This window comes from Streptomyces sp. YIM 130001, assembly GCF_003574445.1.
In the GTDB taxonomy this organism is placed as follows: domain Bacteria; phylum Actinomycetota; class Actinomycetes; order Streptomycetales; family Streptomycetaceae; genus Streptomyces.
The window spans coordinates 58,772-164,905 of sequence record NZ_KZ984554.1; the positions used below are offsets into that span (position 1 = coordinate 58,772).

The following is a 106,134-nucleotide window of genomic DNA, read 5'->3' on the forward strand; positions in this document are numbered from 1 at the left end:
GGAGGGTCCGCGGTACCGGTGGACAGCGGAGGGTGTCCGTCAGATCCCGTCGCCTCTCGCCCGGCGATGCAGGAGCCAGGTACCGCCCGCGGCGGCTACGGCGAGTGCCGCCACACCCGCCGCGGTCTGTACGGGGTCGGGACCGAGTGCGCCGCCGACCCCCGTCTTCACATGTCCCTTCGGATTCACCTGATCCCCGGCGGTGGTGAGCGTGACGACCAGGTCGCCCGACACCTCCTTGCCGGCCGCGCACTTGGCACGGATCGAGTACGTGCCGGGCGACGCGGACGTCGGCACCTCGAAACGGCCGGTGGTCCGATCACTCCCACCGGGCGCGAGCCGGAACGCACCCGCGCCGACGGCACTCGCGTCTCCCGTGGCCGCGGCGCGCGTCCCGCAGGCCGCAGTGTCGGCGGTGACGGGATCGCCGGGCACCGCCCGCGCCGGACGGATGTCGAGGCGCTGGTCCGCCGTACCGCCCGGATCCGAAGGGCCCGCGGCAAGGGCCGGGGCGGCGGCGAGCCACGCGGCGGCCATGACGCCGAGCGCGGTCCCGGTCAGCAGACGAGTGGCGGTGCGCATGCGAGTCCCTCCGAGTAAGGACACGGCCGGCGGCACCCCCAAGTGCCGCTGCGTCGGCCGAACCCTTGTCTCCGAGGTAAGTGGCACTCGCCCGGGTACGCCTCCCGGTGTTTCGCCGGATGGCGGCACCAGGCCCGGTGCGTGGGCCCGCGATCGGGGTGTTTCGGCAGGTCAGCGGTGTGCCGGTGGGCTTTCGTGTTCCACTCGGGAGTGCGCCTGTGAACGGGTGATCCCGGGGGTCGGCGGGCGGGTGCGGGGGAGCGGTTCGGTGCAGGGAGGGCGGGGTTCAGGACGGTGCGGGGTTCATGAGGTTCCGGGTTCAGGACGGTGCGAGACGGCGGGCTCCCGGGCCTTCCTCGGCGAGTACGTCGTACGGGTTGGACAGGGCGCAGCGGTCGATGGACAGGCAGCCGCAGCCGATGCAGTCGGTGAGGTTGTCCCGAAGGCGCTGCAAGGTGCTGATCCGCTCGTCCAGATCGGAGCGCCAGCATTCCGAGATACGCGCCCAGTCCTCGCGGGTCGGCGTGCGGTCGTCGGGCAGCAGGGCCAGCACCTCGCGGATCGAGGCGAGGGGGATGCCCAGGCGCTGCGAGGTGCGGATGAAGGCGACCCGGCGCAAGGTGTCGCGGCTGTAGCGGCGCTGGTTTCCGGACGTGCGGCGGCTGGTGATCAGGCCCTCGCGCTCGTAGAAGCGCAGAGCGGAGGTGCTCACGCCACTGCGTTCGGCCAGTTCGCCGACCGTGGCTTCCTTGGCGTTCCAGGCGAGTTGAGACATGCTCGCCAGCGTAGCTTGACTTCAACCATGGTTTAGGTACGAGCCTGGATTCATGACCACACAGACGTCCCCCGCACCTGCAGTTTCCGCTGTTTCCGACGCTTCGAAGGGTGCGGACGCACCGCTCCGCGTCGCTGTCGTGCTCGGCAGTAACCGTGAGGGCCGGTTCGGCCCCGTGATCGCCGACTGGGTACTGGCCCATGTCCGCGAACGATCCGGATTCGAGGTCGAGTTCATCGATCTCGCCGAGGACGAACCGCCGTCCGCCCTGTCCTTCAGCCCCTCGCCCGAGGCCGCCGACCGCCTCGGGCGCATCACCCCCAAGCTCGCGGCCGCCGACGCGTTCGTCGTGCTGACCCCGGAGTACAACCACTCGTTCCCGGCGCCCCTGAAGACCCTGATCGACTGGCACCGCGCCGAGTGGGAGGCCAAGCCCGTGGCCTTCGTGAGTTACGGCGGCATCTCCGGCGGCCTGCGCGCGGTGGAACAGCTGCGGCAGGTCTTCGCCGAACTGCACGCCGTCACCGTCCGCGACACGGTCTCCTTCCACAACGCGGGCGCGCTCTTCGACGACGCGGGCAACCACCTCGACCCGGCCGGCCCCGACGCGGCCGCGAAGACCATGCTGGACCAGCTGACCTGGTGGGGCATCGCCTTGCGGGAGGCCAAGGAGGTCCGCCCGTACGGAAGTTGATCCTGGATCCGTGCTGCCGTCCCGCCGGCGCACACCCGTCCGGGAGGATGGGGCCGCCGGCCGGGCCAGCGGACCCGGCGTGAGTCGAACCAGGAGGAACCCGTGCCCGACGAACCCACCGTCCTCAGCGTCCTGACCACCACCGACACCGAGGACAAGGCGGCCGCGCTGGCACGCGGCGCGGTGCGGGCGCACCTCGTCGCGTGTGCGCAGATCGTCGGCCCGGTGACGTCCGTCTACCGCTGGGAGGGCACGGTCGAGACCGCCCGCGAGTGGCAGGTCGTCCTCAAGACGACCTCGCTGCGCTATCCGGACCTCGAGGAGTGGATCAACCGGACTCACGACTACGACGTCCCGGAGATCCTGGCCACTCCCGTCACCGGCAGCCCCGACTACCTGTCCTGGGTCCGCCAGGAGTGCACGCCGTGACGGTGCCGGGGGAGGAGCGCGATCGCGGCGACCCGGCACCGCGGGAGCGGGTCCGGCGCGGTGCCGCGGACGATGTGCCGGACGGCTCCGGTCCGCGGCTGCCCTTCTTCGTCTACGGGACGCTGCGGCCCGGCGGCCGGTACCACGACGCCTATCTGAACGGACATCTGCTGGCCGAGGAGCCGGGCCTCCTCCAGGACACCCTCCTGTACGAGGGCCCCGGCTATCCGTACGCCGTGCGGACACCCTCCGCCGGGCCCGTACGCGGCTCTCTGATCACCCCACTACCCGCCCACTACGCGCGCGTGCTCGATGCCCTCGACCACCTGGAGGGGTACCGCCCCGGCTCCCCGGACCACCTCTACGACCGGGTCCCGCTCGACGTACTCCGCGAACCCGCCCCCTCCCGGAACGCCCTGCCCCAGGCCGTCCGCGCCTGGGTGTACGTCGCCCCGGCCGGCCTCGCGGCCCGCCTGCGCGCGAGCGGTACGCCGCTCCCGGGCGGGGACTGGTTCGCGTGAAGAGGGCGTGCCGGACCGGGAACCGGGACGGTGCGGCGGAGCGAGGGGGGGCGAGTCAGGCGGAGGGGCGCCGCGGCTCAGCTTCCGGTTCCGCGGCCCCGTCCGTGGCCCGTTCCACGCGGACCGCGCAGGTCTTGAACTCCGGCATCCGGGACGTGGGATCGAGGGCCGGGTTCGTCAGGTTGTTGGCCCGCCCGGCGCCCGGCCAGTGGAACGGCATGAACACCGTGTCCGGCCTGATCGTCCGCGTGATCCGGGCCGGCGCCACGGCCCGGCCGCGGCGGGAGACCACCACGAGCGGGTCACCCTCGGCCGCGCCGATCCGCGCGGCGAGCCGCGGATGCAGTTCCACGAACGGCCCGGGCGCCGCCTCGTTCAGCTCCGCCACCCGCCGGGTCTGGGCGCCCGACTGGTACTGCGCCACGACCCGGCCCGTCGTCAGCACCACCGGATACTCGCCGTCCGTCTCCTCCGCGGCCGGCCGATGCTCGACAGCGGCGAACCGGGCCCGCCCGTCCGGATGCGCAAACCGTTCGAGGAAGAGCCGCGGCGTACCGGGATGGGGGCTGCGTTCCGCCGGTCCGGGCTCCGGACACGGCCAGAACACCCCTTGCTCCTCGGCCAGTCGGCGATACGTGATGCCGGAGTAGTCCGCCGGACCGCCCGCGCTCGCCCGGCGCAGTTCCCCGAACACCTCCTCCGGCTCCGTCGGGAACCCTTGCCCGACACCGAGCCGCGCGGCGAGTTCGTGCAGCACGTACAGATCACTGCGTACCTCCCGCGGCGGCTCGACCGCCTGCCGCCGCAGCAGGACACGGCCCTCCAGGCTCGTCGTCGTGCCGGTCTCCTCGGCCCACTGCGTCACCGGCAGGACGACATCGGCGAGTCGGGCTGTCTCGGACAGTACGACGTCGGCCACGGCCAGGAAGTCCAGGGACCGCAGCCGCTTCTCGACATGCGCGGCACGCGGCGCGGAGACCACCGGGTTGGACCCCATCACCAGCAGCGCGCGCAGGTCCCCGCCGAGCGCGTCGAGCAGCTCGTACGCGCTACGGCCCGGCCCCGGCAGGGACTGCGGCGGTACACCCCAGACGCCGGCCACGTGCTCCCGCGCCGCCGGGTCGGTGAGCCGGCGGTAGCCGGGCAACTGGTCGGCCTTCTGGCCGTGTTCGCGTCCGCCCTGCCCGTTGCCCTGGCCGGTCAGGCAGCCGTAGCCGGACAGCGGGCGGCCCGCGCGGCCGGTGGCCAGAGACAGGTTGATCCAGGCGCCCACTGTGTCGGTGCCCTTGGACTGCTGCTCGGGTCCACGGGCCGTGAGCACCATCGCGTTTCGCGGAGCGGTGAACAGCCGTACTGCTTCGCGTAGTTGGGGCACCGGCACGCCGGTGATGCGTTCCACCAGTTCGGGCCAGTGCGCCATGGCCGCGGCCCGGGCCTCGGGCCAGCCGACGGTCCGCTCCGCCACGAACTCCGTGTCCGTGAGCCCTTGGGCCACCACCAGATGCAGCAGGCCGAGCGCCAGCGCCAGATCCGTGCCGGGGCGCGGCGCCAGATGCAGATCGGCCGCCTCCGCGGTCCGTGTGCGCCGCGGGTCGACGACGATCAGCGTGCCGCCCGCCTCCCGCAGCTCGGTGAGGAAACGCACGGCCGGCGGCATGGTCTCGGCCAGGTTCGAACCGACGAGGATCACGCACCCGGTCCGGGACACGTCCTCGAGCGGGAAGGGCAGCCCCCGGTCGAGCCCGAACGCCTTCTGCTGCGCCGCCGCGGCGGACGACATGCAGAACCGGCCGTTGTAGTCGATCTGCGCGGTGCCGAGCGCCACGCGCGCGAACTTGCCCAGCGCGTACGCCTTCTCATTGGTCAACCCGCCACCGCCGAACACGGCACACGCATCCGCGCCATAGGTGCCCCTGGTGCCGGCCAGTGCGCGTGCGACGCGGTCGAGAGCCGTCCGCCAACTGGCCGGCTCCAGCTCGCCGGTGACAGCGGAACGCACCAACGGACCGGTCAGCCGGACCCCGCGCGCCAGCAGCGCCGGCGCGGTCCGGCCCTTGCCGCACAGCGCGCCCCGGTTCACCGGGAACTCCGTACGCTCCACCACGGCCAGCCCACCCGGCTCCCCCTCCGCCGGTGCCAGCCCCATGCCGCACTGCAGGGCGCAGTAGGGGCAGTGGGTGGGCGTGGCTGCGGCCGCCCGCGGACCGCCGACGGGCTCGCTGCCGGCAGGTGCGGGCGGAGTGAGGGAGGGGGCCGTGGAGTGCATCGCCCCAGCGTGCGTCCCCCGTGTTACGCCCCCGGCCGTCGTCGGTTACGCGAGCGGCACGCCACCCTCATCGGTGCCACCGGCCGACCGTGAGGCCGGGCCGACCCGCACGGCCGTCAGCGCGGTGCTGCCAACGCCTCCCGCACACCGTGCTCGCGGGAGCCGAGGAACGTCGGGTCCGGTTCCAGGACGACGTCGGCCGCCGCCTTGCTCGCGGCAGCCAGCTCCCGGACCCCGCCGTAGTACCAGGTCGCGTCCCGCACGTCGGCCACTCCCACACCGAAGGACTCGACGCCCGCCTTCTCGCACAGTGCCAGCGCCCGGCGAATGTGGAAGTCCTGGCTGACCAGGACTGCTCGGTCCACGCCGAAGATCCGCTTGGCGCGGACGCAGGAGTCCCAGGTGTCGAACCCGGCGTAGTCGCTGACGATGCGCCGGTCCGGCACGCCACGACGGGTCAGGTACGCGCGCATGGCGTCCGGCTCGTCGTAGTCCGCACGGCTGTTGTCCCCGGTGACCAGCACCACCTCGACCGTGCCCCGCTCGTACAACTCCGCGGCAGCGTCGAGCCGGTGGGCCAGATACGGAGACGGTTCGCCGTCCCACAGACCTGCCCCGAACACCACCGCGACCTCCCGCTTCGGCGCCTCGCCCGTACCCCCCACACGGCCTGCGGCCGCCGCGTGCAGCCAGGTGGACGGCAGCAGTGCCAGCACCGCCCCCAGCATCACCGCCTGCACCGCGCGCCGCTGCCCGCGCCGCGTCCGCGGCAGCCACGTGCTCGGCGGCCAGGCCCTCGGCGGCCGCGTCCCGGGCGGTCGGGTCCTGGTCGGTCGGGTCCTGGTCGGTCGAGTCCGGGGGGTCCGAGCAGCCGGTAGCCAAGCCGGTCGTCGCCAGGCCGTCAGCGGCAGCCGGAGCCGTCGTGGGCGCCTCTTCGGCTTCGCCTCGTCACGCATCCCTGTCATCCGCTTCCCCGTCCCACCCGTCACCTGCAACCCGTTTCCGGCATCCCTCGTTCTCCCCTCCCCAGCGCGCGATGCACCCGCGATGGACGTGGTCCGCGCGCGTGAACCAGACTCGGCCGGTGACGACTTCATCCTCCTCCGCTCCGAATCTTCGAGCGGTGCTGTTCGACTCGGGGGGCGTACTCATGCGCCCCATCGGCGGCCGGTGGAATCCGCGCGCGGACTTCGAGGAGAACGTGTCGGCGCACGATCCCTCCATCACCCCCGACCGCTTCGCCGACGCCATAGCCGCCGGAGATCGGTTCCTGGCCGACGCACACGACACTCCCGACCACGACGACTATCACCGAGTGCTGCTCGCTCGTCTCGGGCTCCGGCCGACGCCCGAACTCCTCGCCCAGCTGCGCCGGGACGTGCATCCCACGGCGGTGCTCGAACTGTTCCCCGACGTCCTGAGCACCCTCGCCGGGCTGAAGCGGCGCGGCGTCCGCCTCGCCGTGGTCTCGGACGCCTGGCCGGGACTGCCCGACCTGCACGAAGGCCTCGGCATCCGCGACTACTTCGAGGTGTACGCGATCTCCGCGGTGCTCGGCTGCGAGAAGCCCGACCCGCGTATGTACCACCACGCCGGCACCGGGCTCGGCCTCCAGCCGTCCGCGTGCCTCTTCGTCGACGACGTCCCGGACCTCGTCTCCGCGGCGATGGACCTGGGATACGAGGGCCGGGCGCTGTGCCGCACGGGAGCTACGGCACACGTCCCGGCCATCACGTCCCTGACCGAACTCCTCGACCTCTTCTGACCGTACGACGGGGGCGCCCCGTCGTCGCGCGGTCGTACGGCCCAAGGGCGCACGTCGCATCCCTGGTCGACACCACCGCCGAAGCCGGATCGCACCACTGACCGTCCCCTCCCGTGAGCTCGTGGAAAGACGCCGTGACCGGTGCGCAACAGCGACGCAATCCGGCGTCGTCACCCTTGGTGCATGACGGACTCGAACCCCGGCCGCACACCCAGCGGACACCAGTCCGGCCGCGTCCTGACCGCCGGCCCTCTCCACTCCAGTAACTCTCCGGGTACCGCCCATGGTTCCCTCGACAGCGCTGCCGAACTGCTCGGACGCATCACCACCCAACTGGGCGCGGGCCTCGGACGGTTCTCACCCGACGGCCCCCGCAGGGACGACACACCGCGCCACCACGGCCGGGCCCCCACCCTCGTCGTGGTGGCGCACGGAAGCCGCGACCCGCGCACCCCCGCCACCGTGACGCGGCTGCTCGACCTGGTCCGCGCACTGCGTCCCGGCCTTCCCGTGCGCCTCGGCCACATCGAGCTCAACGCCCCGCTGCTCGCCGACACCCTCGCCGGCCTCGCCGCCGAATCCGACCGGCCCGCCGTCCTCGTACCCCTGCTGCTCGGGCGCGGACACCACGTCGGACACGACCTGCCCGAGGCCGCCGCGGCCTGCCCGCTCGCCACCCGCGTCGCCGCCCCGCTCGGGCCGCATCCGCTGCTCGTCGAGGCGTTGAACGACCGCCTCACGGAAGCAGGCTGGCCGACGGCGCAGGACGCCGGATTCCGGCGCCGCGCCGGGGTGGTGCTCGCGGCAGCCGGTTCACGGGACCCGGACGGGCTGGCCGACACCCGGAGCGCGGCCCGCGCTCTCGCGGAACGTCTGGGGGTTCCGGTGCTGGCCGCTCACGCGTCGGCGGCGGGGCCGAGCGTGCGCTCGGCGGTGCGGGCACTCGCCTCGCGGGGCAGGGAGCAAGTCGCCGTGGCCTCGTACTTCACCGCTCCGGGACGGTTCGCGGCGCAGAGCGCCAACGCCGCGCCGTGGGTCGTGGGGGATCCGCTCGGGGCGCATCCGGCCGTGGGCCGGGTCCTTTTGGAACGGTACGACTGCGCTGCCGCGACGCTCGCGCGAACGGTCGCCCGCGGGGTGCCCGCTGTCGGAAGGGCGTGAGCCGCTCGAAGTGTCGGGCCGGCCCGAAGTGTCGTACAGCCCCGAGGTGTCGTACGGCCCCGAGGTGTCGTACAGCCCCGAGGTGTCGTACGGCCCCGAAGTGCGGCACAGCCCCGAAGCGCCCGGGCAGGCTCGATTTGCGCAGGCCGTCTAGTGTCAGCCGCATGGCAGGCACCCCGCACCACACACCCGAAACCGGCCCCCGTACTACCGGAGCCGCGTCGCAGGCCGCATCGCCGTCCGCGACGGACTCGGCAGCGGGCGCCGCCTCGCGCTCCACCCCCGCGCCCGAGCCCGCCGTCACCCCCGCACCCCCGGCCGCCTACGACGACACCTCCGTCGACCGATGGGCGCCCGAGCCCGACAAACGGCCGGGACGGACCGCGTTCCAGCGGGACCGCGCGCGGGTGCTGCACTCTGCCGCGCTGCGCCGCCTCGCGGGCAAGACCCAGGTGGTCGCCCCGGGCGCGAGCAGTCAGGCCTGGGACGCGAGCCCCCGTACCCGCCTGACCCATTCCCTCGAATGCGCCCAGGTGGGCCGCGAGTTGGGCGCGGAACTCGGCTGCGATCCGGACCTCGTCGAGGCGGCCTGCCTGTCGCACGACATGGGACACCCGCCGTTCGGGCACAACGGTGAGCAGGCGCTCAACGAATTCGCCGCGTCCTGCGGCGGGTTCGAGGGCAACGCACAGTCGCTGCGCCTGCTCACCCGCCTCGAGCCCAAGCGCTTCGTACCGGACGGCGACGGAGGCACCCTCAGCGTCGGCCTCAACCTCACCCGAGCCGCTCTCGACGCCGCCACCAAGTACCCGTGGCCGAGAGGCGGCCACCCCCGCGACCCGGGCTCCCCGAAATTCGGGGTCTACGACGACGACCTGCCGGTCTTCGAGTGGTTCCGCGAGGGCGCGCCGCAGGGGCGCATCTGCTTCGAGGCCCAGGTCATGGACTGGTCCGACGATGTGGCGTACTCCGTGCACGACGTCGAGGACGGCCTGCACGCCGGCCACATCGATCCGAACTGGCTGCACGCCGACCCCGAACGCCACGAGATCTTCGAGGTCGCGCTCGCCCGCTACGTTCCCGCAGGCACCGACTCGGCCGAGCTGGCCGAGGCGCTCGACCGACTGCTCGACCAGGAGTGGTGGCCGCACGGCTACGACGGTTCCGCCGTCGCACAGGCCCGCCTCAAGGACGCCACCAGCCAGCTCATCGGCCGCTTCTGCCTCGCCGCCGAGGACGCCACGCGCGCGGCATACGGCACGGGCAGGCTCACCCGGTACGCCGCCGAGCTCGTCGTACCGCGCGAAACACGCCATGAATGCGCGGTACTGAAGGCGGTCGCCGACCGCTACGTGATGCAACGCGAGGAGCAGGAACAGCTCCGGGCCGACCAGCGGATCGTGATCGCCGAACTCGCCGCCGCGCTGACCGCCCGCGCGCCGGAAGGCCTCGACCCGCAGTTCCGCGCCCTGTTCGACGCCTCTGCCAACGACCGTGCACGCGCGCGCGTAGTGGTCGATCAGATCGCCGCACTCACCGACACCGCGGCCCGCACCCTGCACGCCCGCCTCACCGGCACGCGCGCGTAGGGCTCGCCTCCTGGGGGCAACTGCCGTCCGTACGTGATGTGATCGAGCCACGCGCGAGCGGCACCCCTTCCCGCGGATCGCAGGGTGCGGGACGCTCGCAAGTGGCGGCAAGGTTCTGAGGAGGCATCAAGTGGTGGACGCGAACCAGACGTTCGTCATCGTCGGTGGCGGGCTCGCCGGGGCCAAGGCGGCCGAGACCCTGCGGGCCGAGGGATTCACCGGCCGGGTGATCCTCGTCTGTGACGAGCGCGACCACCCCTACGAGCGCCCTCCGCTGTCCAAGGGCTACCTGCTCGGCAAGGAGGCACGCGACAGCGTCTTCGTGCACGAGCGCGCCTGGTACGCGCAGGCGAAGGTGGAGCTGCACCTCGGCCAGCCCGCGGTCCACATCGACCGCGACGACAAGGCCGTCCACCTGGGCGACGGCACCACCGTCCGCTACGACAAGTTGCTGCTTGCGACCGGCGCCGAACCGCGCCGCCTGGACATCCCCGGCACCGACCTCGCCGGGGTGCACCACCTGCGCCGCCTCGCGCACGCCGAGCGGCTGCGCGGCGTCCTGGCCTCCCTCGGCCGCGACAACGGCCACCTGGTCATCGCGGGCGCCGGCTGGATCGGCCTGGAGATCGCCGCCGCGGCCCGCGGGTACGGCGCCGAGGTGACCGTCGTCGAGCCGGAGCAGACGCCGCTGTTCGCGGTGCTCGGTCCCGAGGTGGGCCGTCTCTTCGCCGACCTGCACAGCGACCACGGGGTGCGCTTCCACTTCGGCGCCCGGCTCACCGAGATCGTGGGCCAGGACGGCCTGGTGCTCGCCGTCCGTACCGACGACGGCGACGAGCACCTCGCGCACGACGTGCTCGCCGCGATCGGTGCCGCCCCGCGGGCGGCCCTCGCCGAGTCCGCAGGCCTCGCCCTCGTCGACCGCGAGCACGGCGGCGGCATCGCGGTCGACGCCTCGCTGCGCACGTCCGACCCGGACATCTACGCCGCCGGTGACGTCGCCGCGGTACAGCATCCGCTCTACGACAGCCGGCTACGCGTCGAGCACTGGGCGAACGCCCTGAACGGCGGCCCCGCGGCAGCCCGCGCCATGCTCGGCCAGGACACCACCTACGCGCGCGTGCCCTACTTCTTCTCCGACCAGTACGACGTGGGGCTCGAGTTCTCCGGCTGGGCGCCCCAGGGGTCGTACGACCAGGTGGTGCTCCGCGGGGACGTCACCAAGCGCGAGTTCATCGCCTTCTGGCTCGCCGACGGACAGGTGCTGGCCGGGATGAACGTGAACGTCTGGGACGTCACCGAGCCCATCCAGGCCCTGATCCGCGAGCGCGCCCGCCCCGACCTCACCCGTCTCGCCGACCCGACCGTCCCGCTGACCGAGCTCACCGGACCGACTCGCTGAAAGGGCCCGCATCCGGCGGCCGACCTGCACCGGAAGCACCTCCGGACCCGCCGCAGGGCCCCCGGCCGCAGGCCCGGGCGGGGTTGTCGGCGGGCGGCCGTAGACTTGCCGCGTGGCGGGCAGGATCAATGACGAGGACGTGAAGGCGGTACGGGACGCAGTCCCGATCGACGCCGTCGTGTCCGAGTACCTCCAGCTGAGGAACGCAGGCGGCGGCAATCTGAAGGGCCTGTGCCCCTTCCACGACGAGAAGTCCCCGTCCTTCCAGGTCAGCCCGTCCAAGGGCCTCTTCCACTGCTTCGGCTGCCAAGAAGGCGGCGACACGATCGCCTTCGTGATGAAGATCGACCACCTCTCGTTCTCCGAGACGGTCGAGCGCCTGGCCGGCCAGGCCGGCATCACCCTGCGGTACGAGGAGGGCGGGTACAACCCCACCCACCAGCGCGGCGAGCGCATCCGCCTGATCGAGGCGCACAAGGCCGCGGCCCAGTACTTCGTGGAGCAGCTCGACGGGCCGGAGGCCGAGGTCGGCCGCCGCTTCCTCGCCGAGCGCGGCTTCGACCAGGCCACGGCCGCCCACTTCGGCGTCGGGTACAGCCCGGCCGGCTGGGACCACCTCACCCGCTTCCTGCGCGGCAAGGGCTTCTCGGACAAGGAACTGGTCCTCTCCGGAATCTCCCAGGACGGCCGTCGCGGCCCCATCGACCGCTTCCGCGGCCGCCTGATGTGGCCGATCAGGGACATCGCCGGCGACGTCGTCGGCTTCGGCGCCCGCAAACTCCGCGACGACGACAACGGCCCGAAGTACCTCAACACCCCAGAGACCGCGATCTACAAGAAGTCCCAAGTCCTGTACGGCATCGACCTGGCCAAGAAGGAGATCGCGAAGACGTCGAGCGCCGTCGTCGTCGAGGGGTACACGGACGTCATGGCCTGCCACATGGCAGGCATCACGACCGCGATCGCGACCTGTGGCACGGCGTTCGGCGGCGATCACATCAAGATCCTCCGGCGCCTCCTGATGGACCACGCCTCCGCCGAGGTGATCTTCACGTTCGACGGTGACGCGGCCGGCCAGAAGGCGGCGCTCAGAGCCTTCGAGGACGACCAGAAATTCGCCGCGGAGACCTCGATCGCGATCACTCCGGGCGGTATGGACCCCTGTGAACTGCGGCTCGCGGAAGGCGATGTCGCGGTCAAGGAACTGGTCGAATCCCGTACCCCGCTCTTCGAGTTCGCGATCCGGCAGGTCGTGCTGCGGCACAACCTGGACACCCCTGCGGGCCGCGCGGCAGCACTCGACGAGGCGGCACCCATCGTCGCCGGGATCAAGAACGGCGCGATCAAGCACGAGTCCGCGGTCCAACTGGCCGGTCTGCTCGGGATCATGGACACCCAGTTCGTCGTCAAGCGGGTCGGGCAGGTCGCCCGTTGGGCACGGGACCGGGGCGGGCGCGGGCCTTCGGGACCCGGCGGCCGCGGACCGGGCGGCGGACCCGGACAGGACCGGAGTGCGCAGGCCACGGCGTCCGCGCCACCGGTCTCCGGCGGTCCGGCACTGAATCTGCGCAGCCCCGCGCACCGCACCGAGCGCGAACTCCTCAAACTCGCCCTGCAGTACCCGCACCTGGTCTCGCCGGCCTTCGACGCCTACGGGGCCGACGAGTTCACCGCCCCGCCGTACGCGGCGGTACGCCAGGCCATCGAGGCGGCGGGCGGCGCCGAGCAGGGCCAGCAGGACAGCCCCGCCTACCTGGCCCTCGTCCGGGACGCCGCACCGGACGACGTGGTGCGCGCCATGGTCACCGAGCTGGCGGTCGAGGCGATCCTGCGCCGTACGGTCGACGAGCTGTACGCGGGCGAGCAGCTGGTGCGGGTCCGGCTGCGCGCGGTGGACCGACGGGTGCGGGACCTGCAGGGCAGCTTCACCCGGCTCGGGGCAGCAGGCGACCAGGAGCGACTCACCGCGGTCCAGAACGAGTTGTGGGTACTCCAGCAGTACGGACGCGCGTTGCAGGAGCGCGGAGCAGCCGCCCTCTAGCCGTAGCCCCACCGCGGCAGGCAGCAGCACGCCCCCGGCCGGGGCGCCGCGCAAAAAACCCCGCGCACGCCCCTCGTGGCAGCGATGTGTCGTCCGCCACACTGGGGCCTGGTGCCTGAGTCCTCGGAGCGCGGCCGGCCCACCGCCGGTGGGCCGATCGAACCCGCGGTTCCGCTCATCGATCACGGGACGGACGGTGGCGAGGCCGCCGCCCTCCCGGACGTACCGCTGCCGCCCACCCCCGAAGCGGCCGCGATCACCCTGGAGGTCGCCCCCGTGCAGACCCAGACCCAGAGCCTCACCCTCACCCAGCCGTCCGCCGGCCCGGACGCGCCGGTCCCGGACGCCGCCGCGCCCCCCGAGGCTCCCGCCGCCGACGCCTTCGCCGGTGCCGACGTCATCTCCGGCGTACCCGCGCAGAGCCGCGCCGCGCACCACCCCGAGTCCGGCGCCGCACCGGTGCCCGAACTCGCGGATCTCCCCGAGCCTCCGGAACCCCCCGCCCGCCGCGTACGACAGGAGACCAGCGGCCCGTCGTCCGACCTCTTCCGCCAGTACCTGCGCGAGATCGGCAGAATCCCCCTGCTCAGCGCGGCCGACGAGGTCGAACTGGCCCGCCGGGTCGAGGCGGGCCTCTTCGCGGAGGAGCGGCTGACCGGCGCGGCCGACCTGGACTCCCGCCTGGCCCTCGACCTGGACCGCATCGTCGTGCTCGGCCGGATGGCCAAACGCCGCCTGATAGAGGCCAATCTGCGCCTCGTCGTCTCGGTCGCCAAGCGCTACGTGGGCCGCGGCCTGACCATGCTCGACCTGGTCCAGGAGGGAAACCTCGGCCTGATCAGGGCAGTTGAGAAGTTCGACTACGCCCGCGGCTACAAGTTCTCCACGTACGCGACCTGGTGGATCCGCCAGGCCATGTCCCGCGCGCTCGCCGACCAGGCCCGCACCATCAGGGTGCCCGTGCACGTCGTCGAGCTGATCAACCGGGTCGTCCGCGTCCAGCGCCGCCTGCTCCAGGAACGCGGGTACGAGCCGAGCCCGGAGGAGGTCGCCGAACAGCTGGACCTCACCCCGGAGCGGGTCAGCGAGGTCCTGCGGCTCGCCCAGGAGCCCGTCTCGCTGCACGCACCGGTGGGCGAGGAGGACGAGGTCGCCTTCGGTGACCTCATCGAGGACGGGGACGCCGCCTCACCGGTCGAGTCCGCCGCGTTCCTGCTCCTGCGCCAGCACCTGGAGGCCGTCCTCTCCACCCTCGGCGAACGTGAACGCAAGGTCGTCCAGCTCCGCTACGGCCTCGCCGACGGCCGCCCCCGCACCCTCGAGGAGATCGGCCGCATCTTCGGCGTGACCCGCGAACGCATCCGCCAGATCGAGTCCAAGACCCTCAACAAGCTCCGCGACCACGCCTACGCCGACCAGCTCCGCGGCTATCTCGACTGACCCCGGCCCGACGACGGAACGGGCCCGGCCGCCCCGAGAGAGGCAGGCCGGGCCCGTTCCGTACGAGCGCGTGCCTCAGTCGACCTCCACCACGGCCTCGGCGAACTGCGCCCGGTAGAGCCGCGCATACGCGCCGTCCGCCGCGAGCAGCGCATCGTGCGTGCCCTGCTCGACGATCGCGCCGTCCTCCATCACCAGGATGGTGTCCGCGTCCCGGACCGTGGAGAGCCGGTGGGCGATCACGAAGGACGTACGGCCGTGCGCCAGCCGTGCCATCGCCTGCTGGATCAGCACCTCGGTACGGGTGTCCACGGAGCTGGTCGCCTCGTCGAGCACCAGGATCACCGGGTCGGACAGGAAGGCCCGCGCGATGGTGATCAGCTGCTTCTCGCCGGCGCTCACCCCGCTGCCCTCGTCGTCGATCACCGTGTCGTAGCCGTCCGGCAGCGTACGGATGAACCGGTCCGCGTGCGCGGCCCGAGCTGCTTCCTCGATCTGCTCGCGGGTGACACCGCCGACCTGCGTGCCGCCGTATCTGCCCGAGTCGCCCGCGGCCTCGCGTGGGACGCTGCTCAACTCGTCGGCCCCGTAGGCGATGTTCTCCGCGATCGTGCCGCCGAACAGCCAGGTGTCCTGCAGGACCATGCCGATTCCGGACCGCAGTTCGTCGCGCGTCATCCTCGCTATGTCGACACCGTCCAGGGTGATCCGTCCGCCCGTCACGTCGTAGAACCGCATCAGGAGATTGACCAGCGTGGTCTTGCCCGCGCCGGTCGGGCCGACGATGGCCACGGTGTGGCCCGGCTCGACGGTGAGCGAGAGATCCTCGATCAGCGGCTTCTCCGGCTCGTAGCGGAACGCCACGTCCTCGAAGGCCACTTGGCCGCGCAGTTCCCCGGGCCGCTCGGCGGGCGCCGGGTCCGGGTCCTGCTCGTCCGCGTCGAGCAGCTCGAAGATCCGCTCGGCGGAGGCCACGCCCGACTGCACCAGGTTCGCCATCGAGGCGAGCTGCGTGAGCGGCATCGAGAACTGCCGCGAGTACTGGATGAATGCCTGCACATCGCCGATCGACAGCGTGCCGGACGCGACCCGCAGTCCGCCGACCACCGCCACGAGGACGTAGTTCAGGTTCGACACGAACATCATCAGCGGCTGCATGATGCCGCTGTTGAACTGCGCCTTGAAACCCGCCTCGTAGAGCGCCGCGTTCTGCTCGGCGAACTGGGCGGCGGACTCCTCCTGCCGCCCGAACACCTTCACCAGCGCGTGGCCCGTGTACATCTCCTCGATGTGCGCGTTCACCTGGCCGGTCGACTTCCACTGCGCCACGAAGTGCGGCTGCGAGCGCTTGCCGACACGGGTCGCCACCACGAACGAGAGCGGCACGGTGATCAGAGCCACCAGGGCGAGCAGCGGCGAGATCCAGAACATCATCACCAGCACACCGATCACGGTGAGCAGCGAGTTGATCATCTGGCCCATGGACTGCTGCAGCGTCTGGCCGAGGTTGTCGATGTCGTTGGTGGCGCGGCTGAGCACCTCTCCGCGCCGACGCTGGTCGAAGTACGAGAGCGGCAGCCGCGACAGCTTGCTCTGGATGTCCTCGCGCATCCGGTAGACGGTCAGGTTGACCGCCCGGTTCACCAGACGCGTCGCGATCGCCATCGCCAGACCCGCCCCCGCGAACGCGACGAGCGCGAGCAGCAGCACCTGGCCGACCGCCGTGAAGTCGATGCCCTGGCCCGGGGTGAAGTCCGTACCCGAGAGCATGTCGGCGATCCCGTCGTTACCGCCCTCCCGCATCTGCTCGAGCACCTGCTCCTTGCTGGCGCCCTGGGGCATGTCACGGCCGACGATGCCCGCGAAGATCAGGTCGGTCGCCTTGCCGAGGATCTTCGGTCCGACGACCGAGAGGCCCACGCTGATCACCACGGCGACGAGCATCGCGTACATCGTCCCGCGGTGGGTCTTGAACTGGGCGAGCAGCCGTTTGCTCGACCCCTTGAAATCCATCGAACGCTGGTCCGGGGCTCCGGCCATCGCGCCTCCGCCAGGACCGGCCATCACGCAGCCTCCGCTTCCGTCAGCTGGGAGAGCACGATCTCCCGGTACGTCTCATTGCCTTCCATCAGCTCGTGATGGCGCCCGGTACCGACCACCCGGCCCTCGTCGAGGACGATGATCCGGTCCGCGTCACGGATGGTCGACACCCGCTGGGCGACGATCACCACCGTGGCCTCGCGCGTCTCGCGGCCGAGCGCGGAACGCAGCGCCGCGTCGGTCGCGTAGTCGAGCGCGGAGAAGGAGTCGTCGAAGAGGTAGATCTCCGGCCGCTGCACCAGCGTCCGCGCGATCGCGAGCCGCTGCCGCTGTCCACCGGAGACATTCGTGCCGCCCTGCGAGATGGGGGCGTCGAGTCCCTGCTCCAGGTCCTGTACGAAGCCCTTGGCCTGCGCCACCTCGAGCGCATGCCACAGCTCCTCGTCGCTCGCGTCGGGATTGCCGTACCGCAGATTCGTCGCGACCGTCCCGGAGAACAGATACGGCCGCTGCGGTACGAGCCCCACGGTCCGTGCGAGCAGCGCCGGTTCGAGGGTCGCCACGTCCGCACCGTCGACGAGAACCTCGCCCTCGGTCGCATCGAAGAGCCGCGGAACCAGGCCCAGCAGGGTCGATTTGCCGCTGCCCGTCGAGCCGATCACGGCCGTCGTCTCGCCGGGCAGCGCCTCCAGACAGACGCCCGAGAGCACAGCGGCCTCCGCACCCGGGTAGCTGAACCCGGCCCCCCGGATCTCCAGATGCCCGTGCCGGCGCAGCTCACGTACCGGATCGCTCGGCGGCACCACACTGGACGAGGTGCTGAGCACTTCCTGGATCCGCTCGGCGCAGACCTCGGCACGCGGCACCATCATGAACATGAAGGTGGCCATCATGACGGACATGACGATCTGCATCAGATACGCGAGGAACGCGGTGAGCGCACCGATCTCCATCCCCCCGCTGTCGATGCGGTGTGCCCCGAACCAGACCACCGCGATCGAGGAGACGTTCACGACGGTCATCACGACGGGGAACATCAGGGCGAACAGCCGGCCGGTGCCGAGCGACACCTCGGTGAGCTGCTCGTTGGCACCCCGGAACCGCTCCTTCTCGTAGGAGTCGCGGACGAAGGCCCGGATCACGCGGTTGCCGGTGATCTGTTCGCGCAGCACCCGGTTCACCGTGTCGAGGCGCTCCTGCATGACACGGAACAGCGGCCTCAGCCGCCGCACGATGAGGCTCACGCAGATCGCGAGCGACGGCACCACCGCGACGAGCACCCCGGACAGCTGCACGTCGAGTCCGAGCGCCATCACGATGCCGCCGACACACATGATCGGCGCGGACACCATCAGCGTGAACGACATCAGGACGAGCATCTGTACCTGCTGCACGTCGTTCGTGGTCCGCGTGATCAGCGAGGGCGCACCGAAGTGCCCGACCTCGCGCGCGGAGAACGACTGCACCCGGTCGAAGATCCCGGCGCGCACATCGCGTCCGACGGCCGCGGCGGTCCGTGCGCCGTAGAACACGGCCCCGATGTTGCACGTCATCTGCACCAGCGTGACCGCGATCATCAGAGCGCCGTAGGTGAGGATGTAGCCCGTGTCGCCCTGCACGACACCGTTGTCGATGATGTCCGCGTTGAGCGTGGGCAGATACAGAGTGGCGCAGGTCTGCAGGAACTGCAGCAGGACCAGCAGCCCTATGGAGTTCTTGTACGGACGCAGATACGTCCGCAGGAGTCTTATGAGCACGCGATACCCATCGCAGGAGCCGGGGCAGATGTTTCACCCCATCCTCGGGTATGACGCGGCGCCCACTCCAACAGGTTTACTCAAACCCCGGTCAAGAACGCATCGGCCGCCGGCAACTCAACCTCCGGGCTGCTCGCCCGCCGTCCCGAACGCACCGGGATGCGTCTGATCCCGCACGGACGCGTACTGCTGACGGACCGCCTGCCCGACGGCAAGCTCGTCACCCGGCTCGAAGTTCTGCGCGGCGGCGCCCTGCCAGGCCGGCGGCGCCTGCGCGGACAGCGTGCCCTGCGCGACCCCGAGCGCCCAGGCCGCCTGCCGCGCCGCACCGAGCGCCGCGTAGTCGGCGGGCTGCGGCACCACGACCTGCGCCCCGAACAGCATGGGCGCTGCGGCCTGCACGGCGGGCAGTTCGGCGGCCGCACCCAGCAGGAACACCCGGCGCACCTCGACGCCGCGCCCGCGCAGCACACCGAGCGCGTCCGCGAGCGAGCACAGCATGCCCTCGAACGCGGCCCGCGCCAGATGCTCCGGCTTCATCGACTCCCTGCGCAGTCCACTCAGCGTGCCCGCGGTGTGCGGCAGCGCCGGCGTGCGCTCGCCCTCGAGATAGGGGAGCAGTACCAGACCGTGCGAACCGGGGGTGGACTTGAGTGCGAGCGCCGACAGTCCCTCGAGGTCGGTGCCGAGCAGATCGGCCGTGCCGCGCAGCGCCCGTACCGCGTTCAGTGTGTGGACCACCGGGAGGTGCATTCCGGTGGCGTCCGCGAGCGAGGTGATCATCCCGCTCGGATCGGCCAGCGCCTCGTGGTGCACCGCCATCACGGACCCGGACGCGCCGAGCGACACCACCACGTCGCCTACCCCGATCCCGAGGCCGAACGCGGCTGCCATGGTCTCGCCGGTCCCCGCCGAGATCAGCAGCCCCTCCGGCGTCGTACCGGCGGCGTCCGCCGGGCCGAGGACCTCCGGAAGTCCGCACTGGTGCCCGAGGGCCAGCTCCACCAGATCGGGACGGTACGCACCGGAAGTCGCCGACCAGTAGCCGGTCCCCGACGCCCCGCCCCGGTCCGTCGTCCGGCGGGCGGGCCGGCCGAGCAGCTGCCACACGAGCCAGTCGTGGGCCTGCATCGCGAGCGTCGTGCGCCCCGCGGCCTCGGGCTCGGTGCGCGCCAGCCAGCGCAGCTTGGTCACCGGCTGTGCCGACTGCGGCACGCAGCCCACCGCCTCGGCCCAGGCCTGCCGCCCGCCGAGCGCGTCGATCAGATCCACCGCGGCGACCTGCGCGCGCTTGTCGCCGCCGGTCATCGCCGGCCGGACCGTCGATCCCTGGTCGTCGATCGGCACCACCGCGTTCTGCTGCGCGGAGACGCCGATGGCCTGCACGCCTTCGAGCAGTCCGCCCGCCGCGGCCTCACCGAGCGAGAGGAGCCAGGCCTGCGGATCGACGTCCGACGGCTTCCCCTCCACGGGGTGTGGCGCGTACCCCTGCTTGAGTACGGCACCGCTGTCGGTGTCGCAGACGACGATGCGTGTGTACTCGGACGAGCTGTCCAATCCGGCGACTATCCCCATGCCTGAAGATTTTGCCCTATCGCGCAAGCACCGCGGGACCGCCGAGGGACGGGGCCGCGGACACCGCGACTCCGGGACCGTTCGTCAGGTGTTGCTGGTGCCCCAGTCGTCCTCGCCGCGCTGCGACTTCTCGCGCAGCGAACGGACCCGGTCGGCGACGGAATCCGGCACCCGGTCCCCGACCTTGTCGCTCACCGTCGAGTACGCCTTGCCCGCGAACTGCCGCCCGCCCTGAGCCGCGGATTCCGCCGCATTGCGCACGGCTGGATTCTGCGCGAACTGGCGGGCCGATTTCCGCAGCTGCTCGTAGCGCTCGCGCCCGGCCCGCGTGCCGATCACATAGCCGAGGGCCGCTCCGGCGATGAACGTGAGCTTGTAGCGCATGGCTGCCACCCTTCCCAGACGTCAGGTGCAGGGCGCCTACCCATACCGATTGGCGGAGCACCCCCCTGCTTGCGCTAATGTATGTGTCGCAGCGAGCGCGCGCTGCCTGAGGAAGCCCCAGGTAGGTACGTTCGGTGCAACGAGGCATTCCCCTGTAGCTCAATTGGCAGAGCAGCCGGCTGTTAACCGGCAGGTTACTGGTTCGAGTCCAGTCGGGGGAGCTCGGTCTCCTGTAGCTCAATTGGCAGAGCAGCCGGCTGTTAACCGGCAGGTTACTGGTTCGAGTCCAGTCGGGAGAGCAGTGATGAGGACCCCTTCGGGGGTCCTTTTTCATGCTGGTCGGCACTGGTTGCCGGGGAAGTGGAACCGCGCAGGCGGCAGTGCAGTCCTCATGGTCGTGCAGAGCCGACCATCCGACGCGAGAGATCGAATGAGCGGCTATGCTGCGGCAGACGGCGCGTACATGTGTACGCGACACGCCGCGTCGGGGCGGTAGCTCAGCCGGTTAGAGCAGCGGACTCATAATCCGTCGGCCGTGGGTTCGAGTCCCACCCGCCCCACCAAGCAGAATCGATCTGATCTGCGAGAAGGACGGGTCGCGCCGGTGCGGGGGCAGCGGAAGGCAGTGGGGGCTGCGGTGTACCGGTGGATGCGGCGACAGGGCGTGCGGCGGGCCTCGGGTGAAGTGGAGCCGGGTCCGGCCCTCCTGGCGCGCGGGCGGGTGCTCGCCGTGGCGGCGGTGCTGACCGCGATGCTCCTTGCCTTCCATCGGGCGGTGCCCAACTCCGTGGGCCGCATGGGCAGTTTGCTGGAAGCGTTCCTGCCGTGGCTCGGGCTTGTCGTCGTTCTCCTCCTCGTTCTGGCGCTGCTTCGGCGTTCGGTGGTCGCGTTGGTGGCTGTCCTGCTGCCGGTGGCGGTGTGGACGTATCTCTTCGGCGGACTGTTCCTGCCCGCCGGGCAGGAAGGCGCCGACGATCTGACCGTCGTGCAGCACAACGTCAGTGACGAGAACGCCGATCCGGCGCGTACGGCCCGCGCGCTGGCCGACGGCGGTCCCGATCTCATCGCGCTGGAGGAGCTGGTGCCTCCTGCGCTCGGGGTCTACGAGGAGAACCTTGCCGATGGCTACCCGTACCACGCCGTCCGCGGCACCGTCGGGCTCTGGTCGAAGTATCCGCTGACCGAGGCGCGGCTGCTCGACATCAAGCCGGACGGGATCGAGGGGCCCTGGAGCCGGGGACTGCGGGCGGTGGTGGACACACCGCAGGGGGAGGTCGCCGCGTATGTCGCGCATCTGCCGTCGATCCGGGTCGGGGCGGGTGGGCTCGCGTCGGCCCGGCGTGACGAGAGTGCGGAGCTGCTCGGCAGGGCGCTGGCCGGCGAGCGGATCGAGACGGTGGTCCTGCTCGGGGACCTCAACGGCACGGTGGACGACCGCGGCCTCGCCCCACTGACCTCACGGATGAACGTGGCGGAGCGGGGCTTCGCCTTCAGTTTCCCCGCCGCACTGCCCCTGGCCCGGATCGACCAGGTCATGGCGCGTTCCGCGACCGTCGCCGAGGTGCGCACGCTGTCCGCCACCGGGAGCGACCACCTGCCGATCGCCGCGAGGATCACCCGGCGCTGACGGCGATGTGAGACCGCGTCAGACCCTGAGATGTACGAGGTACCTGTCGGGGCGAACGGGGTGGCACCGTGAGAGTGCGCCACCGTCAGGTGGTGGGTCACTACACGGGGGAGAGTTGACCATGGGGGAGAAACGACGTCTGACCGGGCTGTTCGCGGGAGCGGCCCTGGTGGCGGGAGCGCTGGTCGGGACGGCGGCGCCGGCGCAGGCGTACAGCCCGGATCCGACCGCGCACAACTACTACCGGGACACGGGGAAGTGCCCGTGCAGTGGCGGCACACTCGCGGACCCGTTCGACGGGACGTACTTCAAGCGCGACGCCGGGGGTACGGCCGTCAAGATGGAGCTCCTCGACGGCAGTTGGTTCGTCGGCAAGGTGGAGTTCCATCCGTCGAGCGAGAAGCTGTGGATCTACGACACCAAGAACGACGGTGACGCCTTCTACGTGCACGCCTCGTACACCTACAAGGGCAAGAGCCACAATCTCGGCACCTTCTCCGCGCCGGGGACTTCGGCGGTCGTGGACCACACCGTCAAGGACTTCGACATTCCCGAGGGCGCGTACGTGGACATCACCGTCTACGACGGCAAGGGCCACAGCGACTTCATCGCTGCGGCGCGCGGCACCGGTGGGGCGGTGGCCTGACCATGACGTTGTTCGGCAGGAAGGCAGTCTTGACGGGCGGCCGACGGGCGCCGGTGCTCCTCGCCGGTGCGGTCCTCGCGGCGGGGGCGCTGCTCGCCACCGCCGCACCGTCCCAGGCGTACAGCCCCAATCCGAAGCTCACCGACCACACGCGGGACACGGACGGCTGTCCGTGCAGCCTGGGGGACCCCTTCGACGGGACGTACTTCAAGCACGATGCCGGAGGCAAGGCGCTCAAGGTGGAACTGCGGTCCGGTGGCTGGTTCGTCGGGAAGGTGGAGTTCCACCCGTCGGCCGAGAAGCTGTGGATCTACGACACCAAGAACGACAGCGACACCTTCTACGTCCGGCTGAGCTACCGGTACAAGGGCGTCACCAGCAAGCTGCACGGGCCGTACAAGGCACCGGGTACGTCGAAGACGGTGGATAGCACCGTCAAGAACTTCAGCATCCCGGACGGTGCGGACGTGTTCGTGTATCTCTACGACTCGCGTGACCGGTCCGACTACATCGGGGTCGGGCACGCGGTGGCGTAGGGAGTCGGCACGGCCCGGTGCGCACCGGGCCGTGCCGGTGGGGCGGGGCGGAGCGTGGTGACAGAATGCGGGCATGGCAGGTTCTGGTGGATTCGAGCCCGAGTCGGACCGGGTTACGCGGCAGTTGCGGGACGAGATCGTCGACGGGGCGCGGGCGCCCGGCAGTCGGCTCGTCGAGCGTGACCTGGCAGCCGATCTGGGGGTGAGCCGGCTGCCGATCCGGGACGCGCTGAAGGCGTTGGTGACGGAGGGGCTTGTCACGCCGCGGCCGCGGACCTGGGCGGTGGTGCGGGAGTTCAGTCCGACGGATCTGGCCGATCTCTACGAGGTGCGTTCCGCACTCGACATGCTGACCTTCCGGCTCGCGGCGCAGCGGCGTACCCGCGAAGGGCTCGACCGGCTGCGGGAGTCGCTCGACGCCGAGATGGCGGCGGCCGAGCGCGAGGACGCGGTCGGCGCGCGGCGGGCCGCGGCGGACTTCCACGAGGCGGTGACGTCGCTGGCCGGGAACGAGCTGTTGAACGAGCTGGAGCGCACCCTGCGCAGCCGGATGCGCTGGCTGCTCGGCCGGCACGACGACCTGCTCGGCGTCGCGAAGGAACACCAGGACCTGTACGAGGCGATCGCGGCCCGCGATGTGCCGCGCGTGGAGGAACTCGTCCTGCAGCACCTGGAGACCAGCCGGCATGCGGCCGCCGAGCATCTGCGGGCGTCGCGGCAGTGAGCCCGGCGGGTACGACCACGGGCAGCGGGGGAGCCAGGGCCTGGACGGGGTGACGTTCCAGGCCCCGCGCGTGCCCTGGACGCAGGCGGCGCCCTCCGGCGCTCTCGCGTGCGCACCGTGGTGTCCGCCTTCGGCTTGATCGAGCCCTCGGCGAAGGCCGGTTCGGCCGGGCCTTCGGGGAAGCGGTGAGGATGTCCCGCTCGGGCGTTCCCCGGTTCTCGCTGACGAAGTCGCCGCCGGTGCGCAGCACGAGCATGCCGGTCTCCGGCTCGGCCTCCAGTTCGGCGGCGAGTGCGGCGCCGGCGCGATCCTCGACCACCAGGGCGTCGCACCCGCGGGCGCGCTGACCTTCGGGGCCGTGGTGTCGCTCGGCATGGCCACCTCCGCCGACTCGGCACCGTGCCGCCGAGGTCACCCGCTGGTCGAGGAGCGGCCGCGAGGTCCTCCTGGCCACCGCGATCGCCGTCCCGCCGGACGGCCTCGTCGCCCGGATCACCGGTGGCATCGTGGTCGGGGCCGGTGCGATGGCGTCCGCGGAGACCGTCGTCGGCAACTTCCCGCCGATCCTCACCGGGGCCACGGGGCCACGGGGCCGTGGGGCCACGGCCCTCCTGGACGCGCCGGTCGCCGTGTTCGTCCTCGTTCGTCTTCGCCGCCTCGCTTCGGTGTGCAGCCACTGCCTCTACGACGGGGCGCTGAGCTGGTCGCATCCGACCCGCATCGGGGTGCGGGTGATGAGGCTCGTGCCCCATGTCGACCGGGTGTTTGGTATCCCACATGATCTTCACGGTGTGGGGAGGGGATGGTCGAGTGCACAGGTATGTGGTGGCTTCCAGCTGCCGATTGATGGCAGGAAAGTATTGACCGCCCCGTACGAACGGCCGTAGCGTCCCGGTCACCCGCTTCGGAATATTGGTTTCGTATACCGAAATCGCTGAAAGGTGGCCGGTGTGACCACAGCGCAGAACGCAGCGCGTACGGACGGGGCGCCGCCCGCCACCGACTCCCCGCAGGGCGCCGTCCCCGCGGGTACCAGCCCCCGGCTCTACAGCCCCGATCTCGCACCGACCAAGAAGGCCGGTCGCAGCTGGGGCGGCTACAACGTCTTCACGCTGTGGGCCAACGACGTGCACAGCCTGGGCAACTACGCCTTCGCGATCGGCCTGTTCGCACTCGGCATGGCGGTCTGGGACATCCTCATCGCCTTCGTCCTGGCTTCCGTCTTCCTCTTCGTGCTGCTCAGCCTCTCCGGCTACATGGGTTCGAAGACGGGTGTGCCGTTCCCGGTGATGAGCCGGATCGCCTTCGGTGTGCGCGGTGCGCAGCTGCCCGCGGTCATCCGCGGCGGCGTGGCCATCGCCTGGTTCGGCATCCAGACCTACCTCGCCTCGTCCGTGCTGTCCGCGCTCCTGGTGGCGCTCGCACCGGGCATAAAGTCCTGGGAGCAGCACTCGGCGCTCGGGCTCTCCGCGCTCGGCTGGCTCTCGTTCATGATCCTCTGGGTCGTCCAGGTGCTGATCGTCAGCTACGGCATGGACGTCATCCGCAAGTACATCGCCGTGGCCGCGCCCGCCGTACTGATCACCATGCTGGCACTCGCCGTGTGGATGTTCGCCAAGGCGGACTGGTCGATCGCGCTGGACGCCGGGACACCGTTCACCGGTGCCGACCGCTGGCTCAACATCCTCGAGGCCGCCGCGCTCTGGGTCGTCATCTACGGCACGTTCGTGCTCAACTTCTGCGACTTCACGCGCTCCGCCAAGAGCAACCGGTCGATCCTGCTCGGCAACCTCGTCGGCATCCCCGTGAACATGCTGTTCTTCGCCGGCATCGTGGTCGTTCTCAGCGGCGCGCAGTTCCGCCTCGACGGCAAGGTGATCACCAGCCCGTCCGACATCGTGCAGACCATCCCCAGCACCCCGCTCCTGGTCCTCGCCTCGCTGTCGCTCATCCTGCTCACCGTCGCGGTGAATCTGATGGCCAACTTCGTCGCCCCCGTCTACACCCTGGTCAACCTCTTCCCGCGCAAGCTCGACTTCCGCCGGGCCGGTGTGGTCAGCGCCGTGATCGGCCTGGTCATCCTGCCGTGGAACCTCTACGACAGCCCGGTCGTCGTCGAGTACTTCCTCGGCGGGCTCGGTGCCCTGCTCGGCCCCGTCTTCGGCATCGTGATGGCCGACTACTGGCTGCTGCGCCGGACCAAGGTGCACGTCCCGCACCTCTACTCCGAGGACCCGCAGGCGAGTTACGCCTACCGGGGCGGCATCAACCCGCGTGCCGTCGCCGCCTTCGTGCCGTCCGCCGCCATCGCCGTGGTGATCGCCCTCGCCCCGTACTTCTCCGGGATCTCCGGCTTCTCCTGGTTCATCGGCGGTCTGCTCGCAGGCCTGCTGCACATGGTGCTGCCCGGTCGGGCCGCGTGTCCCACCGACGACATCGACGGCGAGTCCATCGCCGTCCCCAGCGCCTGACCCACCCCGGACCACCCCCGGGTCCACCGAACGAACGAAAACGAAGAATCAGGAACACCACGCCATGCGGCTCCTTGTCGTCAATGTCAACACCACCGAGTCGATGACGCAGACCATCGGCGAACAGGCCGCGGCGGTCTCCGCGCCCGGCACCGAGATCGTGCCGCTCACCCCGGCATTCGGCGCCGAGTCCGTGGAGGGCAACTACGAGAGCCATCTCGCCGCCGTGGCCGTCATGGAGGCCGTGCGCGCGTACCGCGGGCCCTACGACGCGGTGATCCAGGCCGGTTACGGCGAACACGGCCGTGAAGGACTGCAGGAGATCCTCGACGTTCCCGTCGTCGACATCACCGAGGCGGCCGCCTCCACCGCACAGTTCCTCGGCCGCAGCTACTCGGTGGTGACCACCCTCGACCGGGCCGTCCCGCTCATCGAGGACCGTCTCGCCCTCGCCGGGCTCGCCGCCCGCTGTGCGTCGGTACGGGCCAGTGGCCTGGCCGTGCTCGACCTGGAGCGCGATCCCGCCGCCGCGGTCGAGGCCATCACCGAGGAGGCGGTCCGCGCCGTCGAGCAGGACCGTGCCGAGGTCGTCTGCCTGGGCTGCGGCGGGATGTCGGGGCTGGCCGAACGCGTCGTGGCGCGTACCGGGGTCCCGGTGGTGGACGGCGTCGCCGCCGCGGTCACGGTCGCGGAGTCTCTGGTCCGCCTCGGTCTGACCACTTCCAAGGTCCGCACGTACGCACCGCCGCGGCCCAAGCGCTTCCTGTCCTGGCCGCCGCAGGTCGCGCCCGCCGGGATCGCCTGACGCTACGAGCGCTTCCGGCCGGGGGCAGCCGGGCCGGGCCCGGCCGCGCGGAGGTCGGCGAGCAGCTCCGCCTGCCCGGTCAGTACGCCGGAGAGAATGGTGCGGGCCACCCTCAGGAGTTCGGCGATCTGCGGACTGGCCAGTGAGTAGTACACCGTCGAGCCCTCCTTGCGGGTCACCACCAGATTCGCCCGGCGCAGCACGGCCAACTGCTGGGAGAGATGGGCCGGTTCGATGCCGACCTCGGGGAGCATCTCGCCGACCGAGTGCTCACGCTCGCTGAGCAGTTCCAGGACCCGGATCCGGGCCGGGTGGCCGAGCGTCTTGAAGAACTCGGCCTTGAGTTGGTACAGCGGTGTGCTCACCGGAACCCCCTCCCGGAGCGTCCGTCGCCCGGCAGCGCACCGCGCCGCCCCCACCCGTGGGCCGGACCGCGTGCGTGCCCAGATTTCCATGCCATGCGCCCATCTTCGCCCCCTGCGGGCGCGGTGCCGTCCCCGGGAGGGCCCTGCGGGCCGCCGAGGCGAGGCTCCCTCAGTGCCCCGGCCGTTCTCCGGAGGCTGCACCCGGCCGGTCGGGCACACCGGGCAGCAGTCCTTCGCCCTGCAGATGACGGCGGGCCCCGGCGATCGCCTGCGGTGTCGAGCCGTACTCCCTGCCGTGCAGGCGCAGCAGCTCCGACGTGCCGGTGGATTCCAGGACTTGGCGGTGCTCCGGGCGCACACCCGAGCTGTGCACGACGATCCCGCGCCGGTTGAGCCGCTGCACCGCGTCCTTGAGGGCCAGGGCGCCGGTCGCGTCCATGGCGGTGACCCGGGACATCCGCAGGATCACCACCCGGACGTCGGCGACCTCGGCGAGTTCGAGCAGGAAGCGGTGTGCACCGGCGAAGAAGACCGGGCCGTCGATGCGGTAGGCGACGATGTGCTCGGCGAGCAGCGCGCGTTCCTCGTCGCTGTGTGTGTCGTCCAGGTGCGGTGCGAAGTCGACCCGGTCGAGCCGGGCGTGCCGCGCGACCGCGCGCAGTGCGAGCGCGCCCGCGACCACCAGGCCGATGATCACGGCGTACACGAGGTCGAGGGCCAGGGTGGCCACGGCGGTCAGAGCGAGGATCAGGCCGTCGGAACGGGTCGCGCGGGCCGTGGACCGCAGCGAGGCGACCTCGACCATGCGGATTGCGGTGGCGAGCAGTACCCCGGCGAGCGCGGCGAGCGGAATCCGGGACACCAGAGGTGCCGCCGCGAACACCACGGCGGCGAGTACGACAGCGTGCGTGAGCGCGGCGAGCCGGGAGCGCGCACCGGTACGGACGTTGACCGCGGTACGGGCGATGGCCGCGGTCGCCGGGACGCCGCCGAACAGCGGGGCAGCCAGATTGGCGAGGCCCTGCCCGAAGAGCTCGCGGTCGGGATCGTGCCGCTGGTCGACGGTCATCCCGTCCGCGACGGTCGCGGAGAGGAGGGACTCGAGTGCGGCGAGGGCCGCGACCGCGAGGGCCGGGGCGAGCAGTGAGGGCAGCGCGGCGGGTTCGAGGAAGTCGAGCGAGGGTGCGGGCAGCCCGGCGGGCAGATCGCCGATGGGCGTCACCGCCAGGTCGAACGCCCAGGTCAAAACGGTCACTACAGCCACCGTGAGGATGGAGAGCGGAAGGGTGGGCCGCCACCGCCCACCGATCAGTACGGCGGCCGCCACCGCGAGGGCCAGGATCGGCGCCGTCCAGTGCGGCGCCCGCGCGAACTCCTCGATCGCGCGCCAGGTGACCACCAGGACGCGGTCGCCCTCCGGCACCGGTACTCCGAGCGCGTTCGGCACCTGCTGCAGCCCGATCACGCACGCGATGCCGAGGGTGAAGCCCTCGACGACAGGGGCGGGGACGTAGCGCATGTAAGCGCCGGCCCGCAGCAGGGCGAGCGCGATCAGCATCAGCCCGGCGAGCAGGCCCACGGTGAGCACGCCCCCTGGCCCGTACTGGGCGACGATCGGCACCAGCACGACCGTCATCGCGCCGGTCGGCCCGGAGACCTGCAGGTTCGAGCCGCCGAAGACGGCCGCGATTGCGCCCGCGACGACGGCGGTCGCGAGCCCCGCCTCCGCGCCGAGGCCCGAGGAGACGCCGAAGCCGAGGGCGAGCGGCAGCGCGACGACGGCCACGGTCAGGCCGGCGAGCAGGTCGCGGCGCGGGTCCCGGGCCATCGCGGTGTAGTCGGCGCGGGCGGGCAGCAGGGCACGCACCGGTCTCCAGTACCGGCTGATCCGATCGTTCACCCGGACGATCCCCCTCACAGCTCCCGACGGCGAAGTGCTGTGCCCGCGGCTACCTACGGACACAGCCGCTTCAGCATGTATGGAGTTGCGAAATTTAGCAATTGCTCAAAATGGTGTGAGGGGTTCGGGAGTGCGTCGTGCCGCGCGGCTGTGCGCTATCCGGCGATCTGCAGCGTCGCCCCCGCCGCGCCGCGGGCCTCCGCCACGGTGTCCGCCTCCGCCTCCAGAGCCTTGCGGACCCGGGCTCGCAGCGGCGCGAACGGGGTGACCGTCACGGCCGCACGCCGGCCCGCCGCCTTGACCCGCCAGGTGCCGACGATCTCCGCGCCGACCAGCAGTGCACCGGGAGCCGAGATCGCCCGCCACAGCTCCTTGCGGTGGGCCGTCTCCGGCAGCAGCAAGGTGCGGTCGCGGGCCTGCAGATAGGGGTCACCGGGCGGCAACAGCCGTACCAGATTCCCCGGTTGGGCAGTGCGCAGCGCATCGACGGACTCCTCCGGGAGCCAGGCCCGGCGGCCGTCCACCGAAACCTCCGCAAGCCCGGCCGGCCACACGGACTCCAGCACGACCGGCTTCGTGCCGATCAGCGCGGCCGCATCGGCCGGGGTGGCAGGACCGAGGAAACCGAGCCAGCGCCGTACGAGGTCACTCGTGCCCGCGGCCTCCACGGGGACCGGGAAGCGGTCGTGCAGCGGAGCGAGCACTGTCTGCCGGCCCGTCACACCGACCTCCAGCGCGGCGAACAGGCCCGCCTGCTGGAAGAGCTGCCCCGAGACGTGCCGCGCCCCGCACCCCTCGCACCAGAACGTGAGCACCTCGGGTACAGCGGCCGAGACCGCGGTACTCACCTCACCCTTGGGCATCGGAGTGGTCACCACGTCGCGGAAGGCGCGCGCGGTGACCGTGAACGCCTCGAGGCCGAGCGCGGCGCCCCGCTCGAGCTGCTTGCTCTCCAGCCGGGCCGTGGCGTCCGCGTCCGACACCGGCCACAACGCGGCGGCGAGCGCCCGCAGATCGGTGCGCCGGTGGACGTACGGCGCACCGCGGAACGACCACACCCGGTCGAGCCCGCCCCGCACCGCCTCGGCCGAGACGCCGCGGGCGGCGAAGGCGAGCCGGGCCGAGCCGTTCGGAGTGTCCTGCACGCCGAGTGCCAGTACGTCCGGGGCCGTGGACGCACGGTCCAGGCCCTGCGTGGCGACACGGTGGGCCAGGACCTGCTCGCGGGTCACCTCGAGCCGCGGCGTACTGCTCATCGGGCGCGTCCCTTCGTCGTCGTGGCGGTACGGTACCGGGCGCCGAGTGGGGTCGGGCGGCGCGAGGCCGGCGGGGTCACCGGACTACAGCGGGGACTCCCAGGTCACCGTCGTGCCGGAGCTGTCGGGCTCCGCGGCCGGTGCTCCGTCGTCGTGCACCGTGAGCCGGACCGCCGCTCCGTCGTCGGTGACACCGGCGTCCGCGTCGACCCGGATCGCGATCCGGGTCACGCCCGCACGCCTGGTCGCCGCGGCCAGTGCCCGGCGCAGCGCGAGCAGCAGCCCTCGTCGCGCCTGCCGTCCGACCCGGTTGTCCACCGGGCCGGTGAACTGCACCGACGGCTGGAACCCGACGATGGCCGCGGCGGTCGCCGCCTCGCGCAGCACCCGGTCCCGCAGGCCGGCCGGAGAGTCGGAGGGCGGCTGCTGCAGCGCGAAGATGGTGGTGCGGACCTCCTGGACCGTGGACTCCAGCTCCTCCACGGCATGGCCGAGCGTGTTCACCACCAGGGGCACCTCGGCCCTGCGGCGGGCCGACTCCAGCATCATCCCGGTGGCGAACAGGCGTTGGATGACCAGGTCGTGCAGATCGCGCGCGATACGGTCCCGGTCCTCGTACACCGCGAGCCTGCCGCGGCTGCGGCGCGCGTCCGCGAGCACCAGGGCGAGTGCTGCCTGCGAGGCGAACTGGGTGGCCAACTGCCGCTCGACCGGCGTGTACTCGCGGTCTCCGCGGACCCGGGGCAGGGCGAGGGTGCCGATCAGCCGGCCGCCGCTCTGCAGCGGCAGCAGCATGCTCGGCCCGAACCGTTCGCTCACCGGTGTCGTCATCCGTGCGTCCGTAGCCGAGTCCGACACGAACACGGCCTCCCCGCCCAGGAGTTGCTCGAGCACCGGGCTGCCGGGCGCGATCGTGGTGCCGATCAACGATCCGGGATCCTCCTGTGTGGAGGCGGCCACGATCTCCATGCCGCCCTCGTCGGTGGGCTGCAGGATCACCCCGGCGCACGCCTCCGCGAGCTGCCTGGCCTGTTCGGCGACCACGGTCAGGGCCTCGTCCGGACTGCCGCCGGACATCAGCGCCGTGGTGACCGCGGCCGTACCCGAGATCCAGCGCTCCCGCTGGCGGGCCGTCTCGTAGAGCCGGGCGTTGCCGATCGCGATGCCGGCCTGCGCGGCGAGCACCCGCAGCAGCTGCTCGTCCTCCGCGGTGAACGGGCCACCCTGCTTCTCGGCCAGATACAGGTTGCCGAAGGCCTTGTCGGCGACCAGGATCGGCACCCCGAGGAAGCTGTGCATCGGCGGATGTCCGGGCGGCAGTCCGCTGGAGTGCGGATCGGTCGTGAGATCGTCGATCCGCAGCGGCTTCGGGTGGACGAGCAGTTCGCCGATGACCCCGGAGTGGCCGTCGGGCAGGCCGCCGATACGGGCCCGCGCCCGCTCGTCGACACCGGCCGTGAACAGCTCGGTGACCCGGCCGCCCCGCTCCGCCCCCACCACCCCGAGCGCCCCGTACCTCGCTCCCGTGAGCCGGGTGGCGGCGTCCACCAACTGCTGCAGTGTGGCCCGCAGTTCGAGATCGGTGCCGACACTGAGTACGGCGTCGACGAGGAGCGGGAGACGTCGGGGCGAGGCGTGCTCGTGACCCTGCGGCGGCGAGGGGGACGCGGGCTCGTCGGGCCGCCCCTGCGTCACGCCGCCTCCTGCTCGGTCATCGGTCTGCCCCGGGCCCAGTTCACCAGGCCGAGCAGGGCGTACAGACCCCAGGCACCCTCGAGGAGCAGGAAGCCCCACTGGGAACCCGCCACCGCGTCGATCACCAGGAGAGCGGAGCCGACGAAGTTGAGCCAGAGATGCCCGGCGGACCCGAAGGGCATCCGGCCCGCCTGGGCGAGCACGAACGCGCCGAGGATCAGGACGGCACCGGCCAACTGCACGGAGTTCGACACGAGGGGCTCCCGGGGTCAACTGCCGAGCAGATCCAGCTGCATCGGCTGGATACGGCCCTCGAGCATCGCGCCGAGGCCGAGTACCGAGCAGACGTCGGGCCGCTCCGCGATGTGCACCGGCATCCCGGTCGCGCCCCGCAGCATCTGGTCGAGGCCCGGGAGCAGCGCGCTCCCGCCGACCATCATGATTCCGCGGTCCGCCAGGTCCGCGACCAGGTCGGGCGGGCAGTCCCGCAGTACCTTGCCGATGCCGTCGAGCACCGTGGTCAGCGGCGTGTGGATGGCCTCCCGGACCGACGCGGTGCGCACCTGCACCGACCGGGCCAGACCCGTCGCCACGTCGCGGCCGTGGATCTCGGTGGACTCCGGGCCGCGCGACGTCAGCCCGTTCCCGCTGAGCGCCAGCTGCAGCGGGCGCACCGACTGGCTCGGAAGCATCAACTCATGCTGGTGACGCAGGAGTTGAACGATCGCGTGGTCGATGGCGTCGCCGCCGACCGGGATCCGCACCGCCGTGACGATCGCGCCCATCGACAGCACCGCGACCTGCGTGGTCGCCGCCCCGCACACCAGGATCATGGTGGCTTCCGGGCGCTCCACCGGAAGTCCGCAGCCGACCGCCGCCGCGATCAGGGTGTCCACCAGCTCCACCCGCCGGGCCCCGAGTCCGATCAACGTCTCCGTCGTCGCACGCTGGGCCAGCGGATCGGCGTCGTGCGGGGTGCAGGCGGCGGCCCGCAGCCGCGGCTTGCGGCGCAGGGTGCGGCGCAGCTTGTCGTCGAGCAGGTGACTGAGCATGCGCTGCGCCATGTCGATGTCCACCACGGTGCCGCCGGACACCGGCCGCACCACCCGGATGTAGCTCGGCGTACGCCCCGTCATCCGCTCGGCGAACTCGCCGACCGCGATCAGCGAGCCCGTCCTGGTGTTGATGGCCGCGACGCTCGGCTCGTCCACGACGAGTCCCGCGCCCTTCACGAACACCCGGGTGCGTGCGGCGCCCAGGTCGACGCCGACGTGGCAGCGCCGCAACTGGTCGAGGCTTGCGGTCATGGCGGTTCCTCCCGAGAGCACTGACCGTGTGCGGCCGCCGGACGACGGCCCTTCTCGCATCCTGTGGCGGCGGCCCTGACCCCGCGCGCTGGGATGCGCCGGGCGGGGTGCCGCCGTACGGGTGGTTCTGGGAGGGCGCGGGCCGGCAGGGGCCGGCGGAAAATGCGCACCGGTCGTTCGCGCACCGGGGTTACCATCCCCCGTGGTGAAGAAGACAGGCGTTGACCAGGACGGATCCGCAGTCATACGGCCGAGGCGGCAGAGGATCCTCGCCGATCTGACGCCGTTGCGCACCTCGGTGGACTACCGGCGGCTGTGGGTCGGCCAGACGATCTCCTGGCTCGGTCAGGCCATGACCGCCCTGGCGATCTCCCTGCAGGTGTACGACATCACGGGCTCGGCGTTCTCCGTCGGCCTGGTCGGCCTCTTCTCCCTCGTGCCGCTCGTGGTCTTCGGTCTGTACGGCGGCGCCATCGCGGACACCGTGGACCGCCGCAAGCTCGGGATCGCCAGCTCCGCCGGACTGTGCCTGCTCTCCTTCGTCCTCGCCTGCGCCGCGCTCGCCGGATTCCACCGGGTGTGGCTGCTGTACTCGATCGTCGCTCTGCAAGCCGTCTGCGCGGCCCTCAACAACCCGGCCCGCTCGTCGATGATCCCGCGGCTGCTGCCGCCCGAGCAGCTGCCCGCGGCCAACGCCCTCTCCTCCGTGACCACCACGTCCGGCACCATGTTCGGCCCGATGCTCGGCGGCCTGCTGGTCGGATTCTGGGGCTACCAGGCCGCGTATCTGATCGACGCGGTCGCCTTCAGCGCCTCGCTGTACGCGATGTACCGGCTGCCGTCCATGAAGCCGGACCGGGCGGCGGGTGCCGGGGCCAAGCGGGCTTCGGTCCTGGACGGACTGCGCTTCCTCGCCACCCGGCCGAATCTGCGGATGACGTTCTTCACCGACATGTGCGCCATGGTGCTCGCGCATCCGCGGGCGCTGTTCCCCGTGGTCGCGGTGGTGTGGTTCGGGGGTGACGCGCAGACGACGGGGCTGCTCGTCGCGGCGCCCGCGATCGGCGCGCTCCTCGGCAGCGTGTTCTCCGGCTGGCTCGGCCGGATCCGCCGGCACGGTCTGGCGATTCTGCTGGCCGTCGCCTCCTGGGGTACGGCCATCGCCGTCTTCGGACTGACCCGCAACCTCTGGCTCGGGGTGCTGTTCCTGGCGATCGCCGGCTGCTCCGACACCGTGTCCATGGTGTTCCGCTCGACCATGCTGCAGGCGGCGACACCCGACGAGATGCGGGGCCGGCTGCAGGGCGTGTTCATCGTGGTGGTCGCGGGTGGCCCGCGCCTCGGCGACTTCACGGCCGGCACGGTCGCCGACCTCGCCTCGCCCCAGCTCGCCATCACCGGAGGCGGTGTCGCCTGTGTCGTCGCGGTCGGGCTGCTCGCCCTGAAGTGGCGCAGGTTCGCCCGGTACGACGCGCGGTCGCCCGAGGCGTGAGGGGCGGCACAACGCGGCGGCGCCGCCTCCCCGTGGGACGAGGGGAGACGGCGCCGCTGCGGGACTTCGGTCAGACCAGCCAGCCAACGAAGTGGACGACGCCGGCGAGAAGGTCGGTGAGGAAGTTCATGTGGTGCGTTCTCCTTGTGTTACCCGTGACCCGTCGCTCCGGTCCGGTGTCCGGCACCGGTGGGTGCACGTGTTGCTTGTGTGGGACGTGCGCCAACTACGGTCTGCAGCCCGTTGCTTGCGCACCGTAAGCATCGTTGGTCACGCGGGTTCCGGGCAATCAAAGGAGCGACGATCACCTGTTCTGGGGAACACCTGAGCCGGTGTTCGCCCGGATTGTTCGTGCGCAGTGCCTGACTGGCTGTCACTGTCCGTCCCTGCCAAGGGGGTTGGGTACCACCGCGATCCGGCGCTCACGGACCGACCACGCCGCGTACGACGCCCAGGTCCACCAGGTCGGCCGGGCGCAGGCGGAGTTGGTCGGCCGTGGTGAGCGCGTCGCCCGGATCCCGCTTGAGGATGGCCGCGGCGGCCTCCGGCGCGATCACCGAGAAGTAACTGTCCGCGGTCGCCCAGGTGTTGTCCGGCGCCGCGAGGGCCAGCGCCCCGCCGGATCCGCCCTCGCCGATCAGGAGCGAGGTGACCGGCACCGGGGACTCGGCCACCGCGGCGAACACCTCGGCGATCGCCGCGCCCGCGCCCTGCCGCTCGGCCTCCGCGTCGTTCGCGGCGCCCGGGGTGTCGATCAGTGTCAGGACCGGGATGCCGAGCCGTCCGGCGAGCCGGATCAGCCGGGCGGCGGTACGGAAGCCGGCGGGCCGGGTCGGCGTCCCGCACTGGGCCGCGTAGGCGACGGTGCGTCCCGCGTGCAGCCCGAACCCGCACAGCATTCCGGCGTCGACGCCTCCGCAGCGATCGCCGCGTACCTCCACTCGCTCCTCGAACCAGTCGGCCAGATAGGCCTGGGCGCGAGGCCGTTCGGGGTCCCGGGCCCGTCGGACCGCCGCCCGTCCCGTCGAGGCCGTATCGGCGCGGCCGAGCGCGCGCGGCGGCGGTACGGGGGCCGGGGAGCCGGCCGGGTCGCCGCCGGTGAGCAGGCGCAGCCGGGGGCCGAGGGCGCTTCGCAGCTCCGCGACGGGCACCACCGCGTCGACCGCGCCCGCGGCCAGCTGGCCCTCGGCCTCGTACGCCCGCGGGTCCGCGTCGGCCGGGCGCACCCGGGAGCCCGCGAAACCGACCTGGGCGCCAGGAAGCGCCAGGGTGAGGTCCGCGCCCGCGCCGAGGGTCGCCCAGCCGCCGCCGGTGGCCGGGTCGCGCAGCACGGCGATCTGCGGCAGGCCGACGGCCCGGTGCAGCGCCGACTGCCGTGCCACGCGCTGGAGTTGGGTCAGCGCGCGCATGCCTTCCTGCATCCGGCTGCCGCCCGTGGCGATCAGCGACACGACCGGCAGCCGATGCGCTCGGGCGTGGCTGAACGCGGCCTCGATCCGGTCTCCGGTGCGTTCGCCGAGCGAGCCGCCGAGGAAGCCGAACTCGAAGGCGAGGAGCACCGTTTCGCATCCGCCGATCCGTGCCGTGCCGCAGACCACGGACTCCTGCTCGCCGGTCCGCGCGGCCGCGCGGGCGCGGGCCTCGCCGTAGCCCTCCCAGGAGATCGGCCCGTCTCCTGAGAACTCGCCTTGTGTGCAAGGGAGTTCGGTGAAGGAATCGGTGACTGCGGACAGCGTCTCGCGTGCGGTCCAGCGGTCAGCCATCACTGTTGCCCGGGGTGGCCGGGGCAGTGAGGCGGCGCTTCATGATCTTGCCCATGTCGTTGCGGGGCAGCGCGTCGAGCAGGCGTACCTCGCGGGGCCGCTTGTGCGGGGCGAGTTGGGCGGCCACGTGGTCCGCGAGCCGGGAGTGCGACGGTGGACTCGACGGGTCGGACGGAACGATCCACGCGATGATCCGCTCACCGAGGTCCGCGTCCGGCTCGCCCGTGACTGCGGCCTCCCGGACGTCCGGGTGGTCGAGCAGGGCGTTCTCGATCTCGCCCGCTCCGATCTTGTAGCCACCGCTCTTGATCAGGTCGGTGGCCTTGCGGCCGACGATACGGACCGCCCCGTGGGCGTCGACGACCGCCATGTCGCCGGTGCGGAACCAGCCGTCCGCGGTGAAGGCGGCTGCCGTCGCGTCCGGCCGGTTCAGATACTCCGTGAACAGATTCGGGCCGCGTACCTCGATCTCGCCGATGCCGTCCGGGTCGGCGACGGGCTCGCCGGACTCCTCCACAAGCCGCAGCTCGACGCCGCGCAGCGGGACGCCCACGGTGCCGGTTCCCGGCGGGCCGTCCACGCGGACGCTGGTGTTCATCAGGGTCTCGGTCATCCCGTAACGCTCGATCACCCGACGGCCGGTGGCCGCCGTGATCCGCTCGTGGTCGTGCACCGGGAGTGCGGCGGAGCCGGACACCAGGAGCCGTGCTCCGGCGAGCGCGTTCACCAGGCCCGGGTCGTCGGCCAGCGACTCGGCGATGCGGTGGTACATCGTCGGCACTCCGAACAGCATCGTCGCGCCGCCGGTCAGCTCCCGCGCCACACCCTCGGTGGAGAACCTGCCCAGGTGCCGTACGGAGCCCCCGCGGCGCAGCGGGCCGAGGATGCCCAGGATCAGCCCGTGCACATGGAACAGCGGCAGACCGTGCACGAGTACGTCGTCCGCCGTCCACTGCCAGGAGTCCTCGAGCGCGTCCAGGGTCGAGGTGACCGACCGTCGGGGCAGGACGGCGCCCTTGGGCGGGCCGGTGGTGCCGGAGGTGTAGACGACGAAGGCGGGGGCGTCCTCGGTGGGGCGCGGGGCGGTGTCCTGGGCCGGGACGTCCGGGTGGCCGGGTGTCGTGCGGACGGCGATCCTCGCCAACTCGGCCAGTGCGGACGGCAGTTCGGCATCGGGGGCGGCCAGTACGAGATCGGGGGTGCTGTCCGACAGGACGTGCCGCAGCTCGCCCTCGCCGATCTTCGGGTTCAACGGCACGACGGGTACGGCGGCCTGGAGCGCGGCGACCACACCGACGGCGGTCTCCAGGGTCGGTGTCGCCCAGAGTGCGACCCGGCCGGCGGAACGCAGTTCCTCGGCCAATGTCCCTGCGGTCTCGGCCAGTTGCCCGTACGTCAGGGTGCGGTCGCCGAAGGTGAGGGCCGGGCGGTCGTTGCCCGGGCGGAGGGCGGGGAAGAGGTCGTGGGTCGGTTCGCTCACGCTGGGTTCTCCTGACGGTCGCCTTGGTCGCCGAGTTCGCTGCGGTCGCCGTGGTCTCGTGGTGCCGTGCTCCGGTGCTCCGGTTCTCGCCCATCGTCGCAGCTGGTCCGTGGTGCGGCCCCGGTGCCGGGGCCGCACCCGTCGGTCGCGGGTGGGACGGTCAGCCGAAGCCCGGCACCACGAGGGCGAGCCAGACCACGGCCGGGACCGCGGCCACCACCACGCCGCCGTACACCATCAACTGCCGGAAGAAGCGCTCCCGGTCGACGTCCGGGGCGGCGGCGAGCACCAGTGCGCCGTTAGTCGAGAACGGGCTCACATCCACCACCGTCGCCGACACCGCGAGCGCCGCGATCATCCCGACCGCGCCGATCTCGCCCTGTGCCAGGAACGGCACGGCCAGCGGGATCAGCGCGCCCATGATGCCGACGGAGGACGCGAACGCCGAGATGATGGCGCCGATGTAGCAGAGCAGTACGGCCGCGAGCAGCGGGACTCCGATGTCGCCGACCCCTTCGCCCGCCCACTTGATCGTGCCCATCTCCTCGAGCACGCCGACGTAGGTGAGGACACCGCAGATCAGCAGGACCGTCGGCCAGGCGATCTCGCCCACGGCCCGGCGGCTGGTCTCGGGCCAGAAGGCGCTGAGGATCACGGCGAGGGTGATGGCGCTCAACCCTGCGTCCAGGTCGAAGGCGAGGACGGCGACGACCAGGGCGACGAGCGCTGCGAGGGTGCCGATGACCGGGGCGTCCAAGGGGGTGGCCGTGGGCGCCCCCGCCTTGCCCCCGCCGGACCCGTTCGAGGCCGAACTGCCCTTGCCGGAACCGCTCTTGCCGGCACCGGCCTTGCCCGAACCGCTCTCGGCGGACCCGGCCTCGACCGCCGCAGCCTCCGTGGTGCCGCCCCGGCCGGACAGCTTGAGGCCGCCGAACAGGACGAACACCACACCGGCGATCAGCAGGTTGACGACGAGCGAGGCGAGGAAGAGGACCATCTCGTTGCCCGGCAGATCCTCGCGCTCCACGATGCCGTTGACGATCGACCCGTAGATGCTGATCGGCGAGAAGCCGCCGCCCTGCGCCCCGTGCACCACCATCGCGCCCATCAGGAGCGGACTGATGCCGTACCGGGCCGCGAAGCTCAGGGCGATCGGCGCGACGATCGCCACCGCCGCCGGGCTGACCGCTCCGATCGCCGTCAGCGCGCCGGTGATCACGAACATCACCCAGGGGATCAGCGCGATCCGACCGCCCACGAGCCGGATCGACGCGTGCACCAGCCAGTCGGTGGTGCCGTTCGCGCGAGCGATGGCGAAGAGGTACGTGACACCGACCAGGACCACGAACAGGTCCCCGGGGAAGCCGGCGAAGATGCCGTCGGCATCGAGGTCCGCGACGAGTTCGCCCACGCCGAACGCGGCGGCGAACGCGAGCGCGCCCATGTTGATGGAGCGGGTGGTGGCGATCACGAAGACCACCGCCAGCACAAGGATGGAGATCAGTTCGGCGGACATCGTGGGCTCCCGTCCCTTGAGCGTCCCCGGAATGGCGAAGTCGAGTGATGAGTGGAGTGGAGTGGAGTGATGGGGTGAAGTGGCGTTATGAGGGGTGGTGTTGCGCTGTCGAATGCTGAAGTGGCTGAGCCACTAAGCCTGTTGGCGCGTCACAGCGTCGACGGCGAGACTTCCGGCGTCAAGGGGTTGAACGGGAATTGGCTCGGCCACTCGACCGGTTCACGGTCTCCGCTGCTAAGGTCGGTGCCGGCCCGGCGTGCCGTGGGGAGGGGGACCGGCGTGAGCGACGCACTGCGTCCGATGGGCAGGACCAGGCTGTACGAGCAGGTACTCGACCGACTGCGGGCGTACGTCGCCGAGGGCGGACTCGGAGCCGGTGACCGCCTGCCTCCCGAGCGTGAACTGGCCCAGCGGCTGGGTGTGTCCAGGGCATCCGTGAAGCAGGCCATCGTCGTGCTCGAGGTGCAGGGCCTGGTCGAGGTACGGCACGGCGGCGGCAGTTACCTGGTCAGGGACGGCCTCGACGTCGAGCCGGTCGAGCGCCTGGTGGAACGCAGGCGGCGGCTGCCCGACGTGCTCGAGGCACGCGAGGCGCTCGAGACCAAACTCGCCGAACTCGCCGCGGAACGCCGCACGGATGAGGACCTGCGGGCGATGCGGTCCGCGCTCGTCACGATGGCGGACGATATCGAGCACGGAGGGCACGGGGTCGACGGCGACCGCCTCTTCCACGGCGCCGTGACCGAGGCAGCGCACAGTGTGCTGCTCGCGGAGTTCATGCGCTCCATCGCGGAGCAGATCACCGAGAGCCGTAACGAGTCGCTGCGCCAGCCACGGCGGCCCGCGAGGTCGCTGGTGCAGCACCGGGCGATCCTGGACGCGATCGAAGCGCGCGAAGGCCGGCGGGCGGCGGCGGCGATGCGGCGCCACGTCCGGACCGTGGCGAAGGTCCGGCTCCTGGACTGGGATCCCGAGGCGGAGTGAGCGACTCGGGCGCCGGCCCCGCGCGCCTCGCCCGCAGGCCCGGGCCGTGCCCGTCCGTCCTCGTCAAGTCCGTGGCAGGTCCGTCACCGCCTGCAGCAGCCCCCAGGTGAAGTCCGCTGTGCGGGTGTGTACGACGCCTTGGGTGTCCGCCGCGTCGAAGCGCAGGCGCCAGCGGGACGGTGCGGTCCCCTCCAGCGGCTGCGCCGGGGCGAACGCGCGCGCCACCTCGTCCACCACGCAGGAGAACGGCTGCAGGTCCTCGACCGTCCTGAGGTCCGGACCGGTCGCTCCCGGTGCTCGGACGAGCCATTCGTTCCAGGCCGCACCGTTCGGCGCGAGCAGTACTTCGAAGCGCAGATCGGGCCAGAGGGGCACCGGCCAGAGCAGCGCCTCGCACTCGAGGTCGCCGATCCGCCGCCGGTTCTTCGCCTCGGGCGGTCCGAGCACCGAGCGGTACCGGGCGGCCGAACCGCGCCCACCGGGCGAGCGCACCATGGCCTGCCAGCGTCGGTTCGCCTCGCGCATGTCGGCCGCGCCGGCGCCGAGTCGGCGTCGGGCGTCCTCGACGAGCTCCGGATTGTGGTCGGCCATCCGGCGCAGCAGCACCAGCTGGAAGTCGAGTGGGGTGAACGGCGCGGGTGTACGGGCAGGCATGCGGCCATGGTCACCCGGCGGCACCCGCCCGCGCATCCGCACCCGCGCATCCACATCCGCACCCGCGCATCCATCTCCGTGCCGCCGCCCGCGCGAGCGCCCGCTACCGCGTGCGTGCTCCCTGCGTGCGGCTGCCCCGTCCCGGGCGGCGGCCGTCCGGCATGAAGAGCACCGAGTTCACGTAACGCGGGCCGCGGAACGGCAGGACCCGGCGCAGCAGCCCCTGAGTGACCACGTGCTCGGTGGCCGCCTGATGGGCGTCCAGGTCGAAGCCGTCCAGTGCGATCCAGCTGTCGCCGGGCAGCACCCAGCCGCGGTAGCCGTGCCGGGCGAGCAGGTCGACCACGGGCGCGGTGGGCTGGATACGGGCCTCCAGCTCCACGATCAGCGCGGGCCTGTCACGGTCGAGCAGCTCCAACGCGCCGTTCAGCACCGGCAGTTCGTTGCCGTCGACGTCGATCTTGACGAAGCCCACGTCGCGCAGCGCGAGCCCGTCCAGGGTCAGCGACGGTACGTCCAGGGCCTGTCCGTGGATGTCGCGGCGGACCAGGGAGGACACCCCGCGGTCGCCGCGGTCGCCGGTGGGCAGCCAGAGCCTGGCGGTGCCGTCCCGGTCGGACGCGGCAGCCCGGACGACCCGTACGTTCGCGGGGGTCGCCGCGTCGAGGGTGCGGGCGAGGTGGGGTACCGGTTCGACCGCGACCACGTGCCTGGCCCGTGCCGACAGCCGCAGCGACCAGGGCCCGTACCAGCCGCCGACGTCCACGGCGGTGCCGCAGTTTCGGGGCAAGTAGTCGCCCAATCGGGCCAGTTCGGGCTCGAAGCGGGGATAGACGAGCCGGGCGAGCGCGCCGGTGAGGCGGGTGGGAAGGAGGGGCCCGATACGGGCGGCGATGGTCATGACGCCTCGGCTGCCTCGATCCGTTTGACCAGACGTTCGTGCTCGTCGTCCGGTACCTGGTCGCCCGAGGACGGCAGGAGTTGCGGGATTCCGTCCAGGATCGGGTAACGCCGGCGCAGGCGCGGGTTGTAGAGCGCCGCCTCGGGTTCGAGGAGGTGCAGCGGGCCCTTGTCGATCGGGCAGGCGAGGATCCTGAGAAGCGGGTCGTCGGGGTTCAAGTCGGCTCAACTCCTTGTGGGGCGCTGGCTGGGCGGGGGCTTGCGGTGTCCCGGGAAGGGCGGAGGAGGCGGATGGGGCGCGGCCTCCCGGTCCTCGGGGGCCGGCTGCGGCGGGAGCCGGATCTCGATGTCGGGGTCGGGGGCGCCAGGGGCATCGGTGGGGGAGCGCGGGGGTGTGGATTCCGGTACGGCGTCGGGTTCCGGGTCGGGTCCCGGCCCCGGAGAGGGTGCGGGAGCGGGCGCAGGTACCGGAGCCGGCGAGCGGTCCGCAGGCCCGGCGGGCGCGGGAGCCGGTTCGGCGCCGGATGTGGGGCCCGCTTCCGGCGCCTGGTCCCCGCCCGGTTTCGGCTGCACGGTCACCGGCCGCGCAGCCGCGGGCATCGTCTTCGTCGGCAGGCCCCGCGTCCGTGCCCGCACGGCCCGCGACCGGTCGTCGTCGAACCACTCGCCGACCCGGGACCCGCCGTCCTCGGCACCGGACCCGTTCGCCGCCTCGGCGGCCGACCCCACCGCCCGTCCGTTGCGCCGTTCCGCTGCCGACCTCTTTGCGCGTGACGGGAGTTGCGGAGGTCCGGAGCCGCCGTCCCCGACCGCGACGGTCTGCACGGGACCGGCTTCCCGGTCCGACACCACGGCAGCCTCCGGCTCGCCGTCCTCCGGAGCCGGCCCGGACTCCGCCGGCGCCTCCTCCTCGTCGTGCCGAGGCAGCACGAGCAGCACCGACACCGCCAGCGCCGTGCCCGCGACCCGCAGCGTGAGGCGGACCGGGTCCTCGGGCAGCGGCTCGCCGAAGGCGAAGGTGCCGAGGACCGCGGTGAACAGCGAGGTCACCGTCGTACAGACCGGCACGATGAGGGAGGCACGAGACCGCTGCAGCGCGGCCTGCGACATGATCAGGCCGAACGCGCCCGTGAACAGCAGGAGATACGGGTACGGCGAGGCCAGCACATCCACCACCGCACCCCCGACCCCGCTGGTCGTGAGGTGGCTTGACACTCCCTTGATGGCCAGCGAGCTGACCCCGTAGAGGAGCCCGACGGCCATGCCGTACTCGACGCCGTTGGTCGGCATCCGGTGGCGGCGGCGGGCGTTCCGCTCGGCGTTCGCGTAGAGCCAGAGGCCGCCGGCGAGGGTCGGGACGCAGATCAGCAGGACCAGGCCGGGCGGCGCGTGCCGGCTCACCGTGTCGGCGCCCTCCTTCAGCGAGAGCACCACCATCAGCAGGGCGATCAGGATCGCGCCGATCGCGTACCGCTCACGACCCGAGGTCCGCTCGCCGAGCAGACGGGACGAGAGCAGCACGAGCAGGACGAGCCCGGACACGAAGATGCCCTGGGCCGCGGCGATCGGCAGTGTCCGGTAGACGGCGAGCTGCGCCCCGAACCCCCCGGCCAGGGCCAGCGATCCGCCGATCCACAACGGACTGCGCAGGACATGGCCGAGCAGCCGCAGCGGACGCCGGGTGGAGAGCGCGGGGAGCGTGGACAGGGCGCGCTTCTCCAGGACGAAGCCCAGGCTGTACAACGTGTTCGCCACCAGGGCGGCGGCCACCCCCCACCACATGGCTACGCCGTGCCCGCGGCCCGGTGCCCCGGCCCGTCCGAGCCACCGCCGGGCCCGTCGCCCCGCTTACGTGCGTGCACGAGCAGGATCGACGCGGCACTCGGCGCCGCGCAGACCAGCCGGTCGAGCGGTCTGAGCACCTTCGGCACTCCGTGGAAGGGCGCACCCGCCACCCGCACCACGTCGAACCCGGAGGCGGTGAGGAACTCCTTGAGGGCGCGGGCCGTGTACAGGCGCAGATGCCCGACGACCTCGGAGCCCGGCCGTCCGTGGATGCCGCGCAGGCTCACCTCCGAGAACACCGGCTGCACCCCGGCGAGCAGCAGGGCGCGGTTGTACCAGGCGGCCAGGTTCGGCGTCGAGATCATCAGATGACCCCCGGGCTTGAGGACCCGGCGCAGTTCGTCGAGAGCGCTGTCCGGGTCGACGAGGTGCTCGATGACCTCGCTGAACAGAACGGCGTCCGCGCAGCCGGGGCTCAACGGTAGCCCGGCGTCCGAGAGTTCGCCCCTGATCACGTCCGACATATGCGTACGGGCCCGGCGCAGCGCGTCCTGCGACCAGTCGACGCCGACCACCCGGTGACCGGCGAGCAGCGGCGCCGCTGCCCGTGCCGCGGTGCCGTCTCCGCAGCCGACGTCGAGGACGACGGACGGCTCCGCACCGGCCGGCCCGAGCGCGTCGGCCAGCATCCGGGCCTGGCGCAGGCTGCGGGCGTCCCCGGAGGCGACGGGCACGGCGGGGTCCTCGTAGAAGTCGCGGAGCCCGCCCGGCAGCGTGGACGTCATCGAGGGTCCTCCGTCGCGTGCAGATACTGCTCGAACAGGTCACGCAGCCGGGCCCCGTCGTCCGGCCCGAGCAGCGTCCGCGACCAGCGCAGCGCCAGGTGCAGGCGCCCAGCCGTCGACGCGGTGGTGACGGTCAGGCCGCGCGGTACGCGGGCGGGCGCGGAGAACCACACCGCGCTCGCCCGGCCCGCGTCACCGAAGTCCATGGCGTACGGGATCCGTCCGATGTTGCTGAGCAGCGTCGTCGAGGTCCAGGGCCCGGCCGCGGCGCGCAGTGCCCGGGTGAGCGCGGCACGCGCCGCGACCGGCACCACGGGTGAGGTCAACAGGGCTGCCCCGTGCCCGAGTTGAGGACGCTGGGCCGCCTTGAGTGCGCGGGTGCGGGTGGCGGTGAGCCGCAGCAGCTCCCCGAGCCGGTCCGGATCGACCTCCTCCGCGGCGAACGGCACCTCGACGAGCCGGGTGCCGTTGCCGATCGGCATCGAGGCGTCCCGCGGCCGGTCGTCCACCGGCATGGTGATCCGCATCGGCCGCCGCGGTCCGCCGTGCTCCCGGTTCCAGGCGGCGATCATCAGCGTGGTCGCCACCATCAGCTGGTCGTTGACGGTGTACGGGGCGCCCTCGGGGCGGTGCGGTACGGGCAGCTCGGCGACCAGCATCCCGTTGCCAGGATCGGGGCGGCCACCGGACGACCTCGGGGCGCCGCCCGCGATACGGGCCGGCCGGGCGAACCCCGAGGGCAGCGCCGCCGGCTGACCGGGCGAGTCGGTGCGGCGGACCGGGGGCGCGGCGGGCGCGTTGTCCACCCCGCCGTACAGTTCCGCCGCCGTCGCGAGGACCCGCAGACAGGCGGGCCCGTCGAGCGCCGTGTGGTTGACCACGAGGAACAGCACGCAGCCGCCGCCGTCCCCGGGGTCGTCGACGCACTCAAGACGCACCGGCGGCGAGGCGGCGAGGGGCGGGGCCGAGGCGAGGGCCCGTGCCCGGGCCGCCTGCCGGGCGTCGGGGCCCGGCTCGGGGAAGCTCACCACCGTGACGTCCGGGTTCCCGGTCAGCTCCCACTCGTAGCGCCGCGCGTACCAGCGTCGCGGCGCCTCCCGCACCAGGACGCGGGGGTGGCGGCGCAGCGCCTCGTGGAACGCCTCCTCCAGGCGGCGCCGGTCGGGGCGGCCCGGCAGGTGCACCTCGATGTGGACGGTCTCGGGTTCGTCCTCCTGCAGGCAGTGCCGTGACACCTCGTCCACCACGGGGAACGGCACCCGGCGCGGCGGCGGTTCGGGCGCACCGGGTCGCTGGGCGGGGTGGTCCACGGCCGTCATCGGCCCTCCGTTCCTCGTGCGGCCCGCCATGGCGACGCGGGCCGGATCTGCGGCGCTCCCCCCGGCCCGATCCGGGCCGGGGAGACGGTTGTTCATCGGCAGTCGCTCATCGACTGTCGTTCCCGTCCTCGCCGGGCGGCGGGTCCGACGGCGGCCGGGTCGCCCTGAACTTCGGTTTGCCGAACGGCAGTCGGGTGGTCTCCGGATCCGGATCGGGTGCGGCCGCACCGGGCCCGCGCGCCGAGACCGTCGGCCCGGCGGTGCCGAGTGGCGGCGTGGCCGAATCCGGCCCGGCCGGCCCCGGGTTCGCCCCCCGTTCACGGCGAGGCAACGGGGTGGTGGGCGGACCCTGCCGCGACTCCGCCGACCCCACCGGTGCGCCGTACGCAGGACCCGCGGGCGGCACCGGACCGTAGTACGGCGCGGGCCCCGGCGACGCCACGGGCTCGTTCTCCTGCTGCTGGTCCCGTACGGTCACCAGCGCGGCGAACACGGCGATCAGCGCCAGGAGTTGGGCCACCGGCGAGAACGCGCCGGAGTCCTCCGACACCGCCTGCCCGGCCCCGACGGCCGCGACCGCTCCCGCGGCAGCCATCGCCACGAACGCGATCGGCACAAGCAGCGCGTGCCGCCACCAGGCCAGCACCGCGAGCGCCGGCACGAGCAGCGCGAACGGACCCGCGACCACCACACCGACCAGCGTCAGGACGACCGCACCGAGCACGAACCCGGGCCCCGGCGCCACCGGCGGCACGACACCGGCCTCCGTGTCGGGGTCGGTCTCCCTACGGCGGATCAGCGCGAGACCGATCAGGAGCAGCAGCGCGACGGCCCCGCCGATGAGACCGACCTGATAGGTGGTGGCCGGTTCGTAGGTCAGCTCGATGGTGCCGCTGGCGTCGGCCGGCACCAGCCAGCCCTGCTGCCAGCCGTCGAGCCGCACGGTCTGCAGCTCCTTGCCGTCGACGGTGGCCTTCCAGCCGTCGTTGACGTTCTCGTACATCGTCAAGTACGAGGCGGCGCCCGCTCCGACGGTCAGGGAACGCTCGTCGCCGGCCCAGTCACGTACCGACATCTCCCGCTCGGTGGTGGCCGGAGCCTCCGCCTCGCCGCTGGTGAGCGAGACATCGGTGAGGGCGAGCGGGCCTTGGTCGCCGGCCTCGACGCGGTGCGTGCCGCTGCCGAGCGACACGGTGCCGTCCTCCTCCTCGCCGGCGCACAGGGTGACCTCGATCGGCTTGCGCTCGGTGAGATCACGGACCGAACCCTTGGCGCTGGTCGCGTGCAGAGTGCCGTCCACGGCGAGCGGCGGTCCTTGGCCGCAGCCGAGTTCGAAGGTGGCGTCCTTCTTCGGCTGCGGAGTGCGGTACTCCTCGAGAGCCGGCACATGGACCTCGGTGAGACCGACCGGCAGCTGCGTCTTCCGGTCCGCGAACGGGTTGTGCACCGTCAGCGGCGCACTCTCGGTGATGGTGATGTCGAGCCGGTCGGTGGTGATCGGCTCGAACCGTGCCCAGCCGTTCTCGTCCACTCCGGCGACCGCCGCGCCGTCGGGGGAGCTGATCTCCACCTTCTGCGGTCGGGCGGACAGGCCACCGGCGGCCGGCAGCACCAGCTCGCTGATCTCCTTCTTGTCCGGCCAGCGCAGATGCAGTACGGCGGAGTCGCCCGCGATCCACGCACTGGTCAGGTCGCCGTCGGTGAGGTTCCGCGGCGAAAGCCCGGCGCCGAGCTGCGCGGTGGAGTCCGCGGTGATCTTGATCTGCTGCTTCTGCTCGGGCGCCACCTCGTAGAGCAGCTCGTCGAGTTCCTTGCCCGGTACCGGGATCGCCTGGGCGGAGACCTGGTAGTCGCCGCTGCCCTCGGTGTCGAACCGGCGGTGCAGACCGTTCTCGGCGGCGACGGGGGACAGGCCGCCCGGGTCCGCCGCCCGGTGCAGCGAGTACTGCGTGGCACCGGCCTCGGATCCCTCGGCGTCCGCCGGCAGGCTGAGCATCCGGGTCACCTGCACGTCCGGGATGCTGATCTCGGAGAAGCCCGCACCGGAGGCCGACGGCTGCGGTTTCTGCACATCGAGGATGGTCAGCTTCATCCAACTGGAGCCGCCCTGCCGGGCCTTGATCTTCTGCGGCTGACCGTTCGGCTGCAGCGTGGAGACCGCGCTGCCGGCCTGCGTCTCGACCTTCACCCGGGTCGGCGCGGCGCGCACTCCGCTCTGCGGCAGCGGCGTGACGGTGAAGTCGGCCGGTACGTAGGTGCGTTTGCTGAAACCGATCCGCAGCCACTCACCCTCGGGCGAGGACGCGGTGCCCTCGGCCCAGGCGGTGTCCGGATTGCCGTCGAAGGCGTTCACCGGGTCGAACTGGGGCAGGTGGAAAAGCCAGTTGCCGCTGGACGAGGCCGTCACCGACTTCGCGCCGCGCAGCACGGCCGTCGTCTGATGCCCGACACCCTCGTTCGGCAGGATCTGATGCGGCTTCTCGCCCGGGTTCTGGACGCTGCCGCTGTGGTTCCGCTCGTCCTTCGTATAGGTGTAGGACGTATGGGAGTTGATCAGGCCGAAGCGGGTGTCGGCGCGACGCAGCCCGTCGCCGACCGTCTGCAGCGGCGGCTTCCCGAGGCCCGGATGGTTGTCGCCGGTCAGGACGGTCGGGCGGTCGCGCATCGCCGGGTCGGCGGACAGCGGAAGGAGTGACTCGGGGCCGCCGCTGACCACGGCCGTGTTGGCGACCGGCTTCAGACCGGCCTGGCCCGGCCGCTCGGTGTCGTCACCCGGCCGGTAGATCTCCACCGCCCGCTGGCGCGGGTAGAGGCCCTCGACCTGGATGGGGGTGTCGTCGGCGATCCGGCCGCCGGTCATCTTCGGCCCGAAGCCGGTGGCCCGCTCGTACCCGGAGGACTCCAGGGTGCGCTTGACGGTCGCGGTCGGTACGTAGCCCATCTGGTCGGGGTCGAGGTCGTTGCGTACGACGACGTAGTGCAGCCCGGCGCGACTCAAGTAATCCTGCAGGCCCGGAACTTCACCGCCGGTGAGCAGCGCCTGCTCGACGGCGTCCATGGCGCGCCGGTTGCCGGGTGCGCCGAACGGCACATAGTCGCGCTGCGCCCAGCGGGACTCGGCGAGCACATCGAGCGGCTGGTCGATGGTCGAGCCCCAGGTGTAGATGCCGTGCGCGGTGGCAGGCACCACGAGCGACCTCGAGTCCGGCGAGTTCTTCTTCAGCCAACTGGCCGTCGTCTTCCAGTACTTGGGCAGCTCCTGGAACGAACCCGGCTGCAGGATCGCCCCGCTGGCGTACGGCAGGAGCAGCCCCGGCAGCACGAGCACCGCGGCGATCAGCGGCGCGAAGCGGCGCCCGCGCACCGGCCGCGCACCGCGCGCCTGCGCGGCCACCCCGACCAGATGCATCAGACCGAAGGCGAGTGCGAGTCCGAGCCCCGTCTGGAACTTGTAGATGTTCCTGAACGGCACCAGAGCACCGTCGAGCAGGTCCTGCACGACCCCGTGGAACGGCGCGCCGAACGCGCCGCCGTATCCGGCCAGCGTGACCAGGACGACCGACACGACGGTCAGCACCAGCCAACGCCGCTCCGGCAGATCGCGGCGGGCCAGCCCGGCGAGCCCGAGCGCCGCGGCGAGGGCGGAGCCGGCGATGGCGAGCCAGCTCGCGGCGACCGCCCAGCCCGCCGGCAGCCAGGCCTCACCCATGTTCAGGTACGCCACCCAGTTGCCCGCCCCGCGCAGTGCCTCGGTGGCGGACATGGTCTCGGTGGTGGTCTGCGCGTTCTCCACGTACGGCAGGAAGTTCTCGCCGTGCAGTCCGAGCATCAGGAGTGGCACGACCCACCAGGCGGTGGCGAGCAGCACCCCCGGCACCCACCACAGGATCAGCCGTCGCTGCCGAGGACCGCGCGGCCGGGACAGCAGATACAGGCCGACGGGCAGCAGCGAGGCGAGTGTGGAGGCCGCGTTGACCCCGCCCATGAACGGGATCACGAGTGCGGAGCGCAGCGCCGCATTACGGGCACTCAGCCGCGGATCGGCCAGCGGCAGCAGCACCCACGGCAGCACCGCACCCGGCAGCGCGGCCGCCGAGGTCGAGCCGACGACGATGGTGAAGGCGGGCCACAGGGCGAAGGCGGCCGCGCCGACGAGCCGGGCGCGGGAGTTGCCGATGCCGAAGCGCTCGGCCAGGCGCAGCGCACCCCAGAAGGCGGCGGCCACGATGAGCGACATCCACAGCCGCTCGGCCAGCCACACCGGTATCTGCAGCAGATCGGTGAGCGCGTAGTACGGCAGCATCGGGAAGGCGTAGCCGACGTACTGGTTGGTGATGCCGCCGAAACCGGCCTGGTCGCTCCAGAGTTGGCCCAGATCGCCGAGGAAGCGCCAGGGGTCGCTGGTCACCCCGAGCTTGGTGTCGAACGTCTGCCGCCCGGGCGAGGCCGCGACGAACAGGACGAACACCAGGGCCCAGACCCCGAGCAGCCACCCCCGGGACCGCGGTCCCTCGGGCGGATCCGCGGCGGGAACCGTGGTCGGAGCCGGCACCCGAGGTGGCAGCTGAGGGCTCTGGACCGTGCTGGTCATGGACACCGCCGGAGAATGAGGAGGAGGTTCCAGGTGGCGACTTCTCGCAGGCCGGGCACCTTGGCGACGGCTCCGGCGAGGAACGGCCAGTAGCGGGACCTGGCCGAGACGACCTGGACGTCGTCGCGGGCCCGCACCTGTTTGAGGGTGGGCCCGATGTGGATGGCGTGGAGGTTCTCGCCGAGGGTGTGCTTGACGGGCTTGCCGGTGCGGCGCTGGTAGCGGCTGACCGCCCGGTCGGCGCCCAGGTAGTGCCAGGGCGCCCATTCGTGGCCGCCCCACGGCGAGTACCAATTGGTGAACGAGACGTAGATGAGCCCACCGGGCCGCGTCACCCGGACCATCTCGCTGAGGAACGTCCCCGGATCGTCCACGTGCTCGAGGACGTTGGAGGAGAACGACACATCGGCGACGCCGTCCGCGAGCGGCAGCAGATAGCCGTCGGCGAGCACGGTGCCCTCCGGCGGACGGCTGCCGATCTCACCGGCGTCGGGCTCGAAGAGGTAGCTCTGCGCGCCGCGGCGCCGGAACTCCTCGGTGAAGTAGCCCCCGCCGCCGCCGATGTCGACGACGACGCGGTCCTTCAGCGGGACGTAACGCTCGACCTGGTTCGCCGCGTCCCGGGCGAGCAGGGTGTACGTGTGCTCGGGGTCCTGCTGTTCGCGCATGAACGCCCGGAACAGCGTGACCGATCTGCGGATCGACGGGTCCTTCACGTGCGCCGGCCCTTCGTTCTGCGCGGATCTCCCGGCGCGCTCGCCGCGGCTGCCGTCTCCACCGCCTCGGCCGCGACGGCGCGGAACTGCCGGACGGTGTTGGACCAGCGATAGTCGGCCGCGCGGTCGGCGGCGGCCTTGCCGAAGGCGGTACGGCGCTCCGCGGACAGCGCGAGGGTGCACCAGGCGGCGGCGAAGGACGACTCGCCGCGGGCGAGCACCCCGGTGACGCCGTCCTCGATGGAGTCCCTGAGACCGGGGACGTCGAAGCCGATCGCGGGCGTGGCCCGGGTCGCGGCCTCGGTGACGACGAGCCCCCAGCCCTCGACGGCGGACGGATGGAGCAGCAGCCAGGCGGCGCAGAGCAGGCGGTGCTTCTCCGCCTCGGATATGTGCCCGGTGAACTGCACGGAAGGACCGGCCATCCGCTCGAGGCGCTCGCGCTCGGGACCGTCGCCGACGATGACGAGCCGCCCGCCGGTAACGGGTCTGACCCGCTCCCACAGGCGGAGCAGCAGATCGATCCGCTTGTACTCGACGAGCCGTCCCATCGCGAGGAACAGTGGCTCGTCGCTGCGGGGTTCGAGCGGCCCGGGCTCCTCGACACCGTTGTGCACGATGCGGATCCGCTCGCCCGGCACCCCGATCGACTCGAGCGCACCGGCGGTCGAGGGCGACACCGCCACCAGGAGATTGCCGCGCTGCGCGCCGGCCAGCGCCCAGTGCTCGAGCTTGCGTCCGAGCCGGGCCGCGGGGGCCGGGTAGCGCATCCCCCACAGGTCGGTGTGCACATGGTTGACCAGGCACAGGGTGGGTCCCCGGTGCCACAGCGGTGCCAGGTACGGCATGCCGTTGCAGACCTCGACGAGCAGATCGCAGTCGCCGACCTGCCGGGTGAAGGTGCTGCGGGCCTTCAGGTAGTGGCCCAGGTCCCCGCCCGCAGAGACCACCCGGTAGTCCCGGTACGCGGCTGGGCCGCCGCACAACAGGGTGACCTGGTGGCCGCTCCGGGTGAGCCCGTCGGCGAGCTGGTCGACGAGCAGTTCGGAGCCGCCGGCGGCCGCGTTGCCGAGGTCGCGGCGGGACAGGAAGACGATGCGGCGAGGGTGCGGTGCGGCCGTGCCCGGCACGGCACGGTGCAGAGCCTCCCGGGGCTGTGAGTCGCGCAGGGAAGGAGGTACGTGCTGGGGCATCCGTGCTCCAACTCGTCTCGGGGTGCGGTGACGGAGATGCGATGGCAGGTGGTGCGTTCCCGGGCCCCTCGCAAGGGGCCGGGACTGACCGGGGAGGCCGTGGAGCGGGGGATGGTGGTGGAACTCCGTTTGTCCGGCAGCCAGTTGTCTGTGTGCTGGCTGTGTTCATTCGGTGGGGATGGACAGTTTTCGCCGACGCGTTCGATGCGGCTACTCACGGAAGTGACAATTTCACGCGCAGTTGACACTGACGTCTCATCACTTCGTTGTGAATTACTGCGTGGATCGCGGTTCCCGGCCCCGTACGACCAGAACACCGCCCACCGCCACCACCGCGAGTCCGACGCCTCCGGTGCCCACCGGCAGTACCTCGCCGACGAGTTGGAGCCGGCTGCTGTCGTCGTCGGCGAGAGCCACCTGCTTCTTCTGCGTGTCGGCGTTGAAGACCATCTTCTTGCTGTCGAGCAGCACCACCGCGTCCTTGTCCGAACCCGGCTTGCGGAGCGTCTTCCTGGGACCGATCTGGGCGTTGATGATGCGGCCGGTGCGCTCGTCCACGACCAGTTCGATGCCGTGGTTGGCGTACCACTCCTCGGCGAGGACCTGACCGGCCTTCGAGCCGACCAGAGTGCCCGGGACCTGGCGTGTTCCGGTCTTGGCCGGCTCCACGGAACCGGTGAACCGGAGCCCCTCGTAGCCCTGGATCTTCTTGGTGCCGCGGTACTTCAGCGGCACGGTGGCGCCGAGGGTGTTGTCCCACCAGGTGTACGAGCGCTTCTCCACGTCGAAGGGGAACTTCAGGTACGCCTCGCCCTCGAAGTACGGCTCCTCCTGGCAGCAGTGCACCGGGGAGTTGGTCTGCCGGTCGGTGACCCAGCGCTCCAGGGTCCACTGCAGCGAGTCGTGCGGATCCTCGGCGGGCAGCGACTTGTCCGGATCCACCGAGGTCGACACGTCCCAGATGGCCCGGCCGCTCTTCTCGCTGTCGGCGACGTCGCCGCGGACCTGGCGGGTGATCGTCAGGTTCTCGTCTCGGACGGTCTCGACTTTTCCGGTGTCGAAGTACGCGCCCTTTCCCTCGAAAATTGTGGTCACGTCGATGTCCACGGGCGTGCGCTTGGCCCGCGGTTCGACGTACCAGGCAAGCATCGGTGCGAGTACCAGGAGGAAGACCCCGACACCCAGCACGATCAGCGAAAACGGGGAAGCAGTACGGCGCATCCGGGTACTCCAGAGGGTTTTGGGGCGGCTCGGAGGAGGCTCACTGCCGCGAGAAAACGAGTCGGAAAAACGCACCTGCGCATCTGGGCCGGGAACCGTAGGCGCACCCTTGACGAACTGTCAATCGATTGTCGACACTGGGCTACTGCCGGTTGGGGCCGGCGGGGGACTGGTGGGTAACCTCCGACAGAGAGGCTGAACCTGCCATGCACAGACTCGTGGCCGCAGGACTCACCGCGGCCCTGGCCGCCGCACTCGCCGTGGGCGCGGCCTTCGGCATCGTCGCGATGCTCGACGCCACACCGGAGCAGCCGAACACGCCGCTCGTCACCTACGAGACGGCCCAGCGGGAGCGCTGACCGGATGCCCGCCCGATCGGCCTGGCGCGATGTGCCACGGCTGCAGGTGAAGCAGTTCGCCGCGCTCGCCATGGACGAAGTACCGCAGCTCGCGCAGGACATCCTGCGCGAGATCCGCCGCGAGTATCCCCATCTGCCCGTCGTGCTCGACGAGTCGGGCGAGCCGATGGCACTCGTGGGCATCCGGCGCGCCCTGGAGGGCTTCGTCAAGCAACTGGTGCTCACCGAGGGCCGGCCGCGCTATCTCCCGGAAGTCTTCCAGGAGTTCGGTCGCGGCGAGGGCCTGAACGGCCGCAGTCTCGACTCGCTGCAGGCCATCTACCGTCTCGGGGTGCGGCTGGCCTGGCGCCGCCTCGCCGAGATCGGGCAGCAGATCGAGATCCCGCCGCCCGCGATGTACGAGCTCGCCGAATCCGGATTCGAGTACTTGGACGGCCTGGTGGACGAATCGGTGCGCGGCTACGCGGAGGCGGCGGCCCGCCAGGCCGGTGAACGCCTGCGGCTGCAGCGCAAGTTGATGGAACTCCTGCTCGCCGACCACCCGCGCGGCGACCATGCGGACGCACTCAAGGAGCGGGCGGCCCGCGTCGGTTGGCCGCTGCCCGAGAGAGTGGCCGTCGGCGTCCTGCGCCGGCCCGCCCGCGAGGCGATGGCCCCGGCGGTTGGCCAGGGCGTGCTGCTCGACATGGAGACCGAGCAGCCCCGCATGGTCGTACCCGAACCGGGCGCCGCGGGCCGCCCCGAACTGCTGCGCCGAGCCATGGCCGGCTGGTCCGGCGCGATCGGTCCGCCGGTGCCGCTGGTGGACGCGGCGAAGTCGCTGCGGTGGGCGGAGGCCGCGGTCGGTCTGATGGGGCGCGGACTGCTGCCTGCGGGCGAGGTGTTGTTCTGCACGGAGCACACCGAGGCGCTGGTGCTGCTGCAGCCCGAGGAGCTGATCGACGACCTGGCCGGCCGCTGCCTCGCGCCGCTCCAGCTCTGCGGGCCCGCGCATGCGCGGCGGCTCGCGGAGACCTTGCTCGCCTGGCTCGAGACCCGGGGCGGCGCCCCGGAGGTGGCCTCCCGCCTCGGCGTCCACCCCCAGACGGTCCGCTACCGCCTGCGCCAGATCCGCGAACTCTGGGGCGACGAGATCGACGACCCCGACCACCGCTTCCAGCTCGAACTGGTGTTACGGGCCCAACGCTTGAGGGGTTCCTGAGCCGAGCCGACATGCGGCCGGCCGTAGGGGAGGGGTACCCGGGGCGACCCCCACACCCGCCTGACACGCCCAGCCGTTCCGGCACTCCGAACGTGTCCGGCATGCCAGGTCGCTCCGGCACTCCGAGCCTGTCCGGCGATCGAGGACATCTTTCAGCCCGTCCGGCGATCGAGGACGAGGCCGCCAGGCCCACGCCTGGCACCTCCCCAGCCACCGCCCGGCGGCTGCGACCCAGGGCTCGGCCCCGTACCGCTCACCTCAGTCGCCGGAGGGGCTCGCTTCAGGGTCCAGCCCCAACATCCGTTGAAGCAGTCCGCGCAGGACGTATCGCTCGTCCCGGGACAGGGACGCGAGAGGCGCCCGCGCGAAATCCAGCCCGTCCCGCAACTCTCCCGCGGCCTCACCGCCGGCCGAGGTGACCGCCGCGAGCTTCACCCGCCGGTCCGCGGGATCAGGCCGCCGCTCCACCAGTCCCCGCGCCTCGAGCCGGTCCACTATCCCCGTCACGTTCGACGGCTCGCACTTCAGCTTCGCGGCGATCCGCCGCATCGGCATCGGTTCGAGCGCCAGCAGGCCGAGTACCCGAGCCTGCGCCCCGGTCAGCCCGTGCTGCGCCGCCGCCTGCTCGTACTCCTCGTAGTACCGCGCCACGACGGAACCGATCAGCTGGACCACCTCGAGGGTCAGGGGATCGGTCGGGGGCGTTCGGGTGCTGGCCATACCGCCGAGCGTACCCGTTTGCTTGACAACATGAAATATCCAGGCGCATGGTTGTTTCATCTACTGAAGTAAATGGCGCAGCAGCAATGGAGGCCGCATCCCCGTGACCGCACAGCCCGCACTCCCCGCCACCAGCCGTGCCTGGCACCTCGTCGCCCGCCCGCACGGCTGGCCGAAGCCCGAGGACTTCGCGCTGCGGGAGACCCCCGTCACCGAGCCCGCCGACGGCGCGATCCTGGTGCGCAACGTGCACTTCTCGGTCGACCCGTACATGCGCGGCCGGATGAACGACGTGAAGTCCTACGTCCCGCCGTACAAGCTCGACGCCCCCATGGACGGCGGCGCGGTCGGCGAGGTCGTCGCCTCCGGCTCCCCGGACTTCGCCGTGGGCGACCACGTCGTGCACGGACTCGGCTGGCGCGAGTACGCCGAGGTCCCGGCGCGGCACGCCACCCGCATCGACCCCTCGGCCGCCCCGCTCTCCGCCTACCTCGGCGTGCTCGGCATGCCGGGCCTGACCGCGTACGCCGGACTCCTCGAGGTCGCTTCCCTCAAGGAGGGCGACACGGTCTTCGTCTCCGGCGCCGCGGGTGCCGTGGGCAGCCAGGTCGGCCAGATCGCCAAGCTCAAGGGCGCCGCCCGCGTCATCGGCTCGGCCGGCTCGGACGACAAGGTCAAGCTGCTCACCGAGGAGTACGGCTTCGACGCGGCGTTCAACTACAAGAACGGCCCCGTCGCCGAGCAGCTCAAGGCGGCGGCCCCCGACGGCATCGACGTCTACTTCGACAATGTGGGCGGCGACCATCTCGAGGCCGCAATCAGCCGGGCCAACCTGCACGCCCGCATCGTCATCTGCGGCATGATCGCGAGCTACAACGCCACCGAGCCCACCCCGGGCCCGCGCAACATGGCCATGATCATCGGCAAGCGGCTGCGCATCGAGGGCATGCTCGTCTCGGACCACAGCAACCTGCAGCCGCAGTTCGTACGGGACGTGGCGGGCTGGATCGCCTCGGGCGAACTGAAGTACCGCGAGACCTTCACCGAGGGCGTCGAGAACGGCGTGGACGCGTTCCTCGGCGTGCTGAGCGGCGCGAACACCGGGAAGATGATCGTCAGTCTGTGAAGGGCGCGGTTGCGCCACCCGGCGCGACCGCGGTTAGTCTTCATGGAGCAGATCGCCGGGGGTCGTGGGCGCGAGCCCCGGGCGACGCAAGAGCAAGGAAAGCAGATATGGGCATCCAGCACTCCGACGTGAAGTACACGGCCGTCGCCACCGCCGAGAACGGCCGTGACGGCAAGGTCGCCACCGACGACGGCAAGCTCGACGTCGTCGTCAACCCGCCGAAGGAGATGGGCGGTTCCGGCGCGGGCACCAACCCGGAGCAGCTCTTCGCCGCCGGCTACGCGGCCTGCTTCCAGGGCGCCCTCGGCGTCGTGGCGCGCAACGAGAAGGCCGACATCTCCGGCTCCCGCATCACCGCCGAGGTCGGCATCGGCACCAACGACGACGGCTTCGGCATCATCGTCACCATCAAGGGCTCCTTCCCCGGCCAGGACGAGGCGACCGCCAAGGCCCTGCTCGAGAAGGCCCACCAGGTCTGCCCGTACTCGAAGGCCACCCGCGGCAACATCACGGTGGACCTCGCGGTCGTCTGACCAGCACACAGCGCGCCGTACGCGGCACCGGCAGCCGTGCGCTGCCGGCTCCGCGGGACAGCACGAGGGCGGCCCCTCCGGACACCGGAGGGGCCGCCCTTCGCCGTATGGCCCGGCTACCGCGCGGAGTCGAGCAGCGCCCGGCCCACCTGCGGGAACAGCCCCTTGGGATGCGCCCGGAACAGCGGCTCGGTGCCGAACAGGACGACCTCGGAGCCGTCCGCCGAGGTCCCGCTCACCACGGCCGCCTGCCCCGCCGCGTCGCCCGGACCGCCACTGCCGTCCTCCTTCGCGCGCCAGTGCCCGGAGACCAGCGGCCCGTCCGTCGCGTACGACTGCTCGGTGCGGACCTCGGGGCCGAGATCGGTGAACCACATCGGCGAGTAGACGAAGCTGTGCCGAGGCGCCTCACCGGTGAGCCGGCCGGGCGCGTTGTCGACGCGCACCACACCGTTCGCGTCGCCGTTGCCCTCGACCGCCTCGGCCGCGAGCAGGCCCGCGTCCGCGTTGAACGCGGCCCCCGTCGCACCGCGCGCCACCACACCGCCGCCCTCGGCCAGATAGGTGTCGAGCCCGCGCCGGGCCGTATCCGTCAGCTTCTCCCGGTCCAGGCCGGAGGAGACGAACAGGACATCTGCCCGCGAGAGGTCGAACCCGTCGTTGAGCTCCTCGGTCGAGACGGGCAGCACCTCGAAGTTCATCTCCCGCAGTGCGAACAGCTCACCCGGTGCGACCGCCGCCGCCACCCGAGTCCGGTGCAGCGCCTTGCCACCGCGTTCCCGCGTGGCATCGAACGAGACCTGGTACCGCTCGGCGAGCGATCCCGCCGCACGCCGCGCGGAGCCCGGCACGATCGCACCGCCGTCCTTCGCCGCCCGGGCCGGAACCCCGTCCCGCAGAAGCGAGTTGACGGCCGCGATCGCCTGCGGATCGTCCAGGGCCAGATGCAGATCACCGCGCGGCGCCACGTACCCCGCGCCGTTCGCCGCGGGGACCGTCCGCCGCGGGAAGTCGAGCCGGCCGTCCTCGACGGGCCGTACCGTCGCACCCCAGAGCAGCCCCAGACTCCAGCCCGAGATGTCGTACATCGTCGACACCTTGTCGCTGATGTCACGGCCGTCCGCGAGCAGCACATTGGCCAGGCCGCGCTTGGGCTGGTGCATGTCGACGACGTAGGAGTCCTTCGGATACGTCCTGCCGCCGAGCCGGAAGGCGCGCGTCGCGCGCTCCACCGTCACCTCGTTGTCCCGCAGATGGTCCACGAGCCGGGCCGCCGCCGTCCCCGACCGCTGACCGGAACCGGCCGGAATGACATACGCCCGCGGGAACTCGGTGGTGTACACGTCCTCGGGCCCGATGCCCGGCACCCCCGGCACGGTCTCCTCGGACACCGGAACCTGCGCCTCGCCCGCGTCACCCCGGCGGAACGTCTCGATCTGGTCCGCGATCAGTGCACCGCGCCGCTCCCGCGCGAAGTCCAGGGTCGCCGTCATCGCCGCGTCCGCGATGTCCGTGTTGATCGCCGCCCTGCGGCGCAGCTCGCGCACGGACAGTTCGTCGTACTCGTCGTTGTTGACGGCCATCGGGAACTCGATGGTGTGCGCCGCGACGCTGCCCTGCGCGGCGAAGTACTGCGGAGTGAAGATCGGCGGCCAGTCGTCCCAGCCCTCCTCCATGTCACGGAAGGGGATGACCGCCGGTTCCACGCCGTCCTTCTTCTCGGTGTAGCCGAGACCGTTGACCGCGGACTCCATGCCGAGGGCGTTGGCGTAGGTGTTCTTGAGGAACAGGTCGTACTCGTAGTTCTCGCCGTGCGGGGGAGTGGTCGGCTCGATCAGGGTGCCGTTCATGTACCCGTGCAGATCGATCATCACTGCCGGCTGCTTGTCGACGGCGATCCGCCGGATGGCCCGCGACTCGGGCTGGGAGGCGGTGACGAAGTCCCGGTTCAGGTCGAAGCCGCCCGCGTTCGCCCGGGTGCCGGCGATCCGGCCGTCCGGGTTCGCGGTGACGTTGAAGTAGAGCCGGCTGCTCGACAGAAGCTTCTTCGAGTCCGCGTCGTCGCTTTTCGCCAGTCTCTCGATCGTCCGCAGGGCCGCGTCGGTGCCCTCCCACTCGTTGCCGTGGATGTTGTTGTTGACGAAGACCGGAGTCTTGTAATCGGCCTTGATCTCCTTGTCCTCGGCCGCTTTCGCGGGCCGCTGACCGATCAGTTCGCGCATCCGCTCCTGGGAGCGGGCCTCGCGGGCCGACTCCGGCTCGGTGACCGTCACCAGATACAGCTGGTGACCGCCCGCGGAACGCCCCGCGAGCTCCACGCTGATCCGGTCGCTCAGCTTCTGCAGCTCGTTCAGCTTCGGAGCGATCGCGTGGTACGGAGTGAGGTCCAGCTTGATCGACTTGTCGTCCGGGTTCCGCTCGGGCGCATCGAGGTGCTGCTGCCGCGGATAGCCGCCGGTGTGCGACAGGTCCGTGTCGGCGCCGCGCAGCGCCCGCTCGGTGGCAGCCGCCGGCGCCTGCGCGGCCCGCTCGTCACCTCCGGCGGCGCCCGACTCGCGTACCGGGCCCGACTCCCGTACGGGACGCGGCGGATCGTCGTCCGGTACTGCGCTCGCGCCCGTCGGTGCGAGCAGCAGCAATCCCGCGGCGGCGGCCGTGGCCGTCAGGACCGGTCTCGTCTTTCCCACACGAACCTCCCGTAGATCGGTACGCGAGGTCTTACCGTCTCAACTCGCCGACCACAAGAGGGTCTTGACGGACCGAGCGCCCCCGGCCCCGGTGGCGACACGCCCCCGCAAGGCCGTTGGATAGGCTGCCGCCATGCGTGATCTTGCAGCCGGACTCGGGTATCTGTGGCAGGGCCAGCGCTGGGTGGCCGGTCACCGGCGCCAGTTCGGGTTCGGCCTGCTGCCGGGCCTCGTCACCCTCGTGCTCTACGCCGGGGCCCTCGTCGGACTCGCCTACGGGGCGGACGACTTCGTCGTATGGGCGACCCCGTTCGCCGAGGACTGGTCCGATCCCTGGGGCGGGCTCTTCCGCGGCTTCCTGGTCTTCCTGGTCTTCGCCCTCGGGCTGCTGCTCGCCGTGGTCACCTTCACCGCGGTCACCCTGCTCGTCGGCCAGCCCTTCTACGACGCGCTCTCCGAGGAGGTCGACCGTTCCCGCTCCCCGGACGGCACGGCTCCCGAGTCCGAACTCCCCTTCTGGCACGATCTGTTGATCTCCGGACGGGACAGTCTGCGGATCGTGGCACGGGTCCTGGTGTGGGGCGTCCTCCTGTTCGCCCTCGGCTTCCTGCCGTTCGTCGGCCAGAGCGTGATCCCGGCGATCGGCTTCTGCGTCACCGGATTCTTCCTCGCCGAGGAACTCACCGCGGTCGCTCTGCAGCGCCGAGGCGTCCTGCTCCGCGAACGGCTCACCCTGCTGCGTTCCCGCCGGCTGCTCGCCTGGGGCTTCGGCGTCCCGCTCGCGCTCGTCTTCCTGATCCCGTTCGTCGCGGTGTTCCTGATGCCGGGCGCGGTCGCCGGCGCCACCCTGATGACCCGCGACCTCCTGAACGAGCCGGGCCGCGACGAACCCGGGCCGGAGGACATGGCCGCCCCGGGGCAGCAGCCGACCACACCTGCACCCGGCGATCCGTCAGGACCGCGTACTTGGTGACACGCGGCCACCCTGTGCGGACCGGGCTCGCAGACCCGCCGAACAGCCCCGACGGCATCGTCAACGCGCGTACGTACCGCGCCGGCCTCGTCCGTCTGCCCGAATAGGCCACCGGACGACCGGAGTTCGTCGGCCGCTCCGCCGGCGAACCGTCAGGCGCCGGACTCGGCAGGGTTCTTGCGGGCGGTGACGGCGCGGAACGCCATCTCGGCGAGCCGTGACTGGCCGTCCTTGCTCGGGTGGAACCAGTCCCAGCGGCTCAACTGCCCCGTACCGAAGCGGTAGTCGAAGACCGCCCCGCCGTCGTACCGACAGCGGTCGTCACCCGCGCAGACCTCCTCGAGCACCTCGTTGTAGTCGATCACCCGGCGCTGTACGGCGTCCCTGCGCTCGACCGCGTCGGCGTCGAGCGCATCGGCGTCCTCGAGCATCGACGGGCAGATGCCCAGCTTCCACACCTGCTTGCCCAGCGGATTGCCGCGGCCCTGCGACCAGAGCCGCTTGAGATTGGGCACGCTGGACACGTACACCTGCGCCTTCGGCTGCTGGCGGCGCAGTACCGCGAGCGACTCCTCGAAGTCCTCCTTGAAGTCCTTCACCGACGTCATCGCCGAGACCGACGACCGGCAGGCGTCGTTCGCGCCCATCAGGACCGTCACCAGGTCGGGGGACCGGGCGGCCGCACGGCGCATCTGGCCGGGCAGATCGTCCATCGCCGCGCCCGACCGTGCGTAGTTCCAGCTGCGGGCAGCTGCCTGCTTCTCGCCGAACAGCCGCACCGCGAGACTGCGCACCCCGCTCTCACTGCCCGTGGCCCACGACGCCTCCGGGCAGTCGGTCAGTACTCCGCACGCGTCGAAGCCCCGCGTGATCGAGTCACCCACCGCGGCAAGCGAATTCGGGCTGCGGTCCCACAGCGGCGTCGGCTTGGGCGAGGGGCGGGCCTCGCCGCTGGTGGCGTGGGGTGCGGGATCGTCGCCGCCGTTCGCGTCGCAGCCCGCCAGTACCGCCGCAGCCAGCACTCCGGAGCCCACGAGGACCACTCCGACGGTGGTGAGAACGGAACGCGTCCTGCCGGTCCCCGCGTCCCGCATCTGCCCCGTCCCTCCATGACGCCGTGCCGTCCTGCCGAGTGAAAGCTCTGTGTTCCCCGCCTTTTGACCGACAGTACGTCACCCCATGGCCGCCGCCGCACGGTAGCTTGGCCCCAGCCGACCCGGGGAAACACTCCTTTTCCGAGTCCGCTAAATTACATCACGTCAGATCTGTCCCATTTGGGGAGAGATTGCTCGGCACGGGCGCGAGGCCGCTGGGGAAGGCGAACCTCGACCCACACTGGAGGTCCCGGTGACGACACGTGGAGTCCTGTACGTGCATTCCGCGCCCCGCGCGCTGTGCCCGCACGTCGAATGGGCGGTCGCGGGCGTGCTCGGCGTACGTGTGAATCTCGACTGGATCAGGCAGCCGGCCTCACCCGGCACCTGGAGATCCGAGTTCTCCTGGCAGGCGGAACCCGGCACCGCCTCCAAACTCGCCTCCGCACTGCGCGGATGGGATCTCCTCCGCTTCGAGGTCACCTCGGAACCGTGCGCGGGCTCCGAGGGTGAGCGGTACAGCGCCACCCCCGACCTCGGCATCTTCCATGCCGTCACCGGGATCCACGGCGACATCCTGATCCCCGAGGACCGGCTGCGCGCCGCGCTCAGCCGCTCCCACGAGGGCGGCAGCGACCTCGAGGCGGAACTCGCCCGGCTGCTCGGCAAGCCCTGGGACGACGAGCTGGAACCCTTCCGTTACGCGGGTGAGGGCGCCCCGGTCCGCTGGCTCCACCAGGTCGTCTGACACCGCTGCCCTCGGTGGTACGCGTGAGGCCCGCCCGGTTCTTCCGGGCGGGCCTCACGCGTACCACCGAGGTGCGGTCAGACCGACCGGAAGGCCAGGACCACGTTGTGGCCGCCGAAGCCGAACGAGTTGTTCACCGCGGCGATGGTGCCCTCGGGCAGCGGACGCGGTTCGTCGCGCACGATGTCCGCGTCGACGTCCTCGTCCAGGTTGTCGACGTTGATGGTCGGCGGAGCAAGCCGGTTGTGCAGGGCGAGGACCGTCGCGACGGTCTCGATACCGCCCGCGCCGCCCAGCAGATGGCCGGTCATCGACTTGGTGCTGGAGATCGCGACGTGGTCGAGGTCGTCGCCGAGCGTCTTGCGCAGCGCCTTGATCTCCGCGATGTCGCCCTGCGGCGTGGAGGTGGCGTGCGCGTTGAGGTGGACCAGTTCGGCCGGCTTGAGGTCCGTCGCGTCGAGCAGGTTCTGCATGGCGGCGGCGATACCGCGGCCGGTCGGCTCGGGCTGCGCGATGTGGTGGCTGTCCGCGGACAGACCCTGGCCGAGTACCTCGCAGTAGACCCGGGCGCCGCGCGCGGCGGCGTGCTCGGCCGACTCGAGGATCACGACGCCCGCGCCCTCGCCGAGCACGAAGCCGTCACGGGCCGTGTCGTAGGGCCGGGAGGCCTTCTCGGGTTCGTCGTTGCTCTTGGACATCGCCATCATGTTGGCGAACGCGGCGATCGGCAGCGGGTGGATCGCCGCCTCGGTGCCGCCGGCCACGACCACGTCGGCGCGGCCGGCGCGGATCATCTCGACCGCGTAGCCGATGGCCTCGGCGCCGGAGGCGCACGCGGAGACCGGAGTGTGCACGCCCGCCTGGGCGTTGACCTCGAGGCCGACGTTCGCCGAGGGGCCGTTGGGCATCAGCATGGGCACGGTGTGCGGGGAGACGCGGCGTACGCCCTTCTCCTTGAGTACGTCGTACTGGTCGAGGAGCGTGGTCACGCCGCCGATGCCGGAGGCGATCACGGCGCCGAGCCGGTCGGGGGCCACGGTGTCTTCCTCGCCGGCCTTGCCGGTGTAACCCGCGTCCGCCCAGGCCTCCCTGGCCGCGATCAGTGCGAACTGCGCCGAGCGGTCGAGACGGCGGGCGAGGGGGCGGGGCAGCACCTCGGCCGGGTCGACCGCCGCGAGAGCGGCGATCTTGACCGGCAGATCGGCGTAGCGCTCGCCCTCGAGGGCGACTACGCCGGAACGTCCCGCGATCAGACCTTCCCAGGTCGATGCGGAGTCGCCACCCAGCGGTGTGGTTGCGCCGATACCGGTGACGACCACGGTGCGATTGGTCGGGCTCACAGGAATTCTTTCTCCACGTCTCGGAATGGGGCGGTGGATCCGGAAACGAACGGCGCCACCGCCGGGTGGCGTACGAAGCGGGGGGTCAGCCCTGGTGCTTCTGGATGTAGTCCGCGGCGTCGCCGACGGTCTTCAGGTTCTTGACGTCCTCGTCGGGGATCTTGACGTCGAAGCGCTCTTCGGCGGCGACGACGACCTCGACCATGGACAGCGAGTCGACGTCCAGGTCGTCGGTGAAGGACTTGTCCAGCTGGACGTCCTCGACCGGGATCCCGGCGATCTCGTTCACGATCTCGGCGAGACCGGCGACGATCTCTTCCTGGGTGGCGGCCATTTTGGCGCTCCTTCGTATGTATCAGGTGGTTTGCGGCTGTTCCGACCGGATGATCCGGGCGGGGTCGCCTAGGGGAGGGTAACGACCGTCGCGGCGTAGACGAGACCCGCCCCGAAGCCGATGACGAGCGCGGTGTCGCCGCTCTTCGCCTCTCCGGTCGCCAGGAGTCGCTCCATCGCGAGTGGAATCGAGGCGGCCGAAGTGTTGCCGGTGGTCTCGATGTCACGGGCGACCGTGACGTGCTCCGGCAGCTTGAGGGTCTTCACCATCGAGTCGATGATCCGCATATTGGCCTGGTGCGGGATGAAGACGTCCAGGTCTTCCGGGGTGATCCCGGCGGCGTCGAGGGCGCTCTGCGCCACCTTCGCCATCTCGAACACGGCCCAGCGGAACACCGCCTGGCCCTCCTGCGTGATCGCAGGGAACTTCACGTCGCCCTTGCTGTCGAGCGGCAGCTTCGACACATCGCCGACGCGGAAGTCGTTCCACGGCACGGTCTGCTTGATCGTGTCGGACTTGTCGCCCTCACTGCCCCAGACCGTCGGGCCGATCGCCGGCTCGGTGGCGGGACCGACGACGACGGCGCCCGCACCGTCACCGAACAGGAAGGCCGTCGCACGGTCCTCCAGGTCGGTCAGGTCGCTGAGCCGCTCCACACCGATCACCAGGACGTGCTCCGCGCTGCCCTCGACGACCATGCCCTTGGCCAGAGTCAGTCCGTAGCCGAAGCCCGCGCAGCCGGCGGAGATGTCGAACGCCGCGGCCTTGTCGGTGCCGAGCTGATCGGCGATGTACGTGGCGATGGCCGGGGTCTGCTGGAAGTGCGACACGGTCGACACGACCACCGCACCGATCTGCTCCGCGGTGATCCCGGCGTCGGCGATCGCCTTGCCCGAGGCCTCGATGGACATCGCGGCCACCGTCTCCTCGTCCGAGGCCCAGTGCCGGGTGGCGATGCCGGAGCGGGAGCGGATCCACTCGTCGGACGAGTCGATCGTCTCGAGAATGACCTCGTTGGGCACCACCCGTGTGGGGCGGTAGCCGCCGACACCCATGATGCGTGCGTACGGGGCGCCCTTGCTCGGCTTGATCTTCGACATGCTCTCGAGGCTCCTTCTCAGGCCGCGGCGGAGGTGTGCTCGGCAGCGAGCTCGCGGGCCGCGTCGAGGTCGTCGGGGGTCTTCAGAGCAAGGGTCTTGACCCCGGGCAGGGCGCGCTTGGCCAGACCGGTCAGGGTGCCGCCGGGGCACACCTCGATCAGCGCGGTGACGCCGAGCTCCTTGAACCGTTCCATGCACAGGTCCCAGCGGACCGGGTTCGCCACCTGACCGATCAGGCGGGCCACCACCTCGTCGCCGGCGGCCACGGCGGCACCGTCCTTGTTCGACACATAGGTGACCGTGGGGGCGACCGGGGTGAGGTTCTGCGCGGCGGCCCGGAGGACGTCGAGCGCGGGCGCCATGTGCGAGGTGTGGAACGCGCCCGCCACCTTCAGCGGCACCACCCGGCGTACGCCCTCCGGCTTGTCCTCGGCGAGCGCGGCGAGCTGCTCGACGGTGCCTGCGGCCACGATCTGACCCGCGCCGTTCACGTTCGCCGGCGTCAGGCCGAGCTTCTCCAGATGCGGTACGACCACGTCCTGCTCTCCGCCCAGCAGGGCCGACATGCCGGTCTCGGTGACCGCGGCGGCGTCCGCCATGGCCAGACCGCGGGCCCGTACGAGACGCAGGGCCGCGGTGTCGTCGAGGACACCGGCCAGCGCGGACGCGGCGTACTCGCCGACGCTGTGACCGGCCACGGCGTCCGGCGTCACGTCGAGCGCCCGCGCGGACAGCAGCGCGGAGGCGACGAGCAGCGGTTGCGCCACGGCGGTGTCACGGATCGCGTCCGCGTCCGCCTCGGTCCCGTAGTGGGCGAGGTCGAGGTCGGTGGCGTCCGACCAGGCCGCGACGCGGTCGGCGGCGCCCGGGAGTTCGAGCCATGGAGTCAGGAAGCCGGGCGTCTGTGCGCCTTGGCCGGGAGCGACGAGTACGAGCACTCTCACACTCTCTCTTGTGGACGGTCCGCACCGCCCGTGGGGACAGGGACGAAGAACTGTCGGGGTAATTGTTCACCCTCGACAAAAGTCTAGGCTTGCGGATCTCCGTCTACCAGGCGCCCCAGGATCAGCGCGATCCGCAGCGTGAAGGCCGAGCGGACGTCCGACGGGGACCAGCCGGTGACGTCAGTCACACGTCGCAGCCGGTAGCGCACGGTGTTGGGGTGCACAAAGAGCATGCGTGCGGCGCCCTCGAGGCTGCTCGCCTGCTCCAGATAGACACTCAGAGTCTCCAGGAGCGCGGAGCCGGCCTCCTCCAGCGGTCTGTAGATCTCCTCCACCAATTGGTCACGTGCCGCCGGATCGGAGGCGATGGCACGCTCCGGCAGGAGATCGTCCGCGAGAACCGGACGGGGAGCGTCCTGCCATGCGGAACAGGCCTTGAGACCGGCGGCCGCGGCCTGCGCGGAACGGGTCGCCGCGAGCAGGTCGGGGACGACCGGCCCGGCCACCACGGCACCGGCCGCGAACGGACCGATCAGGCTCTTGGCGACGCCGAGCGGGTTGTCACTGCCGCCCGCGATGACGACCAGGCGGGTGCCCAGTACGCCGGTGAGGACCTGCAGCTTGGCGTGCCGGGCCGCGCGCCGGATGGCTTCCACGGTGAGTTCGCTGTCGCCGTCGGGGGCGGTGCCGAGCACGACGCAGACGTGTTCGGGGGAGTTCCAGCCGAGTGCCGCGGCGCGGGAGACGGCGCCCTCGTCGGCCTCTCCGGACAGCACCGCGTTCACCACGAGGGACTCGAGGCGGGCGTCCCAGGCGCCGCGTGCCTCGGCGGCCTGCGCGTACACCTGCGCGGTCGCGAAGGCGATCTCCCGGGCGTACACGAGCAGGGCCTCACGCAGCACACGCTCGTCGCCGGGGGCGGCGACCTCGTCGATCGCGGACTCCATCACCTCGATGGTCGTGCGCACCATCTCCACGGTCTGGCGCAGCGTGATCGCGCGGGTCAACTCGCGCGGCGCGGTGCCGAACACATCGGTGGAGATGGCCTGCGGGGCGTCCGGGCGCCGGAACCATTCGGTGAACGCGGCGATGCCCGCCTGGGCGACCAAACCGATCCACGACCGGTTCTCCGGCGGCATCGCCCGGTACCAGGGCAGCGTCTCGTCCATCCGCGCGATGGCCTGAGCGGCCAGACTGCCGGACGACTGCTCGAGCCTCTTCAGGGTCGCGGAGTGCTGGTGGGCGGGCGGCGGCTGCGACGATTCGGGTTGGGGCACGGGACAAGACTGCCTTATCGGGACGACGGCACGAGAGGCCGGGGCCGAGCGTGTGTTCCCCCGGGTCCAGCCCGCGGACGCGGCACCCGCGCGGCACGGGCACCCGTACCGTGGGACGGGTGATGGAAGTCCGCCGCTCCCGTGACCGGTTCAGCGGCTCCGAGCCGCCCGCCGGGATCGAGTCCCTGCACGCCTTCTCGTTCGGTCCGCACTACGACCCGGACAACCTGCGCTTCGGGCCGATCATCGCCTGCAACGAGGAACACCTGGCCCCCGGCGCCGGGTTCGACGAGCACCCGCACAGTCACACCGAGATCGTCACCTGGGTCGTGACCGGCGAGCTGACCCACCGCGACTCGGCCGGCCACGAGTCCCTGGTCCGTCCGGGAGACGTCCAGCGACTCAGCTCCGGCGGCGGCGTACGCCATGTGGAACGCAACGACGGCCCGGACCCGCTGGTCTTCGTGCAGATGTGGCTGGCCCCTTCGGAGCCCGGCGGTGAACCGGAGTACGAGATCGTCCGCGGCATATCCGACGCGACCCCGTACGCGGTCCCGGCGGCCGGCGCCCTGCTCCACGTACGCCGCCCGGCCTCGGGCGAACGCGTCGCCCTGCCGGACGCCGAGCAGGTCTACGTGCACGTCGTACGCGGCGAAGTCCGGCTCCCCGAGACCGCGTTGTCCCCGGGCGACTCGATCCGCCTCACCGGGGACCCGGATCACGAACTGACCGCGCAGACCGCTGCGGAACTCCTGGTGTGGGAGCTGCGGACTTCCGCGCCGTGAGCCGGCTGCCAGCCCGTCCGGCCGGGTCCGCGGACAGCGCCTCCGAGAGGCGCCTCACCCCCGGAGCTCGGCGACCACCGCATCCGTGAAGACCGGCCACGCCTCGATCGCCCAGGGGCCGAACGCCCGGTCGGTCAGCGCCACACAAGCCGCTCCCACCTCGGGGTCGACCCACAGGAACGTCCCGGACTGCCCGAAATGGCCGAACGTGCGCGGCGAGGACGAACTCCCCGTCCAGTGCGGCGACTTGCCGTCCCGGATCTCGAACCCGAGCCCCCAGTCGTTCGGCGTCTGCCGTCCGTAGCCCGGCAGCAGTCCCGCGAGACCCGGATGCACCACGGTCATCGCCGCGAGCACCGTGCGCGGGTCGAGGAGCCGCGGCGCCTGCAGCTCTGCCGCGAACCGCACCAGGTCGTCGACGGTGGACACCCCGTCCTTGGCGGGCGAGCCGCCCAGGGAGGTCGACGACATGCCGAGCGGCTCGAGCACGGCCTGCCGCGCGTACTCCGCGAAAGGGATCTCGGTGGCCTCGGCGATGTGCTCGCCGAGCTGCTCGAAGCCCGCGTTCGAATAGATCCGGCGGGTCCCCGGCGGTGCGCTCACCTTGTGCTCGTCGAAGGCGAGGCCGCTGGTGTGCGCGAGCAGGTGCCGGACCGTGGAGCCCTCCGGGCCGGCCGGTTCGTCGAGCTCGACGGCGCCCTCCTCGTAAGCCACGAGTGCGGCGTACGCGGCGAGCGGCTTGGTCACCGAGGCCAGCGGGAACGGCTGCCCGGTGGGGCCGTGGGTCCCGACGATCACGCCGTCCGCACGGACGACAGCCGCGGCGGCGTTCGGCACCGGCCAGTTCTCGGTCAGGGCGAGGCTCTGCATGGCGGCGAGCCTACTGCGCACCACCGACACGCTCCGCACCGCATTCCCGCCGCCGTTCACGGCGCGGATCGGCCCGCCCAGGACGTGGCCCGACCCCTGCACGGAAGATTCCCCTTGCCTGGAGTGCACTCCAAAGACTTAGCGTGGTGGGCATGACGGTGATGGACAGCACAACCGTGGACGTCTCATCCGTGGACCTCTGCGCAGCAGGACCCGAGCCCCATCCGCGGCCCGACGGACGGGACCGCTACACGATCAGCGAGGTGGTGGCGATCACCCACCTCTCCGCACACACACTCCGCTGGTACGAGCGGATCGGCCTGATGCCGCACATCGACCGCTCGCAGACCGGCCAGCGCCGCTTCACCAACAAGGACCTCGACTGGCTCGCCTTCGTGGGCAAGCTCAGGCTCACCGGCATGCCGGTGGCCGACATGGTCCGCTACGCCGAGATGGTGCGCGAGGGCGACCACACCTACGAGGCCCGCCAGGAACTCCTGGAACGCACCCGGCGCGACGTACAGCACCGGATCGCGGAACTCCAGGGCACCTTGGCCGTACTCGACTACAAGATCCAGTTTTACGGGGGCGCCCGACCGGCCCCGGAAAGGGCCTGAACCCTGATGAGCACGAACACGATCACCCAGGTGCAGCTCGGAGCCGACGGACCCCAGGTCGGGGTCCAGGGCCTCGGCTGCATGGGCATGAACTTCGGCTACGGGCCGACCGACGCCGACGAGGCACGCGCCACCCTCGAGCGGGCACTCGAACTCGGCGTCACGCTCTACGACACGGCGGACATGTACGGCGCCGGTGCGAACGAGGAGTTCCTGGCCCCCTTCGTCGGCGAGCACCGCGACGAGATCGTCCTGGCCACGAAGTTCTCGCTGGCCACCGACCCGGCCGACCCGACGAAGCGGATCATCCGCAACGACCGGCCGTATCTGCGCCAGTGCATCGAGGACAGCCTCAGGCGCCTCGACGTGGAGGCCGTCGACCTCTACTACATGCACCGCCGCGACGTGACGATCCCGATCGAGGAGACCGTCGGCGCGATGGCCGAGCTGGTCGCCGAGGGCAAGGTCAAGTACCTGGGTCTCAGCGAGGTGACCGCGGACGAGCTGCGCGCCGCGCACGCCGTCCACCCGATCACCGCACTGCAGTCGGAGTGGTCGCTGTTCAGCCGGGACATCGAGGAGAACGTGGTGCCGGCCGCAGCCGACCTCGGCGTGGGCGTCGTCCCGTACTCGCCGCTCGGCCGGGGCTTCCTCACCGGCGCCTTCGTCCACGCCGACCAGGAGCTGAGCGGCGGCGACTTCCGCCGTCAGCAGCCCCGCTTCACCGGTGACAACGCGGCGGCCAACGCGGCGCTGCTCGACCCCGTCCGTGCCCTGGCGGCCGGCCATGACGCGACCCTGGGACAGGTCGCGCTGGCCTGGGTGCAGCAGCGAGCCGCGGCGCACGGCCTCGCCGGTGTCGTCCCGATCCCCGGCACCCGCAAGCGCAGCCGTGTCGAGGAGAACACCGCGGCGACCCGGATCGTGCTCACCGACAGCGAGCTCGACCTCCTGGAGCCGATCGCGGGCAAGGTCGCGGGCGACCGCTACACCGACATGACGTTCACGTCGGCGGGCCGCGAGTAGGCACCGCACCCCGGGAAGGCCACCACGCGCGCGTAGAACCCCGAAACGGGCTCCACGCGCGCGTGGTGGCCTTCCCGCCCGCGCCCCGGACGTCCCCGCTCACGCGAGCCCGAGTGCGAACACCGCGAACCCCGCCGCGAGCAGCCCCGCGCAGGCCCGCCGCACCTGGGACGCGCGGGTCCCGGTCTGCCACGGTGCCTCGAACTTCCGGGCGTACCGCCCGATCCCGATCAACAGTGCCGCGAAGACCGGCAGCCACAGCAACCGCACACCCACCCAGCCGAGCGTGTCAGGGGCGGCCGTCAGACCCGGCACCGAGCCGAACAGCGCACCGGTCGCAGCCGTGGCGAACATGGCGGTCTGGTGCCAGCACAGGATCGTCATCGCCGACAGGTTGATCACGACCACCGGCGCCCACAGCGCGGGCCGCTTCAGGAGCGCCCCGATCCGGTCCCGCAGCAGGATGGCGGCACCGCTCTGCGCCGCGGCGAGCGCAAGCACGAGCAGCGACGGCGGATGCGAGTTGGTGCGCACCTCGCCCGGCACACCGACCATCGACGCCGGATAGTGGAAGGCGAGCAGCAGCGTCGCGAAGAGGGCCGCACCGCCGACGAGCAGGAGCCACGCGCCACGCCGCCCGAGCCTCTTCTCCCCCCAGGACACGCCGAGTTGGTACGCGAACATCCAGCCCGGCAGCAGGTTCAGCAGGCTCAGCCAGGACGGCATGGACTCGGCGAACGGCCCGTAGCGCAGGAAGTCGACGGCGCCGACGACGGCGAGCAGCGGGGCCGCCGCCCAGGCGCCGAGCCGCTCGCAGGCGCGGACGCAGTACGGCGTGAGCGCGGTGATCACCGTGTACACGCCGACGAACCACAAGGGCTGGATCACCAGCGTCGACCCGGTGCGCAACGTCGTCCCCGGCACCCCCAGTGCGTAGAGCAGCGGGACGAGGGCCGCCCACACCGCCGTCACGCCGAGCACCGGCCGCCCGAGGCGCGCCACCCGGCCGCGCAGCCAGCGCCCGGTGGACTCGCCGCGTCCGGCGGCGCGCCGGTAGGAGAGCACCGAGGCGTAGCCGCCGACCAGGAAGAACACCCCGAGCATCTGCAGCACCCAGCTGGCCGGGGCGAAGAAGCCGAACGAGGCGAGCGGGCTGGCGTTGTGCAGTCCCGCGGAGTCCAGGGTGAATCCGCCGAGCATCCAGTGCCCGGTCGGTACCGCGAGCAGGGCGAGCGCCCGCAGACCGTCGACGGCACGGTCCCGGTGCGCGGGTGTCTTCGCGTCGATCGACTCCGCGCTCCTGCGCAGGACGGTGAGGGTGCTCATGAGCGGCCTCCGAAGCTGTGGTCGCCGACGGCGATCCGGGCGAAGGCACGCAGTGAGTCCGTGCCGGGGGCGAAGTAGCCGGTGTGTCCCTCGGCGGTCGTCGCGGGGATGTGCCGGGCGCCGAAGTCGGCCGAGGACGGGTCGGCGCCATGACCGAGCCCGAGTACGTTCACGTTCGGGATGCGGCCGATCCAGTCGTCCTCGTCGCGCGCGGCCCAGATCCGGGCCTTGGTGTCCAGGCCTGCGGCGTTGTCGGAGCGCAGGCCGGGCGAACCGGCCACCACCAGGTCGGCGGCGGGCAGTTCGGCCGCGGCGAGTCCGCAGACCACCGAGCCGTAGCTGTGGCAGAACACGGCCGGGTCCGCGCTCCCGGTGGCCGTGAGGCCCTGGACGAAGCGGGCCAGGCGCGGGGCACCCGCCTCGGCGAGCCGGCCGGTGGCCGCGTCGGGTCCCAGCCCCACGGGTGTCGTGTAGTCGGCCCAGGCGACCACGGCGGTGCGTTCTCCGGTCGCGCCGTACAGCGAGCGCGCCATGCCGGTGGGCGTGCCGTACGGGTCCGTGGCCCGGTCGAAGGTCTCCAGATCGATGTCGGAGCCCGGCACCACGACGGCGGTGTGCCGGGCGCGGCGCAGGTCCCCGAACACCTCGGCGACCTGGCCGCGACCACGCGGGTCGAAGGCGAGGATCTGCCGCCCGCCTGCCAGGAGTTGGCCGTACCGCTCGGCGCGGTCGCGAGCGGCCGCACGGTCGCGTGCCGGCAGCGACCGGTCGTCGGCGCTGCGGCGCTCCGCGGCGCGCCCCTGCCGCAGTGCGGCGGCGTTGGCCGTGTACCGCAGCTCGGCCGGGGCACCGTCCAGGTTTCCGACCACCAGCGCGTGCCGCTCGGCGAGTGCGCGGGCGTGCCCGGCGGGCAGCGCACGGAAGAAGCGGGCGACCTCGGCAGGGGAGGCGTTCGCCGGGTCCGGCAGCGGTCCGTCCGGACCACTGTCCGCCCGCCACTCGGCGGTACCCGGCACCGGCCCGGTCACCGCGACCTGCTCGCTGCCGACGGCCCAGCCTGCCGTGCCCGCCACGACGGTGGTCGTGAGGGCGGCGGCGAGCAGTGTCCTCAAGTAGCGCCCGTGCCCGGCCCGGTGGCGCCCGTTCCCGTTGCGGCGGCTCATGGCCTGTCTCCCTCGTCCGTCGATCGCGTTGACGGAGGGAAGTAAAGGAAGACGGCCTGCCCGCGCACGTCACACCGCGGAGCCAACTGCGGGGTGCTACCCGGGTAGGGGGTGTACGGGCCGGACGCGGTCTACTCGCCGGTGAAACGGGGGTGGGGCATCGAACTCCGGGTCAGGAGGCGGGTTCTCCCGGCGTCACCAGTCCCGACTCGTACGCGAAGATCACGATCTGCGCCCGGTCCCGCAGGTCCAACTTGGCCAGCACACGGCCGATATGGGTCTTCACGGTCTGCTCGGCGAGCACCAGCGACTCGGCGATCTCCTGGTTGGACAGGCCGCGCGCGATCAGCTCGAGCACCTCGGTCTCGCGCGGAGTGAGCCCGTTCAGGCGCAGGTTCGTGGCCTTGCGCGGCGCGGTCCGCTGACGGGCGAAGTCGGCGATCAGGCGCCGGGTCACGGACGGAGCGAGCAGCGCCTCGCCGGCCGCCACCACCCGTACCGCCGCGATCAGATCGGCGGGCGGGGCGTCCTTCAGGAGGAAGCCCGAGGCGCCGGCCCGCAGAGCCTCGTACACGTAGTCGTCGACGTCGAACGTCGTGAGCATCAGGACCTTCGGCCGGTGCACCACGCCCGGCGGCGGCTCCAGCAGCGCACGGGCGGCCGCGAGCCCGTCCATCTCCGGCATCCGGACGTCCATCAGTACGACGTCGGGGTGGGTGCTGCGGCTGACCTCGACGCCCTGTTTGCCGTCCGGGGCCTCGCCCACCACGTCGATGTCGCTCTGCGCGGCGAGCAGCGCGGCGAACCCCGCGCGGACCATGGCCTGGTCGTCGACGATGATCACGCGAATGGTCAAGGCGTACCCTCCGGGTTCGGCGCATCGTTGCGGCCCAGCGGAAGTCGGGCCGCGACCCGGAAACCCCCGTCCGGCAGCGGTCCCACATCGAGCGAGCCGCCGGTCAACCGTACGCGCTCACGCATGCCGACCAGGCCGTGGCCGGTGCCGGCGGTCTCCAGGGGAGTGTCGCGTCCGGTGGGCGGGCCGTTGACGACGAGCACGGTCAGGTCGGTGCCGTCCGAGGCAACCGAGACCCGGGTCCGCGCGCCCGGCGCGTGCCGCACCACATTGGACAGCGCCTCCTGCACGATCCGGTACGCGGACAGGTCCACCGCCTGCGGAACGGCGCCGAGTTCCGCCGCGAGCGACAGTTCCGCGGGCACTCCTGCGCGTACGGTCGCCTCGACGAGCTGCTGCAGTTTGTCCAGGCCCGGCTGCGGGGTCCGCTCGCCGCCCTGCGCGTCCTCGCTGCGGAGCACCGCGAGCAGCCGCCGCATCTCGGCGAGCGACTCACGCGCACTCGCGGCGATCGCCGTGAACTCCTCCTGGGCCGCCGCCGGAATCCCCTCGATCCGGTACGGCGCGGAGTCCGCCTGCACCGTGATCACCGACATGTGATGCGCGACGACATCGTGCAACTCCCGCGCGATACGGGTGCGTTCCTCGAGCAGCGTGCGCCGGGCCCGTTCCGCCTCGCTGATCGTCTCCTGCTCGACGAGCCTGCGCTCCGCGGCCCCGCGCTCGCGCAGCGCGTACGTCACCACGAGCAGGACACCGCTGAGGACGAAGAGCAGCAGCTGGATGCCGTCGCTGCGCTCCTGCGACACCAGCTCGAAGACCAGGCCCGCGGCCCCGGTCGCCAGCCATACCGCGAACAGCGTCCGCCGGGACTCGCGCATCCCGAGCAGGATCATCAGGACCGCGTAGCCGACCACGACCATCGGAGTCCACGGCCAGGACAGATCACGGGTGGTGCCGCTGAACACGGCGAACGCCCCGAGCACGTCCGCGGCGAAGATCACCCACCAGGCCTGCAGCGGCCGGGTCAGGGCCCAGAGCAGCGGTACGGCCTGCGCGGTGGCGAGCGCGCCCGCGAGCGCACCGTTGACCTCGTAGTCCTGCACCAGGACGGTCACCGTCACCGGGAGCAGTGCCACGACGAATCCGAAGACCACGACGTACGGCAGGTTCCGGACCCACGGCTTGGGGGACCGGGCGAAGGGTGTCTCGCCGGCCGCGGCGGGCGTCGCGAGGGCCAGGCCCAGGTCCCGCAGCGCGGACCGCAGATGTACGAGGCGCGGTCCTGCGGCGGGTTCAGGGTGCTCGCCGTCCACGCTGCCGGGCCCGGGCCCGCGCTTCCCGGCACCGTCGCCGCGGCGCCGCTCGAGAGGCCGGCGGCGCCGGGTGCGGCCCGCCGGTGCGGCAGATTCCGCACCGGGCGCCGACGGCTCGGTGGACGAGGGGTTCGGTTCGCTACTCATGGCCCGATCAGCGTATGCACGGCAGGTCCCGCCCGCCGTCATACCGGAGAGCCGTACCGAAGGTGCTACTGCGGTATGACCGCGCTCGGCGACCGGTGCCGGCACCCGGCCGGCACCGGGTCCGCCCCCGGCCCACAGCCGCTCACAGCTCCGCGAGCAGCTCCGCCTTCTTCGCGGTGAACTCCGCGTCCGTGAGCAGGCCCGCCTGATGCAGTTCGCCCAGATGCCGGATGCGGTCGGCGATGTCGGCGGGATCGCGCCGCCCGGGCGGCCGCTCCGCCTCGACGGGGGCCGGACCGCAACTGCGCACCGCGCCGAGCACCGCCGCGGCGAACGGCAGCGACTCGTGCACCGGCCCGTACCCGAGCCCGAACACCACGGCAGCCGGATCCTGGTCGGCCTGCGCGGGCTGCGGCACCCCGTTCGGCCGGCGCAGCAGCCGCAGATAGCCGTCGAAGACCTCCGGCGAGCGCCATTCGACGCCGCTGAGATCGCTCACCCGGAACGTCTGGTCGCCCGCCTTCCACTTCGCCGACGAGGCCCCGGTCCAGAACCACCTGAACGACGCCGACGTCCCGTCGAAGGTCGCCTTCCCGTCGTACGCCTTGAACTCCTTGCGGCCCTCCGGCGGCGCCACCAGGTAGTCGTCGGTCGGCCCGGTGTCCTCGGGCAGCAGCGGACGCAGCTCGTCCGCGTAGTACTCGGCCAGCGTCTCGCTCTCGCCGGGCAGCACCAGGCGGTACGGATCGCAGTTGTCCTTGAGCTGACCGGCGGCGGCTTCCATCAGCGGGTCGGCGCCGGGTCTCGGCGAGGCGTGCAGGACCACCGTCCCGCGCTTGCCGGGAGCGAGTGTCACCGCCGCCAACGCCTCGTAGGGGATGCGGCGTTCACCGATCGACTGGAACAGCCGCGGCGTCCTGATCCCCCGTTCGAAGCGGATGAGCACGGAGTCCGATTCGAACTCCCAGGCGGCATGAAATCCGGCCAGTACGTCACCCATGCGGCTCATCGTATGCGGCACAGACGCCTACGTCCCCCCTCGTGACGGACCCGCCGTTTTCCGGGCACGGCGGGCTTCTACGCGCGTCAGGCCGCCACGCCGGCAGCATGGCTCCGGCAGGCGTCGTCACCGCCCGCGCAGCTCACCGATTGATATGCGCCGACGCCGATCCGCGCGAAATTACGCAGACTGTCCGTGCCCGGCTGGAAGTAGCCGGTGTGCCCGGACGCGCCTTGCGCCGACATGATCCGCGCGCCGAAGTCGGGCGAGACGGGGTCCGCCCCGTGCCCGAGGCCGCCGAACTCGAGGTGCGGGATGTCCGCGATCCAGTCGTCGGCGTCCCGCATCGCCCAGACCCGGGCCCGGGTCCCGAGCGCGTCGGCCGTACTCGCCCGCATGCCCGGACTGCCCGCGACGGCGATGTCGGAGACCCGGCCGGGCAGCTTGTCCGCGGCGACTCCGCACACCACCGAACCGTAGCTGTGGCAGTACAGGGAGATCTTCGAGGTGCCGGGGAGCGTGCGGGCCAGATCCTCGAGCCGCTCGGCGCCGTCCTCCGCCCGCTTGGCGGTGGCGGCGTCCATACCCACCCCCACCGGCGCCGTGTAGTCGGCCCAGGCGATGACGGCGGTCCGGGTGTCCGGACTCTGCCGCCGCTCCTCGCGGTAGAGGGCGTTGGCCATGCCGCGCGGGGCGGTGTAGCGGCCGGCGGTCTTCTGGAAGGTGAGCACATTGGTGTCCACCCCCGGAACCACCACCGACACCCGCTGCGCCCGGTCCAGATCGCCGATGACCTCGGCGACGCGTCCGGCGCCGGTCGGGTCGAAGGCGAGGATCTGGCGGTCGCCGGACAGCAGCGAGTCGAAGCGGTGCATCCTGCGGCCCGCCTCGTGGCGGCCCACATCGGACAGGCGTACATCCCGCATGCGTTGTCGTTCGACGTCCCGCGCCTTGTCCAGCGACTTCCGGTTCGCCGCGTACCGCACCGTCGGTGGGACCCCGCTCATATTGCCGACCGCGAGCGGATGGCGGGAGGCGAGGCTGCGCTGCTGCGCGGCGCTCAGCGACGCGAAGAAGCCGGCGACCTGGTCTGCCGGCGCGTGCGCCCCGGGCAGCGGGCGGCCGTCTATGCCGCCACGCTCCCAGGCGCTCATGGCGGCTTCGAGCGGACTGGTGCCGCCCTGGTGGTTGCGCACCACGGTCCAGCCGGTGGTCGCCAGCATGACGAACACGACGGCGAGTGCGAGCAACGCACGCCAGGCGTTGAGGTGGGGGGACGAGTCGAAGGAAGTCACTGCGGGACACCCTAGGAGAACCGCGGACCGCTCCGGGCCAGGGGTGGGGCAGATCACGTTTCCCGCCGGGTGAATGAGACAAAACGGGCCTGCGTGATACCGGCTGATTACGCTTCGTGCGCTTTGACCTGGGATTTGCCGTATGCCGTGGCGCCGGGTCCGTCGCCGACAGGTGCGGAGCGGCCCGTTCCGGCGTGCCGGTCCTCGGCTCCGGTGCGCCAGTGCCGGGGCGAGCGACGGTTCGATCCGGTCCCTTCGTCACGTTCCGTCCACAGGGCGTGCACCGCATGCGTCCGACGGAAGGCGGCGGCCCTCGCCGGCCGCCGCTGACCGCACCGGCGATCGCGCCCCGCCACCGACCGCCGGCGCCCCACATCGCCGAGTGCGGTCCGCGCGCGCCGCTCGTCGGTGGCACGACCACTCTTTCGACGGACATCCACGTCCCCGAGGCCGGAGCCGGCGTGCGCCGCATCTGAGCCACTCCCTGCCCCTGCCCCGGCCCGAGCCGCGGCAACCCGAGGCCCCGCCGGTTCACCCGGCGCGGCCTCCGCCCGTTCCGAGCGCGGCATTCATGTATCAGGGTGGCCGGCCTCCCACCCCCTTCCCGGCCGACGTCGTCGCAGGTCACAGTGGCGCTCCAACTGATCCGTACGACACGGGGGTTCACCATGAAGCACACCTCGACACGCACCCTGGCCCGGCCGGCGATCCTCGCCGCGGTGGCCGCCTGCTGCCTCTCGCCCAGCACCGCCGTGAGCGCCGCACCGGCCGCCGCGAGTACGCCCACCGCGGCCTCCCACTGCGGCGCGGGCGAGCTCTGCCTCTGGGAAAACACCCGGTACCGAGGCACCCGGCACACCTACGACCTGTCCGGCACCGACATCGAGAGCTGCACCGCCCTGCCGCCCGGCGTCACCGCCAACGCCCTCGCCAACCACACCGGACGCCCCGTCACGGCCTACCAGTCCGCCGAGTGCGCGGAGACCGGCGAGTTCGACACCTATCCCGGCAGCGGCACCCTCACCCCGCAAACGCCGTACCGAGTACGCGCGTTCAAGATCTGGGAGAACTGAGCACGCGGCGCACAGCGGGCCGGCCCGGACGCACCGCGGCCCCGGCCGGAAAACTCCGGCCGGGGCCACGGTCAGTCGCTTCCGCACGGAGAGAACCCTCCGCACGGCACGGGGCTACGCGTCGCCGCCCGCCGCCCCCGGGTCGGCCGCCGCCACATCCAGGAGCTGATAGCGGTCGATCGCCTGCTTCAGGACCGACCGGTCGAGCTTGCCGTCCTGCACCAGCTCGGTCAGTACGCCCAGCACGATCGACTGCGCATCGATGTGGAAGAACCGGCGGGCCGCCCCACGGGTGTCCGCGAAGCCGAAACCGTCCGCCCCGAGCGAGTTGAACCGTCCCGGGACCCAGCGCGCGATCTGGTCCGGAACCGCCCGCATCCAGTCGGACACGGCGACGAACGGACCCTCGGCCGAAGACAGCTTCCGCGTCACGTAGGGAACCCGCTGCTCCTCCTCCGGATGCAGCAGGTTGTGCCGCTCGACGTCGACGGCCTCCCGGCGCAGCTCGTTCCACGAAGTCGCCGACCACACGTCCGCCTTGACGCCCCAGTCGTCGGCGAGGATCTGCTGCGCCTCGAGCGCCCACGGCACCGAGACCCCCGATGCCATGATCTGCGCCGGCACCGTCCCCGCCGACCCCGGCCGGAACAGGTGGATCCCCTTGATGATGCCCTCGATGTCGGCGCCCTCGGGCTCCGCCGGGTGCTGGATCGGCTCGTTGTAGACCGTGAGGTAGTAGAAGACGTCCTCACCGGGCTTGCCGTCCTCGGTCTCGCCGTACATCCGGCGAAGCCCGTCCCGCACGATGTGCGCGATCTCGAAGCCGAACGCCGGGTCGTACGCCACACACGCCGGGTTGGTCGACGCGAGCAACTGCGAGTGCCCGTCCGCGTGCTGCAGCCCCTCACCGGTCAGCGTCGTGCGACCGGCGGTCGCACCGAGCACGAAACCGCGCGACAACTGGTCGGCCATCTGCCAGAACTGGTCGCCGGTGCGCTGGAACCCGAACATCGAGTAGAAGACGTACACCGGGATCAGCGGCTCGCCGTGCGTCGCGTACGCCGAGCCCGCCGCGATCAGCGAGGCGGTGCAGCCGGCCTCGGTGATGCCGTCGTGCAGCAGCTGACCGGTCGGCGACTCCTTGTAGGCGAGCAGCAGTTCACGGTCCACGGACTCGTACTGCTGACCCAGCGGGTTGTAGATCTTGGCGCTCGGGAAGAAGGAGTCCATGCCGAAGGTGCGGTACTCGTCCGGCGCGATCGGCACGAAACGCTTGCCGATCTCCTTGTCCCGCATCAGATCCTTCAGCAGCCGTACGAAGGCCATCGTGGTGGCGATCGACTGCTGACCGGACCCCTTGCGCACCGCGGCGTAGGCCTTGTCGTCCGGCAGCTGCAGCGGCTTCGCGCGCACCACACGCGTCGGCACGTACCCCGAAAGGGAGTTGCGCCGATCGTGCATGTACTGGATCTCCTCGGACTCCCGCCCCGGGTGGTAGTACGGCGGAGCCCCGTCCTCCAGCTCCCGGTCAGGGATCGGCAGGTGCAGCCGGTCACGGAAGCGCTTGAGGTCGTCGACGGTCAGCTTCTTCATCTGGTGCGTCGCATTGCGCCCCTCGAAGTTCGGGCCGAGCGTCCAGCCCTTGACCGTCTGCGCGAGGATCGCCGTCGGCTGGCCCTTGTGCGCCTTGGCCGCCGCGTACGCCGCATACACCTTCTTGTGGTCGTGACCACCACGGCCGAGGTGCAGCAACTGGTCGTCGCTCATCCCCTCGACCATCGCCCGAAGCCGCTGGTCGTCACCGAAGAAGTGCTCCCGGATGTACGAACCGGACTCCGTCGCGTACGTCTGGAACTGGCCGTCCGGCGTGGTGTTCATCCGGTTCACCAGAAGACCGTCACGGTCCTGGGCGAGCAGCGGGTCCCAGGAGCGGTCCCAGACCAGCTTGATCACGTTCCAACCGGCGCCCCGGAACTGGGACTCCAGCTCCTGGATGATCTTGCCGTTGCCGCGTACCGGACCGTCCAGACGCTGCAGGTTGCAGTTGACCACGAAGGTCAGATTGTCCAGACCCTCGCGAGCCGCGATCGAGAGCTGCCCGAGCGACTCGGGCTCGTCCATCTCGCCGTCGCCCAGATACGCCCAGACATGGGACTTGGAGGTGTCCGCGATGCCGCGGGCCTCCATATAACGGTTCATCCGTGCCTGGTAGATCGCACCGAGCGGACCCAGGCCCATCGAAACGGTCGGGAACTCCCAGAAGTCCGGCATCGACCGCGGGTGCGGATAACTGGACAGGCCGTTCGGCGCCTTGGACTTCTCCTGCCGGAAGCCGTCCAACTGCTCCTCGGTGAGCCGGTCCAGGAGATAGGCGCGCGCGTAGATACCCGGCGATGCATGTCCCTGGAAGAAGACCTGGTCGCCGCCGTCACCCTCGTCCTTGCCGCGGAAGAAGTGGTTGAAGCCCACGTCGTAGAGCGAGGCCGAGGAGGCGAAAGTGGCGATGTGCCCGCCGACGCCGATGCCCGGACGCTGCGCGCGCGAGACCATCACCGCCGCGTTCCAGCGGGTCGCGTTGAGGACCTTGCGCTCGATCTCCTCGTTGCCCGGGAAGAAGGGCTCGTCCTTCGTCGCGATCGTGTTGATGTAGTCCGTGCTGCGCATCTCGGGCACGGCGACGCGCTTCTCGCGGGCCCGCTCGATCAGCCGGAGCATCAGGTACCGGGCCCGCTTGCGGCCGCGCTCGTCAACCGCGGCGTCAAGGGAGTCGAGCCATTCCTGAGTCTCTTCGGGATCGAAGTCCGGGACCTGGCTGGGCAGGCCGCCAATGATGATCGGGTTGCGATCTGATCCGGAAGCCACGCTGTTCCTTCACTGTCGGTCTTGCTTGCTCTGGCTGTCGGGCTTGCTCTCGCTTGTCAGGTACCGGCCCGTCCTGCCGCACTCGGGGGCGCTGCGGGAGGGCGCCGTCGGGCGCTCTGTCACGCCGTTGTCCGCCGGGCTTCTGCGCCGCCACCATCGTCCACCCCGTACATCCAAACGTCATCTCTACCGAGAGGTAACCGAGTGGGGCTCAGACGGTCCGGCGTAAGCTTCTTCTCAAATCGCAACGATACGCCCGCGCAACGCGTCGGCTTCGTCCGGTTGTCCCCAGGACGGTCCGAGAGCGCACTGTGCCGGTCGGGAACGTCACCGTTTCGGCGGTCTCGCCCGCCGGGTACTTGCGCGATCCGCCCCGTCCGTGTGGACTACGGCCAGTGACGCGCGTACGCGCGTGGCTTGAAGACATCACCGAAACATGATCAGGAGGCACCCCGTGAGCGCGACCGCGGACCACGCGGAGGAGCGGACCAACCCTGCCGCCAGGCTGGGTTTCCAGCCCGAGCAGGTGGTCCAGGAGATCGGCTTCGACGACGACGTCGACCAGGAGCTCCGCGAGTCCATTGAAGAGGTCATCGGCAGTGAGCTCGTCGACGAGGAGTACGACGATGTCGCCGATGCCGTCGTTTTGTGGTTCCGAGAGGACGACGGCGACCTGACGGACGCGCTGGTGGACGCATCCCAGCTGGTCGATGACGGAGCACCGGTCTGGCTGATGACCCCGAAGACAGGCCGGGACGGCTACGTCGAGCCGAGCGACATCAACGAGGCCTCGCAGACCGCGGGTCTGTCTCAGACCAAGAGCATCAGCGCAGGGAAGGACTGGACGGGCAGCCGTCTGGTCACTCCCAAGGCGGCGAAGACCAAGCGCTGAGCCTGCATACCGTGGCGAGAGCCCCCGCAGACACCGTCTGCGGGGGCTCTCGGGCTCTCTCGTAGGCTGGGCGGAACCCGCCGGCGGCGCACGGCGCCGCCGGGCAACGGTCTTGACGAAGGGAACCAAGCACATGGCGATCGAGGTCGGCACCAAGGCCCCGGATTTCGAGCTGAAGGACCAGCACGGCCAGACCGTGCGCCTCGCGGACTTCCGCGGCGAGAAGAACGTGGTGCTGCTCTTCTACCCGTTCTCCTTCACCGGCGTGTGCACCGGCGAGCTCTGCGCGCTCCGCGACGAGCTCCCCCAGTTCGTCAACGACGACGTCCAGCTGCTCGCGGTCTCCAACGACTCGCCCTTCACCCAGCGCGTCTTCTCCGAGCAGGAGGGTCTCGAGTACCCGGTCCTGTCGGACTTCTGGCCGCACGGCGAGGCATCGCGCGCGTACGGAGTGTTCGACGAGGAGAAGGGCTGCGCGGTCCGCGGCACCTTCATCATCGACAAGGAGGGTGTGGTCCGCTGGACCGTCGTCAACGGCCTGCCCGACGCCCGCGACCTGAACGACTACGTCAAGGCGCTCGACACCCTCTGATCGTTGAGGGGAAGAGCCTGGTTGAGCCGGGAACCGGTCACTAGGATCAATTCGTTGATCCGATGCCATCGCAAAACGGGGCGCTGCCCCTCAATACTTTTTGGGAGGACTCGTGGGAGTCAGCCTCAGCAAGGGCGGCAACGTCTCGCTCTCCAAGGAAGCACCTGGCCTGACCGCCGTACTGGTCGGTCTCGGTTGGGACGTCCGTACCACCACCGGAACGGACTTCGACCTCGACGCCAGTGCCATCCTGACCCCCGAGGACGGCAAGGTGAGCAGCGATGCGAACTTCGTCTTCTTCAACAACCTCAAGAGCCCCGACGGCTCGGTCGAGCACACCGGTGACAACACCACCGGTGAGGGCGAGGGCGACGACGAGGCGATCAAGGTGAACCTGGCCGGAGTCCCGGCCGAGATCACCAAGATCGTGTTTCCGGTGTCGATCTACGACGCCGAGAACCGCCAGCAGTCCTTCGGCCAGGTGCGCAACGCGTTCATCCGCGTCGTGAACCAGGCCAACAACCAGGAGATCGCCCGGTACGACCTCTCCGAGGACGCCTCGACGGAGACCGCCATGGTCTTCGGCGAGCTGTACCGCAGCGGCGCGGAGTGGAAGTTCCGCGCGGTCGGTCAGGGTTACGCCTCGGGCCTGCGCGGCATCGCGCAGGACTTCGGTGTGAACGTCTGATCGGGATCCTTCTCCGTACGTACACGTGCTAGAAGTACGTCACGTACGCCCCGTACGGCCCCGATGCCGTACGGACATGTCCGGCGCCGCACGCTGAGTGCGGCGCCGGACGCCTTGTGTCAGTCTGTTCCAGCATTTCGGGGAGGATCACGATCATGGGCGTCACACTCGCCAAGGGGGGCAACGTCTCCCTGTCCAAGGCCGCACCCAACCTCACACAGGTGATGGTCGGGCTCGGCTGGGACGCACGATCCACCACCGGCGCCGACTTCGACCTGGACGCCAGCGCGCTGCTGTGTCAGGCCGGCCGGGTGCTCGGGGACGAATGGTTCATCTTCTACAACAACCTGACGAGCCCGGACGGATCTGTGGAGCACACGGGTGACAACCTGACGGGCGAGGGCGAGGGTGACGACGAGTCGCTGATCATCGATCTGCCGAAGGTTCCGGCGCACGTCGACAAGATCATCTTCCCGGTGTCGATCCACGAGGCGGACAACCGAAACCAAACGTTCGGCCAGGTCAGCAACGCCTTCATTCGCGTCGTCAACCAGGCCGACGGTCAGGAGCTCGCGCGCTACGACCTCTCCGAGGACGCCTCCACCGAAACTGCGATGATCTTCGGCGAGCTCTACCGTTACAGCGGTGAGTGGAAGTTCCGTGCAGTTGGCCAGGGGTACGCGTCGGGCCTGCGTGGCATCGCTCTAGACTTCGGGGTCAACGTTTCTTAAAGCCGCTCGCGGCGCGGGGGAGACCCGCACACAACGATGGGGTAGCCAGTGGTTCTAAAAACCTTCGGCTGGTCGTTCGCAGTTACTGCGCTCGGCCTGGTCGCGGCGGTGTTCTACGGAGGTTGGGCGGGGTTCGGGATCGTCGCGATCCTGTCCATCCTCGAAATTTCGCTGTCCTTCGACAACGCGGTGGTCAACGCCGGGATCCTGAAGAAGATGAATGCCTTCTGGCAGAAGATCTTCCTCACGGTCGGCATTCTCATCGCGGTCTTCGGCATGCGGCTGGTGTTCCCTGTCGTCATCGTCGCCATCAGCGCCTCGATCGGCCCGATCGAGGCCGTCGATCTGGCCATGACGGACAAGGACCGCTACCAGGAGCTGGTAACCGACGCTCACCCGTCGATCGCCGCCTTCGGTGGCATGTTCCTGCTCATGATCTTCCTCGACTTCGTCTTCGAGGACCGTGACATCAAGTGGCTCGGCTGGCTCGAGCGCCCGCTGGCCAAGCTCGGCAAGGTCGACATGCTGTCGGTCTGCATCGCGCTGATCGTGCTGATGATCTCTGCGATGACCTTCGCGGCCCACGCCCACCAGCACGGCGGCACTCACGCCGACAAGGCGGAGACCGTACTGATCTCCGGCATCGCGGGTCTGATCACTTATCTGATCGTCGGTGGTCTCTCCGGGTACTTCGAGGACAAACTCGAAGAGGAGGAGGAACGCGAGCACGAGGAGGAGGAAGAGGCCAAGAAGAAGGGCAAGCCCGTCTCGGCCGTCAAGCTCGCCGGCAAGGCCGCGTTCTTCATGTTCCTCTACCTCGAGGTCCTCGACGCGTCGTTCTCGTTCGACGGCGTGATCGGCGCCTTCGCCGTCACCAACGACATCGTCCTGATGGCGCTCGGCCTCGGCATCGGTGCCATGTACGTCCGTTCGCTCACGGTCTACCTGGTCCGCCAGGGCACCCTGGACGACTACGTGTACCTCGAGCACGGTGCGCACTACGCGATCGGCGCGCTCGCCGTGATCCTGCTCGTCACCATCCAGTACCAGATCCACGAGCTGATCACCGGTCTCGTCGGCGTCCTCCTGATCGCCGCGTCCTTCTGGTCCTCGGTCCAGCGCAACAAGCGGCTGGCCGCGGCCGAAGGAGGGAACGGCCCCGCCTCGGGGGAAAAGACAGAAGTCTCTTCCGGGGTGTGACCGACTGCCCGAACAGGGAAAGCTCCGAAGCGGGGCGGCCACGAGGTGGGACCTCGCGGCCGCCCCGCCGCATGGGATCAGACACCAGGGGGTGGGATGTCCTTCTTCGACGGGCTGCGGCGCGGACGTGCCGCGCAGTTCGACTCCGGCAGCGCTGCGTCCAACGCCATTGAGCTCACCAAACGGAACCCGTCCGTCTCGCTCAACAAGCAGGGGGCGGCCACCGGCAATCTCCGGGTCAATCTGTCCTGGAGGATGCGCACATCCGACATCGAAGGGCGTTCCAAGCAGGGCGGTCGGCTCTTCCGGCATCCGTTCCGGCTCTTTCAGCCGGACGTGGTCCAGGCCCACACCCAGGGTGTGGTCAACGTGGACCTGGACATCGGCTGCCTCTACGAACTCGTCGACGGCGGCAAGGGAGTGGTTCAGCCGCTGGGCGGGTTCTTCGGGGATCTGAACGCGCCGCCGTTCGTGAAGCTCAGTGGTGACGACCGCTTCGGCTCACCCTCCGGCGAGACCATCTACGTCAATCTCGACCATCGCGAGTCCATCAAACGCCTGCTGATCTTCTGCTACATCTACGACCAGACACCGGCCTTCGACCGTACGCACGCCAAGGTCACTCTCTACCCGAGCAACGGCCCGCGCATCGAGATCGAACTCGACGAACGCGCCCCGCAGGCCCGCTCCTGCGCCGTGCTCACCGTCGAGAACGTCAAGGGGGAGCTGACGGTGCGCCGGCAGGTGAAGTTCGTGTACGGCTTCCAGGCCGAACTCGACCGGCTCTTCGGGTGGGGGCTGCAGTGGGGGCGGGGGTACAAGTCGTCGGTGGGGGAGCGCTGAGGGGCGGCACGCGTGGCGCGGGGAGTGTGGGTCCTGCACGCCTGAGTAAAACGTCCGTGGGCGGCTTCTGTGCGGCGGGTCAGCGGGCGCCCGAGCGTGACGTCAGCCGTGCGCCGTCGGCCTCGGTGTGGTCAGCGGCCGGCGAACTGCGGTCCCTGGGGCGGTAGTTGGAAGTCGGGGTCGGGGGCGACGGTCGGGACGGGCGGGTTGATGGGGGCCGCTGCGCCGACGGGGTCGGTGGGCGCTGATTCGGGGCTGCCCACGGGCTGCGGATAGCCGTAGGAGCCGCCTTGCGCCGGGACGGGCTGGGGGTAGCCGTACGCGGGTGGTGCGGCGGTGGCAGCCGGTGCCGGGTGTACGAGGGGCGGTTCCACGGGCGGCTGGGGGTACCCGTACGCCGGCTGAGGCTCGGGGTCCGGGGACGGTGCGGGTGGCGGAGGGCCAGGGGTGGGGCTCGGTGGTGGTGCTGTGGGAGAGGCGGCCGGCGCCGCGGCGGGGGCAGGGGCCTCGGACTCGTCGACCGAGATGCCGAAGTCGGTGGCGAGGCCCACCAGGCCGTTGGAGTAGCCCTCGCCCAGGGCACGGAACTTCCAGGTGTCGCGCCTGCGGTACAACTCTCCGCAGATCAGCGCCGTTTCGGCTCCCGTCTCGGGGGTCACGTCGAAGTACGCGTACGGCTCGATGTCCACGTCGGTCGTGGCCGCGTCGTACAGCAGGATGCGCAGCTCCCGTACCTTGCCGAACGTCACGTCGTCCGCCGAGGCGACGATGAGTACGCGGTCGACCTCGTGACCCAGCCCGGAGAGGTCTGCCTGGATGGTGTCGGTGAGGCCTTCGGGTCCAGCCTTCTTGCCGAGCCGCCAGACCTTGCCCGACGGGTGGCGCGGCTGGTTGTAGAAAACGAAGTCCCCGTCGGAGCGCACCCGGCCGTCGGCGCCCAGGAGCAGCGCGGAGGCGTCGATGTCCGGGACATCGGGTCCCGCCGTCCAGCGCAGCACGGCGCGGACCGCCGTGACTTCGAGCGGGACGTTCGACCCCTTCACCATCGCGTGCGTCATGTCGTCATCCTGCCTTCCCGGTCGGTGCTCGGACAACGCGGGGGCGGCGGTATCCAGGGAGTTCTCTCAGTGGTTGGGGAGATTTCCGGCCGTAGGTGTGAGGACCGGTTACCGGAATTTCATCCGGGTGGGGAACTGTTGACATGCGTCTCCACGTACTATTACCGGCCACATCAAGTCAGCGGGAGCGCTGTATCGGGCAGTCAGGGTCCTGCAACGGGGGAGTCTCATGCGTCATTTCGGACATATTGCGCCTGAGATCCGGAAGGATCTATTCCACCGGGATCCGTGCGAGTTCACTCTGGACTCGCCACCCGAAGTGCTGTCCGTAGCCCTCGGGGCCACCCTGTACAGCCCCGCGACCAGGGTGCAGCTGGCCGACGACATCCTGAAGCAGGCCTCCCGTGGTGTGGTGTCCATGGTCATCTGCCTCGAGGACTCCATCGGGGACGCTGATGTCGAGCAGGCCGAGCAGAACCTGGTCACCCAGTTCTTCGAGCTCGCCGGGCGGGCCGCGTTGCTCCCGGAGGGGAGCCGGGGGGCGGACGCGCCTGAGTCGACTGCGCCCGCGGTCGCCGCGGGCGAGCTGCCGCTCTTGTTCATCCGGGTGCGGGAGCCGGCACAGATATCCGACCTGGTGCAACGCCTCGGCCCTGCCAGTGCACTGTTGTCCGGATTCGTACTCCCGAAGTTCACCGAGGAACGGGGCACACCGTTCCTGGAGGCCGTCGCCGCCGCGGAAATCGCGGGCCGGCGGCGCCTGTTCGCCATGCCGGTACTCGAGTCGCCGGAGCTCCTGCACCGCGAGACCCGAGGCGAGACCTTGGCCGGGATCGCGCGCACCGTCGACAAGTACCGAGACCGTGTTCTCGCCCTGCGCCTCGGAGTCACCGACTTCTGCTCGGTCTACGGTCTGCGGCGTACACCGGATATGACGGCCTACGACGTACAGATCGTGGCCTCCGTCATTGGCGATGTCGTGAACGAACTGGGCCGTGCCGACGGAACGGGCTTCACCGTCACCGGACCGGTCTGGGAGTACTTCAAGGTCCAGCAGCGGATGTTCAAACCACAACTGCGCAGCAGCCCGTTCCTCGGTCGGGCGGAGGAACTGCGCAGCACGCTCATCGAGCACGACATGGACGGTCTGCTCCGTGAGATCGAACTGGACCGCGCCAACGGCCTGCAGGGCAAGACCTGCATCCACCCCTCCCATGTGCTGCCCGTACACGCACTGTCCGTGGTCAGCCACGAGGAATACAGCGACGCCCAGGACATCCTGTGCCCGGAACGCGACGGCGGCGGCGTCCTGAGGTCGGCCTACACGAACAAGATGAACGAGGTGAAGCCGCACCGCGCCTGGGCCGAGCGCACGCTGCGACGAGCCGAGGTCTTCGGCGTCGCACGGGCCGACACGAGCTTCGTGGAGCTGCTCACGGCGGGCTTGCCGAGTTGATCCGTGAGCGGCGGTACGTGGGTCCACGCCACCGATCCCGTCGGTACGGAACTGCGCCGCCACCCCGTCTCCGTCGGTACGAGGGGGGCGGGTGAACTCTGTGAATCGGACAGCGCGAGTGCGAGGGGGACCGGCTGTGCCGGTGGAGGCAAGGGAACGAAGGGTGCGGGCGGCCGTGGCGATGGAACCGGTGCGGCAGGCTGTATCGACGGAACGAGCGGAACGAGCGGAACGAGCGGAACGAGCGCGGCGGGCCGCGTCGACGGAGCGAGTGGGACAGGCATGACGGAACCGAAGAGTGCGGCGACGGACGCGACCGGCGGCCGAGCGCCACGTGCAGCGAGGGCCGGCCTTGCGGCGCCGGCGGGCGAACCGGCGCCGCTCGGCACAAGGGCGACGACCGAGACCGGCCGATCGCCACGGCCGGGTGTCCACCCGACCTGGACCGGCACCTGGGTCGCCGAACGCCTCGGAGTCGAGCTCGCCGGTGACGAACAGCTCACGGCCATGCTCGGCCTCGCCCTGCGCCGCAACCCGAAGCGCGCCCACCTCCTCGTCTCCAACGTCCTCGGCAAGCACGTCCCGCAGAGCCCCACGGTCGTCTGGCGGGCCGGGTACGACCTCGGCGTCCGCGTACGCGACCTGCTCGGCACCGAGGAGGCCGTACGCGCCGTGGTTCTCGGATATGCCGAGACCGCCACCGGTCTCGGGCACTCGGTCGCCGACGGCCTCGCGCTCGCGCCGTGTCTGCACTCCACCCGCCGTCCGGTCGAAGGAGTCGACCGGGCCGGCGGCTTCGAAGAGTCCCATTCCCATGCCACCTCTCACCTGCTGCTCCCCGAGGACCCCGCCCTGCTGCGCGGCGACGGCCCGCTCGTCCTCGTCGACGACGAGTTCTCCACCGGCAACACCGTCCTCAACACCATCCGCGCCCTCCACGCCTCCTTCCCTCGCAAGCGGTACGTGATCGTCGCTCTCGTCGACATGCGCTCGGCCGCGGACCAGGGCCGGCTCGCGGAGTTCGCCGACGAGATCGGCGCCCGAGTCGACCTGATCGTCACCGCGACGGGCACGGTCCGCCTCCCCGCCGACGTCCTCCAGAAGGGCCAGGACCTCGTCGCGCGGTACGAGGCAACGACCTCCGCCGCCGCCCGTGCCGCTGCCTCCCCGACGGGGCCCTCCCGCACCGCCCGCTCGTCCGACCACTCCGCCGTCGTACCCGGCTCCAGGAACGGAAACGCGCCGTCCCCTGAGCCGCCGCCCGCTCCGATCCCCGAAGTGCCGGACGCGGCACCGGCGTTCGGGTCGGCACCGGCCGAGGCGACCCGGATCGACCTCGGCTGGCCCTCCGGACTGCCCGACGGCGGCAGGCATGGCTTCACGCCCCGCGACCGCGAGCGACTGGAAGGGGCCCTCCCCTCCATGGCCGCCCGCCTGGCCCAGGAACTCGGCCTCCCCGCCGAGCTCGGCACGTCCTCCTCGAGCTCACCGCCGCCCCTGCCCTCCTCGGGCGGCCGCCGCGCACGCGTCCTCGTGCTCGGCTTCGAGGAGTTGATGTACGCCCCACTTCGCCTCGGAGTCGCGCTCGAAGAATTCGCCGATGCCGATGTGCGCTACTCGACCACCACACGGTCCCCCGTTCTCGCTGTCGACGACCCCGGCTATGCCATCCGCAGCCGTCTCGTCTTCCCCGCCCATGACCGTCCTGCCGACGGCCCGGGCCCCCGCTATGCGTACAACGTCGCCGGCGCCGGCTTCGACGCGATCGTCGCCGTGGTCGACTCGACCGCCGACACCCCCGAACTGCACGCCCCCGACGGCCTCCTCGCTCAACTGGCCGCCCACACACCACGCGTGCTCCTGGTGAGCCTCCCCTCCTACGTGCCGTCACATCACCACATCGCTGCGGACCCCGCCTCACCTTCCGCCGCGCACACCGGCGTCAGCACCACCGACCGCACCACCGAACGGCAGGAACCATCCATGCTGCCCGAGCCCCTCCGAGGACCCGCCTTCTCCTCCTATAGGCCCGACGAGGTGGGCTGGCTGCTCCAGGACCTCTCCGACGCCGAGCTCGAGGCACCCACGGAGGAGCGTGAGGAGGCCATCCAGAGCGGCGGGGCGCACTACGCCGAGTCCCTGCCGGTCGAGTTCCAGCCGAGCCCGGCCTATCAGTCCCTCTTCACCTCCGCTCTGGAACAGTCCGCCGCCCGCGTCGCCATCGCGGTCGGCACGGTCACCGACACCGTTCTCGCCGAACGGGCACAACGCTCCGGCCAGCCCGATTCCCGGCCGGTCCTGGTGTCCCTGGCCAGGGCAGGAACCCCGGTCGGCGTCCTGATGCGGCGCTGGGCCCAGCACCGCCACGGCATCGAGCTGCCGCACTTCGCCGTGTCGATCGTGCGCGGCCGCGGCATCGACACCAACGCACTGCGCTGGCTCGCCGCCCACTACGACCCGGCCGACGTCGTCTTCGTCGACGGCTGGACCGGCAAGGGAGCCATCACCCGAGAACTCGCCCAGGCCCTGGAGCAGTTCGAGAAATCCACCGGCATCACCGGCTTCAGCCCCGAGATCGCTGTGCTCGCGGATCCCGGATCCTGTGTGCGCACCTACGGCACTCGCGAGGACTACCTCATCCCCTCCGCCTGTCTGAACTCCACGGTCTCCGGCCTCATATCCCGCACGGTCCTGCGTGCCGACCTCGTCGGACCCGACGACTTCCACGGCGCGAAGTTCTACCGCGAACTCGCCGGCTCCGATGTGTCCGCCGACTTCCTTTCCGCCGTCCAGGACCGCTTCGACGAGGTTTCCGGCATCGTGGACGCCCGGGTCAAGGAGATGCTCGCTCTCGACCGCGCCCCCACCTGGGAAGGATGGGCCGCCGTCGAACGCATCAGTGAGGCCTACGGAATCCACGACGTGAACCTGGTCAAGCCGGGCGTCGGCGAGACAACCCGCGTCCTCCTGCGACGCGTTCCGTGGAAGATCCTTGCCCGGCGAGGTGCGGGCCCCGACCTCGACCACCTCAGGATGCTCGCCGAACAGCGAGGAGTCCCCATCGAGGAGGTCGACGAACTGCCGTACTCCTGCGTCGGTCTGATCCACCCCCAGTACACCCGCGGAGCGACCGGGGCCGACGGCAAGGCGGTGACCGCCCCATGAGCACCCCGTCCCGCACCACCCGCTCAGCACCGGGAACCCTCGTGTCGACCACGCCTTCCGCAACCCGCCCCGCGGCCACCACCCTGGTCGCCAGCGACCTCGACCGCACACTCATCTACTCCGCCCCCGCCCTCCAGTTGTCCATGCCCGACGCCCTCGCCCCCCGGCTGCTGTGCGTCGAGATCTACGACAACAAGCCGCTGTCCTACCTCACCGAAGATGCTGCCGAGCTCTTCGCCGAACTCGCGCGCACCACCTGCTTCGTGCCGACCACCACCCGGACCCGCGAGCAGTACAGGCGCGTCCACCTCCCCGGTCCAGCACCACAGTTCGCCATCTGCGCCAACGGCGGTCACCTCCTCGTCGACGGAGAGTCCGACCCGGATTGGCAGCGCCACGTACGCCGGCGACTGGCTGACGAGTGCGCCTCACTCGATGAGGTCCGAAGCCACCTGCAGCGCGCCGCCGACCCTCACTGGCTCCTCAAGGAGCGCGTAGCCGAAGACCTCTTCGCCTATCTGGTCGTGGACCGGGCCCTCCTACCCGAAGGCTGGGTCAAGGAGCTCGCCGAATGGGCCGAGCCCAAGGGATGGACCGTGTCCCTACAGGGCCGCAAGATCTACGCCGTGCCCCAGCCGCTCACCAAGAGTGCCGCGATGCGCGAAGTCGCCGAACGCACCGGCGCCGAACTCACCCTCGCCGCCGGGGACTCGCTCCTGGACGCCGACCTGCTGCTCGCCGCGGACCACTCCTGGCGGCCGGGCCACGGCGAACTCGCGGACTCCGGGTGGCGTGCACCGAACCTCACGGTTCTCGCCGAACAGGGGGTGGCGGCTGGGGAGCAGATTCTGCGTGAGTTCCTGCGCGCCTCCGGCCACGACCGGGGCGCGCGAGTATCCGCGTCCCGATGAACAGCAGCAGGGCGAGCGCGGCACCGGCGAGGACCACCGTCGAATAGGTGGACACGTATCCCGTCACCTGCGACCAGTTGTCACCGAGCTGGTAGCCCGCCAGGACGAAGACGGTGTTCCAAATCGCGCTGCCGAGCGTCGTGAGGAACAAGAACATCGACACCGGCATCCGCTCCACGCCGGCGGGCACGGAGATCAGGCTGCGGAAGATCGGGATCATCCGGCCGAAGAACACCGCCTTGCGGCCGTGCCGGGTGAACCAGGCCTCTGTCCTTTCTATGTCGGAGACCTTGACCAACGGCAGCCGTGACGCGACGGCGATGATGCGGTCGCGGCCGAACAGCGCACCCAGGCCGTACAGGGCGAGCGCACCGACGACCGAACCCGTCGTCGTCCACAGCAGGGCAGCCGTGAGGTTCATCTGGCCCGTGCTCGCCGCGAATCCCGTGAGCGGCAGGATCACTTCGCTGGGCAGGGGTGGGAAGAGGTTCTCCAGGGCGATGGCCAGGCCTGCGCCGGGAGCCCCGAGTGTGTCCATCAGGCTGGTGATCCAGTGAGGTGCGGTGCTTTCGATCATGCCCCCAGGCTAGAAACTCGTAGCTGAAGGCACACTGAAGGCGACCGCAAGAAACAGGTGGTGCGCACCGCAGTTGAGTCTTGCGGTTTTCCGCAATGCGCTCCGGCAGCTCGGCCCGCTAGCGTGCCTGATCATGAAAGCAATGGCACGAAGCGGGCTGAGGCTCGGAACAGGACTGGGGCTCGGAGCCGTCGCGGCCATCGCCGAGCTGGTCTTCGTGCTGCTGTCCGCACTGGCCCTGCTGTTCGTGCAAGCCTGGCCCGGTCCGCGGCGCGTCGTACAGGGACAGGTCGGGCGCCTGGCCAGACGGCTCGCGGAGGCGCACCGCCGCCGGCTCGACACCTACTTGGACGTCCAGTGCTCTCCGGCGTACCCGGATGCACAAGCGCTCGCGTACGTCGCTACCCGCTGGCCCTTGGGAATCCTGGGTGCGGTCGTGCTCCTCAGCGTGATTCTGGGAGCCGGGTACGGCTCGCTGGTGTTCGTCGGGTGGTTCATACCGGGTGTGCAATACCCCGTGACCCTGCTGCTCACCGGGTGTGCCGGTCTGTTCCTTCTCTTCCTCGCCGTCCAGGGCGTGCTCGGCGTCGCCACATTGGAGCGGAAGCTGGCACGCCGGTTTCTGGGTCCGAGCCGGCAGGAAGAACTCAAGCGCCGCATCGAGGAGCTCGCCGTGAGTCGGGCCGGTGTGGTGGAAGCCGTCCACGACGAACGACGCCGTATCGAAAGAGACCTGCACGACGGGGTGCAGCAGAGACTGGTGGCGCTCGGCATGCTCCTGGGGCGTGCCGTGCGCGGTCAGGATCCGGACCGCTCGGCCGAACTCCTGCGCCAGGCACACGAGGAGAGCAGACATGCACTGACCGAACTGCGCGAGGTCGCCTGGAGGATCTATCCGACCGTGCTGGACGAGGCGGGCCTGCGGGCGGCGTTGGAAACGGTGGTGGAGAGATCGACGATCGAGGTGTCCCTGACGTACGAGATAGCGAACGAACCCCGCCGTCCGGTGGCGACCGTCGCCTACTTCGTGGTCTCGGAAGCCGTCACGAACGCTCTGAAGCATTCCGAAGCCAGCCGGATACGCGTCGAAGTGAGGGAGGTCGAGGTCGCGGCGGGCGAATCCCGGTGCGTCGTACGTATCGAGGACAACGGCACGGGGGGAGCCGACCCAGACGGCAGCGGTCTGATCGGCCTGGCCCAGCGTCTGGCCGCACTCGATGGGAGACTCGCGGTGAACAGCCCTGAAGGTGGGCCGACGATCATCACAGCGGAGCTGCCGTGCGTCTGATCCTCGCCGAAGACTCGACTCTGCTGCGCGAAGGCCTGGTTCGGTTGCTGGTCGAGGAGGGCCATGAGGTCCTCGCGGCAGTCGGGGACGCCGATCAGCTGATCGAGGCGGTGTCCGGGCAGCGTCCGGACGCGGTCGTGGCCGACGTCCGGATGCCGCCCTCGCACACGGACGAAGGACTGAGGGCGGCGCTGGAGATCAGGGAGCGCTGGCCGGGGGTCGGAGTCCTGGTGCTGTCGCAGTACGTCGAGCGGAGGTTCGCCACCGAGCTGCTGACGGGCGAGTCCGAGGGAGTGGGCTATCTGCTGAAGGACCGGGTGGTGCAGGTCGACGAGTTCCTCGACGCACTGGAGCGGGTGAGCCAGGGCCGTGCGGCCTTCGACCCAGAAGTGGTGCGCCAACTCCTCGGCCGTTCCGAGCACACGGACCTGCTCGCTCGGCTTACCGCCAGGGAGCGCGGCGTTCTCGCCGAGATGGCGCAAGGGCATACGAACGCGGCCATCGCGGAACGGCTCCACGTGTCACAGAGCGCAGTGGAGAAACACATCAACGCGATCTTCGACAAATTGGAACTGACCGGCACCGCGGGCTATTCACGACGCGTACTCGCCGTGCTCCGCTACTTGGGCACCTGACGACGACCGGCCGCCTCGGCAACCGACAACGGCCTGCCGCGGTCAGCCGCAGCAGCCCCCGCCGCAGCACCCGCCGCCCCCACCACTGCCGGTGGCCGGCGCGGGAGCACCGGCCGAGCCGGCCGCACCACCCACGGCGACGGTGGACAGGAGCTTCACGGTGTCCGCGTGACCCGCGGGACAGTCAGCCGGCGCGGCGGACTCGGACATCGGACGGCTTACCTCGAAGGTGTCGCCGCAGCTCCGGCAGCGGAATTCATAACGGGGCATGCGCACAGGCTAACCGCCCGCTGGCGCGACGGGAACGCCACGACCGACGGGAGACGATCGAGACGAAGGGCGCAGGCCAAGGAGACGAGGCACCCAAGACCGCAACAACGCGAGGAGGTGACCGTAGTGACCGAGAGAGCGTCAGCGCACCACGGTGCCGGAAGCCGCACCGAGGAGCCCCAGCTCCGCCCGGGTCGGGGCACCTTCCCAGTCCCCGTACGAGGCCACGGCGAACGCCCCGGTCGTGACCGCGCGCTCCAGCCTGCCGGCCACGTCCGCACCGTCGAGCAGCGCGGACACGTACCCGGCGACGAAGGCGTCACCGGCGCCCACGGGATCGACGGCCTCCACGGCTCGGGCCGGACGGTGCAGGCTGCCGTCCGCGGTGTACGCCGTCGCTCCTGCCGCTCCGAGCTTCACCACGACCTCGCGTACACCGTGCGACAAGAGCCTCTCGGCCTGCTGCACCGTCCCGTCCTGCGGGTCGACCGCCTCGTCCGGCGAAGTGCCATCGGCCAGACACAGCGGAAGCTCGTCGTCGGAGGCGATCAGTACGTCGACGTACGGGATCCAGTCGCGCAGCACGGCTGCCGCGTCAGCCCGGTCCCACAGCCGGGAGCGGAAGTTGACGTCGAGGCAGACCAGCGTGCCGTGCTCACGGGCCAGCTCGAGGGCCCGTCGTGCGGCGCCGAGCGGCCCGGGCCCGAGGGCGGGGGTGATGCCGGTGAGATGCAGCAGTCGGGGCCGTGCCCCCGCGCCGTCGAGGAAGGCCTCGGCGACGGTGTCGCTGTCGACCCGGGAGCCTGCGGAACCGGACCGGTAGTAGTGCACCCGCGTCACCTGAGGCAGCCGAGGCTCGAAGAGGATCAGGCCGGTCGGAGCGGAAGCGTCCCGGGAACTGCCGGAGACGTCCACGTCCTCGGCCCGGAGCGTACGCAGCACCAGTTCACCGGCCTCGTCGTCACCGACGGCACCCGCCCATCGCACCCGATGCCCGAGCCGCGCAAGCCCGATGGCGACGTTGGACTCGGCACCAGCGACGGACACATCCAGGGAACCGCCCAACTTGAGCGGCCGGCTCCCGCGCAACGCGACCATCGTCTCGCCGAACGTGAACACCTCCGGAGCCTCGCCACTCGCCGGCACTCCACCCTCGCTCACCGGCACACCACTCCCCTTCACGAGCAGACCGCCTTGAACTCGGCGGCGCGACGGCGCAGTCCGCCCAGATCGCCCCCGTCAGCCGCATCCCCGACGAGAGGAGAGCCGACTCCGACCGCCACAGCACCCAACCGGAGATAGTCGGCGGCCTCCGACGCACCGACCCCTCCGACCGGCACGAACGGCACATCGGGGAACGGCGCGCGCAACGCCTTCAGATAGGAGGGACCACCCATCGCGGACGCAGGGAAGATCTTGAGCGCCGTCGCCCCGTACTCGGCGGCCTGGCACACATCGGTGGGGGTGAGCACTCCGGCCAGTACCGGCAAGCCTTTCTGCACGGCGGTACGCACTCCGGGCCCGAGCCCGGGAGTCACGATCAGGTTGGCCCCGGCGGTGGCCGCCCGTTCTGCGTCTGCCGCGGTGAGGATCGTTCCTGCGCCGAGCCAGGCGGAGTCACCGAGTTCGGCACGTGCTCGTTCGATGACCCGTAGGGCGTCCGCGCTGCTCAGCGACACCTCGACCAGGTCCACTCCCACCTCGGCGAGCGCCAGTACCGTCCTGAACGACGCCTCCGGATCCTTGCCGCGGACGATGGCGACGAGCCGCCGGGCGCGCAACGCGCTGCTGAAGTCCATATGCCTCATTCCTTGGGGACTCCGTCCGGCCGAAGGCAATACAGGCACACGGACAGGCACAGCCTCCGACGCCGAATCGTAGGATCGTCCTGGTCGTCGTCCTGGTCGATCGTCGCGTTCCGCGCATGCCCTCGCACGCCTCGGCCGAGCACACGGATGTGGACGAAACTCTACGTGCGCACCCACGTGGGTCCCCGGCCGGGCAGGCTCCAGGGCACATGCGACGGCTCAGGCGCCTGCGTGACCACGCCCCTTGCCCGTACGACCGTACGAAGCGCCTCCGCGCCTCCGCGCCTCCGCGCCTCCGCGCCTCAAGCCGGCAGGCGGCGTGGGGCGTCCTTCCGGCGCTGCTCATCGGCGGCCTGCTCGGGGTGCCGTGCTTTCCAGTACGGGTTGTCGTGCGGCAGTGCGCTGCCGACCCGGCCGTACATACCGAAGAGCATCAGCAGGACGCCCACCACAAAGCTGAAGAGCACGTTCTGGATGCGGAAGGCCAGGAAGTTGAGGCCCGTCTCGAGCAGCGCGAGGTTGACGAAGCCACTCAGGATGAAGGCGATGCCGAGAACCATGTTGAGCGTCGACGCGAAGTTGCCCCCGATCACCATGCCGACGAAAAGGAGCAGCCCGACACAGATGGACAGCACACTGAGCGCACCATTGGTGTTCAGCCCGGCAACGCTGTCACCGCCGGTGTCGAAGAAGCCGACCTGATCGATCAGTCCCAGGATGCCGAAGGCGAGCAGGAGCAGGCCCATCAGACCGGCGCCTACGCGATAGACCTTGCTCAGCCGGTGGTCGACGGGAAGGTGCTCGTCGAGGGTGATGCGCCGCTTGCTGTCGGAGCGAACTACTTGGGTGGCCATGTCCGCCTCCCTCGGGGTCACGGAGGCCCTGGTCCCGACGCGCTGGGCGCGCCGTACGTCCAGCATCCGCCCTCGGCGCCACGACCGCCACATCGGACCCGGGGCTCGCCGGCGACCCGGCTCCCGGCTCTCCCGGACAAAGGCCCAGGCCACGCCCATAGCGGGTTGTCTACGCTCCCGAGCCCCGGTCCTCACGGATCCGGGAGACGACTCGGCCCACGTTCTGGCGGACGGCCTCCGTCTCGGTCAGGAAGTGCCAGTAGTCGGGATGGCGGCCCTCGAGTGAGGCGATCGCCCGGTCCAGCCGGGCCACCGAGTCGTCCAGCGGCCTGGCGTGCTGCGGATCCGGCGTGTGCCGGCCCGCCATGGCGAGCCGCTGCGCATCCCGGATGGCGAACCGAGTGCGTTCGATCTCCTGCTCGGGGTCCTTCGACACGGCATTGAGCTGCTGCAGGCGATCGCCGGCCGCCGACACCGCCTCGTCGGTCGTATTGAGCAGGGCACGCACCGTACTCAGCAGCGCGGTCGCATCCGGCCAGCGCTGCTCGTCGCGAGCCGTACGGGCTTCGGCGAGCCGTTGCTCGGCCTGTTTGACCCATGTCGACGCCTGGTCGGGGACCTGCTGCAAGTCCTGCCAGCAGGCCGCCGAGAAGCGGCGCCGAAGCTCGCTGAGTACCGGGTCCACCTGCGAAGCACGCGTGGTCAGCGCCTGAGCCCGGGTACGCAGCGACACGATGCGCTTGTCCGTCTCGGCTGCCAGCTCGGGCAGGCGCTCCGCCTCGGCCTTGATCGTCTCGGCCTCACGCAGCACGTGATCGGCTCGATGCAGGGTGTCGGTCACGCCGTGCCGTCCGGCGCCCTGGTTGAGCTTGGTCAGTTCGGGGCCGAGGGTCGCCAGACGAGCGGCGAGATCATCGGCACGCAGTCCGGAGTCACGGGCCGAGTCGAGGGCGGTGCTGGCGGCGAGGAGCGCTTGGCGGGCCCGCTCGATGGCGGGGGCGAGGCGCGCCAACTGTGTCTCGGCCTTGTCCAGGAGCGGGCCGAGTCCCTGGGCGAACCGGTCGAGGTCCTGCTTGACCCTGACCAGATCGTCCTTCGCCCTGGTCAGCTCGGTCTTCGCCTGCGTGGCGACCGATGCCTCCAGGTCGTCACGGTCCAGGTCGTGGGCATCCACGGCGGCGATGTAGCGGTGGCTGGCCTCGTCGATCCGGTGCCCGAGCGCCTCGAAGTCGGAGACAGACCGCTGGGCGGCGGGCGTGCTGGCGACCGCGGTGATCGTTTCGATGGAGATACGCAGATCGCGTTGAGCCGTGTCGAGCTCGTAGAACGCAGCGGCCGCGGCGTCCTTGGCCGCCTGAGCCTCAGCACGCTGTCCCTCGCCCCGGCCACCGAACCAGCGTCGCGTACCACCGCCGGCGAAGGCCGCCGGAAGCGTCGCGACGAGGAGTGGCACCGGGAGCGCCATCAGGGACAGCACGTCACGGACAGCGCGCCACGACGTCTCGAGCGGAACGGTTCTGGTGGGGGAGGACCGCACGGCGCGTGATCCGACGGGGCGTCGCCGGTTTTCCGCGCTGCGTCCGCTCACCCCGCGGCCCTGTTCGGCTGTCGGGTTGCCGGCTCCGGCCTCCGTGCCACTGACCGCGGTCGCACCGCTCGCGTCACCGTCCGCGTGGTGCCGATGGGTGGTCACGGCCGACGGTTCGTTGACCAGGGCAGCTGGGAGAGGACCCGCGGACTCACGGTGGCGCGCAACTTTCTGCGTGTACGGCTGCGATGGTGTCGCCGTCACATCCCTCTCCCGTGCTGTGATCCGCCCTGCCCGGTGACATTCTCCCACCGGTTGACGTCGAACACACGGGTCCTTTAGATCGCGCTTACGGAGTCCGGGCCTTCACCCTGCGCCGAACGACACCCTCCGCTCCTCGTGCCCCATCGCACTCAGCGCTCGCGCACGGTCACACTGCCGTCGTCACTGTGCGCCGCAACCGCGTGCCGGCTGCCGGCATTCCGCGGAACGCTCACGTCCACAGAACCGTCCCCACTGTCCGCATCCACCCGGTACGTACCGCGAGGAACCTCCACCGTGACGGAACCGTCCGCGCTCCGCGCCTCCACGCGATCCGGAACTCCGGTGAGCCCCAGGTCCACGCGGCCGTCGTCGGACCGTGCCGTGACCTGGCGGGACGTCACACCCTTGGCCTCCACCCGCCCGTCCCTGCTGTGCAGGTCGAGCGGCCCCTTGGAATCCAGGACGGTCACACTGCCGTCGTGGGCGCGAATCCTGAGTGGCGCGGCGATCTTCTTCGCCGAGACCGACCCGTCGCCGTTGACCACATCCACCTGCACCCCGCGCGGCACCTCGATGCGATGCCGGGCGGCGCAACTCACCGCTACCCCTTGGCACTTGGTGCGCAGCTTCAGCGTGTCGCCCGTCAACTCCCACTCCACGCCGGCCTGCCCGCCGAGAACCGTCCTCCCGGCGAACCACCTGGTCACCTCGACCCGTCCAGCACCGCCGCTCTTCTCGCCGTCCGCCGCCACCAGCTCGATCGCCGAGTCGTTGGAGTCGACCTTCAACGTCCGCCCCTCGAGTCCGAACGACCGAGTCTCCGGCTCGTCGTCCGACTCCGCGTCGGCGCATCCCCCGGCCAGCAGCGCGACGGCCACCACCCCGCCGAACGCGACGGCATAACGACGGCGACGGCCACCTGCAGCATGGCTGCTCATCCTGATCTCCCCGGGCAGTGCGACGGTGTATCTGAGCCTCTCCCTCAGAAACTACGAACCCGCGCCCGCCCAGGGCATCCGGGACGCCACCGAATCCCGGGTGGGGAAAACCCCCGAGCCACCCCAGGCCCGACAGCCGTTTGCCCTGCCCGTCCCGCGTCAGGGTAGGCTGTCGAAACATCCCGGGCGCGTAGCTCAGCGGTAGAGCGCTGCCCTTACAAGGCAGATGTCGGCGGTTCGAAACCGTCCGCGCCCACCAGCACAAAGACCCCCAGCCGATCTTGGCTGGGGGTCTTTGACATCCGGATCTGACATCAACGGGCATGGTCATTCACGGTCGGGTCGCCGCCTCAACAGCCGGTCCAGGTGGCCGATCGCCTCGCGCTGGGTGTCCTGCACGACGTGCGCGTACACGTTCATGGTCACCGCGATCTGACTGTGCCCAAGGATCTCCATCACGACGCGAGGCGGGACACCGGCAGCGGTGAGGAGTGTGGCGCAACCGTGCCGGGCATCGTGCAGCCGAATCACGCGGAGCCCGGCATCGCTCGCGACGCGGGTGAAGGACCGGTACAGGTTCCTCGGCTCGATCGGCCGGCCGTTCCGAGTGGTGAAGACGTAGTCACCGTCGGCCCACCGGTCACCAGCTTTGGCCCGCATTTCGGCTTGCCTCAGCCGTTGCCAACGCAGCGGCGCGACGCAGATCCCGGGGAGCGGCAAGGACTGCTTGCGCCGACGCCCCTTGGGATCATCGTCGTACGCCTCACCGCTGACCCGCTGACGCTGCTTCCTGACGCGAATCTCGCGCTTATCGAGATCAACGTCCCGCCAGTGAAGTCCGACGATCTCTCCCCGCCGGAACCCGAGCGCGATGGCGAGCACAAAGGCCGCGTACAAGGGGTCCTTGCGGGACGCGGCAAGGAAGTCGAGCGTCTCGGCCAGCGACCACGGCTCGATGTCGGGTGCGTCCACGGTGGGAGGGTCCACGAGCGTGACGACGTTCCGCGTGATCAGCTCTTCGCGACAGGCGGCGGAGAGCGCAGTACGCAGGACCTTGTGGGTCTCCTTTGCCGTCGCCGCAGTGGTCTGCTGCTCCAGTTTCGCGAGGAAGCGACGTACATCCGCGACGCTCAGGGACTCCAGCCGCTTCTTTCCGATCATGGGCACCAGGTAGAGCCGGACGTGCACTTCGTACTTCGCGTACGTGGTGCGCTTCCGACGAGGCTTGATCACGTTGTCCAGCCAGTACGTCAGCCAGTCGGCGAGCTTGGCCGAACGGGTGGGTACCGGCACGCCCTGGTCGACTTTGGCGAGGAGTTCGCGGCGCTTGGTGTCGCATTCGGTCCAGGTCTTGCCGTAGGCGAACTTCCGGGCGCGGGTGCCGTCCGGCTGGAGCACGTAGACCGCGCACTGGTAACGGCCGTCCTTGCGCTTGGTGATGGTGCCCGCGCCGTTGGGGTTGCGCTTGCGCTGACTGGCCATCAGGCGGCCTCCTCGATCTGGCCGAGAACGAAGTCCCGCACCGCGTCAGCAGGTATGCGCCGGGACCGGTCGATCTTGATGGAGACCAGGCGGTGCGAGCGGATGAGGTCGTACACCTTTGATCGGCCGAGCTTGAGCCGCTCCATCGTCTCGGTGACGGTCAGCAGCTCGGCTTGGTTGGTGGTCATACTGCGGCTCCTTCCGGGGTGAGTTGGTCGCGTAGGGCTTCGCGGGCGGTGTCGCGGTTGGTCTGGAGGTCGCGGGCGATCGATGCTGCGAGGGCGGATTCGCCGGGGGTGTGGCCGTGTCCGGCGTATTGCCAGTCGGCGAGGACCAGGACGGTGTCGGGTGCGTGGTCGTCGAGGTCGAGGGCGGCGCGTTCTTGGGCTGCGCGGTAGTCGGCGCGGGTCTGGCGGAGGTTGCCGAGGGTGGTGGAGTAGCGGCGGGACTTGGAGGAGAAGTGGCCGCGGAAGCCGAGCATGTGAGCCCAGGCCCAGAGACGGCGTTCGGGGTAGAGCGGGTCGAGGACCTTGCACGCCTCGATCAGGCGGCGGGTGTGGTCGGGGACGTGGTGGCGGTCGAGTTCGGAGAGTTCACCGATGCGGCGGTCGAGGGTGCCGGTGTTCTCTGCTGCCTTGGTGGCGTACTTGGCGACGTAGGAGGCGACGGCCTGTTCGGTGATGTCGGAGCCGTCCCCGAACGCTTGGATGGGGCGGATGTCGAGTTGTTGGCCCCAGCGAAACGGCCGGCACGGCGCACCGTCAGCGGCCGGGACCGTGACGGTCGTGTACGAGTGGGCGACTGCAGCACGGATCGAGTCGGTGAGCGTGCCGGGGGTAGCCCAGGACGGGGGCGGGTCCTCAGGGCCGTCGGGTCCGTCGATGCGGATCACGGCATGGAAGTGGATGGCTCCGCGCTTTTGGAACTCGGCGACCTTGCCGTACGACAGCCGGGTCGTCTCCTTGAGTTCGCGTTGGGTGATCCCGGCGCGGGAGGCGAGTTCGCGGCGGAGTCGGTTGGCAAAGCGGTGCCACAGGTCACCCGCATGGTTGTTGAACAGCACGGCACCGGCGTAGTCGTACGTGGCCGGGTCGAGAGCAGTCCCGAGGGCGGGGTCGTTCTCGGGGTGGTGGGTGCCGCAGCGGCAGGCGCCGGAGTCCGGGCGGTTGTGGACCGGGCCGAATGACGGGGCGGTCAACGTGGCGAAGACGCGGGGATGTTCGCGGACGGTGGCAGGGATGTCGCGGGCGGTGTCTCCGGCGAGCCCGGCACGGATCAGATGATAGGTGTCCCCCGCGTACGTGAACGCGCAGGACGGGCAGCGCGATGCACGCCGGTTTCCGCACGCGAGACGGAGGCGTCCGCCCGGCTCATGCTCGGTGCTGTAGTGGTGCAGGGTCTGTCCGGTGACCTTGTCTTTGGTGACGGTCCAGCCGGTCAAATGGATGGGGTCGGCGCAGCCGCCGGTGTGTTGGATCTGTTCGTGCCAGCGGTCGTAGTCGTCTGCTCCGGCCACCCGTAGGAGGTCGCGGAGGGTGAGGGGGTCGAGGAGAGGGTTAGACACGGGCACGCTCCCGGGCCAGGGCTGTGATGGGGCGGGTGGTGCCGGTGCCGTGGCAGGTGGGGCAGTGGGCGGTGATGGTGTGCAGGTGTCCGTGTCGGTTGCGGCCGCCGAGGGTGATGGCGGCGGTGGCGAAGCCGTCGCAGGCCGGGCAGATTCGACCAGTGGGGCGGGTGTGCTGGGTCATGATGGGGTTTCCCTTTCGGATCGGTTGGTCGGTAAGGGGGCGCGGTTCCCGGGCGGTTGAGACTTGGCGGTTGAGGCCGCCCGGGGGCCGGTCAGCGTCGGGTGTCGGTGCGCATGAGTGAGCGGATAACCAGGGCGCAGACGGCGATGGATGCGCCGGTGATGGCGACGGCGAGGAGCATCGAGACCAGGACCGCGCCGACGACGAGGACCGCAGCCGTGCCACCGCCGACGGCGAGTGCGAGGGCGCCGGGGGTGAGCTGCACCGTCGGACGCACCGGAA

At 71.0% G+C, this 106,134-nt stretch carries 93 protein-coding genes, 4 tRNA genes and 2 pseudogenes; 43 read left to right on the top strand and 56 right to left on the bottom strand.

Going from position 1 to position 106,134, the window contains the following annotated elements:
• Positions 1-39: 39 nt before the first annotated feature.
• The gene (locus tag DSC45_RS13975; protein WP_119290707.1) at positions 40-582 is read right to left on the bottom strand and encodes a hypothetical protein; all 543 of its coding nucleotides are present in this window, start codon (positions 580-582) and stop codon (positions 40-42) included.
• Positions 583-901: 319 nt separating this feature from the next.
• Positions 902-1,357: a redox-sensitive transcriptional activator SoxR gene (gene soxR / locus DSC45_RS13980; RefSeq protein ID WP_119290709.1), complete on the bottom strand. Its 456-nt coding sequence runs from the start codon at positions 1,355-1,357 to the stop codon at positions 902-904.
• Between the two features lie 52 nt (positions 1,358-1,409).
• On the opposite strand from soxR, the gene DSC45_RS13985 reads away from it, so the two are divergent.
• From DSC45_RS13985 to DSC45_RS13995, 3 genes are all read left to right on the top strand, one after another.
• Positions 1,410-2,051, top strand: a complete 642-nt coding sequence (locus DSC45_RS13985; protein WP_119290711.1) for an NADPH-dependent FMN reductase — start codon at positions 1,410-1,412, stop codon at positions 2,049-2,051.
• Positions 2,052-2,153: 102 nt separating this feature from the next.
• Positions 2,154-2,480 (top strand): divalent-cation tolerance protein CutA, encoded by a 327-nt coding sequence (gene cutA / locus DSC45_RS13990; protein WP_119290713.1) that lies wholly within the window; start codon positions 2,154-2,156, stop codon positions 2,478-2,480.
• A gap of 74 nt (positions 2,481-2,554) precedes the next feature.
• Positions 2,555-3,001: a gamma-glutamylcyclotransferase family protein gene (locus DSC45_RS13995; RefSeq protein ID WP_205571335.1), complete on the top strand. Its 447-nt coding sequence runs from the start codon at positions 2,555-2,557 to the stop codon at positions 2,999-3,001.
• A gap of 55 nt (positions 3,002-3,056) precedes the next feature.
• Here DSC45_RS13995 and DSC45_RS14000 read toward each other — a convergent pair whose 3' ends face one another.
• Both DSC45_RS14000 and DSC45_RS14005 read right to left on the bottom strand, forming a co-directional pair.
• Positions 3,057-5,267 carry a molybdopterin oxidoreductase family protein gene (locus tag DSC45_RS14000; protein ID WP_119290714.1) on the bottom strand — a complete coding sequence of 737 codons (2,211 nt, stop codon included), beginning with the start codon at positions 5,265-5,267 and terminating at the stop codon, positions 3,057-3,059.
• A 116-nt stretch (positions 5,268-5,383) separates the two neighbouring features.
• Positions 5,384-6,232, bottom strand: a complete 849-nt coding sequence (locus DSC45_RS14005) for a SanA/YdcF family protein (protein ID WP_346426660.1) — start codon at positions 6,230-6,232, stop codon at positions 5,384-5,386.
• Positions 6,233-6,351: 119 nt separating this feature from the next.
• On the opposite strand from DSC45_RS14005, the gene DSC45_RS14010 reads away from it, so the two are divergent.
• The 6 genes from DSC45_RS14010 (at position 6,352) to DSC45_RS14035 (ending at position 14,665) form a co-directional block, all read left to right on the top strand.
• Complete coding sequence (locus tag DSC45_RS14010) at positions 6,352-7,032, top strand: HAD family hydrolase (RefSeq protein WP_119290719.1); 681 nt, start codon at positions 6,352-6,354, stop codon at positions 7,030-7,032.
• A 183-nt stretch (positions 7,033-7,215) separates the two neighbouring features.
• Positions 7,216-8,193 (top strand): sirohydrochlorin chelatase, encoded by a 978-nt coding sequence (locus DSC45_RS14015; RefSeq protein ID WP_119290721.1) that lies wholly within the window; start codon positions 7,216-7,218, stop codon positions 8,191-8,193.
• Positions 8,194-8,357: 164 nt separating this feature from the next.
• On the top strand, positions 8,358-9,782 hold the full coding sequence (locus DSC45_RS14020) for a deoxyguanosinetriphosphate triphosphohydrolase (RefSeq protein ID WP_119290723.1): 1,425 nt from the start codon (positions 8,358-8,360) through the stop codon (positions 9,780-9,782).
• 130 nt (positions 9,783-9,912) lie between these two features.
• Positions 9,913-11,184, top strand: coding sequence for an NAD(P)/FAD-dependent oxidoreductase (locus tag DSC45_RS14025; protein WP_119290725.1), 1,272 nt, complete (start codon positions 9,913-9,915; stop codon positions 11,182-11,184).
• Positions 11,185-11,296: 112 nt separating this feature from the next.
• Entirely contained in the window at positions 11,297-13,225 is a 1,929-nt protein-coding gene (gene dnaG / locus DSC45_RS14030; protein ID WP_119290727.1) for a DNA primase, read from the top strand.
• A 111-nt stretch (positions 13,226-13,336) separates the two neighbouring features.
• Positions 13,337-14,665, top strand: coding sequence for an RNA polymerase sigma factor (locus DSC45_RS14035; RefSeq protein ID WP_119290729.1), 1,329 nt, complete (start codon positions 13,337-13,339; stop codon positions 14,663-14,665).
• Positions 14,666-14,740: 75 nt separating this feature from the next.
• Here the strand turns inward: DSC45_RS14035 and DSC45_RS14040 are convergent, their stop codons facing one another.
• The 4 genes from DSC45_RS14040 to DSC45_RS14055 all read right to left on the bottom strand — a co-directional run bounded on the left by DSC45_RS14040 (position 14,741) and on the right by DSC45_RS14055 (position 20,421).
• On the bottom strand, positions 14,741-16,729 hold the full coding sequence (locus tag DSC45_RS14040) for an ABC transporter ATP-binding protein (protein WP_119290731.1): 1,989 nt from the start codon (positions 16,727-16,729) through the stop codon (positions 14,741-14,743).
• A complete protein-coding gene (locus DSC45_RS14045; RefSeq protein WP_119290733.1) occupies positions 16,729-18,462 on the bottom strand; it encodes an ABC transporter ATP-binding protein in 1,734 nt (577 codons plus the stop codon). Before DSC45_RS14045 ends, DSC45_RS14040 begins: the two co-directional genes overlap by 1 nt.
• 117 nt (positions 18,463-18,579) lie before the next feature.
• Entirely contained in the window at positions 18,580-20,037 is a 1,458-nt protein-coding gene (locus DSC45_RS14050; RefSeq protein WP_119290735.1) for an FGGY family carbohydrate kinase, read from the bottom strand.
• A gap of 84 nt (positions 20,038-20,121) precedes the next feature.
• On the bottom strand, positions 20,122-20,421 hold the full coding sequence (locus DSC45_RS14055) for a YtxH domain-containing protein (RefSeq protein ID WP_119290737.1): 300 nt from the start codon (positions 20,419-20,421) through the stop codon (positions 20,122-20,124).
• A gap of 148 nt (positions 20,422-20,569) precedes the next feature.
• Here DSC45_RS14055 and DSC45_RS14060 point away from each other — a divergent pair.
• The 9 genes from DSC45_RS14060 to DSC45_RS14105 all read left to right on the top strand — a co-directional run bounded on the left by DSC45_RS14060 (position 20,570) and on the right by DSC45_RS14105 (position 27,230).
• Positions 20,570-20,642 (top strand) — tRNA-Asn (locus DSC45_RS14060).
• Positions 20,643-20,647: 5 nt separating this feature from the next.
• A tRNA-Asn gene (locus DSC45_RS14065) sits at positions 20,648-20,720 on the top strand.
• Positions 20,721-20,907: 187 nt separating this feature from the next.
• A tRNA-Ile gene (locus DSC45_RS14070) sits at positions 20,908-20,984 on the top strand.
• An 86-nt stretch (positions 20,985-21,070) separates the two neighbouring features.
• Positions 21,071-22,048 carry an endonuclease/exonuclease/phosphatase family protein gene (locus DSC45_RS14075; RefSeq protein WP_119291216.1) on the top strand — a complete coding sequence of 326 codons (978 nt, stop codon included), beginning with the start codon at positions 21,071-21,073 and terminating at the stop codon, positions 22,046-22,048.
• A gap of 121 nt (positions 22,049-22,169) precedes the next feature.
• A complete protein-coding gene (locus tag DSC45_RS14080; RefSeq protein ID WP_119290738.1) occupies positions 22,170-22,694 on the top strand; it encodes a hypothetical protein in 525 nt (174 codons plus the stop codon).
• A gap of 29 nt (positions 22,695-22,723) precedes the next feature.
• Positions 22,724-23,230, top strand: coding sequence for a hypothetical protein (locus DSC45_RS14085; protein ID WP_240434633.1), 507 nt, complete (start codon positions 22,724-22,726; stop codon positions 23,228-23,230).
• A 73-nt stretch (positions 23,231-23,303) separates the two neighbouring features.
• On the top strand, positions 23,304-23,954 hold the full coding sequence (locus tag DSC45_RS14090; RefSeq protein ID WP_119290742.1) for a GntR family transcriptional regulator: 651 nt from the start codon (positions 23,304-23,306) through the stop codon (positions 23,952-23,954).
• A 950-nt stretch (positions 23,955-24,904) separates the two neighbouring features.
• Positions 24,905-26,425, top strand: coding sequence for an NCS1 family nucleobase:cation symporter-1 (locus DSC45_RS14100; RefSeq protein ID WP_119290746.1), 1,521 nt, complete (start codon positions 24,905-24,907; stop codon positions 26,423-26,425).
• 64 nt (positions 26,426-26,489) lie between these two features.
• On the top strand, positions 26,490-27,230 hold the full coding sequence (locus tag DSC45_RS14105; protein WP_119290748.1) for an aspartate/glutamate racemase family protein: 741 nt from the start codon (positions 26,490-26,492) through the stop codon (positions 27,228-27,230).
• Positions 27,231-27,232: 2 nt separating this feature from the next.
• Here the strand turns inward: DSC45_RS14105 and DSC45_RS14110 are convergent, their stop codons facing one another.
• The 6 genes from DSC45_RS14110 to DSC45_RS14135 form a co-directional block, all read right to left on the bottom strand.
• Positions 27,233-27,595, bottom strand: coding sequence for an ArsR/SmtB family transcription factor (locus DSC45_RS14110; protein ID WP_119290750.1), 363 nt, complete (start codon positions 27,593-27,595; stop codon positions 27,233-27,235).
• Positions 27,596-27,764: 169 nt separating this feature from the next.
• Positions 27,765-29,423: a SulP family inorganic anion transporter gene (locus tag DSC45_RS14115; RefSeq protein WP_205571336.1), complete on the bottom strand. Its 1,659-nt coding sequence runs from the start codon at positions 29,421-29,423 to the stop codon at positions 27,765-27,767.
• A gap of 227 nt (positions 29,424-29,650) precedes the next feature.
• Positions 29,651-30,751, bottom strand: a complete 1,101-nt coding sequence (locus DSC45_RS14120) for a DNA glycosylase AlkZ-like family protein (protein WP_119290753.1) — start codon at positions 30,749-30,751, stop codon at positions 29,651-29,653.
• Between the two features lie 84 nt (positions 30,752-30,835).
• On the bottom strand, positions 30,836-32,446 hold the full coding sequence (locus tag DSC45_RS14125; RefSeq protein WP_119290755.1) for a GAF domain-containing protein: 1,611 nt from the start codon (positions 32,444-32,446) through the stop codon (positions 30,836-30,838).
• Positions 32,443-32,700 carry a CBU_0592 family membrane protein gene (locus tag DSC45_RS14130; protein WP_119290757.1) on the bottom strand — a complete coding sequence of 86 codons (258 nt, stop codon included), beginning with the start codon at positions 32,698-32,700 and terminating at the stop codon, positions 32,443-32,445. The genes DSC45_RS14125 and DSC45_RS14130 overlap by 4 nt, the downstream gene beginning before the upstream one ends.
• A gap of 15 nt (positions 32,701-32,715) precedes the next feature.
• Positions 32,716-33,753: a rod shape-determining protein gene (locus DSC45_RS14135; protein WP_119290759.1), complete on the bottom strand. Its 1,038-nt coding sequence runs from the start codon at positions 33,751-33,753 to the stop codon at positions 32,716-32,718.
• Positions 33,754-33,958: 205 nt separating this feature from the next.
• Here DSC45_RS14135 and DSC45_RS14140 point away from each other — a divergent pair, with 205 nt between their 5' ends.
• Entirely contained in the window at positions 33,959-35,245 is a 1,287-nt protein-coding gene (locus tag DSC45_RS14140) for an MFS transporter (RefSeq protein WP_119291217.1), read from the top strand.
• 422 nt (positions 35,246-35,667) lie between these two features.
• Here the strand turns inward: DSC45_RS14140 and DSC45_RS14145 are convergent, their stop codons facing one another.
• The 3 genes from DSC45_RS14145 to DSC45_RS14155 form a co-directional block, all read right to left on the bottom strand.
• A complete protein-coding gene (locus tag DSC45_RS14145) occupies positions 35,668-37,008 on the bottom strand; it encodes a carboxyl transferase domain-containing protein (RefSeq protein ID WP_119291219.1) in 1,341 nt (446 codons plus the stop codon).
• Positions 37,001-38,488: an acyl-CoA synthetase gene (locus DSC45_RS14150; protein WP_119290761.1), complete on the bottom strand. Its 1,488-nt coding sequence runs from the start codon at positions 38,486-38,488 to the stop codon at positions 37,001-37,003. Before DSC45_RS14150 ends, DSC45_RS14145 begins: the two co-directional genes overlap by 8 nt.
• Positions 38,489-38,648: 160 nt before the next feature.
• Positions 38,649-40,004 carry an SLC13 family permease gene (locus tag DSC45_RS14155; protein WP_119290763.1) on the bottom strand — a complete coding sequence of 452 codons (1,356 nt, stop codon included), beginning with the start codon at positions 40,002-40,004 and terminating at the stop codon, positions 38,649-38,651.
• A gap of 279 nt (positions 40,005-40,283) precedes the next feature.
• Between DSC45_RS14155 and DSC45_RS14160 the strand changes: the two genes are divergently transcribed.
• Positions 40,284-40,988 carry a FadR/GntR family transcriptional regulator gene (locus tag DSC45_RS14160; protein WP_119290766.1) on the top strand — a complete coding sequence of 235 codons (705 nt, stop codon included), beginning with the start codon at positions 40,284-40,286 and terminating at the stop codon, positions 40,986-40,988.
• Between the two features lie 63 nt (positions 40,989-41,051).
• Here DSC45_RS14160 and DSC45_RS14165 read toward each other — a convergent pair whose 3' ends face one another.
• From DSC45_RS14165 to DSC45_RS14210, 10 genes and pseudogenes are all read right to left on the bottom strand, one after another.
• Positions 41,052-41,642 (bottom strand): hypothetical protein, encoded by a 591-nt coding sequence (locus DSC45_RS14165; RefSeq protein ID WP_119290768.1) that lies wholly within the window; start codon positions 41,640-41,642, stop codon positions 41,052-41,054.
• Positions 41,643-41,745: 103 nt separating this feature from the next.
• Positions 41,746-42,543: an FkbM family methyltransferase gene (locus DSC45_RS14170; RefSeq protein WP_119290770.1), complete on the bottom strand. Its 798-nt coding sequence runs from the start codon at positions 42,541-42,543 to the stop codon at positions 41,746-41,748.
• Complete coding sequence (locus DSC45_RS14175; protein WP_119290772.1) at positions 42,540-42,761, bottom strand: Trm112 family protein; 222 nt, start codon at positions 42,759-42,761, stop codon at positions 42,540-42,542. Before DSC45_RS14175 ends, DSC45_RS14170 begins: the two co-directional genes overlap by 4 nt.
• A gap of 693 nt (positions 42,762-43,454) precedes the next feature.
• Positions 43,455-44,312, bottom strand: a pseudogene (locus tag DSC45_RS14180) (hypothetical protein); the annotation flags it as partial.
• A gap of 14 nt (positions 44,313-44,326) precedes the next feature.
• On the bottom strand, positions 44,327-45,112 hold the full coding sequence (locus DSC45_RS14185; RefSeq protein ID WP_119290774.1) for a class I SAM-dependent methyltransferase: 786 nt from the start codon (positions 45,110-45,112) through the stop codon (positions 44,327-44,329).
• On the bottom strand, positions 45,109-46,431 hold the full coding sequence (locus DSC45_RS14190) for a condensation protein (protein ID WP_119290776.1): 1,323 nt from the start codon (positions 46,429-46,431) through the stop codon (positions 45,109-45,111). Before DSC45_RS14190 ends, DSC45_RS14185 begins: the two co-directional genes overlap by 4 nt.
• Before the next feature lie 106 nt (positions 46,432-46,537).
• Entirely contained in the window at positions 46,538-51,022 is a 4,485-nt protein-coding gene (locus DSC45_RS14195; protein WP_119290777.1) for an alpha-(1->3)-arabinofuranosyltransferase, read from the bottom strand.
• A complete protein-coding gene (locus tag DSC45_RS14200; RefSeq protein WP_205571328.1) occupies positions 51,019-51,738 on the bottom strand; it encodes a class I SAM-dependent methyltransferase in 720 nt (239 codons plus the stop codon). Before DSC45_RS14200 ends, DSC45_RS14195 begins: the two co-directional genes overlap by 4 nt.
• Positions 51,735-52,931: a glycosyltransferase family 4 protein gene (locus DSC45_RS14205; RefSeq protein ID WP_119290779.1), complete on the bottom strand. Its 1,197-nt coding sequence runs from the start codon at positions 52,929-52,931 to the stop codon at positions 51,735-51,737. The genes DSC45_RS14200 and DSC45_RS14205 overlap by 4 nt, the downstream gene beginning before the upstream one ends.
• A gap of 273 nt (positions 52,932-53,204) precedes the next feature.
• Positions 53,205-54,152, bottom strand: coding sequence for a cell envelope lipid trafficking protein PgfA (locus DSC45_RS14210; RefSeq protein WP_119290781.1), 948 nt, complete (start codon positions 54,150-54,152; stop codon positions 53,205-53,207).
• Between the two features lie 206 nt (positions 54,153-54,358).
• Here DSC45_RS14210 and DSC45_RS35715 point away from each other — a divergent pair, with 206 nt between their 5' ends.
• Both DSC45_RS35715 and DSC45_RS14215 read left to right on the top strand, forming a co-directional pair.
• On the top strand, positions 54,359-54,511 hold the full coding sequence (locus tag DSC45_RS35715) for a hypothetical protein (protein ID WP_162929220.1): 153 nt from the start codon (positions 54,359-54,361) through the stop codon (positions 54,509-54,511).
• A 4-nt stretch (positions 54,512-54,515) separates the two neighbouring features.
• Positions 54,516-55,712, top strand: a complete 1,197-nt coding sequence (locus tag DSC45_RS14215; protein ID WP_119290782.1) for a PucR family transcriptional regulator — start codon at positions 54,516-54,518, stop codon at positions 55,710-55,712.
• A 258-nt stretch (positions 55,713-55,970) separates the two neighbouring features.
• Here the strand turns inward: DSC45_RS14215 and DSC45_RS14220 are convergent, their stop codons facing one another.
• A complete protein-coding gene (locus DSC45_RS14220) occupies positions 55,971-56,432 on the bottom strand; it encodes a MarR family winged helix-turn-helix transcriptional regulator (protein ID WP_119290784.1) in 462 nt (153 codons plus the stop codon).
• 103 nt (positions 56,433-56,535) lie between these two features.
• On the opposite strand from DSC45_RS14220, the gene DSC45_RS14225 reads away from it, so the two are divergent.
• Positions 56,536-57,558 (top strand): NADP-dependent oxidoreductase, encoded by a 1,023-nt coding sequence (locus tag DSC45_RS14225; protein ID WP_119290786.1) that lies wholly within the window; start codon positions 56,536-56,538, stop codon positions 57,556-57,558.
• Between the two features lie 107 nt (positions 57,559-57,665).
• On the top strand, positions 57,666-58,091 hold the full coding sequence (locus DSC45_RS14230; protein WP_119290788.1) for an organic hydroperoxide resistance protein: 426 nt from the start codon (positions 57,666-57,668) through the stop codon (positions 58,089-58,091).
• A 116-nt stretch (positions 58,092-58,207) separates the two neighbouring features.
• On the opposite strand, the gene DSC45_RS14235 is transcribed toward DSC45_RS14230, so the two are convergent.
• On the bottom strand, positions 58,208-60,778 hold the full coding sequence (locus tag DSC45_RS14235; protein ID WP_119290790.1) for a M14 family zinc carboxypeptidase: 2,571 nt from the start codon (positions 60,776-60,778) through the stop codon (positions 58,208-58,210).
• Between the two features lie 133 nt (positions 60,779-60,911).
• Between DSC45_RS14235 and DSC45_RS14240 the strand changes: the two genes are divergently transcribed.
• On the top strand, positions 60,912-61,751 hold the full coding sequence (locus DSC45_RS14240; RefSeq protein ID WP_119290792.1) for an EI24 domain-containing protein: 840 nt from the start codon (positions 60,912-60,914) through the stop codon (positions 61,749-61,751).
• A 152-nt stretch (positions 61,752-61,903) separates the two neighbouring features.
• Here DSC45_RS14240 and DSC45_RS14245 read toward each other — a convergent pair whose 3' ends face one another.
• Positions 61,904-62,845: an SGNH/GDSL hydrolase family protein gene (locus DSC45_RS14245; RefSeq protein WP_119290793.1), complete on the bottom strand. Its 942-nt coding sequence runs from the start codon at positions 62,843-62,845 to the stop codon at positions 61,904-61,906.
• A gap of 253 nt (positions 62,846-63,098) precedes the next feature.
• Here DSC45_RS14245 and DSC45_RS14250 point away from each other — a divergent pair, with 253 nt between their 5' ends.
• Positions 63,099-63,593: a DUF3145 domain-containing protein gene (locus DSC45_RS14250; protein ID WP_119290795.1), complete on the top strand. Its 495-nt coding sequence runs from the start codon at positions 63,099-63,101 to the stop codon at positions 63,591-63,593.
• A gap of 77 nt (positions 63,594-63,670) precedes the next feature.
• Here DSC45_RS14250 and fabF read toward each other — a convergent pair whose 3' ends face one another.
• The 5 genes from fabF to DSC45_RS14275 form a co-directional block, all read right to left on the bottom strand.
• On the bottom strand, positions 63,671-64,933 hold the full coding sequence (gene fabF / locus DSC45_RS14255; RefSeq protein WP_119290797.1) for a beta-ketoacyl-ACP synthase II: 1,263 nt from the start codon (positions 64,931-64,933) through the stop codon (positions 63,671-63,673).
• An 85-nt stretch (positions 64,934-65,018) separates the two neighbouring features.
• Positions 65,019-65,267, bottom strand: a complete 249-nt coding sequence (locus DSC45_RS14260) for an acyl carrier protein (protein ID WP_119290799.1) — start codon at positions 65,265-65,267, stop codon at positions 65,019-65,021.
• Positions 65,268-65,335: 68 nt separating this feature from the next.
• Entirely contained in the window at positions 65,336-66,367 is a 1,032-nt protein-coding gene (locus DSC45_RS14265) for a ketoacyl-ACP synthase III (RefSeq protein WP_119290801.1), read from the bottom strand.
• 17 nt (positions 66,368-66,384) lie between these two features.
• Positions 66,385-67,305, bottom strand: a complete 921-nt coding sequence (locus DSC45_RS14270) for an ACP S-malonyltransferase (RefSeq protein ID WP_119290802.1) — start codon at positions 67,303-67,305, stop codon at positions 66,385-66,387.
• 89 nt (positions 67,306-67,394) lie between these two features.
• A complete protein-coding gene (locus DSC45_RS14275) occupies positions 67,395-68,588 on the bottom strand; it encodes a PucR family transcriptional regulator (protein WP_119290804.1) in 1,194 nt (397 codons plus the stop codon).
• Positions 68,589-68,710: 122 nt separating this feature from the next.
• Between DSC45_RS14275 and DSC45_RS14280 the strand changes: the two genes are divergently transcribed.
• Positions 68,711-69,373 (top strand): pirin family protein, encoded by a 663-nt coding sequence (locus tag DSC45_RS14280; protein ID WP_205571337.1) that lies wholly within the window; start codon positions 68,711-68,713, stop codon positions 69,371-69,373.
• A 54-nt stretch (positions 69,374-69,427) separates the two neighbouring features.
• Here DSC45_RS14280 and DSC45_RS14285 read toward each other — a convergent pair whose 3' ends face one another.
• Positions 69,428-70,243 (bottom strand): serine hydrolase domain-containing protein, encoded by an 816-nt coding sequence (locus DSC45_RS14285; protein ID WP_119291223.1) that lies wholly within the window; start codon positions 70,241-70,243, stop codon positions 69,428-69,430.
• Positions 70,244-70,395: 152 nt separating this feature from the next.
• Here DSC45_RS14285 and DSC45_RS14290 point away from each other — a divergent pair, with 152 nt between their 5' ends.
• Positions 70,396-70,860, top strand: coding sequence for a MerR family transcriptional regulator (locus DSC45_RS14290; RefSeq protein WP_119290808.1), 465 nt, complete (start codon positions 70,396-70,398; stop codon positions 70,858-70,860).
• A 6-nt stretch (positions 70,861-70,866) separates the two neighbouring features.
• Complete coding sequence (locus tag DSC45_RS14295; protein WP_119290809.1) at positions 70,867-71,886, top strand: aldo/keto reductase; 1,020 nt, start codon at positions 70,867-70,869, stop codon at positions 71,884-71,886.
• Positions 71,887-71,985: 99 nt separating this feature from the next.
• Here the strand turns inward: DSC45_RS14295 and DSC45_RS14300 are convergent, their stop codons facing one another.
• The 6 genes from DSC45_RS14300 to DSC45_RS14325 all read right to left on the bottom strand — a co-directional run bounded on the left by DSC45_RS14300 (position 71,986) and on the right by DSC45_RS14325 (position 78,989).
• Positions 71,986-73,212, bottom strand: coding sequence for an acyltransferase family protein (locus DSC45_RS14300; RefSeq protein ID WP_119290811.1), 1,227 nt, complete (start codon positions 73,210-73,212; stop codon positions 71,986-71,988).
• On the bottom strand, positions 73,209-74,375 hold the full coding sequence (locus tag DSC45_RS14305) for an alpha/beta hydrolase (RefSeq protein WP_119290812.1): 1,167 nt from the start codon (positions 74,373-74,375) through the stop codon (positions 73,209-73,211). The genes DSC45_RS14300 and DSC45_RS14305 overlap by 4 nt, the downstream gene beginning before the upstream one ends.
• 172 nt (positions 74,376-74,547) lie before the next feature.
• Positions 74,548-75,231 carry a response regulator gene (locus DSC45_RS14310; protein WP_119290814.1) on the bottom strand — a complete coding sequence of 228 codons (684 nt, stop codon included), beginning with the start codon at positions 75,229-75,231 and terminating at the stop codon, positions 74,548-74,550.
• A complete protein-coding gene (locus tag DSC45_RS14315; protein ID WP_119290816.1) occupies positions 75,228-76,694 on the bottom strand; it encodes a sensor histidine kinase in 1,467 nt (488 codons plus the stop codon). Before DSC45_RS14315 ends, DSC45_RS14310 begins: the two co-directional genes overlap by 4 nt.
• Before the next feature lie 142 nt (positions 76,695-76,836).
• Positions 76,837-77,694: a DUF4429 domain-containing protein gene (locus DSC45_RS14320; protein WP_205571329.1), complete on the bottom strand. Its 858-nt coding sequence runs from the start codon at positions 77,692-77,694 to the stop codon at positions 76,837-76,839.
• Between the two features lie 86 nt (positions 77,695-77,780).
• Positions 77,781-78,989: an alpha/beta hydrolase gene (locus DSC45_RS14325; RefSeq protein WP_119290820.1), complete on the bottom strand. Its 1,209-nt coding sequence runs from the start codon at positions 78,987-78,989 to the stop codon at positions 77,781-77,783.
• 287 nt (positions 78,990-79,276) lie between these two features.
• Here DSC45_RS14325 and DSC45_RS35720 point away from each other — a divergent pair, with 287 nt between their 5' ends.
• A complete protein-coding gene (locus tag DSC45_RS35720) occupies positions 79,277-79,465 on the top strand; it encodes a hypothetical protein (RefSeq protein ID WP_162929221.1) in 189 nt (62 codons plus the stop codon).
• A 192-nt stretch (positions 79,466-79,657) separates the two neighbouring features.
• Complete coding sequence (locus DSC45_RS14330; protein ID WP_119291225.1) at positions 79,658-80,062, top strand: peptidase inhibitor family I36 protein; 405 nt, start codon at positions 79,658-79,660, stop codon at positions 80,060-80,062.
• A 114-nt stretch (positions 80,063-80,176) separates the two neighbouring features.
• Here DSC45_RS14330 and aceE read toward each other — a convergent pair whose 3' ends face one another.
• Positions 80,177-82,924: a pyruvate dehydrogenase (acetyl-transferring), homodimeric type gene (gene aceE / locus DSC45_RS14335; protein WP_119290822.1), complete on the bottom strand. Its 2,748-nt coding sequence runs from the start codon at positions 82,922-82,924 to the stop codon at positions 80,177-80,179.
• A 454-nt stretch (positions 82,925-83,378) separates the two neighbouring features.
• On the opposite strand from aceE, the gene DSC45_RS14340 reads away from it, so the two are divergent.
• From DSC45_RS14340 to DSC45_RS14365, 6 genes are all read left to right on the top strand, one after another.
• Complete coding sequence (locus DSC45_RS14340; RefSeq protein WP_119290823.1) at positions 83,379-83,816, top strand: DUF3052 domain-containing protein; 438 nt, start codon at positions 83,379-83,381, stop codon at positions 83,814-83,816.
• 133 nt (positions 83,817-83,949) lie between these two features.
• Positions 83,950-84,408, top strand: a complete 459-nt coding sequence (locus tag DSC45_RS14345; RefSeq protein ID WP_119290825.1) for a peroxiredoxin — start codon at positions 83,950-83,952, stop codon at positions 84,406-84,408.
• A gap of 112 nt (positions 84,409-84,520) precedes the next feature.
• A complete protein-coding gene (locus tag DSC45_RS14350) occupies positions 84,521-85,096 on the top strand; it encodes a TerD family protein (RefSeq protein ID WP_119290826.1) in 576 nt (191 codons plus the stop codon).
• 155 nt (positions 85,097-85,251) lie between these two features.
• Positions 85,252-85,827 (top strand): TerD family protein, encoded by a 576-nt coding sequence (locus DSC45_RS14355; RefSeq protein ID WP_119290828.1) that lies wholly within the window; start codon positions 85,252-85,254, stop codon positions 85,825-85,827.
• A 48-nt stretch (positions 85,828-85,875) separates the two neighbouring features.
• Positions 85,876-87,027, top strand: a complete 1,152-nt coding sequence (locus DSC45_RS14360) for a DUF475 domain-containing protein (RefSeq protein WP_119290830.1) — start codon at positions 85,876-85,878, stop codon at positions 87,025-87,027.
• A gap of 96 nt (positions 87,028-87,123) precedes the next feature.
• A complete protein-coding gene (locus DSC45_RS14365; protein WP_119290831.1) occupies positions 87,124-87,870 on the top strand; it encodes a TerD family protein in 747 nt (248 codons plus the stop codon).
• 131 nt (positions 87,871-88,001) lie between these two features.
• On the opposite strand, the gene DSC45_RS14370 is transcribed toward DSC45_RS14365, so the two are convergent.
• Positions 88,002-88,928, bottom strand: coding sequence for a TerD family protein (locus DSC45_RS14370; RefSeq protein WP_119290832.1), 927 nt, complete (start codon positions 88,926-88,928; stop codon positions 88,002-88,004).
• Positions 88,929-89,157: 229 nt separating this feature from the next.
• Between DSC45_RS14370 and DSC45_RS14375 the strand changes: the two genes are divergently transcribed.
• The 3 genes from DSC45_RS14375 to DSC45_RS14385 all read left to right on the top strand — a co-directional run bounded on the left by DSC45_RS14375 (position 89,158) and on the right by DSC45_RS14385 (position 94,460).
• Positions 89,158-90,384: an HpcH/HpaI aldolase/citrate lyase family protein gene (locus DSC45_RS14375; protein WP_119290833.1), complete on the top strand. Its 1,227-nt coding sequence runs from the start codon at positions 89,158-89,160 to the stop codon at positions 90,382-90,384.
• A 282-nt stretch (positions 90,385-90,666) separates the two neighbouring features.
• A complete protein-coding gene (locus DSC45_RS14380) occupies positions 90,667-93,549 on the top strand; it encodes a phosphoribosyltransferase (protein WP_119290835.1) in 2,883 nt (960 codons plus the stop codon).
• Positions 93,546-94,460 (top strand): HAD family hydrolase, encoded by a 915-nt coding sequence (locus DSC45_RS14385; RefSeq protein WP_240434634.1) that lies wholly within the window; start codon positions 93,546-93,548, stop codon positions 94,458-94,460. The genes DSC45_RS14380 and DSC45_RS14385 overlap by 4 nt, the downstream gene beginning before the upstream one ends.
• Here DSC45_RS14385 and DSC45_RS14390 read toward each other — a convergent pair.
• On the bottom strand, positions 94,354-95,037 hold the full coding sequence (locus tag DSC45_RS14390) for a DedA family protein (protein WP_119290837.1): 684 nt from the start codon (positions 95,035-95,037) through the stop codon (positions 94,354-94,356). The genes DSC45_RS14385 and DSC45_RS14390 overlap by 107 nt on opposite strands.
• A gap of 133 nt (positions 95,038-95,170) precedes the next feature.
• Between DSC45_RS14390 and DSC45_RS14395 the strand changes: the two genes are divergently transcribed.
• Entirely contained in the window at positions 95,171-96,325 is a 1,155-nt protein-coding gene (locus DSC45_RS14395; RefSeq protein WP_119290839.1) for a sensor histidine kinase, read from the top strand.
• Positions 96,316-96,960 (top strand): response regulator transcription factor, encoded by a 645-nt coding sequence (locus DSC45_RS14400; protein WP_162929222.1) that lies wholly within the window; start codon positions 96,316-96,318, stop codon positions 96,958-96,960. The genes DSC45_RS14395 and DSC45_RS14400 overlap by 10 nt, the downstream gene beginning before the upstream one ends.
• 42 nt (positions 96,961-97,002) lie before the next feature.
• Here DSC45_RS14400 and DSC45_RS14405 read toward each other — a convergent pair whose 3' ends face one another.
• The 6 genes from DSC45_RS14405 to DSC45_RS14430 all read right to left on the bottom strand — a co-directional run bounded on the left by DSC45_RS14405 (position 97,003) and on the right by DSC45_RS14430 (position 102,622).
• Positions 97,003-97,230, bottom strand: coding sequence for an FmdB family zinc ribbon protein (locus DSC45_RS14405; protein WP_119290841.1), 228 nt, complete (start codon positions 97,228-97,230; stop codon positions 97,003-97,005).
• Between the two features lie 141 nt (positions 97,231-97,371).
• Entirely contained in the window at positions 97,372-98,391 is a 1,020-nt protein-coding gene (locus DSC45_RS14410) for a sugar kinase (RefSeq protein ID WP_276145459.1), read from the bottom strand.
• 17 nt (positions 98,392-98,408) lie between these two features.
• Positions 98,409-99,029 (bottom strand): bifunctional 4-hydroxy-2-oxoglutarate aldolase/2-dehydro-3-deoxy-phosphogluconate aldolase, encoded by a 621-nt coding sequence (locus DSC45_RS14415; protein ID WP_119290843.1) that lies wholly within the window; start codon positions 99,027-99,029, stop codon positions 98,409-98,411.
• 311 nt (positions 99,030-99,340) lie between these two features.
• The gene (locus tag DSC45_RS14420) at positions 99,341-99,892 is read right to left on the bottom strand and encodes a DUF4383 domain-containing protein (RefSeq protein WP_119291233.1); all 552 of its coding nucleotides are present in this window, start codon (positions 99,890-99,892) and stop codon (positions 99,341-99,343) included.
• A 169-nt stretch (positions 99,893-100,061) separates the two neighbouring features.
• Positions 100,062-101,429: a hypothetical protein gene (locus DSC45_RS14425; protein WP_119291236.1), complete on the bottom strand. Its 1,368-nt coding sequence runs from the start codon at positions 101,427-101,429 to the stop codon at positions 100,062-100,064.
• A 404-nt stretch (positions 101,430-101,833) separates the two neighbouring features.
• Entirely contained in the window at positions 101,834-102,622 is a 789-nt protein-coding gene (locus tag DSC45_RS14430; RefSeq protein WP_119290845.1) for a DUF4097 family beta strand repeat-containing protein, read from the bottom strand.
• Between the two features lie 184 nt (positions 102,623-102,806).
• Here DSC45_RS14430 and DSC45_RS14435 point away from each other — a divergent pair.
• Positions 102,807-102,881: transfer RNA gene (locus DSC45_RS14435), tRNA-Val, on the top strand.
• Between the two features lie 68 nt (positions 102,882-102,949).
• On the opposite strand, the gene DSC45_RS14440 is transcribed toward DSC45_RS14435, so the two are convergent.
• The 5 genes and pseudogenes from DSC45_RS14440 to DSC45_RS14460 all read right to left on the bottom strand — a co-directional run.
• The gene (locus tag DSC45_RS14440; protein WP_119290847.1) at positions 102,950-104,104 is read right to left on the bottom strand and encodes a tyrosine-type recombinase/integrase; all 1,155 of its coding nucleotides are present in this window, start codon (positions 104,102-104,104) and stop codon (positions 102,950-102,952) included.
• A complete protein-coding gene (locus DSC45_RS14445) occupies positions 104,104-104,292 on the bottom strand; it encodes a helix-turn-helix domain-containing protein (RefSeq protein WP_119290848.1) in 189 nt (62 codons plus the stop codon). Before DSC45_RS14445 ends, DSC45_RS14440 begins: the two co-directional genes overlap by 1 nt.
• The gene (gene repSA / locus DSC45_RS14450; RefSeq protein ID WP_119290850.1) at positions 104,289-105,668 is read right to left on the bottom strand and encodes a replication initiator protein RepSA; all 1,380 of its coding nucleotides are present in this window, start codon (positions 105,666-105,668) and stop codon (positions 104,289-104,291) included. The genes DSC45_RS14445 and repSA overlap by 4 nt, the downstream gene beginning before the upstream one ends.
• Positions 105,661-105,852: a hypothetical protein gene (locus DSC45_RS14455; RefSeq protein WP_119290852.1), complete on the bottom strand. Its 192-nt coding sequence runs from the start codon at positions 105,850-105,852 to the stop codon at positions 105,661-105,663. The genes repSA and DSC45_RS14455 overlap by 8 nt, the downstream gene beginning before the upstream one ends.
• Before the next feature lie 91 nt (positions 105,853-105,943).
• A pseudogene (locus tag DSC45_RS14460) lies at positions 105,944-106,134 on the bottom strand (SpdD-like protein); the annotation flags it as partial.

Bases quoted from the DNA above. Each gene is read 5' to 3' on its own strand.
- DSC45_RS13975 (WP_119290707.1), bottom strand. From the start codon at position 582: ATGCGCACCGCCACTCGTCTGCTGACCGGGACCGCGCTCGGCGTCATG.
- soxR (WP_119290709.1), bottom strand. From the start codon at position 1,357: ATGTCTCAACTCGCCTGGAACGCCAAGGAAGCCACGGTCGGCGAACTG.
- DSC45_RS13985 (WP_119290711.1), top strand. From the start codon at position 1,410: ATGACCACACAGACGTCCCCCGCACCTGCAGTTTCCGCTGTTTCCGAC.
- DSC45_RS14000 (WP_119290714.1), bottom strand. From the start codon at position 5,267: ATGCACTCCACGGCCCCCTCCCTCACTCCGCCCGCACCTGCCGGCAGC.
- DSC45_RS14005 (WP_346426660.1), bottom strand. From the start codon at position 6,232: ATGACAGGGATGCGTGACGAGGCGAAGCCGAAGAGGCGCCCACGACGG.
- DSC45_RS14015 (WP_119290721.1), top strand. From the start codon at position 7,216: ATGACGGACTCGAACCCCGGCCGCACACCCAGCGGACACCAGTCCGGC.
- DSC45_RS14020 (WP_119290723.1), top strand. From the start codon at position 8,358: ATGGCAGGCACCCCGCACCACACACCCGAAACCGGCCCCCGTACTACC.
- DSC45_RS14040 (WP_119290731.1), bottom strand. From the start codon at position 16,729: ATGGCCGGTCCTGGCGGAGGCGCGATGGCCGGAGCCCCGGACCAGCGT.
- DSC45_RS14050 (WP_119290735.1), bottom strand. From the start codon at position 20,037: ATGGGGATAGTCGCCGGATTGGACAGCTCGTCCGAGTACACACGCATC.
- DSC45_RS14055 (WP_119290737.1), bottom strand. From the start codon at position 20,421: ATGCGCTACAAGCTCACGTTCATCGCCGGAGCGGCCCTCGGCTATGTG.
- DSC45_RS14075 (WP_119291216.1), top strand. From the start codon at position 21,071: ATGCGGCGACAGGGCGTGCGGCGGGCCTCGGGTGAAGTGGAGCCGGGT.
- DSC45_RS14080 (WP_119290738.1), top strand. From the start codon at position 22,170: ATGGGGGAGAAACGACGTCTGACCGGGCTGTTCGCGGGAGCGGCCCTG.
- DSC45_RS14090 (WP_119290742.1), top strand. From the start codon at position 23,304: ATGGCAGGTTCTGGTGGATTCGAGCCCGAGTCGGACCGGGTTACGCGG.
- DSC45_RS14105 (WP_119290748.1), top strand. From the start codon at position 26,490: ATGCGGCTCCTTGTCGTCAATGTCAACACCACCGAGTCGATGACGCAG.
- DSC45_RS14115 (WP_205571336.1), bottom strand. From the start codon at position 29,423: ATGGCCCGGGACCCGCGCCGCGACCTGCTCGCCGGCCTGACCGTGGCC.
- DSC45_RS14120 (WP_119290753.1), bottom strand. From the start codon at position 30,751: ATGAGCAGTACGCCGCGGCTCGAGGTGACCCGCGAGCAGGTCCTGGCC.
- DSC45_RS14135 (WP_119290759.1), bottom strand. From the start codon at position 33,753: ATGACCGCAAGCCTCGACCAGTTGCGGCGCTGCCACGTCGGCGTCGAC.
- DSC45_RS14145 (WP_119291219.1), bottom strand. From the start codon at position 37,008: ATGGCTGACCGCTGGACCGCACGCGAGACGCTGTCCGCAGTCACCGAT.
- DSC45_RS14155 (WP_119290763.1), bottom strand. From the start codon at position 40,004: ATGTCCGCCGAACTGATCTCCATCCTTGTGCTGGCGGTGGTCTTCGTG.
- DSC45_RS14165 (WP_119290768.1), bottom strand. From the start codon at position 41,642: ATGCCTGCCCGTACACCCGCGCCGTTCACCCCACTCGACTTCCAGCTG.
- DSC45_RS14170 (WP_119290770.1), bottom strand. From the start codon at position 42,543: ATGACCATCGCCGCCCGTATCGGGCCCCTCCTTCCCACCCGCCTCACC.
- DSC45_RS14185 (WP_119290774.1), bottom strand. From the start codon at position 45,112: ATGACGTCCACGCTGCCGGGCGGGCTCCGCGACTTCTACGAGGACCCC.
- DSC45_RS14190 (WP_119290776.1), bottom strand. From the start codon at position 46,431: ATGACGGCCGTGGACCACCCCGCCCAGCGACCCGGTGCGCCCGAACCG.
- DSC45_RS14195 (WP_119290777.1), bottom strand. From the start codon at position 51,022: ATGACCAGCACGGTCCAGAGCCCTCAGCTGCCACCTCGGGTGCCGGCT.
- DSC45_RS14205 (WP_119290779.1), bottom strand. From the start codon at position 52,931: ATGCCCCAGCACGTACCTCCTTCCCTGCGCGACTCACAGCCCCGGGAG.
- DSC45_RS14210 (WP_119290781.1), bottom strand. From the start codon at position 54,152: ATGCGCCGTACTGCTTCCCCGTTTTCGCTGATCGTGCTGGGTGTCGGG.
- DSC45_RS35715 (WP_162929220.1), top strand. From the start codon at position 54,359: ATGCACAGACTCGTGGCCGCAGGACTCACCGCGGCCCTGGCCGCCGCA.
- DSC45_RS14215 (WP_119290782.1), top strand. From the start codon at position 54,516: ATGCCCGCCCGATCGGCCTGGCGCGATGTGCCACGGCTGCAGGTGAAG.
- DSC45_RS14220 (WP_119290784.1), bottom strand. From the start codon at position 56,432: ATGGCCAGCACCCGAACGCCCCCGACCGATCCCCTGACCCTCGAGGTG.
- DSC45_RS14230 (WP_119290788.1), top strand. From the start codon at position 57,666: ATGGGCATCCAGCACTCCGACGTGAAGTACACGGCCGTCGCCACCGCC.
- DSC45_RS14240 (WP_119290792.1), top strand. From the start codon at position 60,912: ATGCGTGATCTTGCAGCCGGACTCGGGTATCTGTGGCAGGGCCAGCGC.
- DSC45_RS14245 (WP_119290793.1), bottom strand. From the start codon at position 62,845: ATGCGGGACGCGGGGACCGGCAGGACGCGTTCCGTTCTCACCACCGTC.
- DSC45_RS14260 (WP_119290799.1), bottom strand. From the start codon at position 65,267: ATGGCCGCCACCCAGGAAGAGATCGTCGCCGGTCTCGCCGAGATCGTG.
- DSC45_RS14265 (WP_119290801.1), bottom strand. From the start codon at position 66,367: ATGTCGAAGATCAAGCCGAGCAAGGGCGCCCCGTACGCACGCATCATG.
- DSC45_RS14280 (WP_205571337.1), top strand. From the start codon at position 68,711: ATGGAAGTCCGCCGCTCCCGTGACCGGTTCAGCGGCTCCGAGCCGCCC.
- DSC45_RS14285 (WP_119291223.1), bottom strand. From the start codon at position 70,243: ATGCAGAGCCTCGCCCTGACCGAGAACTGGCCGGTGCCGAACGCCGCC.
- DSC45_RS14290 (WP_119290808.1), top strand. From the start codon at position 70,396: ATGACGGTGATGGACAGCACAACCGTGGACGTCTCATCCGTGGACCTC.
- DSC45_RS14295 (WP_119290809.1), top strand. From the start codon at position 70,867: ATGAGCACGAACACGATCACCCAGGTGCAGCTCGGAGCCGACGGACCC.
- DSC45_RS14300 (WP_119290811.1), bottom strand. From the start codon at position 73,212: ATGAGCACCCTCACCGTCCTGCGCAGGAGCGCGGAGTCGATCGACGCG.
- DSC45_RS14305 (WP_119290812.1), bottom strand. From the start codon at position 74,375: ATGAGCCGCCGCAACGGGAACGGGCGCCACCGGGCCGGGCACGGGCGC.
- DSC45_RS14315 (WP_119290816.1), bottom strand. From the start codon at position 76,694: ATGAGTAGCGAACCGAACCCCTCGTCCACCGAGCCGTCGGCGCCCGGT.
- DSC45_RS14320 (WP_205571329.1), bottom strand. From the start codon at position 77,694: ATGGGTGACGTACTGGCCGGATTTCATGCCGCCTGGGAGTTCGAATCG.
- DSC45_RS35720 (WP_162929221.1), top strand. From the start codon at position 79,277: ATGCGTCCGACGGAAGGCGGCGGCCCTCGCCGGCCGCCGCTGACCGCA.
- DSC45_RS14330 (WP_119291225.1), top strand. From the start codon at position 79,658: ATGAAGCACACCTCGACACGCACCCTGGCCCGGCCGGCGATCCTCGCC.
- DSC45_RS14345 (WP_119290825.1), top strand. From the start codon at position 83,950: ATGGCGATCGAGGTCGGCACCAAGGCCCCGGATTTCGAGCTGAAGGAC.
- DSC45_RS14355 (WP_119290828.1), top strand. From the start codon at position 85,252: ATGGGCGTCACACTCGCCAAGGGGGGCAACGTCTCCCTGTCCAAGGCC.
- DSC45_RS14365 (WP_119290831.1), top strand. From the start codon at position 87,124: ATGTCCTTCTTCGACGGGCTGCGGCGCGGACGTGCCGCGCAGTTCGAC.
- DSC45_RS14370 (WP_119290832.1), bottom strand. From the start codon at position 88,928: ATGACGCACGCGATGGTGAAGGGGTCGAACGTCCCGCTCGAAGTCACG.
- DSC45_RS14375 (WP_119290833.1), top strand. From the start codon at position 89,158: ATGCGTCATTTCGGACATATTGCGCCTGAGATCCGGAAGGATCTATTC.
- DSC45_RS14380 (WP_119290835.1), top strand. From the start codon at position 90,667: ATGACGGAACCGAAGAGTGCGGCGACGGACGCGACCGGCGGCCGAGCG.
- DSC45_RS14385 (WP_240434634.1), top strand. From the start codon at position 93,546: ATGAGCACCCCGTCCCGCACCACCCGCTCAGCACCGGGAACCCTCGTG.
- DSC45_RS14390 (WP_119290837.1), bottom strand. From the start codon at position 95,037: ATGATCGAAAGCACCGCACCTCACTGGATCACCAGCCTGATGGACACA.
- DSC45_RS14395 (WP_119290839.1), top strand. From the start codon at position 95,171: ATGAAAGCAATGGCACGAAGCGGGCTGAGGCTCGGAACAGGACTGGGG.
- DSC45_RS14405 (WP_119290841.1), bottom strand. From the start codon at position 97,230: ATGCCCCGTTATGAATTCCGCTGCCGGAGCTGCGGCGACACCTTCGAG.
- DSC45_RS14415 (WP_119290843.1), bottom strand. From the start codon at position 99,029: ATGGACTTCAGCAGCGCGTTGCGCGCCCGGCGGCTCGTCGCCATCGTC.
- DSC45_RS14420 (WP_119291233.1), bottom strand. From the start codon at position 99,892: ATGGCCACCCAAGTAGTTCGCTCCGACAGCAAGCGGCGCATCACCCTC.
- DSC45_RS14430 (WP_119290845.1), bottom strand. From the start codon at position 102,622: ATGAGCAGCCATGCTGCAGGTGGCCGTCGCCGTCGTTATGCCGTCGCG.
- DSC45_RS14440 (WP_119290847.1), bottom strand. From the start codon at position 104,104: ATGGCCAGTCAGCGCAAGCGCAACCCCAACGGCGCGGGCACCATCACC.
- DSC45_RS14445 (WP_119290848.1), bottom strand. From the start codon at position 104,292: ATGACCACCAACCAAGCCGAGCTGCTGACCGTCACCGAGACGATGGAG.
- DSC45_RS14455 (WP_119290852.1), bottom strand. From the start codon at position 105,852: ATGACCCAGCACACCCGCCCCACTGGTCGAATCTGCCCGGCCTGCGAC.